Raw genomic sequence first — 108,678 nt, forward strand, 5'->3', positions numbered from 1 at the left:
TGAATCACTATTTCCATCTGCCATTCATCAAGCCCCTCAAGCATCGCTCTCCTGTGTGGCTGGAGACGCATGATTTGCAGGCTCGACAGATAATCCTGAGACGGGAAATCAATCGCTCGACCGGTATCGAAGACGCATTCGAAGACCTCGTCGCTGACGAGATGTCGTATCTACGCCGCGCCGATGTCATCGGTGCCATCAACGTTGATGAAGAGGCCTTTTTCCGCGCTCACCTCGGCTCGGAAGGATCAAGAGTATTGCTTTGCCAACCCTCGATCTACCTGCATCCGTGTGACGAGGTCGCTCCTGAGTGTGACGTGCTCATCGTGGCGAGCGACAACCAGTCAAATGTGAGCAGCCTCTCGTGGTTTGTGCATCATGTATTGCCCAAACTGGATCCGACGCGATCGGTCAAAGTGGTCGGGAGCATACAAAAGGTGGCGCAGCAGGAGCGCCTGCTGCACGACCAGGTCCAATACCTTGGCGTCGTAAAGAACCTAGCGCCTCATTATAAGTCGGCGCGTCTTGTCGCCATGCCAATCATTGCCGGCGCGGGAATTGCAATCAAGGCGCTAGAAGCTCTCGCCGCCGGTCGTCCAATTGTCGCGTCGCCACTTGCCTTTCGTGGGCTTCCTCCGGATTTCCAGCCCCCTGCGCCGACGCCGACATCCGATGCTTTTGAATTCGCCGCGGCCATCGATCGGCTGCTCAACGATGAGCAAGCGCGTGGCGAGGCGCTTCAGTCCACGCGGAACGCTAACCTGGCTCTCGGAATGAGAGAGCGCTTCGAATCCCAGATGGCGCAAGCTGTCGAGCGCCTCGCGAATTGCGCCATCAGCTAAGGCCCTATCCACGCCTCGCAATCAAGCATCGCCCGGGCAAAAGGCATTTAAAACGGCCATTCCAACGGTACGAAGGATTGGCAACATGCCTTCTGCGAACGCCTGGGAATTCGCTTCCGTGGACCTCACGTCCAAGACGGACCAATGATCTGGCTGGCTCTACCTCCTCTTCCAAAAATTCTCCATGGAGAGGTAGGTGAACGAGGCGGTCCAGCTCAACAGCACCAGGCCGGTGAGCGCCTCCGACGAAGCAATCAGTCGGAGCGGACCCTCGGCTCTGATGTCGCCCACTCCCAGCGTGGTGTAATTGGTGACGGAGAAATACAGGAAGTCGATCCAGCCGCCGGAAATTTCTCCGACGATTTCGCCTAAGAGCCCGTAGCTATGGAGGCCCCAGAAGACGAAACCGTAAAACGTAATCTCCACGGTATGCGCGGCAAGTGCTCCGAAGATTACGATCAACAGTCGTCCTCGGCTCGGGAACCCGCCGACCTCGGCTGAACGGGCAGAGCTTGCGACCATTTTGAAGGCCTCATAGTGGACTAGAACACACGCGATCGCCAGAATGAGCGATACGAGACTGACTGCGATGACGTTCATGACGATGCACCGTTCAAGGAAGCTTCGTGTTGATCGCGCGATTCAGTGCCTGTGTGAAGGTCTGTTTTTCTGGAACGCTTTAGGAACGAGTCTACGCGAGCGACTTAGCTCGGGCAGACCGGGATCGAAGTGCACGATCCACTGGAGGATGTCCGATACAGGCTGTCGACCTCTTCATCGACTTCCTCACGTTGGATCCCGAGCGCTTTAGCGTCCGAAAATAAGTTCGTGGATCGAAACGACGTCAGCTCCGACGTTTCCGGGACGTTGTTGAAAGTCCGACCGCGGAGGAAGTTATCCCCTGCGTACTCATGTCGCGATAAGCTCAAGCCCAGGTTTCGCCACTTGACGCTCGCGCCGGCCGCACCAGAGTCCAATGCATGGCTAGCGGCCTCAACATCGGGGATGAGGTGGCGATCGACGCCACCATTATTCGACGCGTCACCGACGACAGGATCAGCGTGTCGATACCGACCTACGGATTTCCGCATTCCGTTCGGGATAGCACCACGAAGGTCGTCAAAGGCCAGACCATGGAACTGATCGGCAGCGTCACACGGGTCGAGAAGGACGCCGTGACCGTCAGCCTGGGTGGCCCGGTGGTGACGGTCGCGCTTGATGTTGTGCGGCGAGTGACGCCCAGGGCGCGTTAGTCAGCCAAGGACCATCCCGGCGAATACCACAGTGAGGAGCAGTGATACCGGCACGGCTAGCAGACAGCATAGCTCGATGGTTTTTGTATCTTGCCGCTTGTCCATCTCACCGCCTCCACTCGCATTGTTCGCTGTCATTTTGACGCTAACGGGATGGCGGATGGAAGCGGTTCCGCGCGGGATGCGGTTAGAGATGCTGTCGAGTGGTGTATATTAGCAACACCTTGACCGACCCCGGGAAGGCGTGACGCAAGAGTAGCCCGCGGCAGGTAACCGGCGGCGATAGCACAGTGCGCCACCGCGTACTGAGTTTACGCCACACCGGCCGCGAACGGGACGGCTGTGGCTGGAACCACGCAGCGCTACGCCGTGCCACACCACGTGATGCTTGCACCAGTTGCGCGGTTCCGGGACGGCCAGCCCAACGGCACTACATTCACTTGAACTAATGCTTGCTGTTCCTGGTCCGCTGATTATGGTTGAGTGTCCCTGAGCCGGCACTGGATACGGACTTGCCTCGTCGATCAGTTCGATCGCACCTGCTTGCTTTGACTGCCGCCTCGGTTGTCCCGGTGTGGCTCTTTGCCGGCTATCTGCTAGGCCAATATGCACTGCATGAACGATATCGTTTTGAGCAGGACGCCGTGCAAACGGCTCGACAAGTGTCGCTCGTCGTAGAGGGCGAGCTGGCAAATCTCCACACCATCCTCGACGGCCTTTCCAAATCCGCCGCGCTCGCCAACGGCGATCTGCAAGCCTTCCACCGCGAGGCGCTCGATCTTGTCCATGGGACGAACGGGATGATCGTCCTGCGCGATCTTGGCCGCAATCAGTTGATGAACACCGAAATCGGCTACGGTGCCGCCTTGCCGCCGGTCACCGCGATAGAAGCTGTCGACGTCGAGACACTCAACCGTTCCGGTGTTTTCGTCAGCGGTGTCTTCACCGGCAAGGACTCAGGCGAATACCGCGTGGCTGTTGCCATTCGGGTGCCCGCCCCGAAGGGGGAAGACCTGCTTCTTTCGCTTTCTGTACCGACTGCCCGGATCCGCGATGTTTTGATGCCGGCCGTCCCGGAAGGATGGACTGTGGGCGTGGGAGATCGCGACGGAAATTACGTAGCCCGATCCAAGTTGCACGAAGAATGGACGGGAAAGCGCGGATTGCCCGAATACGTGGAAAAGATAGTCGGGCGCTCGGGCTCATTCACGTCCCGGAACTTCGAAGGAGAGACGTTGCTGGCAGGCTATTACAGGTCTCCGCGATCTGATTGGTTCTACACCGCGAACGTGCCGCTTTCAGCAGTGCAGGCGCCGCTTTGGCGCTCGCTTGCCGCGATTTGCGGGATAGGTCTCCTGTCGCTTCTTGTTTCCGTTGCTCTGGGATATTTCGTCGGCAAGAGATTTACGCAGGCCACCTCTGAACTGGCGAGACGGGCCGAAGCGCTGGGTCATGGCCGCAGCGTCGAACCCCTGTCGACTTCGGTTAGGGAGTTCGCTGCCATCGCCCAGGCAATGGTGGATGCAGAGCGGGCGATCGCCCAACGGCGCTACGAGTTGGAGGCGGTGTTGGAGACAGCGCCGGCGGCAGTCTGGTTTACCTATGATCCGAAGGCTCTTCAGGTTATCCGCAACCGCTTCGCGGCCGAACTTATGGGCCTGCCGACGGACGCGCACAAATCGTTCGGCAGGCCCGAACTCGTCATCGACACCGTCGCCGTCCAGGACGGGCACATAGTAAGCCGCGAAGACCGCCCTCTGAGCCGCGCCATGCGCGGGCAGCTGACGGATCATGAAGAGTTCGCCTACACGCTGCCGTCGGGTGTCGAGCGCTTCCTACTTTCCAGCGCACGCCCAATTCGCAACCCAGGCGGCGGCATTATCGGCGCCGTGCAAATCAGTCTCGACATCACGGAACGCAAACGCGGCGAGGAGCAGCTAAAATTGCTGACCAATGAGCTGAACCACCGCGTGAAGAATATCCTTGCCGTGGTTCAGTCCATTGCCTCCCAAACACTGCGCAACGCCACAAGCCTGCCTGAAGCAGGACGCACGCTCTCCAGCCGTCTCGTCTCGCAGGCCAAGGCCAACGACCTGCTTATCCAGCAGAACTGGAGTGGCGCCGACGTCAAGGATCTGATTGCCACATCGGTCAGCTCACACGCACCGATCGACCGCTTCAAGATTAGCGGCGAGTCGGTCTGGCTACCACCGAACGTCGCTCTTTCGGCCGCCATGGCTTTTCATGAGCTTACGACGAACGCGCTAAAATATGGAGCACTGTCGAACGAAACCGGCACGGTGTCGATTCGGTGCAAGCTTGCCGGTCAAAAACAGCATCGCTGGCTCGATCTGGAATGGCGCGAACGGGGAGGTCCGCCTGTTGAACCGGTCGAGCGAAAGGGCTTCGGCACGCAGCTCCTCGAGCGCGTGTTTTCGTCCGGCACCTCAGGACGCGTCACTCTGAAGTTCTACAAATCGGGACTGGTCTGCACCATGCGAGTGAATTCTGCGTCTCCGCTCAATCCCGCGATGGACAACGACGATACTCCCGGACGCGAAATGTAGAGATCTTCCCAGCGAAGCTTTCCCTGCGGCGCAGGTGCAGAACTTGACGCACACAACCCTGGGATGCGCTTTTGAAGCACCATTTCTGCTGCGAATTCCTTGCGACAGGCAGGCGTCTGTCTCGAGCTTGATCGAAGCTACCTCATAGGAGAGCCTTACACCGTGCACCTGGCTTCGAAGCGATGTTCGCAGGTGGTCGAGCAGCCCAGCAACGTATTCGTCGAGGGCAACCGAGCGGACATCGGGAGAACTGTAGAGCCTCCTGTGCACCAGCGAGACCGCGAAGATGCGGTCCTGGGTTTCGGCCAGGGCATCTTTTGACGCATTATCCCCGACTGCTTTTGACTGCAGATTCATAAGCGCTGAGACCAGTGCGAGACTGTTCGCGACCCTATGATTGATTTCGGCTAAAAGCACCTCTGCCCGGTCGCGGGCCTTTGCCAGATCTTCGGTTCGGGTGCTGACACGTAGTTCCAAGTCGCTGTTGAGAGCATTGACCTCGTCGCGTGTCTTGCGAAGTTCTCTTGTGTAACGAGCGGCTGCATAGGCAGCCCCGGCAACGACGGCGACGATGACGAGCCCTCCGACAGCAGAAACAAGCCGCAGCCATCGGCTGTTGGCACGCTGCTCGGCGACACCGGATGTAAGTCGGTCATCCGCCCGCCCGATAACGCCCGAGAAGAACACATTGGCTTCGTCCGTCAGAGCCTTACCTCTGTCAGTTCGGAACAAAGCCTCGACCTCTGCATCCCGCTGGTCGCGCTTGAGCGCTATCGTCTGATCGAATTCCCCCGAACTTGGCGACGATGATTGCAGTGAGCCGTTGCAGTGTCGATTGGGAATCGGGATAGGAAGTCAGCAAGGTCCGCAGCGCTTGCAGGTGGCGCTGCGCTTGGGCTTTGGCTGTTTGATACGGCCCAAATAGCTCTCGTTGCCGGTGATCACGAAGCCGCGTTCTGACGCCTCAGCCGTCTGCATCGCATTTCTCAATTCGACCGCCGCGACCCGGGTGTCGCGCGCCGCGATTGCATCATCGAAGTAGGATTGCGCCCTCTGGCCAAGCCAGAAGTTTGTGACCACGATAGCCATCAGCGCCGTAAACCCTATCAGCAGGGAGGCGGACGTTAGTCGGACAAGGTTACGGCTGGGAACTGACATCAGCGCATTCCTGCCCGATTTCGCCTCTGTGCGCCATCGTGTAGTAACGGCCAACGAGCCCTCGGCGAGAAAGCGATACCCTCCCGGGCGATCTACCCGATCGCATTGGAGGCCGTGCAGCGCCTGGATGCACTATGGAGCGCGAGATCGACGGATTGAGCGCTGAAGCGCGTGCTTGCGCCCGGCCAGGAGCGTAGCGCTCCACTGCTGGGAGGACCTTCACGCCCTGGCGGATCGCCCACCTTGCCCAGCTCTCACGCAACCGCGATCTCGCCAAGGCCATCAACTACATGCTGCGCCGATGGCCGGCGGCAAGTGGCTTTTCGTACCGATCACACCCATGCTTGCCGAAATCCTTGAGGCTACGGACAAGCGCGGCGAAACCGTCCTGGTAACCGCCTGTGGCCAGCCCCTCTCCTCCAAATCCCTGACTGGGACCATGGCGCACTGGTGCAAGCTTGCAGGGCTTACAAATGGGCTGACGGTGCACGGGTTGAGGAAGTCACTCGGCGTCTATCTCGCCGCGGCAGAGGCCTCGACCAGGCAGCTCATGGATGTGCTGGGCCATGACGACATCGATCGCGCGGAACTCTATTCACGCGAGGCATCGCGGGTTCGTCTGGCGGTTCAGGGTATGGATCGCGTCGTGCGGCTCGTGACCCGCAAGCCGATGCTTGGAAGCGCTCCTTCGGATCTCAATAGGACATCGAAATGTTTTGAATCATCCGCGCCATCAGGCCGGGAACAGGAATGCGGTAGCGGGATCGAAAAAGATACGTTGACCCGGCGTGATGGCGCTGATCGCGCCCTCTGCATCGGAGGTCGGCCTAACATCGATTTCATGCCCGCTGGCGATGCGGGCCACGACGCGCCGGCGGTCGCCGAAGAAGGCGGTATCGACGATCTCTACGGCAAGTGCCACGCTCGCCGGCCCAGGGGTGAGGCGGAAGGCCTCCGGGCGCACCATCAGCCGGACCTTCTGGCCATGGCCGAAGAGCGTTGTCGTCTTGACGCCGGTGACGATCGAGCCGTCGGCGAGGCGGATCGTTGACGCACCTCCCGTGCTTTCCAAATGCTCTGCCGGCAGGAAATTCGAGTTGCCGATGAAGCCGGCGACGAACTCGCTCGCCGGCCGGAGGTAAAGATCCTCGCCGGTGCCGATCTGTTCGATACGGCCTTCCCTGAACAGGGCGATGCGATCCGAAAGATGCAGCGCCTCTTCCTGGTCGTGCGTGACATAGAGGATGGTGACGCCGGTCTCGCGATGGATGCGGCGGATCTCGGCCTGGATCTCCTGGCGCAGTTTCTTGTCGAGCGCCGACAGCGGTTCGTCCATCAACAGGATCGGCGGGTCGTAGGCGAGCGCGCGGGCAAGCGCCACGCGTTGCTGCTGGCCTCCAGACAGCGCGCCCGGATGGCGGTCGGCGAAGTTTTCGAGGCGCACCAGCGCCAGCATGTCGGCGACCTTGCGCCTGATCTCGCCGTCGGGCCGGCGGCGCACGCGCAGCGGAAAGGAGACATTCTCGGCGACGCTCAGATGCGGAAACAGCGTGTAGCGCTGGAAGACCATGCCGATGTTGCGCTTGTGCGACGGCACCGAAAGCAGCGACCTGTCCTCCAGCAGCACATCGCCCGAGCTCGGATCCTGGAAACCGGCGATGGCGTAGAGCGTGGTCGACTTGCCGGAGCCCGACGGGCCGAGGAACGTCAGGAACTCCCCCTTGGGTACATCGATGGTGACGTCATGGACGGCGACGAAGGCGCCGAACGTCTTTCTCACCGCGCGTATCGACAGGAAGGGTCGGGTCATCTGGACAATTTTCTGCGAAGGAGTGCGGTCACGATCATCAGGCAGAGAGTCAGGCCGACGAGCAGGCTGGAGGCGGCGGCGACGACCGGGCTGAGGTCGGCGCGCAGGCTGCCCCAGATCTTCACCGGCAAGGTCTGCAAGGTCGGGCTTGCCATGAAGATCGCCACCACGACCTCGTCCCATGAGGCCAGGAAAGAGAAGATCGCAGCCGAGAAGATGCCGATCCTAATCGACGGCAAGGTGATCCTCAGCCGCGCCTGCAACGGGCTGGCGCCGCAGACGATGGCCGCGTCCTCGATGGATTTGTCAAAACCCTCAAGCGCCGTGGTTATCGGGATGATGGCGAAAGGCAGCGCCAGGACGGTGTGGGCGATGACGAAGCCGACTGTGGTGCCGGCAAGGCCGATGCGCAGGAAGAAGGCGTAGATGGCGATGGCGAAAACGACGACTGGCAGCACCATCGGCGTCAATAGCAATCCGCGCAGGACCTGGCGTCCGCGAAACTCACCCCTGACCAGGCTGAAGGAGGCGAACAGGCCGACGATGACGGCGAGGATGGCGGCCATGGCGGCAATCCGGGCGCTCGTCAGCGCGGCATCGATCCAGGTCGGGTCGGCCAGCAATTGCTGGTACCATTTCAGCGTCCAGCCGGGTGGCGGGAAGGCCAGCCAGCGCGATGAGCCGAATGACAGGAGCACGATGAAGACCACCGGCAGCAGCAGGAAAGCCGCGACTGCCGCGGTGAAGCCGACAAGCGCCACGCGCAGCCATCCGAGCCGGTCATAGTCGAGCAGCATACTCAGATCCCTCCGCCGGCGCGCTTGGCCCCGACCAGGCGAAGCTGGATCGCGTAGAGCGCCATGGTGACGACAAGCAGGACGAAGGCGGCCGCACTTCCGAGACCCCAGTTGAGCAGCGACTGCACCGTCTGGGCGATCATTTCGGCCAGCATCATGTTCGATGTGCCGCCGAGCAAGGCCGGCGTCACGAAATAGCCGAGCGACATGACGAAGACCATCAGGCCGCCAGCGGCGACGCCGGGAAGCGACAGCGGCAAGAGGATGCGGCGGAAGGCCTCGAACGGGCTTGCGCCGCAAAGGGCCGCGGCGCGCAGCGTCATCGGGTCTATCGCCCTCAGTGTGCCAACCAGTGGCAGGATCATGAAGGGCAGCATGATGTAGACCATGCCGATGGTGACGCCGGCCAGATTGTTGATGAGCGGCAGCGGCTCATGGATGATGCCCAAACCCATCAGTGCCCTGTTGATGACGCCGGTGCGCTGCAACAGCACCATCCACGCATAGGTGCGGGTGAGAAGGTTCGTCCACATCGACAGGATGATGATGCCGAAGACGATCGAGCCCTTGGCCGGCGGCATGATCGCCAGCATCCAGGCAACGGGGAAAGCCACCAGGATGGTGACGGCGGTGACGACCGATGCGACCAGGAAGGTATTGAGGAACACTCGCACATAGGTGCCGCTGCCGAACAGCTCCGCGTAGTTCTGTAAGCCCGGTTCGGGATCGGTGACGCTGCGCAGCAGCAGGGCAACCACCGGCACGATGAAGAACAGGCCAACCAGAAGCAGGGCCGGCAAGGCGCTGCCGCTGCCAGCTGGCAGGCCGGCAACCGAGCTACGTCCGAAAGAACTTCCCTGCATCGAGCGGCCCTGTCTCGAAACGGGGCGCAAGCCGCGCCCCGTCGGTCTGCAACGGTGTTACTTGGTCTGCCAGGCATACCAGCGCGTGGCGATCTCGTCGCGATGCTCGGCCCAGTAGTTCATGTCGAGGTTGATTTGGCCATCGATATGGGCATCGGGCAGGGCCTTGACCGCGTCGGCGGGCATCTCCGCCTTGGCCTTGGTGTTGATGGGCGCATACCCGCTGGCCTCGGCGAATTTCGCCTGGCCGGCCGGGCTGGTGGCGGCGGCGAGGAACTTCATCGCGCTGTCCTTGTTCTTGGCGCCCTTCGGCACGACGAGCACGTCGGCGGCGGTGAGGTTCTGCTTCCAGGCGACGCCGACATCGGTGCCATCCTGCTGGAGGGCGAAGACACGCCCGTTCCACAACTGACCGAACGAAACCTCGCCGGAAGCAATCAGCTGCTGTGATTCAGCGCCGCCGCTCCACCAGACGATATCGGATTTGATGGTATCGAGTTTCTTGAAGGCACGGTCGAGATCAAGCGGATAAAGCTTGTCCGCCGGCACGCCGTCGGCCAGCAAAGCGATTTCGATGACGCCCGGCGCCGACCATTTGTAGAAGGTCCGCTTGCCGGGAAACTTCTTGGTGTCGAACATGTCCGCCCAGCCGGTCGGTTCGCCCGTGACTGTGCCCTTGTTCCAGGCGAGCACGAAGGAATAATAGAAGCTGCCAACGGCATGCTCATTGCTGAAGCGCGGGTCGAGATCGGCCTTGGGCACGACCGCATAGTCGATCGGCTCCAAAAGCCCATCCTTGGCAGCCTTGATGGCGAAATCCATCTCCACGTCGACGACATCCCAGGTGACATTGCCGGCGTCGACCATGGCCTTGAGCTTGCCGTAGTCGGTCGGCCCATCTTGCAACACCTTGATGGCGGAGCTGGCTTCGAAGGGTGCCGCCCAGGATTTGGTCTGCGCTTCCTGCGTGGTGCCGCCCCAGCTGGTGAACGCCATTTCATCGGCCTTGGCGACGGTTGTCGTGAGCAGCCCGGCCAGCAGGCCGGTCAGGATCAGTTTCATGTCATTCTCCTCTGGTTGGTTTGTTCTGTTTTTTGTTCTTCACAGTGCTCCGTCGCCGTACGGTTCTCAGCGCATGACGAAGGGATCGGGGATCGGCTCGTCCGAGGTGTTGATCCAGACGGATTTCGAGCGTGTGTAATCTCTGATGGCCTCGAGCCCGCCTTCGCGGCCGAGGCCTGACTGGCCGTAGCCGCCGAAGGGAACGAGCGGCGATACGGCACGATAGGTGTTAACCCAGACGACGCCGGCATGAATGTCGCGCGCCATGCGGTGGGCCTTGCCGAGATTGCTGGTGAACACGCCGGAAGCCAGGCCGAAGGGCGTGTCGTTGGCGAGTGCTAGCGCCTGCGCCTCGGTGTCGAAGGCAAGCACGCTGAGCACCGGCCCGAACAATTCCTCGCGCACACAGGGCAGGTCGCTGCCGCCGGCATCGATGATGGTCGGTGCGTAATAGAAGCCGCTGCCGGCTGGCCGTGTTCCACCAGTGATGAGCGTGCCGTCACTGGCGAGGCTTTCCGCGACAACCTTCTCGATCCAATCGCGTTGGCGCAGCGTGGCGAGCGGACCCATTTCGGTCGTCGGATCCTGCGGATCGCCGATGCGGATCGCTTCGGCCTTGCGCTTGAGGCGGGCGAGGAATTCATCCTTCACCGAACGTTCAACCAGCAGCCGCGAGCCAGCGACGCAGCTCTGTCCGGTCGCGGCGAAAATGCCGGCGACAACCGCATTGGCCGCGCTGTCGAGATCGGCGTCGGCAAAGACGACAACCGGGCTTTTGCCGCCGAGTTCGAGCGTGGTGTAGGCAAGGTTCTCTGCTGTGTTCCTGACGATGGCGCGCGCCGTCGACGGACCGCCGGTGAAGGCGACGCGCGAAACCAGCGGATGGCTGGTCAGGCGCCGGCCGCAATCATGGCCAAAGCCGGTGAGGATGTTGACGACGCCTGGGGGGAAGCCGGCCTCCTGGACAAGTTCGGCAAAGGCGAGCAGCGGCGCCGGGCCCTCCTCGGAGGCCTTGAGCACGATGGTGCAGCCGGCGGCAAGCGCCGGACCGAGCTTGACGGCCGAAAGGAAGAGCTGCGAGTTCCACGGCACCACCGCGGCGACGACGCCGATCGGCTCGCGGCGGATGGTGACGTCGAGATCCGACTTGTCAACAGGGACATGTGTGCCTTCGTGCTTGTCGGCGAGCCCGGCATAGTAGCGATAGTAGTCGCCGACATAGGCAATCTGGGCGCGGGTCTCGCGGATGATCTTGCCGGTGTCGCGCGTCTCGAGTTCGGCCAAGCGTCCGGCGTTGGCTGCGACGAGGTCACCGAGCTTGACCAGCAGTTTTCCACGCGCTGTCGCCGTCATCGTCCGCCACGGGCCCGAGCGCAGCGCGCGGTGCGCCGCTTCGATGGCGCGGTCGACATCCGCTTCGCTCGCCGCCGGCATCCTGGCCCAGGCCGCGCCAGTCGACGGGTCAACGCTGTCGAAAGTGGCGAACGGCTCGTCGAAGCGGCCATCGATGAAGTTCCTGAAAACAGCGTCGGTCATGGGCTCACGATCGGAGGAAGGCCGGCATCACCCGGTCGATGAACAGTTGCAGTGATTGCATTTTGCGCTGGTGCGAAAGGCCGCTGTCGATCCAGATCGAGTACTGGTCGTAGCCGAGCGCCTCATAGGTCTTCAGCCTGGCGATGACCTCATCGGCTTCGCCGATGACCAGGTTCCGCCTGATCTTGTCCGGCGCATACTGCGGCATGGCCGCGATCTCGTCCGCCGTCAGCGGCTCCAACATGCCTTGGTGCACCGGCTTCTTGTTCTGGAACCAGGCGCCGAACTGGCAGTAAAAGGTTGACAGGTCCTGGGTGAGACGATCGGCGTCGGCCGCGTCCACGGCGACGAAAGTGTGCATCAAAAGCATGATTTCTGGTCGTTCGATCTCGGGATGCGCGGCGCAGGCGGCGTTGAAGCGCTGCATCAGGCTCGTCACCTCGTCATCGCCGGAAGCCAGCGGCGTCACTTGGACCTTGCATCCGTTGGCGACTGCGAAATCGTGCGAGTTCGGGTCGCGAGCCGCCACCCAGATCGGCGGGTAGGGTTTCTGCAGTGGCTTGGGCGAGGAGGTGGTGGCGGGGAATTGCCAGAACTCACCTGAGAGTTCGAAGTCGCCGTCCCAGAGGCCGCGGATCGCCGGTATGATCTCGCGCATGCGCTGGCCGGCGCCCCATGCGTCAAGGCCGGGAAAGATGCGCTGATATTCATAGCTGTAGGCGCCGCGCGCAATGCCGATGTCGAGCCGTCCGCCGCTGATGACGTCGGCCATCGCCGCTTCGCCGGCAAGCTTGATCGGGTGCCAGAAGGGCGCGATCACGGTTCCGGTGCCGAGGCGGATGCGGCTGGTTTTGGCGGCGAGATAGGCAATGTTGATGAAAGGGTTCGGCGAGATGGTGAATTCCATGCCGTGATGCTCGCCGATCCAGGCGGTCTCGAAGCCAGCCTGTTCGGCCAGCAGGACCAACTCCTCGAGCTCGGTCACAAGCTCGGAATGCGGCTTGGTCAGGTCCGAGCGTTCCATGTGCACGAAGAGCGAGAATTTCATCCGTGGTCACCTGTATTGACGGTGGAAGCGCTGGGTCTGGCGAGCGGCCGGACCTCGCCTTCGACATTGTTGCCGACATAGACACCGAATGCATCCACCGAGCATTCCCTGACATAGCGCGCGAGCATCGAGCGGATCGCCGGATCGGCGATCTTCAACCGTTCGATCGCGTCGATCTCGATCAGCCGGATGCCGCGATCGCTGGAAGCGGGCACGTCGAACGTGCCGCGATAGTAGACATGCGTGCGCGAAACAGGTTCGGCGTCGTCCCAGACCGCGAACAGGAAGCCGAGCTGGGCCTCGATGGCCTTCGCCGCAAGCAGCCCTCGGAGGCTTTTGTCATCGCCAGCCGAGCCCAATCCTCGGCCGCGCGGCAGTTCGAAACCATCCGCCGTCTCCAGGAACAGGATCCTGCCACCATTTTCGAGGATGGCACCGACATCGGTGCCGGGCTGGGTGGCGGCCAGCGCGTCCTGGCTGAGGCCGGGGGCGACATAGGCGCCGCGGCAATAACCGAGCGGCTGCGCGGAATTGTGCTCGAAATCGCGGACGCGGCCGATGAGGATCGAATGATCGCCTGCCTCGACCAGCCGTTCCATGTCGCAGTCGAAGGATGCGACCGAGCCGTCGAGCACCGGGCTGCCGGTCCGGCCGGGCTGCCAGCCGACGGAGGCGAATTTGTCCGCCGCCTTCGAGGCGAAGATGCCGGAGGCGGCCTTCTGATCCTCGTTGAGCACGTTGATGGCAAAGCTCTTGGCGGTGGCGAAGACGGGATGGCCAAGCGCCTTGTGGGCGATGCAGACCAGCACCAGCGGCGGATCGAGCGAGACGGAAGTGAAGGAGTTCGCGGTGAAGCCGCGCGGCTCGCCTTCCGGGCCGATCGTGGTGACGATGGTGACGCCGGTCAAGAAGGAACCCAGTGCCCGGCGGAACTCGCCGTTGTCGAAAGCGGCGCCCATTTCCGCGGCACTTCTTTGCTCGATCGCTTCGTCCTCTCCGAGGAAATCGACGATATGCCGCGCTGTCAGATCGGGTGCCGCGACCGCCATCATGTGCTTCTCGTCCGGCAGCACCGTGCAGCGGCCAAGCGGCGCCAGGCGCGCCATCGCCGCCGACATTGCCGGCGAAGAATTCCTGTCCTCGGAACCGGTCATGAACAGGGCCGGTACGGCAAGCGTCGGCAGGCGATCAGCGTGGTCGCCGTCGGCACGAGCGAACAGGCGGTAGGTGCGGGCATAGCCTTCCGGGTCGACCGCGCCCAGTGCGGATGCCGTCTTCTGCGCTGCAGCCTTCAGCTCAGCTGGCACCGGATCTCCGAACCAGCGGGCAATGGTCAGTGCCGTGCCGGCCGCGTCACTATGGCCGGTGAGCGCCACCGCGCGTTGACGAACGGCTTCGGCCAGTTCAGGTGGCCGCCGGAACACGGCATTCAGCGAGACGATGCGGCGGACGCGCTCCGGTGCGTTGAGCGCGAGTTCCTGGGCAACCAGCGCACCCATCGAGTGGCCGACGACGGACACCCGATCGAGGCCGAGATGATCGAGCAGGCGAATGGCCTGATCCGCGTAGTCGGCGAGTTCCGGGTTCGGCGGCGGCAGCGGGGACCGGCCATGGCCGAGCATGTCGATGGCGATGACGTCGAAGCTCTCGGCCATGCGGTCGATCTGCGGCTGCCAGATCGCTGCGTTCATGCCGACGCCGTGGATTAACAGCACCGGTGCGCCCGCGCCGGCACGGATGAAGCCAGTGCCGTCGGGCGCCGTGCCCTGTCGAGCCCACGCGGAAGCGTCAGCCATGCACGTCCCCGAGTTCCTTGAGGTCCTGGTAGCGGTCACCTATGCGATGATGCGGGCGGCCGCCGATCGAAGCACCAAGCGCCACCACCAGCTCGTCCGGCGCCGGCGCATCGCCAATCTGGAAATGCACGGTCAGGTAGTGCGAGCGCCGTCCTTCGTCATTCTTATCCATCAGCGGGATCATGATCGGCGTGTTCGGCCCGCCGCGCAGATTGGTGAAGGCAAGATAGGTCTTGGCGCCGACGGCGCGCCGGTAATGATTGCCGAAATGCAGTGTATGGATCAGCGCCGAGGCATGCTCGATCTCGCCTGACGTGCCGCAAATGGCCGCCTTGCCATAGCCCTCGATCGCCTCGCCGGAACCGGCGATGGCAATGATCTCCCGGGTCAGGATCTCTCCCAGCATCGGCGCGCACGCGCGGATTTCGGGTGACAGATCGTCGGTGAAGCCGCGACCGGCCCAGGGATTGGCCAGCACCGCGGCGACGCCGATCAGGCGTAGCGGCCGGGGCGCGGCCTTGCCGCCTTCGATCAACGTGTTCTCGGTATAGGTCACGATCTTGCGAATGGCAGGCTGCATTGCAATCCTCGGGTCCGTGATGCCATGGGGGATCCATCGATCCCTGCACCATCTTATGGTATACCATGCTATGGAGCGCCAAGTACCTTGTCAACCGGGCATGGAATCTGTTTTCATGGCGGCGCAGGAGGCAACACATGCCAGACGACACGCTCCGCATCGACCGCAGCGCCAAGACGTTGAGGACGTTGGCGCTGGAGCGCATGCGCGAAGCGATTATGGATTTCCATTTCCAGCCCGGCGAAAGGCTGGTCGAGCGGCCGCTATGCGACCAGCTTGGCGTCAGCCGTTCCGTCGTGCGCGAGGTTCTGCGTCAGCTCGAGGCGGAGGGGCTCGTGCAGATGATCCCAGGGCATGGGCCGGCGGTGGCGAGGCCGGATCTTGGCCGCACCGACGAGATTTACGAGCTCAGGGCGCTGCTTGAAGGCATCGCGGCGCGCGCCTGCGCCCTGTCGGCGACCAGCGAGCAGCTGGCTACGCTCGAACGCGCGCTGGCGGATCTGTTCGATGCGTGGGCATCGGGGACACCGCCAGCAGTGATGCGGGCAACGACGAAATTCTACGAAGCGCTATTCGAGGCTGCCGACAAGCGCGTCGCTTGGGAAATCGTCAGTGGCCTGAATGTCCGCATCAATCAGCTCCGTTCGATGACCATTCTTTCGGAGAACCGCCGCGAGCCAGCCATCACCGAAATGACTGAGATCATGGATGCGATAAGGGCGCGCAAACCCCAGGAGGCGGAAGCGGCGGCACGGCGCCATGTCGAATCGGCTTGGCAGATCGCTCGAGATAAACTTAGCCTGGTCTAGAACCGCGTGAGTCCAGCTACCCTTCCAAGCGCTTTGCTGAAATGTCTGCTTGCAGGCAACCGAAAAACGGAACTCCACGACTGAAATAGGCGCTTTTCAGACAGGCAGCCTTGGGGCCTCACTCGCCGCATCCACCCCGTGGATTTGAAACACTGACTTCGCAATATCCAGACCAATCGTCGTAACGTTGCCCATCATAGATCTCTCCTCCAGCTTCTGGCCCAACGATCATACCGCAGGGCGGGAGGAGAGCCGTCCACCGCATCAGAAGCGGACAGGCCGCTCCCCTACTCTGTAGCGAGGATTTCAGAGGTTAAAAATGCCGGCTTGGAACTTGCCGCACCAACAAAGCGGCGCCAACCGCCATATGCAGAGATATCTTTAGCCGCCGACAGCCCCGCGGTCTCTGCCAGAAAACCCTTTGCCGTTGTGCCGTCGGCGAGCTCGATGGTGCCAATGCCGAGCGGCGGCGGGGTGGCGGCAACGAAACGGCCGAAGGCGTCGGCAGAAAGACGCCAGACCTCGACTTCGATGGCCGCGCCGCCGCTACCGACCCGCAGCAACCCCGGCTTAGGCGGGATTTGGTCAGCAAGTTCATACAGCCTGTAGACAGGCGACGTCATCGTGGCTCTTGAGAAAGATGCACCGGCCAATTTGAGCTGGCCATTGAGCGGCATCCCCGATAGGTGCGCACCGACCACCACCAGTTCGATCGTGCCATCTTCAGTCGGTCCAGCTTTGGGCTGGGCATTCGGTTGCTGCCAGCCGGTCGCGCCGAGGGTGAGACCACTTGCGACATGAAGATCGCGCGCCAGCGCAGCCGTCAGCGCGTCCTTCCCGGCCGCCGAGAGCAAGGTGACGCTCATCGGTAAGCTATCGCCGCGCGTGCCGGTCGGCACGGCAATGCCGCACATGTCGAGCAGATTGACGAAGTTGGTGTAGGTGCCGAGCCGGCTGTTGGTGACGATTGGATCGGCCAGCACGGCATCGACGCTGTAGTGCGTCGGCGCCGTCGGCACGCAGAACAGATCGACGGAGGCGATGACCGGGGCGAGCTTGGCCTTCAAGGCCTGCAAGGCATAGAGGCCGTTGAAGGCGTCTGACGCCGAAAGCCGGCGCGCGCCGGCGATGATCTGCCGCGTCACCGGATGCATCGCCGCTTCGTCGGTGTCCATGAAGCCGCGGATCGCCGCGTAGCGCTCCGCCACCCAGGCGCCTTCATAGAGCAGGTTGGCGGTGGCGTAGAAATCGCCGAAGGGGATTTCGACCAGCTTGCAGCCGAGCTCTTTCAACATAGAGAGTGCAGCGGCGAAACCGGCTTGCATGGCATCGTCGCCAAAGAATTCGAGGTCGCTCTCAGCGGGAACGCCGACGGTCAGCACAGGCGGACGGGCGGCGGGCGGCGGCGCGGGAATGGTGCGCGAGTAGGCATCGGCCTCGTCCTTCGCGGCAGCCACCTTGAACACCGCGTAGGCGTCGTCGACGGTCAGCGCGAAGACCGAGATGCAATCCAGTGTGCGGCAGGCCGGCACCACGCCGGCGGCCGACAGTGCGCCGACCGTCGGCTTCAGGCCGATGATGCTGTTGAGGCCGGCCGGTATGCGCCCGGAGCCGGCCGTGTCGGTGCCGAGCGCGAAGGAGACAATGCCGCGCGCCGTGGCCACCGCCGAACCGGACGATGAGCCGCCAGGCACCAGTTTCGGGTCGATGGCGTTCTTCGGAATAGGATAGGGCGAGCGCACGCCGACGAGACCCGTTGCGAACTGGTCGAGATTGGTCTTGCCAATCACCAATGCTCCGGCCGCCTTCAGCCGGGCAACCACCGTGGCGTCCTTTTGCGGCGTATAGGCATATTCGGCGCAGGCCGCCGTGGTCGGCATGCCGGCAACGTCGATATTGTCCTTGACCGCGAAAGGTATGCCCCACAGCGGCTTCGCCGCGGGATCAAAGGGTCCAAGAGCCTCTGCTTGCGCAAGCAACTCGGCCTTGTCGGCAAGGTGGATGAAGATGCCGGGGTCAGCGGCTGCGGCAATGCGCTCGAATACCGTCTCGACCATGGCCGACGCCGGCAGACTCGCTGCATAGGCGGCGTGGAGATTGCCGAAATCAAAGCGAATGTCGCTCATTTTTCTTCCCCCAGAATGATCACCGGCAGATCCCATTGGATCAGCACGACGCAGCCTTTTTCCGTCCAGACAGAATGCTCGGTACCGACCGGGTTCAGTATGACGCTGCCGGCGGCATACTCGCCATTCTCGTCGCTCTGTATGCCCTCGATGACGACGATAGTCTCCAGCCCGACATGGCGGTGGCGCGGCACCCCGGCGCCGGGCTGGTAGTTCAGGATTGCGACGGAGGGCTCGACCGGCCCCCCTCTCAGCAGCCAGTGCACCGTGATGCCGTCGCGAAAATGCTCGAACGCCAGCTGGCGCCAGCCCCCGTCGAGGAGGCCGGCAAAACTAAGATTGGGCATTGGCAATTCCCTCGAGCACCTGGTCGGTTGTCGCCGTCCAGCCGACAATGGCGCCTTGCGCCCGGATCATCGCAAGCGCCGCCATCTTGAATTCGGCGAAGTAGCTTTCGGTCGCATCCTCGGCCAGCAGGCATTCATAGCCCCTGTCGTTGGCTTCACGCATGGTCGTCTGCACGCAGACCTCGGTGGTGACGCCGGCGAAGACCAACTGTTCCACGCCGAGCCGCTTGAGATCCTCGCCAAAGCTGGTCGCATGGAAAGCGCCCTTGCCGGGCTTCTCGATGACGATCTCGCCGGGAAGCGGGGCCAGTTCATCAAGGATCGCGGTACCCGGCTCGCCGGAGATAAGCACCCGCCCCATCGGGCCTATGTCGCCGATACGGATCGACGGATTGCCGCGATTGCGCTTGGCCGGTGGCAGGTCCGAGAGATCGGACCTGTGGCACTCCATCGTGTGGATCACCGGCAGGCGGGCGGCGCGGAACCCCTCGATCAGTTTCTTCACCGTCGGCACGATTGCCGTGATCCGGCTGACATCGTTGCCGAGGCTGGCACCGAAGCCGCCAGGTTCGGCGAAATCGCGCTGCATGTCGATGACCACGAGCGCCATGGTCCCAGGCTTGAAAGCGAAGGCGAAGGGAAGCGCGTCGATTTCCGCCATCAGTGATGTCCCGCCATATGCTCGCCGATCGTCTGGACACTGGCTTGCGCGATCGGGGTTTCGTAGACCAGCGCGCCGTCCGACATGACGAAGATGCGGTCGGAGAGTTCGAGCAGTTCGTCGAGGTCCTCCGACATCAGCAACACCGCGGCGCCGGAATTCCGCGCGCGCATGATGCGGGCGCGGATTTCGGCCACGGCGGAAAAGTCGAGGCCGAAGCAAGGGTTGGAGACGATGAGCAGGTCGACCTCGCCGGTCAGTTCGCGGGCCAGCACCGCGCGTTGCACATTGCCGCCGGACAGCGACGAGATCGGTGAAGCCAGCGACGCCGTCTTGACCTTGAATTGCTCGACCAGATTTGCTGCGAAGCTCTTGATGCCGCTGGTGTTGATCCAGTTCACCAGCTTGCCGTTGCCGTCGATGTCGAAGCTGCGAAAGGCGATGTTCTCGGCCACCGTCATCTTCGGCGCGCAGGCGTTCTTCAACGGCTCCTCCGGAATGAGCCGCACGTTCAGCGTTCGCGCCTCGGTGCGGCTCGATGCATAGGGCGAGCCCTTGACCAGTACCGCGCCGCCGTCGCGTGCCCGCTGACCGGCGAGCACTTCGAGGAACTCCTTCTGACCATTGCCGGAGATGCCGGCGATGCCGACGATCTCGCCGGAACGGACGCCGAGATCGTCGATGCGGATCGACTTCAGTCCGGTGCGGTCCGGCGCCTTCAGCGACGTCACCTTGAGCACGATGTCCGCGTCCGGTTTTGTCATCGCGCGGCTGTCGAGCGCGGTGATCGGCTGATCGCCGATCATCATCGCCGCCATCGCCTTGTGGTCGAGATCGGCGACCCGGCCGGTGCCAGTCAGCTTGCCCTTGCGCAGCACGCTGACATCGTCGGCGAACGCTGTCACCTCGTGGAATTTGTGCGAGATCATCAGCACGGTCAGGTCGCCGGCCTTGGCCATGCCGCGCAGCAGGCCAAGCACTTCCTGTGCTTCGCCCGGCGTCAGCACCGAAGTCGGCTCGTCCAGCACTAGGAAACTGCGTCCGAGATAGAGCTGTTTGATGATTTCCAGCTTCTGCTTCTCGCCGGCGGCAAGCTCGGCCACTTTCACGTCGAGCGGCAGCTTGAACGGCATGCGCTGCATGAAATCGGCAAGGTCGGCACGCTCCTGCCGCCAGTCGATAATCCCTGGCACTTTCTCGCGCGAGATGACCAGGTTTTCCGCGCCTGTCAGCGAAGGCACCAGCGTGAAATGCTGGTAGACCATGCCGAGGCCGAGCGCCGATGCGTCGCGCGGGCTGGCGATGCTGACCTCACGCCCGTCGACAAGGATGTCGCCTGACGTCGGGTGATAAAAACCCATCATGCATTTGACCAGAGTCGACTTGCCGGCGCCATTCTCGCCGAGCAGCGCATGGAACGACCCCGCCGGCACCTTGATCGACACGGTGTCGAGTGCAGTGAAGCCGCCGAAGCGCATGGTCATGCCGACGGTCTCGACGCCGACCGCTTTCTTGTCGCTCTCACTCATGGCCGAGCTCCATCATGGCAGTTGCGCGACGAAGGCTTTCGAATTCGACACCGCGCCGAACACGCCGCCCTGCATCTTGATCATCTTGATCGCGGCCAGATGGTTGCCGTGGTCGGTGGCGCCGCAGCAATCCTCCAACATGACGCATTCGAAGCCACGGTCATTGGCTTCGCGCATCGTCGTGTGCACGCAGACATCGGTGGTGATGCCGGTGAGCACGATGTTTTCGATGCCGCGCTGGTTGAGGATCAGTTCCAGGTCGGTGGCGCAGAACGAGCCCTTCCCCGGCTTGTCGATGATCGGCTCGCCTTCGATGGGATAAAGGTCGGGAATGATGTCCCAGCCGGGCTCGCCGCGCACCAGGATACGCCCGCACGGACCGGGGTCGCCGATGCCGGCATTGATGCGGCGCGAGCGCCAGCGTTTGTTGGCCGGCAGGTCGGCGAGATCGGGGCGGTGGCCTTCGCGCGTGTGGATGATGGCGTAGCCCTTGGCTCGCATCGCCAACAGCACCGACTTGATCGGCTCGATCGGTGCTCGCACCAGCGACAGGTCGTAGCCCATATGGTCGACATAGCCGCCAGGCCCGCAGAAATCCGTCTGCATATCGATGATGATCAGCGCCGTGTTGTCTGGGCGAAGGTCGCCATTGTACGGCCACGGATAGGGATCGGCGTCGATGTAGTGCTGGGTGAATTCGGCTCTGGCATTCATGCGGAAACTCCAGTCATTTGCTGCCAAGTCTCATTTGGTGCCAGCCTCATTTGGTGCCAGCCTCATTTGGTGCCAGCCTCATTTGGTGATCGACAGTTCGCCGGGCGCGCCGGCCAGCGAGCGGTCGGGCGAGGAGGTGGCGATCATGATGACAAGGGTGAGGATGTAGGGGGCGGCGTAGAACAGATAGTAGCCTTGCGTGACGCCGACCGACTGCAGGGCCGGCCCGAGCGCGCCGGCGCCGCCGAACAGCAATGCGGCGGCAAAGCAGCCGAGCGGGTTCCAGCGCGCGAAGATGACCAGCGCCACCGCCATCAGGCCTTGTCCGGACGAGATGCCCTCGGTCCAGCTGCCGGGATAGTAAAGGGAGAGGTAAGCGCCGCCGACGCCTGCGAACGCGCCGCCGACGCCGGTGGCGAGCAGCCGCACGGTGTTCGGGTTGAGACCCATGGCACGCGCCGCGTCGGAGCTGTCGCCGACCACCCGCACGATCAAACCGGCGCGCGTGTTCTTGAAGGCCCACCAAAGGAATACCGCCAACACCGCCCCGATCAGAAACAAAACATTGACGTCAAGTGCGGCCTGCACCTGCGGAATATCGGACCAGCCACCGAAGGGGATCGCCGGCAAATTGGGCGCTTTGGGCTGGATGAAAGGCTTGCCGAAGAAAAAGGCGAGGCCCGAGCCGAACAGCATCAGGGCGATGCCGATGGCGATGTCGTTGACCTTGGGAAATTTGCAGATCCAGCCGTGGAACAGGCCGAAGCAGGTACCGGCAACGGCCGCGGCAATCAAGCCGAGCCATGGCGATCCTGATATCACGGCGACCGCATAGGCGGTCATGGCGCCGAATACCAGCGTTCCCTCGAGGCCGAGGTTGATCCGACCCGAGCGCTCGGTGATGGCTTCACCCAGCGAAACGAAGATGAAGGGCGTCGAAACGCGGATGGCGCCGCCGAGGATGGCGAGCGGCACGCCCCAGAGGCCGATGTCGGTCGGGTCCATCAGGCCACTCGCTTCCAGAGATCGGGATTGAAGGCCTTGAAGCGGCCGTACAAGGTCTCGCTGAACAGGATGACGATGAACAGCATGCCTTGCAGCACCAGCACGGTGGCGTCGGGCAGGTCCATGCGCCGCTGGATCAGGCCGCCGGAGGCATCGATGCCGCCGAGCAGGAAAGCGACCGGGATGATGGCGAGCGGATTGTGGCGGGCGAGGAAGGCCACGAGAACGCCGGTATAGCCGTAACCGGCGGCCAGCGAGGCGTTGGCGCTGCCCTGTACGGCCGCGACTTCAAGCATGCCGGCGAGCCCGGCGAAGCCGCCAGCAAGTGCCGTGAAGCCGACGATCAGCGGCCCGACGGCAAGTCCCTGCACCTGCGCTGCCTTGACGTTGCCGCCGGCTATACGGGCGGCGAACCCCCAACGGGTTTTCTCGATCAGCACCCAGGACAGCACGCAGGCGACGATGCCGATGACGAGGCCCCAATGCACCTCCATGCCCGAAATGTTGCCGATGCGGTAGGCCTCGGCCAGTGGCTTCGTCGACGGCTTGTTGAGTGAGGCCGGGTCGCGCAACGGTCCCTCGACCAGCTGGTTCATCAGCGCGATGGCGATATAGGCCATCAGCAGGCTGGAGATGGTCTCGTTGACGGCGCGGTAATGGCGGAGCGCGCCGACGGTACCGATCCAGATGCCGCCGGCGGCCATGCCCGCCACGCCCATGACGAGAATGACGATAAAGGACGGCGCGCCATTGAGCGCCGCGCCGGCCGCCGCGGCAGCTACGCCACCGAGCACGATCGCCCCCTCGCCGCCGATGACGACGAGGCCGAGCCGCGCCGGCAGCGCCACGCAGAGCGCGGTGAGCAGCAAGGGGGCGGCGCGCGACAGCGAGTTCTGGATCGAAAACCAGGAGCCGAAGCCGCCGCGCCACATCATTTCATAGAGCTGCACCGGCGACTTGCCGACGGCCAGGATGAACAGGCTGAAGATCGCCATGCCAACGATGAGTGCCGCGACCGGAATGACGAAGGCCTCGGCGCGGCGGGCGACCCATTCGAGCGCCGCCGGATAATCCTTGACGCCGAACATCGGCACGTCCGCATTGCTGACCGTCTCTGCCATGGCCCCGTCTCCGTCCTCCCGGCTCAAGCGGTCGAGCCGACGACCCCGTCGACCAGATAATCCATGCTTTCGAGTTCGATGGCCGTCTCTGGGAAGGCCTGGCCTTCGGTGGCAACGACCGTGCCCTTGTTGCTCTTCAGCGGTCCCTTGATGACGGCGAAGCCACCCTTCATCATTTCGGCCAGCGTGGCATCGAACTGCTTGCGCGCCGGCTCGCCGACCGCGGGGCCGAGCGGGCTCATCTTGACAAAGCCGTCGGCGAGGCCACCGCGTGTGAAGTTGGGCAGCGGCTTGCCGGCGACGAGATCGTCGACGAACGTCTTGTAGACCTTGGCCCAGTTCCACTCGGCGCCGGTGAGGTATTTTTCCGGGGCCAGCGGGCTCTGGTTGGCGTGGTAGCCGCAGACAAAGGCGCCACGGCCAGCGGCCGTCTCGACCACTACTTTCGGGCTATCGACATGGCAGGTCACGACGTCGATACCCTGGTCGACCAGCGCATTGGTGGCCTCCGCCTCCTTCACCGCCAGCGACCATTCGCCGGTGAAGATGACCTGGCAGGTGATGGTGGGGTCGACCGAGCGGGCGCCGAGCAGGAAGGAGTTGATGTTGAGCAGCACCTGGGGGATCGGCTTGGCGGCGACGAAGCCGAGCTTCTTCGACTTGGTGGTGTGGCCGGCGACAACGCCGTTGAGATTTTGGCCCATGCCGATATAGCCGAAATACGAACCGGCATTCATCGGGTGTTTGGCCTTGTCCCACATGCCGCCGCAGTGGCGGAACTGGACATCGGGGAATTTCGCGCACATGGCCAGCATGTGGGGGTCGAAATAGCCGAACGAGGTCGGGAAGATCAGCGAGGCACCGTCGAGATTGATCATCGATTCCATCGTCTTCTGGACGTCGACCGTCTCGGGGACGTTCTCTTCCTCGACGACTGTGATGCCCTCGATGCCCTTCAGCGCCGCCGCCCCTTCGGCATGCGCCTGGTTGTATCCGTAATCGTCCTTCGGTCCGACATAGATGAAGCCGACCGTGGCCGCGGCGGCAAAGGCCCGGCTCATCGGCAATGCGTTGGAGAGACCAAGGGCTGCCACACCCGTGGTGGTGGTCTTGAGCAAGTCGCGGCGCGTCAGCATGAATCTGTCGGTCATCTGAATGTTCCCTCTCATGAGGCCCCTAAGGGAGCCGATTTACACCTCGCTAAGAAAGTGTATGCAATCTCCATGCCAGCTTGAAAATTCCAGATTATCTAATAGATTCAGTGAAATGCAGTTTCGTGCGCTGCACAAAGACTTGGCAATTGCATACAGTTCTTGCCTAAATAGTAGTCTATTTGACATGCGGATTAAAATATAGGCATAAAGGAATAATCAGTGAGTCGAATTGGCCGCTGGGCCTACGGACCCTGCGGTTCGGCCAGGCAAAAGAACTGTGTGGGAGAGAGCGTGTCGGGAAAGCGCAGCTTGATCAGGTCGGGAACGACCGTCGATCAGATGGTGAGGGCGATCGGCGACCGCATCGTCACCGGCGTGCTGCGCCCCGGCGAGAAGCTGGACGAGGCATCGCTCGCCGCCCGCTTCGAGGTCTCACGCACGCCGGTGCGCGAGGCGCTAGGCCATCTCAGTGCGATGGGGTTGGTTGAAAGGCGGCCGAACCGCGGCGCCATCGTCGCCGTGGTCACGCAGGACCACCTGGCGTCGATGTTCGAAAGCATGGCCGAACTGGAAGGGATCTGCGCCCGCTTTTCCGCCGAGCGCATGACGGCCGGCGAACGGCGCGCGCTTGAGGCAGAGCATCAGGCGTCGGCGCGACTGGTGCGCTTGAGTGCCGAAGAAGACTACGAGCACTTCAACACCGAGTTCCATTCGCGGCTCTACCGCGGCGCCCACAGTACGCACATCCACGAACTCACGGTAACCACGCGCGGCCGGCTGGCGCCGTTCCGGCGCGCGCAGTTCAGGCTGGCCGGACGGCTGACGAAGTCCTGGCAAGAGCATGATGAGATTGTCACGGCGATTCTGCGCGGTGATGGCGCCGCGGCCGGTAAGGCTGCCAGGGATCATGTTTCAATCGTCAGCGAAGCCAGTTCGGTGTTCGCTGCGGCTGATTGCAAGCCGCTTGGGCGCAACGTAGCCTAAGAGTCTTCAATGGCATGAAACGCGACATCAAACTTCCAGCGCCGCATTTCCGCGCCGCGGCAACAGCACTAAGTCGGCCGCTTCCTCGGCGTCTTTCAGAAGCGTCTTGCGCGGCATGCCCATCTGCGCACGCATGGTCAGACCGCGCGACAGGTCGAGGACCTGGCTCGCGCGCGCGGATACCGGAAAGTCAGACGGGACCTCTCCCGCGCTGATCGCATCGTAGAATCGCCGTTCTAGTAGCGCCATGCCGCCAGCTCCAGCGTCCTGGAGGAACTGCCGGACCTCAGCATCGTCCACGAGCGGCGCAACGCACAGCAAAAGGCACCCCGGGGCTGATCCTTCATCGGTCGCACTTTCCACGGCGTGCCTCATGAAGCCGACGAGCGAATCACTGCATCTGCGATTAGGCATCCTTGTTCGCGGATTCGAACCGTGTCTCGCACCAAAGCGAACACCAGAGGGAGAACGTGGCTCAGTGACATGCCGGCCAGAACAAAAAACAGCAGCGACATCGACGTTCCACCTGAGGCAGTTAAACCAGCAACACTCAACAAGGACATTGTCAGCGCAATTGCCATGTGTTTTTCCGGGTTCCCGATGCGGGCACGGCTGGACGAAAACCAACGGCACCCATGACATGCCCTAACACATAAATGGCTGTCCCTTGCCCGCTGCCGATCGGGAACCCCAGCAGGCGCATACTGACGTGAGACAGTTCAAAATAGAGGAGAATATGGACAGCCATATGGCCTGCAACGATGGCCAACAGAGGAATCGCCCTAAAGGCCACGCTTGGCTTCTGTCAAAATTTGGACTTGGGCTGACGGCGTGGCCTTTTGCTTGGCGCCCTTGCGCACCAGCATAAAGAAAGGGAGGATGACAGCCGGCACGCCAAAAAGCGCGTAGACAGCATTCGCGTTGGTGGTTGCTATCCTGGCGGCCAAGGCCGCCATGATCAGGCCGTAGGAGCTGGTTGCCATATTCAGGTAAGAGAGCAACCAGTTCGACGTCGGCTTGTCGTAGTCTTTGATCGCCAAAGCGTTGAAACCCGTCATGATGAGGGCAACTGACAGGCCCAGCCCAGCCCTCGCGAGGAGTGCCTGGGCCCCATGCGAGGCAAGCCCATCGCATAATCCACTGAGGGAAAACCCTAGGACCCCAAGGCGCAACAAGCCTGGCAAGACAGACAAGAGCAAGGTGCGCAAGGAAGCGATTGTCGTCGAACTGCCTCTGCTCCCGGAACTCAAGGATGAGCTTTCCTTCGCCCCGGCCGGCAACCTGACATTTCTCGTCACCGAGTATGGTCGGCCTTTCTCGGAAAACGGCCTTGGTAGCAAGATGCGCCAACGGTGCGACGAAGCGGGGCTCCCGGGCTGCAGCGCCCACGGGGTCCGCAAGGCAGGCGCCACCGTTGCCGCCGAAAACGGTGTCACGCATGAACAGCTGAAGGCGATTTACGGCTGGACCACGTATCAGCAGCCCGATCACTACATCCGCAAGGCACGCCGCCGGATAGTGGCGCAGTCTGCCCGGACGCTTCTGGTATTCGATCGAAACGAGAACGAAATGTCCCACTTTTGGAGGGTGGAAGAGAGTGGGACAAAAAAGTACAAAAAACCCAATTAAAGCAACGGCAGCGAAAGCCAATGGTGGGCCCGGAGGGACTCGAACCCCCAACCAAGCGGTTATGAGCCGCCGGCTCTAACCATTGAGCTACAGGCCCCACGCGGGCTGGATTAATGTTTTTCGCATCCCGGCACAAGGCTTTCCCGGCGGGCTTTCGCAGATCGCCCAAATCAACCCATAATCGCGCTCTACGCGACCCTGCGACTTGATCGCAGACCAAGGAGATTTTCATGACCAGACATCTGTTGCCCCTCGCGCTCGCCGCTGCAATCGCTTTTCCGGCGATGGCTGGATCCACCGATCTGCCGACGCCGCCCCGCATCATTGTGTCCGGCGAGGGGGAAGCAACCGTGGCCCCAGATCTGGCGGTGCTGACGCTCAGCGTCATGCGCGAAGCCAAGACGGCGCGCGCCGCGCTCGACGCCAACAATGATGCCATGGCCGCCGTGATCGCCGCGATGAAGGCCGCCGGCATCAAGGATCGCGACCTGCAGACCGCGGGCATCCAGATCAACCCCCGCTACAATTACACCAACAAGCCGGACGGCGGCCAGGAGGCCGAACTCGTCGCCTATCAGGTGACCAACACGCTGTCGGTGCGCGTGCGCGACGTCGACAAGACAGGCGAGATCCTCGACAAGGCGGTGTCGCTCGGCGTCAACCAGGGCGGCGGCATCGCCTTCACCAACGACAATCCGGCGGCCACCGTCACCGAGGCCCGAAAGAAGGCTGTCGCCGACGCCATGGCCAAGGCCAAGACGCTGGCCGAGGCGGCCGGGGTCAGCCTGGGCCGGGTGCTCGAGATCACCGATCAGAACATCAGGCCGGCGCCGATGCCTATCAACGCCAAGGCATTCGACGCCGCGGCCGGCGCGGCGCCGGTACAGGCCGGCGAGAATGCCTACAATGTCCAGGTTACCGTTACCTTCGAACTGAAGTAGGCGGCGCTGGACGCCGTGGCCGAGCATTGCTTGGCCACGGACCTGCTAATGAGAGACCACAGCGGACATTAAAAACCCCGCGGAATCGCTCCCGCGGGGTTTGGGGCCACTTGTTTCCGAGAAAGGGGCTCCATCTTCATGGTTTCAGGCCGAAAAACTTCAGCGATTGATGACCGGGCAACCGCGCTCGTTGGCGAACACGATGACGACGCGGTCGCCGTACTGACGGCCCATCACCTTGACCACGCGGCGGTTGACATCGACGATGCGGGCACGGTGCAGCCCCATGCGCTCGGCCTTGTCGAGAGCGCGGTCCGGCGAGCAGCCACGGCGCCAGTCGTCGCGGCGCTCGTCCCGGCGGTGGCGATAGCCGTCGTCGCCGGCATAGACGCCGAAGCGCGGATCCTGGTTGTTGCCGAAGCCAAGATAGAGGCTGTCGGCATGGGCGGGCATGGCCGCCAGCGTGCCGAGGCCGACCAGAGCCGAAAGCGCCGCCGTCTTGATGGTGGTGTACATGGTTGTCTCTCCTTGTTGCGGGCTTGCGCCCTCCTCGTGAAACCGATGGCGGGAGAATGCACCGGCCTGTCTGAACTATTTACGAACTGCCCGTTCATCTGCGGTTCATGTGGCGCCGCACGGGCAAAGCGGCCGAATTTGCAAATCTCTCGCCGGCCAAATCCCTCGCCGGCCAAATCCCTTGCCGGCCAATCCCTTGCCGGCCAATCCCTTGCCGGCATTCAAAATTATCGCGCCAAGCGTCTTGCCCTCGCACGGTTCCCGACAGGCAAACTCCTGACGGTTTACTGTCGCGCGTCAGGGCTCGTCGTCGAGCATATAGTCAAAATAGTCTTCCGGCTCGGCCAGGTCGGTCTCGCTCGCCTTGACCCGGCCGCGCATGGAAATGCCGGCCTCATGCACGGTCTCGGCATTGCCCGAGACCAACCGATGCCACCAGTAGAGGTCGCGGCCCTCGGCCACCAGCCGGTAGGCGCAGGTGCTGGGCAGCCAGCTGATGGCGCGCACATTCTGCGGCGTCAGGCCGACGCAATCGGGAACGCGCGCCAGCCGGTTGGCATAGTCCGCACAGCGGCAGCTCTCGGCGTCGAACAGCCGGCAGCCGACGCTGGTCCAGTAGATTTCACCGGTGTCCTCGTCCTCGAGCTTGGACAGGCAGCACTTGCCGCAGCCGTCGCAGAGCGATTCCCACTCGGTGGGGCTCATCTCTTCCAGCGTCTTGGTCTTCCAGAACGGGGTTTCCATTCCCGGCATGTGGCCCCAGCCGCGGCCAAGGTCAAGCGCGGCAACAGCCGCAATGAGGCTGCTAGCGGGCCGAATGACATGAAGTTGCCTTCAAAAAGTCGGCCAATAGCCCTGTACGGCCCCTAACGATGGGCAGCTGGAACCAATTTCGTTAAAAGCGGTTTCGGCAAGGATGGGACCCCACAAGGAGAATTTCGATGAAACGCCAACCACGGATTCTGGCAGGCACAGCACTTGGCCTGTTGATGGCGTCCGCGCCGTTAGGCGCGTCCCCGCTTCAGGGGACAGCCGCGTTCGGCCCCATGCAACCCGGGGGGACACCGCAGATCGTCCTGGCGCAGGACACGCCCACTGACCAGAGCGACCAAGAACTGCCTCGCAAGAAGAAGCGCGAGCAGCAACAGCAGACCCAACAGGCGCCCGCCGCCGAGCAGCCCGCGCCTGCGGCCGAGGAACAGCAGCCGCGCAGGAAGAAGCGCGACCAGCAGCAGCAGGCCGAGCAGGCCCCCGCCGGAGAGGCGGCACCCGCCACCGACGAGCAGCAGCCCCGCAGGAAGAAGCGCGACCAGCAGCAGCAGACCGAGCAGGCCCCCGCCGGAGAGGCGGCACCCGCAACCGACGAGCAGCAGCCCCGCAGGAAGAAGCGCGACCAGCAGCAGCAGACCGAGCAGGCCCCCGCCGGAGAGGCGGCACCCGCAACCGACGAGCAGCAGCCCCGCAGGAAGAAGCGCGACCAGCAGCAGCAGACCGAGCAGGCCCCCGCCGGCGAGGCGGCACCCGCCACCGACGAGCAGCAGCCACGCAGGAAGAAGCGCGACCAGCAGCAGCAGGCCGAGCAGGCCCCCGCCGGCGAGGCGGCACCCGCAACCGACGAGCAGCAGCCACGCAGGAAGAAGCGCGACCAGCAGCAGCAGACAGAGCAGGCCCCCGCCGGCGAGGCAGCCCCTGCCAACGACAACCAGCCGACCAAGCCTGGCAGGAAACACAAGCTGGACCAGCAGAAAGAGGCGCCGGCCGCCGTGCCGGAGACCGCTCCGACACCGAAGCAGGCTCCTGCCGGCGAAGCGACGCCGAAGGTTGAATCCGCTCCCGCCGGCGAGCAGGCTCCCGCCCAGGGCGAGCAACCTCAGGACAAGACGAAGAAGCACGGCAGGAAACCGGCTGGCGAACAGCCGGCGAATGGCGAGCAGCCCGCGACCGGCCAACAGCCGGCGACGGGAGAGCAGCCCGCTACCGGTGGGTCCGCTACCGATGGGAAGGCCGCGCCTGTCCAGGGCGAAAACCCGGTTCAGGGCGAAGCACCCGCCGACAAGAATGCCGCCCCCATCCTCGATAGCCAGAAGGATGCCAGGCGCAAGGGTCGTGGCGAGAACGGCCGGAACCCAGCCAACCAGCCCGCCAACCAGAATGGCGAAGAGCAGAACGGTGGACAGCAAAATGGTGGGCAAAACGCCCAGCAGGGCGGTGACCAGGGCCGGAAGCCGGTAGTGGCGCCGGTGGATCAGGGTCCGCCTCCAACCGACGACAGGGCAGCCCAGGAGGCGATCAAGACGGAAAAAATCGTCCCGGTGACGCAGGAGAAGGGCAAGCGGCTCGAGCGCGCGCCTGACGAGAACATCCGTGACCGCCGCAGGCCCAAGGGCGTCGACGTCCTCAAGGAGATCGGCGACCGGGTGATCGTCCAGTTCAACGACCAGACGTTCGTCCAGAGCAACGATCGCCCGCGCCTGACCCGCGGCGCCAAGGATGTCTACTACGAGGACCTGCCGCAAGGCCGCACGCGCGAGACGGTCGAGCGCGACAATGGCTTCCGGATCGTCACCATACGCAACCGCTACGGCGACATCCTGCAGCGGTCGCGCATCGCACCCGACGGTCGGGAATATGTGCTGAGCTATGTCGACGAGCGCAGCTATCAGGACGAAGAGGACTGGCGCGATCCCGGCGATGATCTGCCGCCGATGCGGCTGACCATCCCGCGCCGGGACTACATCCTAAATTCCGAGGATGTCGAAAGCCCCGACGACTACTACACCTTCCTCGAACAGCCGCCGGTGGAGAAAGTGCAGCGTCTCTACTCGATCAACGAGGTCAAGCGTTCGGCTCGCGTGCGTGACATTGCACGGCGCATCGATCTCGACACGCTGAACTTCGAATTCGGCTCGTCCTCGATCTCCGACACCGAGGTGCAGAAGCTCCAGGGTGTCGCCGACGCCATGGAGAAGCTGTTGAAAAAGAACCCGGCCGAGACCTTCCTGATCGAGGGCCACACCGACGCCGTCGGCACGCCCGAGGCAAACCTTGCTCTGTCGGACCGTCGCGCCGAAGCCGTCGCCGAAGCGCTGACCAACGCCTTCGGCATCCCGCCCGAGAACCTGACGACACAGGGCTATGGCGAGGAGTATCTGAAGGTCGATACCTCGGCGCCCAACCGTGAGAACCGGCGCGTCGCCATCCGCCGCATCACCTCGCTTGTGGCGCCGGTGGCGAGCAACAACTGACCTGCGTTTCCAGCCACTTGTAGTGATTCCTGGAATCAGATCGGCAACAACGTCCCATCCCGGTCAACCGGGATGGGATTGAATCACCGGGGTTCGCACCCCAGATTCCTGACTGGGCGTTCCCTGCCCCGTCCCGACTCCAGCGGGACGCATTGAGCCCCGCCGGCCCTCTCCGGCGGGGTTTTTTGCTTTCAGATCCACCGTGCAAACCGTGCCCTGCTGGCCGAAATACGTGCTCAACGAAGGACGAGGCGACTTGATGCCTACGGAAGAAAACGGCGATCAGAAGCTTGAGCAGCTTCGTCGGGCAATCGATGAGCGCGACCAGTCAGGTGAACCGGAGCCGTTCGAGTCGTTTTTTGAAAGCGAGCGGCGGCAGCAGGATTCCCTTCAGTAGATGTTCTTGATCTTGCTGTCCGTCCTGGCAAACACCTCATCCGGCACAAAAAAGTCTCCGGCCAGCGGTCCGGTTGCGTCAGGCGCATAGACCGAGAAATCGCTGACGCCCTCGGCGCGCAGCACCTCTTCGTCGATATAGAAATTGCCTGATGCCACGCGCGACGGCCGCATGAAGATCGCATGCGCGGCATCGGCCATGATGTCGGGCGACCGGCTCATCGCCGCCACCGTGGCTCCGCCCAGAAGGTTGCGCACCGCGGCCGTGTCGATGGTCGAGATCGGCCACAGCGAATTGACCGCGATGCCATCCCTGGCGAATTCCTCGCTCATGCCTAGCGTGCACATCGACATGCCGAATTTGGCCATGGTGTAGGCGACATGGTTCTTGAACCATTTGGCCTTCATGTCGAGCGGCGGCGCCAGATTCAGGATGTGAGGGTTTTTCGCCAACTTCAGGTGTGGAATGCACATTTTGGACACGAGGAAGGTGCCGCGCGTGTTGATCTGATGCATCAGATCGTAGCGCTTCATGTCGGTTTCCAGCGTGCCGGTGAGCTGGATGGCGCTGGCATTGTTGACGCAGATATCGATGCCGCCGAATTTCTCGACGGTTCTGCCGACCGCCTCGGCAACCTGCGCTTCCTCGCGGATGTCGCATAGCACCGGCAGTGCCTTGCCGCCGGCCTGCTCGATCTCTTCAGCGGCGCTGTAGATCGTTCCCGGCAGCTTCGGATGCGGCTCCGCCGTCTTGGCCGCGATCGTCACATTGGCCCCGTCGCGCGCGGCGCGCAGCGCGATCGCCAGGCCGATGCCACGTGACCCGCCGGAGATGAACAGCGTTTTTCCGTTCAGCGACATTTTCCGCCTCCCTGCAATCTTTTCGTCGTCGCGATCCTTGCCCGCGCTGCAGCGGGATACAAGAGCCCGCGACAGGAAGCCATGGTGACGCAGCGGAGGCCGGCCAGGGTTGGGAGCGCAAAACCTATTGGATTGGCAGCCCCGGTTGTTGGCAGCGCCAACCTTTCTTGAAACCACCATGGTGCTCGCGGGCAGCCGGTAGGATCAAGTCCTGGATCGCCTTGAACGCTTCCTGTGAACCGCCTTGTTCGAGACAATCGACTTCACCGGCGCGACCATGCAGCTGTCGCCCCGGCAAGCCTTTCCGCGTTACGGCAAGGGGCGGCACCCGGCGGCGCTGACCTTCGGCGACTGCATCGCCTACGCCACGGCACGGCTCGAAGCCGTGCCGCTGCTCTTCACGGGCGAAGACTTTCGGCCGACCGACATCGAAGCCGCGATCTCAGACCAGAACCAGCCCCTGCCGCATCGCGATGGCGATGGCGTCCGTACGATTGGCGGCACCGAGCTTGATCAGGATCGCGGCGACATGGAACTTCGCCGTGTGGACGGAGATGTTGAGCCGCCGCGCGATCACCTTGTTGGGCGCCCCTTCGGCCAGCAGCGCCAGCACTTCCGCCTCGCGCGGCGACAGCGCCGGCCGGGCGGCGGCGCCATCGTCGACCGTTTCCTCACCGAACAACCCGCTATGGCTTTCATCCCCATTGGCCGCATCGCCGCGGTCGAAATCGGCATGCCTATCCGGCACCGAATGCCCTTCGCCGGACACCCGGTAGCCGGAGGCGGCCAGCCTGACGGCAGCGGCGATCAAAGCTGCGTCCGCGGCCGACGGGAGCACCGCAAACACCCGGCCTTGCGGCCGGCCCGCGTGGTCCGAAAGCAGTACCTTTGGGGTCGTGATGCTGCCGACGCTCGCTCGATCGACCAAGGCCGCGCTGTTGGCGACGGCATCATCGATGATGGCGACATCGGCGACCCCGCCGGCGGCCACGACCGGCAGCAGATCGTCCGTCATGGCAAGCGAAGCCGACAAACGCTCGGCGCGCGCGGCATCGCGCAGTGCGATCAGCACCACGAGCTGGCGTTCGCCGCGCGCCACGTCAGGCCTTGTCAGCGTGTCGCTTTCCATCCGTCCTCTCAGCTCAGCGGCTTTTCACCGATGGTCAGCACGACGTCGCGCTGTTCGCCGCCGCGCACGACACCCAGCTTCACCGAAACACCGGCGCTGTCGGGCCCGAGCCGACGGATCAGGTCTCGCGGACCATGCACGGCCTCGCCGTTCCATGCCACGATGATGTCGCCGAGCGTGAGGCCAGCGGCCTTGGCCGGACCATTGTCGTCGAGGCTCATCACCATTGCGCCACGCGCGTCGCGGTCGCGCACCGGATGCAGGCCGGCGCCGAGGTAACCGCGGGCGACATGGCCTTTTTCGCGCAGCGTCGCCACCGCGCGTTCGATCGACTCATGCGGCATGACCAGCGCGCGGCCACGCGGGCCGAACAGAAGCATGCCGATCAGTGCGCCCTTGGCGTCCAGCACCGGGCCACCCTCGAAGCGGCCGCCGGCGCCGACAGCCAGGTTGATGCGCCGGTCGATGGTGCCGCCGCGCATCGAGCGCCAGGCCGGGCCGACTTCACCGACCGAGCCCGACACGGCCAGCACCGAGCCCTGGCTGCTGCCGATGGCTATGGCGATATTGCCTGGTCGAACGGGGCTGGCTCTATCGAGGACAGGCGCGGTGGCCGCATCCGCGGGCTTCAGCAGGGCGACGCCCGTCGAAGGATCGCGGCCGACCAGTTCGGCCTTCGCCGTCTCGCCGGAGGCCAGCGTCAATTCGATCTCCTCGCCGGCCTCGACGGCTTCCTCGGCGGTGACGAAATAGCCGTCGCCCCAGTGGAAGGCGCTCGCCGTGCGGTGATGATGCGTGGCGAAGCTTGCCGTTGTCGGCGTCGCCTTGGCGGCGATATCGGCGATGGCATCGGAAAATGCGTTCAGATTGAAGTCGCTCATGATGATCTCCTGGGTTTTCTCCTGCCCCAGATATCGCTCGGCGGTACGCCAGGAGGTACTCGCCTGACGGCTAGTTGCGGGTTCGACTGGCCATCTGGTCAGGTCGCGGCGGTTCCGGCCGCTCCGCACATATAGTCACGATCAAGCCTGAAAACACGGAGCCCCCCAATGGCCCTCGCCGCGCCAAAATTCCAACCGGACGAGACATTGCTCGACGCCTATTCGACGACGGTTGCCGACGCGGTCGACCGCATCGGACCGGCCGTCTGCCGCATCGAGCGCATCGGGGGGCCGGGCGGCCATGGCTCGGGCTTCGTCATCGCGCCTGACGGGCTGGTCGTCACCAATTTCCATGTCGTCGGTGACGCCCGGACGGTACGCGTCTCGATGCCGGACGGCGCCTCCAGCGAGGGCCGCGTGCTCGGCCGCGACCCCGACACCGACATCGCCCTGGTGCGCGCTGACGGCAGCTTCGCCGACGTGGCGCCACTGGGCGATTCCAAGCGGCTGCGGCGTGGCCAGATCGCGATTGCCATCGGCAATCCGCTGGGCTTCGAATGGACGGTCACCTCAGGCGTGGTCTCGGCGCTCGGCCGTTCGATGCGGGCTTCGACCGGCAGGCTGATCGACGACGTCATCCAGACCGACGCCGCGCTCAACCCCGGCAATTCCGGTGGTCCGCTGGTCTCGTCGGCCGGCGAGGTGATCGGCGTCAACACCGCCATGATCCATGGCGCGCAGGGCATTGCCTTCGCCGTCGCGTCCAACACCGCGAACTTTGTCATTTCGGAGATCATCCGCTTCGGCCGCGTGCGCCGCGCCTTCATTGGCGTCTCCGCCGACACGGTAAACCTGCCGCGGCGCGCGGCACTCTTGTCGCAGGTCTCGACCAGTACGGCGGTACGGCTGCGCAGCGTCGAGAAGGACGGCCCAGCAGCCAGGGCGGGTCTCAGGGAAGGCGACATCATCTCGGCAATAGACGGGCGCCCGGTGACCGGCGTCGACGACCTCGTGCGCATGCTGGACGCCGAGCGTATCGGCCGCGAGACACTGTGCACCGTGGTGCGCCGCACCGGCGTCAGCCAGATGGCGGTGACCCCGGTGGCACGGGCGGGCTGAGCCTGCCATTCAAGCCCCCGCCGCGCCTTCCGCATACCGCGCCAGGAACTCTTCGCTGGGCGGGATCGGCTTGATGACGTCGATAAGCACGCCGTTGGGATCCCTGGTGATGAAGTGGCGCTGGCCGAAAGGCTCGTCACGCAGCGTTCGCAGGATAGGCAGGCCGGCAGCAAGGATCCGGTCATGGACCGCATCGGGATCGCGGACCTCGAAATTGATCAGCAGCCCGGAGGTCCGCCCCCGCCCCTCCTCGGGGATCGTCTCGTGGTCGCCCTGGACGATGCCGAGATTGACGCGTTTGTTGTCCACCGACCGCAGATGCACGTACCAGTCGCTCTCAAACAGCGGCTGGAAACCGAAATGCCTGATATAGAAGGCCGCCGTGCCGGCGACATCGCCGGTCATCAGCACCGGATAGTAGCTCGTCGTCTTCATCTTTCCTTCTCCCGCCAATTAACATACAGTCTGCATGTAAATTGAAATAACATACAGGCTGCATGTATGCAACGGGAATCCGCGCGTCGTTCGAACCGCGATCGTACCGAGACGACGCGCGCCGAGCTGATCTCGGCGGCGCGCGAACTGTTCACGGAGAAATCCTATGCCGAGACCGGCACACCGGAGATCGTTGCCGCCGCGGGCGTGACACGCGGCGCGCTGTACCACCATTTCGCCGACAAGCAGGCGCTTTTCGCCGCCGTGGTCGAACAGGAAGCCGCGGCGGTAGCGCGGGAGATTGACCGCGCCTCCCCGCCTTCGCTCAGCGCCCGCGATGCGCTGATGGCCGGTTCCGATGCCTATCTCACAGCCATGCGCGTGCCCGGCCGGACGCGGCTCTTGCTGCTCGACGGCCCCGCCGTGCTCGGCCGCGCTGAAATGGATGCCATCGACAACCGCCACGGCAACCGCTCGCTGCGCGAGGGCCTTGTCGCGGCGATGCGGAAGCAGTCGATGAAAAGATTGCCGCCCGAAGCGCTGACCGCCCTGCTTGCCGCCGCCTTCGACCGCGCGGCGCTGGCCATCGAGGCCGGTGCGTCGGGCGAAGACTACCGTGCCGTCCTGACGGCGCTGATAGACGGACTGTCGCCCGCCTGAAGTGCGTGGCGACATTGTCGCCTCGCACCCGGGCAATGACTGCACATTCGCGGGGCATGCCACCGCCTGACCAGGACATCGCGATTGCCGCGAGCAGCGGCTAGTCCGTCCAGCGCCGGAACAATGCGCTGGCGTTCACGCCGCCAAAGCCGAAGCCATTGGAAATCGCGTAGTCCATCTCCATCGGCCGGGCGTGGTTTGCGACGAGGTCGATCCCGTCGCTTGCCGGATCGGGGGCGCTCAAATTGAGGGTTGGCGGTGCGACCTGGTCCCTGAGTGCCAGGACAGTGAAGATCGCCCCAAGCCCGCCGGCCGCGCCGAGCAGGTGTCCGGTCGCCGATTTCGTTGCGCTGACGGCTATGCCGAAATCCACGCCAAAGACCCTTTTGATCGCCTCTATTTCCCCCGCATCGCCGACCGGCGTGGAGGTCGCGTGCGCGTTGAGGTGGCGGACCTCCCGTGCCGAAATACCGGCTTGTTTGATCGCGATTTCCATCGCCCGGCGCGCACCGTCGCCATCCTCCGGACCGGAGGTGATGTGATAAGCGTCCGCCGTCGTGCCGTAGCCGACGAGCTCGGCCAGCGGTTTGGCGCCGCGCGCAAGCGCATGGCTCAATGCCTCGATGACCAGGATTCCGGCGCCTTCGCCCATGACGAAACCGTCACGCAGCATGTGGAACGGGCGGGACGCCTGATCGGGACGGTGATTGAAGGAGGTCGAAAGAGAGCGTGCCGCGGCAAAGCCGCCGAGGCTGACCGTATTGATGCAGGCTTCCGTTCCGCCGCAGACCGCGATGTCGGCCTCGTTGGCGCGGATAAGACGCGCCGCATCGCCGATCGCCTGGATGCCGGCCGCGCAGGCCGTCACCGGAGCGCCGAGCGGACCCTTGAACCCATATCGGATCGAAATCTGTCCCGCCGCCATGTTCACCAGGAACGACGGCACCGTGAACGGTGAGAGACGCCGGACACCGCGCTGATCGACGGTTCGCACAGCTTCGGTTATCGCGGGAAATCCTCCGACGCCCGAGGCGATGATCGTCGCGGTGCGGCCCCTGTTATCGTCCGAAACCGGATTCCACCTGGCCTCCGCAAGCGCCTCTTCCGCGGCCGCAAGCGCGAACACAATGAAGCGATCGGCCTTGCGCTGTTCCTTGGCGGCCAGGACGGTGTCTGGATCGAAGCCACCTTCGGGATCCTGTTCGAGGGAAGGAACGATGCCGCCGATCTTCGCCGGCAGGTCTCCCACCATTTCGTCCGGAAGGCTCCGAATGCCCGAGCGGCCAGCCAGGAGCCGGGACCAGGAAGTCGCCGCATTGGCCCCAAGGGGGCTGACTGCTCCCATGCCTGTAACAACGATACGACGCATGTCTACTCCAGCTTCTGTTTGATAGGTTCGCCCGACGGCGCCGCGGGGACGCTCGATGGCGACCACCGCCTCTATCCTTGCGCGGCCGCAATTCGCCTGACTTCGCTGGCGGCGGCATCGAGAAAACGCTGCGATATCTCTTCATCTCTGAAGATGCGGGAGATCGTCACCGCCCCCACCATCAGCGACAGCATCGCCATGGTCTTGCGCTGGTTTCTCGGGCCTTCCGCGGCTGGCACCAATTCGTCGAGGACTTCAAGGTGAGCTGCGATCCCATCCTGGAAGGGGATCCTCACTTCCTCGCTTTGACGCGCCGCATCGGAACCAAGCGCCACGATCGGACAACCGTCGCTCTTCTCTTCGCGATGCCCGAGGGAAAGGTAGAGTTCGATAACGGCTTCTAGGGGATCAGGGCTCCCGGTAGCAACAGCCGACCATCTGCGGGTCGCGTGCTCCATCGCTCGCCTCGATGCCTGGGCTGCCAAGTCTTCCTTGGATTCGAACTGCTTGTAGAAGGCACCTTGGGTCAGCCCGGCACCCTTCATCAGATCCTTCAGGCCGATACCGTGAAAGCCGTGCTCTCGAAATAGGCGGCTTGCCGCGTTGATCACCGCTTCGCGATTTGCTTGTGCCTGCGCACGGCTGACCCGCATGTCATTCTTCCAGTTAGAATTTGAATGACATCTATAGCGAGGATAGAGTTTGAATGCAATCTAACTTGAATCACTCACCTTCCGTGGCAGAGAAATGCAATGGCGAGGCAACCGGAACCGTCCAGTCCCGTTATGGCTGCTCACTCACTTGCGGGCTCGCATTCGGGTTGGACACATGAAAAAGACCTATGAGAAACCGACGCTGCACAAGCGCGGAAAATTGACCGCTCGTACGGCGCAGATCGTGGTTTCCGGGGTGACGCTGATCGAATGATTTTCGGCTGAGTTCCAGGATTCAGCCGCCGGCGTTCGCATCGCCGTCGGTCTCCGGCTCCTCTTCGGGCACCTCGCCCGGCTCGAACTCGTTGAAGCAGCCGAGCCCGCGCTTGAACCGGTTGATCAGCCAGGCCGCCGCCGGCTTTGGGCTGCGATCGTTGCGGTGCATGGCAAACAGGGGCGAACTCACTTCCTTGTAGGGCTCGAGATCAAGTTCCACCAGGCGACCCGTGGCCAGGTCGTCGGCGATCAGCCAGCGCGGCAGCCCGCCCCAGCCGAGTCCCTCGCGCATCAATATGTGCTTGGTTCGCATGTCGGTCAGTCGCCAGGTGCGGTAGGCGAAGACGCCGTAATCGCGTCCCTTGGTGCGCTCGGACTGGTCGGTCACGACAAGCTGCGTATGCTCGCGCACATCCTCGAGCGCCACCGGCTTCGGCAGCAGGGCAAGCGGATGATTGGGAGAGGCGGCCGGCACCAGCGACATGAAGCCGATGCGCACGAGATGCACGTCGACATCGCCCAGCAGGCCGCCAATGCCGAGATCGACCTGCCCGCTGACGACAAGATCGGGGATCAGGCCGAGCGTGCCGATATGCAGGCGCAGCATCACGGTCGGAAACCGCGCCTCGAATGCCTTGAGCACCCGCACCAGCACGGGGGAAGGCAATGATACGTCCACCGCCAGCGCCACCTCGGCCTCCAGCCCGTGGTGGTGCCCGTCGACGCGCGAGCGCATCCGCTGCAGCACGCCCACCATTCGCCGCGCGTCTTCCAGCATAGCCCGGCCGATCTCGGTCAGCTGCGGCTCGCGCGTGCCCTCGCGTTCGAAAAGCTTCAGCCCGAGCTGCGCCTCGAGATTGGCGATTCCGTAGCTGATGACCGATTGCGCGCGGTTGAGCTTGCGGCCGGCCGCCGAGAAACTGCCGGTGTCTGCAACGGCGACAAGGATCTGGAGCTGGTCGAGGGTCGGGTTGGGCTGCATCATTGTATCTACTTTATGGATGGATCATATCGAAAATATACCAGTTTATCTGGTAGGTCGATGCCCCATATATGGCGGGACAATTCATTCCACTGGAGAGACCCGCTATGTCCATTCTTCTCGTTACCTCAAGCCCCCGCGGCGCTGCCTCGCACTCGACCCGCATCGCCACCGAGTTCGCCCAGAAGCTTCTCGCCGCCGACCCGTCGAACACGCTTGTCGTGCGTGACCTCGTCGCCAACCCGCTGCCGCACATCGATGCCGACTACGCGACCGGCATCTACACGCCGGCCGATGCCCGCACCCCGCGCCAGGCTGAAGTGGTGGGCGTTTCCGATGTCGTGCTCGACGAGTTGTTTGCCGCCGACACGGTGATCTTGGCCACCGGCTTCATCAACTTCAACATCTCCTCGACGCTGAAGTCCTGGGTCGATCACGTCGCCCGCTCCGGCAAGAGCTTTGCCTATGGCGAGAACGGCCCCAAGGGTCTCGTGACCGGCAAGAAGGTCTACATCGTGCTGGCTTCCGGCGGCATCTATTCCGAAGGTGCGGCCGTGCAGTTCGATCACGCCGTCCCCTACCTGCGCAGCGTGCTCGGTTTTATCGGCATGACCGACGTCGACGTCATCCGCATCGAGGGCGTCGCCAAGGGACCTGACGCGGTCACCGAAGCACTCGCCAAGGCGACGGCCAAGGTAGATGCCGTTGTGGCCAGGACGCGCGACGTCGCCGCGGCCGCGTAGGGCACGGCGTCATCCCGCATCGAAGACAGGCGCCCCGCGCCTGCCTTTCTTTTTTATCGAGTGTCCTAGCTTTATCGAGTGTCCTAGCGTCCGCCTGGAACTCGGACAGCGGCGGCGAGCGGATTCGTTAGCGCCGGGTCAGCATGTTTTTCTGGCACCGGACCTGCTCCAGCTCCATCTGTTCAACGCCATGGGTCGACGTCCACGGTCCAGTAAACTCGGACGCCCATCGGCTTTGTTGGACGCTACCCAATGAAATGCCTAAGCAGGCCCGCGGCGCCCACCCCGATCAGCACGGTTGGCAGCATGGGAAGCCGTGTCGCGGCGACCAAGGTGATGGCCAATGCCGCGAGATCAGCGGGATTGCGCGACACGAAGGCCGGCGCGATGACAGAGATCAGCACGCAGCCGGGCGCTGCCTCCATCACCGCCGTGGCGCGGGGACTGAGCACGCGGTTGCGCAGCACGACATAGCCGCCGATCCGCGTCAGATAGGTGACCCCGGCCATCAGCACGATGGTGAAAAGGGTCGCCATGTCGATCATGCGTCACCTGCCATCAGCCAGGCCGCGACCAGCCCCGACACGGCACCTGCCGCGACATACCAGGCGCCGGGAACGAGGAGATATACGAGCGCGGCGACGACAAGGCTTACAAGCCAGGGCCGCGCCGCCGCGACGCCCTTCCACATGCCGCGCATCAGCACCAGGAAGACGGCCGGAAACGCCATGTCGAAACCATAGGTCTCTACATCGCCCAGCATCGGGCCGAGCAAAGCGCCGAGCGTGGTGAAGGCCACCCAGGTCAGATACATCGCCAGCGCCGCGCCCATGTAATAGCGCGGGCTGAAGGCCGGCGCGATGCCGGCCTCGGCGCGCTGTTTGGCGTCGGCAAGGCCCAGCGCCCAGCTTTCGTCGCATAGGAAGAACAGCGCCGGAAACACTTTGCGCCGCGGCAGATCGCGCAGGAACGGCGCGAGCGCCGCTCCCATCAGCAGATGGCGGCTGTTGACCAGGAAGGTGATGGCGACGATGAGCAGGATGTGCGGCGGCGACGTCCACAACTGGATCGCCGCGAATTCCGAGCCGCCGGCGAAGTTCAGCCCCGTCATCGTGGACAACTCGACCGTGCTCAGCCCTTTCTGCACGGCCTGGGCGCCAAGCACCAGCGCATAGGGGATGGTGCCGAGCAGCACCGGCGCGCAGGACGCCACGCCACGGCGAAACTCCGATCTCGAACCATTGCCCACCGACTCGACTGCCTGTGAAATGCTCATGTCCTGCCATTGGGCGGCCTCACAGCCGCCTGCTTGCGTTTGAAAATCTCGTGATGTCAGGGGCAAAACATACCTACACCTCGACGCAATTGGGTTGCGAAGATTGTTGTCTTTCGTCAGATTTTGGCATTCACTGTTACGAAGCCACAGGAAAATGGAATTCGACGCCATGAAGCTCGACGACATCGACAAACGCATCCTGCGGGCGTTGCAGCGAGACGGCCGCATGGCCAATAATGATCTGGCCAAGGAGGTCGGCCTATCGCCCTCGCCTTGCCTGCGGCGCGTCAAGCTCCTGGAGGAAGCCGGTATCATCGACCGCTACGTCGCCGTGATCAATCCGGCCAGCATCGGCAAGGGCCTCACCTTTTTCACCCGCATCTGGCTGAAGGCACAGGACGAGGACACGATCGAACATTTCGCCACCGAGGTCGCCAAGCTGCCGCAAGTGATGGAGTGCTATCTCATGCTCGGCGACTGCGACGCCATGGTGCGTGTGGTGGCCGCCGGCATCGATGACTACCGGCGCTTCCAGTCAGAGCATCTGAGCCGCATCAAGGGCGTGCAGAACGTCAAGACCGACGTACCGAGCCAGACGATCAAATATACGTCGGAACTGCCGATCTGATCCTCGAAAATCCCGCGCCGAGGCGGCATCAACCCGTCGCCACGATGCCGCCTTGCCAATGCTCGTTAGGGACGGAAACCTCGCGCATGAAATCCACGAAGCTGCGCACGGTCTGCGACAGCTCGCGCTTGCTCGGAAACAGCAGATTGACCTCGACCGGAGCGATGTCCCAATCGGTGAGCAGCGGAACGAGACGCCCTTCGGCGAAGTCGTCCGCACAGAGATAGGTGGAAAGCACGCCCAGGCCCGCGCCGTTGCGAACCAGTTGGTGGATGGTCAGCGCATCGTTGACGCTGACCCGGTTGTGCACATCAACCGTGGCCATCTCACCGCCCCGGTAGAAATGCCAGGTCCGCGTGCGGCCGTCGCCTCGGGGCATTTCGATGCATTCATGGGTGGACAGATCGGCCGGCGTGAGCGGCGTGCCATGCCGGCTGAGATAGCCGGGCGCGGCAGCGAGGCAGCGCCGCACACTGCCCAGGCGCGTCGCCACCAGTGCGGAATCCGGCAGCGGGCCCATACGGATCGCCACATCGACCCGCTCGGCGACAAGATCGAGGTCGCGGCTGGTCAGATCGAGCGCGACGTCGACATGGGGAAACCGGGCGAGGAACGCCGGCAGATGCCGGGACAAGACATTGATGCCGAAACCGATGCCGGCGCTGACCCGCAGCAGACCGCGTGGCTCGCCCGCGAGGCTCTCGACATAGGTCACCGTCTCGTCGATCCGCGACATCAGCTCGACGCAACGCGTCCGCAACGCGTCTCCGGCCGCGGTCAGGATCACCGCGCGGGTGGTGCGCTGGAACAGCCGTGCGCCCAGCTGCTGCTCCAGCCGGGCAATGTTTCGGCTGACTGTCGACTTTGGCAGGCCGAGTACGCGGCCAGCCGCCGAAAAGCTGCTGGTCGCCGCCACTCTTTCGAAGACGCGCAAATCGTTGAGATCGATCATGGGGGCGACTGTTCCATCCGTGGGACAGTGAGTCCAGCCGGTCGAACGAGCTTTTTGGTGCTTTGGCGCCGGCCAGCAGCTACCACTGACAAGGGCTGGAAACCTCGCCGACCCTGGAGATCAGACATGCTTGAGTTCACCATCCCCGCCGACGATCCCAACCGCCAGATGTCGATTGTTGATCCCGACGATCCGTCGCTCCAGCATCTGGCCATAGTGGGCGACACCTACACCATCCTGCTGTCCGGCACGCAGACCGCCGGGCGCTTCTGCCTCATCGACATGAAGGTTCCCGATGGCGGCGGCCCCGGTCCCCACCGGCATGATTTCGAGGAGACGTTTCATCTTCTGGAAGGCGAGATCGAGTTCACCTTTCGTGGCCAGAAAAGCGTGGCCAAGGCAGGCATGACGGTGAACATCCCGGCCAACGCCCCGCATTCGTTCAAGAATGTCTCGGGCGCGGACGTCCGCATGCTGTGTATGTGCGCGCCGGCGGGACAGGAAGAGTTCTTTGCCAGCGTTGGTACACCGGTCGGGAGCCGCACCGCTCCGGCACCGAAACTCAGCCCGGCGGAATTCGGCGCCTTCCTCGGCAAGGCAGCAGCGCTCGCGCCGCAATTCCGCACCGAGCTTCTGAAGCCATAATCCTGACAGGCCGTCATGAGCTTCGAAATCCACCCCGAGGACGAGCGCGACCGCGCCGTCATGCTGGCGATGCGCGACATGCTGGCGACGCTGCCGGCGCTGGAGTTCGCGCCGGCGTCACGGCCGGTCTTCGAAGATCTGATGCAGCACACGCCTGTCGCCGACGGCATCAGTTTCGAGACAGGGACCGTCGGCGCGGTATCGGGCGTCTGGTGCCGGCCAATGGCCGGTGCCGCGCGCGCCGCGATCCTCTACCTCCATGGCGGCGCCTACGTGCTCGGCTCCGCCATCGGTCACCGCAACTTCGTCAGCCAGATCGTGCAACGCGCCGGCGCGCCGGCCTTCATTCCCGACTACCGGCTGGCGCCGGAGCACGGTTTTCCGGCCGCCATAGACGACGCGCTCAGCGTATTCACCGGTCTTTGCGACATGGGCTATGACGCGACCGCGATTGCCGGCGACTCGGCCGGCGGCGGCCTTGCGCTGTCGTTGCTGGCGCTGGTGGCGGCCAGGGCCAGAAAGGGCGCCGGCGTCATGCCGCGTTGCGCTGTGCTGATGTCGCCATGGACCGATCTTGCACTGGCAGGCGGCTCGATGCTGACGAGAGCGGAAGCCGATCCGCTGGTGAAACGCGACGAACTGAAAAAGGCAGCCGATCTTTATCTCAAAGGCACCGATCCAACCGATCCCCGCGCCTCACCGCTCTATCAGCCCCTGGGCGGACTGCCGCCGCTACTGGTCCATGTCGGCGACGACGAGATCCTGCTCGACGATTCACGCCGCGCGGTCGAGGCGGCGTCGAGCGCCGGCGGCGAGGCGGCGCTGCATATCTGGGAAGGCATGACGCACGTCTTCCCCTCTAACCTTGCGCAGTTGCAGGCGGCACGCCAGGCCATCGACATGGTCGGTGCCTTCATCCGCCAGCATCTCTAGATTTGGCTGTATGGATCGCAGGCCCTAAAAAAATCGATCTGAAAATGTCGATTTGAGCGCTGCTCGGACGTCCTTCGGACGCAACCGGAATTGCCGGGGGGCGTCGAAAGATCGATCCTGCTCCCGGCTGGGAGAAGAAACATGAACCATTCCTACCGTTGGGCCATCGTCGCGGCTGGCGCGCTGATGTCCTGCGTCGCCATCGGCACGATGTTTTCGCTGGCGATCTTTCTCGAACCCATGGCGCTCGATACCAACTGGTCGCGCGCGGGCATTTCGAGCGCCATGACGCTCAACTTCCTGGTGATGGGCCTTGGCGGCTTCGCCTGGGGTGCCCTGTCCGACCGGTTCGGCGCCCGCATCGTCGTCACGATCGGCGCCGTGCTGCTCGGGCTGGCGCTGGTGCTGGCAAGCCGCGCCGGTTCGCTTCTCACCTTCCAGATCACCTATGGCGTGCTCGTCGGACTCGCGGCCAGCGCCTTCTTCGCGCCGATGATCGCTCTGACGTCAGGCTGGTTCGACACCAATCGCGGGCTGGCCGTATCGCTGGTCTCGGCCGGCATGGGCGTGGCACCGATGACAATCTCGCCGCTCGCCCGCTGGCTGATCTCCGCCTACGAATGGCGTAGCGCCATGTTCGACATCGGCATCCTGGCCTGGGTGCTTCTGCTGCCCGCCGTGCTTCTGGTGCGCCAGCCGCCAAAGCCTGTCGCCTCCGATGCGGCCGAATCTCGAGCCGCCGAAGGCGCAGGCCTCACAGTCGGCCAGGCGCTGCGCTCACCGCAATTCATCGTGCTGGGGCTGACCTTCTTCGCCTGCTGCGCGGCTCATTCCGGCCCGATCTTCCACATGGTCAGCTACGCTATGCTGTGTGGCGTCGCCCCGATGGCGGCAGTCTCGATCTACAGTGTCGAGGGTCTGGCCGGCCTGGGCGGCAGGCTGCTCTACGGCGTGCTGGCCGACCGGCTCGGTGTCAAGCCGGTGCTGATCGCCGGGCTGGCTATCCAGGCGATGGTCATTGCCGCCTATCTCTCCATCAGCCAGCTCGACCAGTTCTATATGCTGGCCGTCATCTTCGGCGCCACCTATGGCGGCGTCATGCCGCTCTACGCGGTGCTGGCGCGCGAATATTTCGGCCAGCGCATCCTCGGCACCGTATTCGGCGCCGCCACCATGCTCTCCAGCCTCGGCATGGCGCTGGGGCCGCTTGCCGGCGGCATGATCTTCGACGCCTATGCCAGCTACCATTGGCTGTTCATCGGGTCGGCGCTTATCGGCCTGGGTGCCGCGGGGATAGCGATCGCCTTCCCGCCGCTGCCACGCAGGGCGTTGCGGACGGCATAGGCATCGCCGCGCTGCAATCGCCAGAGGGCAGACGAGCTTGACGGGCCAATGGCCGGTCAAGCCAGCGCCTTTACGCAGACTTGAGAACCGTGAATGGCCGCTTTTGAACGGCCCGCTTGGTCTGGAAATTCGCGGCCGGAGCGGGACGGCCGACGTGAAAGCCCTGAACCTGGTCTATGCCGAATTGGCGCATGAGGACCATCTGCTCTTCGGTCTCCACCCCTTCGACCAGGATCTTGTGGCCGCGATTTCTGACCAGCGCAATGATGTCCTGCAGCATTGCCATGCCCTTGGGAGTGCCGCAGTCGTGAAGGAAGGAGCGGTCTATCTTGACCGTATCGAACTCGATGAGACGAAGCCATGAAAGGCCGGCGAAGCCCGTCCCGAAATCATCGAGCCAGATCTTGATCCCGAGCAGTTTCAGGTCGCTGATGCAGCGCAGGATGTCGGAGTGCATCTCCATCTCCAGCCCCTCGGTGATCTCGAAGGCCAGCCTGTTTCCGGTTACGCCGGTCTCGCCCAGAATGGTCGCGACCGACGTCGCGAAGCCCGGCGTCTTGAGCTGGATCGGCGAGACGTTGACGCTGACGACGCGCACGTGATCCTGCGCCAGGAGTTCGGCGCACACCGTCCTTATTGCCCAGCGCCCGAGCTCGAGGATGGCGCCGGTTCGCTCCGCGACGGGAATGAACAGGCTCGGCGGAACCAGGGTGCCGTCGAGCATCTTGAGGCGCATCAGCGCCTCCACGGCCTCGACCCCACCCGAGGCGACATTCTGTATCGGTTGGTAGACGAGCGAAACCAGGTCCTGGCCAATGGCGATCTTCAGCAAGGCCGCCAGGTTCTCGCTCTCGTCGCTGCTCTGGGGATCGGTCGGATCGAACAGCCGGGCACAGTTTCGGCCGCTGGCCTTTGCAAGATAGAGCGCTCGATCGGCCTCGTGGATGATCTTCTCCAGCTTGGCGGCGGTCTGCTTCCTGGTGAACGCCGCGCCGACGCTCGCCGTCACGATCGAGATGCCATCCCGGCGCAACTCGTGCGCGATCGCCAGGTTCTCGATCGTGCGGCAAATGGCTTCCGCCAGATCCGAGACCTCGCCCTTCTTGTCCATGCGGGCCAGGACGATGAATTCCTCGCCGCCGTAGCGGCCGATGGAGCCATCATGTTGCTTGATCAGGTCGCTGAGCGCATCGGCGACCTGGATCAGGCAACGGTCGCCTTCCTGATGGCCATAGCAATCGTTGAACTTCTTGAAGAAGTCGACGTCGATGAGGATCGCCGCGAAACCGTGACCAAGCTTTTGCCAGTCATTCCAATAGTCGCGCAGTTTTTCGTCGATCGCGCGCCGGTTCTCCAGCCCTGTCAGCGGATCCGTGCGCGACAGCCTGAGCAGGGCCTTGCCGCGCTCGGTCGCCTCCTTGTGCTGGATCTTGGCTTCCAGCGCGTTCAGGAAGACGTTGTAGCGCTCTTCGTTCAGCTTCCAGTTCACATAGGACGTGAATGTGAAGCACGAAACGTAGAAGGTGCCGAATACCATTTTGTATATCAGCGTAGCGGGTAAAAAGTAATTCACCACATACAAGATGCACAAAATTATCGTCGACGTTATGATCGAGACCTTGAAGCGGAATGTAAAAAAGAGATTGGCACTCATCATGAAAATGGTGCCGAAGACCATATAATAGGCGACGCTTTCCTTGTTCGCGCCCATGGAAGCGGGGTAAAGCCAGCCGATATAGCCAAAGATGATGGCCGCGGCGCAAGTTACGTCAAGCCAGTCGGTGGCGGCTCCCTTGCGAAGCTGTGCTTCCAGCACCAACAGTGCGGTCAGTCCGACAGCGAAGCGGGCCGTGATCGTAAAGGCGGCCACATCGGGTATCAGCAGCAGATCCGATACCGAAAACAAGACGTAGATGGCGACGGCGATCCAGAGGCCTGGCCTGGCTTCCTTCCTTCGCTTCGCCTGGGCTTCCGTGCGGTAGAGCGTTCGAAGTTCGGCCGCCCCCAGCTCCTGACGCGGATCGTGCGGTTCCGCAGTCACCGCATCGGCCACTGTGGATGACGCGCGTTCGTTCACGACAAATCCCGGTTGAAGGGCATTTCGCGTTCCGAACTCTTTTCCAGCTTCTGCCCCCAACGCAGACCGACTCCTTGGGCGCGACACGTTTGCCGCGCGATCAAATGCAATGACGCAGGACAAGTTTCCGTTAACTCGAACCCGGAATCCCGTCCTTAAAAACTCCAATGAATTGGCATGGTTAGCGGGAAATTAATCATATCGGTAAAAGGCACCGGACCCGCCGTTGGCAAATGGAGTATTCTACGCAATAAGTTAACTGACTGTTAACCAAGGAGTCCTGGTGTGCAAACCGTGTTTGATGGCAAGAGCCTTATCACTGCCGAGGCGATCGCCGGTGGTCTCCGTCGAGGAAAGCCCGAGCATCATGGCGAAGCGTTCGAAACCGCTCGCGCGGAGCTGGCGCTGATCCTCCACGCTACACAGCAACAGGTCGAGCAGCAGAAATTTCCCGCCGAGATCGTCCGCCGACTGCTCTCGCTTCTCAATGCGCTGCGCGCCAAGGTCCATCCCGACGTGTGGCAGGCCTTGATACCGGTGGCGCAGAACCACCCGATCCAGAAGTACTTTCTGGAGGATCCGCTGACGCATTGGTCCTTCACCAAGCCCAGGGGGTATTCCGGCGACGCGCAGTTGCTCGACTACATCTATTGCGACCCGCATGTTGCCGAGAGCGTCGCAAGCGCTTCGGAGGTCGGCAAGGCGCTTTACAGCCATACCCAGAACGTTCCGTCATGCGTCGCGGCACGCGAGCGCCGCGATCTGCTGACCCGCTATGTCGATGAGACCGCGGCCAGGAACGGACCCGAAACCGAAGTCCTGGCGATCGCTGCCGGCCATCTGCGCGAGGCGAACCGTTCGGCCGCCTTGGCCGAGGGCGGTCTCAAGCGCTGGGTCGCGCTCGACCAGGATCCCCAGAGCGTCGGACTGATCGCGCGCGACTTCCAGGGCACCGCGGTCGAGGCCATCGACGGCTCGGTGCGCACCGTGCTCACCAGAGGCCACAAGCTCGGCAAGTTCGACCTCATCTATGCCTCCGGCCTTTACGACTACCTCCAGCACAACGTCGCAGTGAAACTCACCAAGACCTGCCTGCAGATGCTGAAGCCGAACGGGACCTTCCTGTTTGCCAACTACGCCGAGGGCACTCCTGACGCCGGCTACCGGGAGACGTTCATGGACTGGGTGCTGCTGCTGCGATCGGAGGTCGATATGTGGAACATCATCAACGCCAGCGTCGACCGCAACGCCGTCGATGCGCAGGTCTACTTCGGCGAGAACCGCAACGTGCTTTACGGCGTCATCCAGAAGCGTGGATAATACCCGTCTGGATGCAAACCGGCTGACGTAAGGACCTCGAGCGCTTCGACCGCGGTGCTCGAGGGTTTCGGTCCTCTTACGCGCGCCCCAGGCTCGCTGCTGGGACCGCCTGTCCTAGCCGAAGATCCGCTCGCCCTGTTCGTCGACGAGTTGGATGCCTTTCTTGATCGAGATGTCGACGGCGTCGTCCAGCCCGGCGAAACGGTCGGCGCGGATGAACCTGTGCTCCTTCACAACGCCGTCGATCTCCTTGGAGACGACGCCGCAGGTCTGGTACTGGCCATCAGCCTTGTAGGGCGTGGCGCTGATCGTGAAACCCTTGTGCTCGACCTGCTTGGCGGGCGCGGCATTTCCAGGCTCGGCCGCTTCGCCCCCACCGCCGCCGCCGAAAAGACGTTTCAGAAAAGACATAGCCCAAATCTCCTTGTCGCCAGCGATCGCGGTTCGCGCGCGATTCACGACGTTATCCCTCCAGCATGCGCGAATGTGCCGCCGCGTTCCAGTCCCCTGATGAAGACGGAGACCAGGAGTTCGATCTGCTGGCTGATCTCATCGGCCTGGCGGCGGTCGGACCTCGCCGCATAGCCGCTGGTGACGATGCCATGCACGCTTGACCAGAGGGTTCGCGCGGCGATCCGGCGCGTGTCCTCGTCGAGATCGAAGCCGCCATCGGCAAGCACGCTGGCGATGATCTCGAACAACTGGTCGAGCCGCGCCTCGTAGACATCGGGCTCGGTCAGCACCGGACGCCGTCTGTTGAAGGCAAGCAGCGCCGGCCAACTGCCGGGGTGCGCCTCGACGAAACGAACATAAGCGCCGGCCAGTGCCATCAACCGTTGGCGCACGTCGGTGATGCCGCGCCTGGCAAGTTCGGCCATCGCCACGGCGCCCGCGCCCCCCAATCGGTCGAGCAGGCGCATGTTGACGGCGCGGTGCACCCCGTCCAGATCGGAAAACAGGTTGTAGACCGAGCCGACCGAGATGCCCGCCTGTTCGGCAATGGTCCTGGCCTTCAGATTGTCCATGCCGCCTTCGTTGAGCAGCGCTTCGGCAATAGCCAGCACCCGCTCGCCGGTCTCTTCCTTGTCGAGTGCCATGCTTTTCCTTCTGATGAGCGCGCCTTGCAAATGACCCGCCATTTCCCGATCCGATCCCGCTCGTTTACCATATCCGGGATATCGTGAACAGCGTTCAAAACAATCTTGAACAATGTTCATTTCGTGCTATATTGACTTAGTGAACATCGTTCACCCAACGTCTAAGGGAGAAGAACCATGCTTGCCCTGATCAGAACACTACTCGACGGCGCCAGCGCACGGGCCGAGGACGGCCTGAGGGATCGCTTCGCCATCGACCTTTTGGCGCAGCGCATCCGCGACGCGGAGGCGGGTCTTGCCGCTGCCAAGCAGACGCTTGCATCCCTGATCGTGCGCCAGCGTGCCGAACAGGCTGGCCTCGACCAGCTCGACCGCCGCCACGCCGACCTGGAGATCCGCACGGTCAGCGCACTGGCCGCAGGCATCAATGGCCTGGCAGAAACCGGTGCCGCGGCCATCGCCGAACTGGAGAATGAACGCGAGGTCCGCCGCGCCACGGTGCAAAGCCTTGGCGAAAAGACCTTGCGGATGCGCGTTTCAGTGGAGCGGGCGCACCGCCGCATCATCGACCTCAACCAGGGCATGATCTCGGCCAGGGCCATCGATGCCGAGCGCAAGGCGCAGTCACGCCTGGTCAGATCGATCGGCCATTCGTCGAGCCTCAACGACGCCGAGGAGCTTCTGGCCCGCATAAAGGGAGCCAGCGATCCCTTCGAGGAGGCCGGCATTCTCGACGAGATCGACGGCGAGCTTCGTCATGATGCGATCCGCGACCGCCTCGCCGACGCCGGCCACGGACCGGCGGTGAAGGTGCGCACCAGGGACGTGCTCGAGCGCCTGAAGACCATCAACTGAAAACCAGCCTTCGCGGACCTGACTTCCATCAAATCCAATATCATCGAAGCAACGGAGAAATTGAATGAACGCCAATCAGACCTACATCATGTTCAACACTATTTCGGTCGGCGCAGCCTATTTCATGCTCGGGCTGTCGCTGTGGCTGGCACCGGTCGACCTGTCGACCAAAGGCTACTGGGCCATGGGCATCCTGCTCTTGACCGGCAGCTTGGTGAACCTGGTCAAGTACCGCACCGACGAACGCATTTCCGCCGAGACCACCGCCAAGATCGAGAAGGCCCGCAACGAGAAGCTGATCAGCGAATATGTCGGCAAGGAATGATGCATCGCGGCGTTGCTGACGAAAAAAGCCCGGGAGACCGGGCTTTTTTGTACGTTTCATCCGACGGGATCAGCGGTGCGACAGCGCTTCCAACGCTTCGGCGGCGGCTTTCAGAATGGCAATCGCCTCGGCCTGCTTTTCGGCCGGGGCATCGACGATCTCGCCGAGTGCCGCGCGTAGCCGGTGGCGGATGGCGCGGAATTCGTCGCGCGTTTCGGAGCGCTCGCCACGGCCACCCCGGCCGCCGCGACGATCCTCGCCGTCGTCGTTCCAGCCGAACCAGTCGCGCGCCTTGGCCATCTTGCGGCCGAAGCGCTCGAGATGATCGAGCACGCCGTCGATCATCTCGCGATTGTCGGCCAGATGCGCCTGCCCGGCCTCGGTGATCGAGAACACCTTCTTGTTGCCTTCGCTTGACGACACGGCATAGCCGGCCTCTTCCAGGAAGGTCAGCGTCGGGTAGACCACGCCCGGGCTCGGGCTGTAGATGCCGCTGGTGCGCTCTTCCAGCGCCTTGATGATGTCATAGCCGTGGCGCGGCGCCTCGGCCAGCAGCGACAGCGTGATCAGCTTGAGGTCGCCATCGGCCAGCATGCGCCCGGCGCGAAAGAAGTCGCCAGGTCCACCGCGACCGCCGCCGCCCCTGCCCCCGAACGGGCCGAAGCCGCCGCCCCCTCTGCCACCGAACTTGCCGGCCATGTGCATGAACATGCGCTCGCCGAAATGATGACGGTCGGAATGATTGTGCCCAAAATTGTGCTTGTGCATTGATTGCTCCTTGAGTTCTATCTCACGATATATCTTAACTAGGCGCACCCAAGCGATGAGTCAAGATATATCTTACGATCTATCTTTGGCCAATCGGTGGCGTCGAGCCATCAGGCGCGGCAGGAATGGGTGGTGTGTGAATGGACTACCAGCGGCCCTTGCGCCGATTCCAGCCGTAGAGCAGATCGGCGAAGCGATCGTAGGCAGCGCGGGTCGGCGGCAGCATGAGCCGATTGCCGAACAGGCGCGCCAGCCATCCCTCGCCAGGCGTTATCAGCCAGACCGCGATCGCCACGTCCGCACCGACCAGCAGTCGGCCATCCGCATCGGTGGCATGCAACCGGCGGCGGATGGCCTCCAGCGAGACGCCATGCGACGACAGCGCATCCGGCTCCAGGTTGATGTCGCGGAATTCGATCCGCCCGGCCTTGACCGCCTCGATCAGCCGCCGCTTCTGCCGACCGATGCCGGCATCGCAGACGGGGCAGCGTGTGTTGTACCAGACGGTCAGCACGGCGTGGTTCTGCCATCAGTCACTTGGCGTGCATGCCCGCCTTCGGCCCGACGCATTTGTTGTCGCGAAACAGTGCCCACTCCTCGCAAAGGCGACCGTTGGGCAGCCGGCAAAACCCGTATTCGTTACCGGCCCTGTCTTTCCTGACCGCGAAGCGGCCACCGATCGCGCCGCAATGGGCCGAGGCGGGGTTGGCAATGCCGACCGATTTTCGCGCGGCGGCACCGGCGTCGATCGGCATCAACGACACCAAGGCAAGGCTGGCGGCCAATATCGAGACTTTCTTCATCGCGATCTCCCAGGAGTGGCCGCAATCTATCACGGCGAACCGCCCTGTCTTGCTCCAAGGCGTCCCGCCGCAACCTGATAGTCGATTTCCAGAAACCCGGCCGCCTTTCTTCATTCAAGCGACGAGACGATCTCGCGGTAAGCGAACTCCGGGAAAGCCTTCAGTGTCCGTGACTTGAGGCTTCCGCCCGCGGCCAGCATCAGGGCGAAACGCGCCAGCACCGCATCGTCCGGCGCCTCGACCACCGCCACCATGTCGAATTCGCCCATGGTCAGATAGAACGACTTGAACGATCCTCCCATCTCGCCCAATTGCTTCTTGGCGGCATCGAGGCGCTTGGGCGAGTCGCGCACATTCTTGGCGCCGTGCTCGGTCCAGTTCATCAGCATGATATAGGTCGTCATGGTAGGCCTCTCTCCGGGGCCCACGGAGCACGGCGCTCAAGCCATGGACTTGTCGACATGGCCTCGACCGGGGCGGGCTTCCGGGGTTGTCGCCCAGAAATGCATCCGACGCGAAATTATCCTCCCTAACGGCGGGGGCCGCAAGGGCGAATACCGCCACGAAAAAGGGCGCCAGTAGCGCCCTTGATCTTCAACAGGAATGGCAGGTCTCAGCTATCGAGGAAGCTGCGCAGCTTGCGGCTCCGGCTCGGGTGCTTGAGCTTGCGCAGCGCCTTGGCTTCGATCTGGCGGATACGCTCGCGGGTGACCGAGAACTGCTGGCCGACCTCTTCCAGCGTGTGGTCGGTGTTCATGCCGATGCCGAAGCGCATGCGCAATACGCGCTCCTCGCGCGGGGTCAGCGAGGCCAGGACGCGCGTGGTGGTCTCGCGCAGATTGGCCTGGATCGCCGCATCGATCGGCAGAATCGCCATCTTGTCCTCGATGAAATCGCCCAGATGCGAATCCTCCTCGTCGCCCACAGGGGTTTCGAGCGAGATCGGCTCCTTGGCGATCTTCAAGACCTTGCGCACCTTTTCGAGCGGCATGGCGAGCTTTTCGGCCAGTTCCTCCGGCGTCGGCTCGCGGCCGATCTCGTGCAGCATCTGGCGCGAGGTGCGCACGATCTTGTTGATCGTCTCGATCATGTGCACCGGGATGCGGATGGTGCGCGCCTGGTCGGCGATCGAACGCGTGATCGCCTGCCGGATCCACCATGTCGCGTAGGTCGAGAACTTGTAGCCGCGGCGGTATTCGAATTTGTCGACCGCCTTCATCAGGCCGATATTGCCTTCCTGGATCAGGTCGAGGAACTGCAGGCCGCGATTGGTGTATTTCTTGGCGATCGAGATGACGAGGCGCAGATTGGCCTCGACCATTTCCTTCTTGGCGATCGCGGCTTCGCGCTCGCCCTTCTGCACCTGGTTGACGATTTTCCTGAATTCCAGGATCGAGATCGCCGTTTCGGTGGCCAGGTGCTGGATCTCGGCGCGCAGCTCCTTGATCGCGTCCTTCTCGTTCTTGGTGAATTCCTTCCAGCCGCGCGAGGTCAGGTTGGCGATCGAGCGCGTCCAGTTGGGGTCGAGTTCGGAGCCCTGATATTCCTTGAGGAATTCCTCGCGGCGCACGCCATAGCTTTCGGCCAGGCGCAACAGCTTGCCCTCGTTCTGGACCAGGCGTTTGTTGATGTCGTAGAGCTGCTCGACCAGCGCCTCGATGCGCGCGGTGTTGAGCGACAGCGACTTCACCGCCTTGATCAGCTGGTCCTTCAACTCCTTCAGCCGGCGGTCCTGGCTGGGCGACAGCGTGCCGGCGGCGGCCAGACGGTTCTCGACCTGCTGGTCCTGCAGCTTCCTGAGCTTCTTGTAGGTGTCGGCGATGACGTCGAGCGTCTCCATCACCTGCGGGCGGAGTTCCGCTTCCATCGCCGCCAGCGACAGGCTCGCCTCGTCCTCGTCTTCCTCGTCGTCATCGCCGATGCCGCGCGTGTCGGCGCCGACATTGGTGATGTCGTCTTCGTCGTCGCGTCCGCGACGCGACTTTTCGTCGACCTTGGGTGCTTCCTCGACGCGTTCGACCACCGGCGCCTGCTTGGCTTCGGGGCCGGCATAGGTGGCTTCGAGGTCGATTATCTCGCGCAGCAGGATCTTGGATTCGTTGAGCTCGTCGCGCCAGATGATGATGGCCTGGAAGGTCAGCGGGCTTTCACACAGGCCCGCGATCATCGTCTCACGCCCGGCCTCGATGCGCTTGGCAATGGCGATTTCGCCTTCGCGCGACAGAAGCTCGACCGAGCCCATCTCGCGCAAATACATGCGCACCGGATCGTCGGTGCGGTCGGTCGGCTCTTTCTTGGTGGTGGTGGCGGCGACCGCGGTGCCGGTCTGCTCGGCCAGCTCGTTGGCGTCTTCCTCGGCATCGGCGGCGGTGTCGCCAGCCTCGGCCTCTTCGCCCTGTTCGTCATCCTCGACGACGTTGATGCCCATGTCGGACAGCATCGCCATTGTGTCCTCGATCTGCTCGGAGGTCACTTCCTCGGAAGGCAGCACCGAATTCAGCTCGTCCATGGTGACATAGCCGCGCTTCTTGGCGGCCTTGATCATCTTCTTGACAGCATCATCGGAAAGGTCGAGCAGAGGCCCATCGGTGGCGCCTTCGCGTTCGGTCTCGACCTCTTCCTTTTCCTTTGTCGCCATAGTCTTTTTCTTCTCCTAGCGGCCGGCCATCGGGGCCGCGTAAGCTGTCGGACCAGTCAAATCGGATACGCCCGTTTTCTAAACGCGCCTTACCCGGCCCACAAACTGCATCCACTCTTTTGTTTGGTGCATGCCGTTCCCCAAAACCGGGTTTCACTCTTGGGCGGCATACATTAAGTCCAGATTAACCCTGATATCTGTGGCAGGCGGGCCGCCTGTCCAGTGACCAAGTTACCTTGCATCGCTTGTTTCCCGTCGACGCGGGTGCGGGTTAACGTTTCGAATCGTCCTGATTCCGTCATTCTGTCCGAAGGTCAAGCGCCTCTGGCATGATTCGCATGAAAAAAGCGAATCAATTACCCGACTTAGCGCACCACGCCCCCAAGGGAAGCGCGGCCGCGCCTTCATTCCTGCACTCAGCTGCACTTAGGCTCGCCCAGCCCTGCCCGACGAAACGCCAAATCCTTCGATCAGCGCTTCTGTCGCTTGTACATCCTGAAACTGCGCCTGAATTTCGATCAGATGGCGGAAATTTTCGTCCGAAGGATCCGCCTCGAGCGCCGCTTCCGCCTGTTTCAGCTCCTTATGTAAGGTGCGCGCGCTGCGCTGCAAGTGCAACGCCTGGTTCAGGGCGTCGCGGGCGTCCTCGAGCGCCGCCGTCTCCAGCGCCGGCCATTGCCGCGCCCGTTTGATCAGTCCGACGGCGCGCTCCCAGATCTCGGCGCAGCCGGCGCGCTCGATCGTCGCCACCACGGCGTGGCGGTCGTTGGCCATGTCATGCGCCATCGCGTCGAGGATGGCGGCATGCAGCCGGGTCAGATCGGAATTGGCGAGATCGAGGAACTCGACATGAGCGAAGTTCTCGTCGATCAGCGCCGGATGGTTGATCAATGCGACGATGATCGTCGCCTCGCGCACCGACATCCCTTCGCTGCCGCGCTTGACCAGCGCCGACTGGCCGAGGCTTTCGGTGATCGCCATGCGGCCGCCGCCAGGCTTGGCGAATTGGCCACCGGGTGCGGCTGCCTTGCCCTGCCCCGGTTTCCAGTCCTGGCGGCCTTGGCGCGCATTGCGCTGGGAGCCGAAGAAGCTCAGCACCCGCTCGCGCATTTCCTGCTGGTAGTGGTAGCGCGTGCTTTCGTCGCGGATGCGGCTGCTGAGTTCCCGCAGCGTCTGTCCCAATTCCGCCCGCCGCTCCGGCGTGTCGAAGACGCCGCCCGCCGTCTCGCGCATCCACAACAGGTCGACCAGCGGCCGCGCATCGGCCAGCACGGCGCGGAAGGCGTCCGGCCCCTCGGCCTTGACCAGGTCATCGGGATCCTTGCCTTCCGGCAGCAGCGCGAAGCGCGCCGAGCGTCCGGCCTGTACTGACGGAAGCGCCATGTCGGCGGCCCGCCATGCCGCCTTCAGCCCGGCCTTGTCGCCGTCGAAGCACAGCATCGGCTCCGGCGCCATGCGCCACAACAATTCGAGCTGGTTTTCGGTAAGCGCGGTACCGAGCGGCGCCACGACATTCTCGAAGCCGGCCTGCGCCAGCGCAATCACGTCCATGTAGCCCTCGACGGCGATGACAGTACCGCCTTTCGCCAATGCTTTGCGGGCGCGGGCGAAATTGTAGAGCACATTGCCCTTGTGGAAGAGCTCGGTGTCGGGCGAATTCATGTATTTGGCGAGCGCATCGGGCGCCAGCGCGCGGCCCCCGAAGGCGATGATCTTGCCGCGCGAATCCGGGATTGGAAATATGATGCGATCGCGGAACCAGTCATAGGAGACCGGGATATCGTCGCCATGGCGCACCAGCCCACAGGCCTCGATATCGGCCTTCGGCACGCCCTTGGCCGCCAGATGCTCCTTCAGCGCGTTGCGGCTGTCGGGCGCGAAGCCGAGGCGGAACGACTGCTGTGTCGCCGGTGTCAGCCCACGGTCGCGCAGATAGGCACGGGCTTTGGCGCCTTCAGGCCCTTGCAGGCGCTCCTGGAAGAAGACGGTCGCCATTTCCATGACATCGGTCAGGCTGGCGCGTTCCTTCTCGCGCCGCTCTTCCTGCGCATCGCGAACCGGCATCGGCACGCCGGCCATGTCGGCGATCTTCTCGACCGCCTCGGGAAAGCTCAATCCCTCGAGTTCGGTGAGGAACTTGAAATGGTCGCCCGAGACCGAGCAGCCGAAACAGTGGTAACGCCCCTTCTTGTCCTCGCAGTGGAAAGACGGGCTCTTTTCGCCATGAAACGGGCAGCACGCCCAGTAATCGCCACGCGAGGCATTGGTCTTCTTGCGATCCCACGCGACGCGCTGGCCGATAACCGATGAAATCGGCACGCGGTCGCGGATCTCGTCGAGAAAGGCGGGCGGAAAGCGCATTGAGGGAACTCGTTTCCCCACCATATAATCATGCGCGCGATTTCAGACGACCCCTAATGCGGACCATGCCCGGTTTCCACAGGCCAGATAGAAAGGCGGCCATTGCGGACCGCCTTTCTTTTCAGTCCGACACCAGTCGGAACTTACTGCGCGGCCAACGCGCCGAAGATGACGCCGGAGAGGATGCCGACCAGCACATAGTCGTTGCCGACGCGGATCCACTCCTGGCCGCGGCCGGGACGGCGCAGGCCATAGCGGCCATAGTCGCGGATCGGCCGGTGCTGCCTCCAGCCGGAATATTTCTGGCCATTGCGCCAGTTGTTCCGCTTCACCACGACCTTCTTCATGAAGACACGCTTTTTCATATCCCGGTGGCCGCCGGGCTTCTGCCAGTCGACCTTGGTGTAGTTCGACCGCGGCGCGACCGGAGCGTTCATCGGCGCTGCCTGGCCGGTGAGCGAGGTGGCGGCCAGCATCGAGAAAGCCAGAGCGGAAAGAACAATGCGTTTCATTGGAAGTCTCCTTGGTTGTCGATGCCAGAGGAATAGCGGCCAGGGGATGAACCGAAACTGAACGCCGGCATTACAATCACGTAATGAATCCAGCTGCTTAGTCCGAAGATCTGAACATCATCGCAAGGAGCGGCGCCAACGCCCTCGCAGGTCCGGCCGATCCACGGCTCAAGCTCGTGCAACCATTTGCGGGCCCGTCCATTTTCCGACACTGGCTGTCGCCTCGCGGCGACCCCTTGAAATCGACAAATTTTTATTATCCGGCTAAAATATTCCGGCTATATTCCAAGGCTGCCATGACCATGATTCGTACCCTCGCCTTAGCCACCGGTCGCCATGCTGCCCGCCGCGCGCGCCATGCCGGCATGCAGGCGCCGCGGTGAGCGGCTCGGTCGTCCTTCTGCATCTAGCCGGCGCCGTGGCGCTGATGCTGTTTGCCACCCGCATGGTCAAGACCGGCGTCGAGCGAGCCTATGGCGACGTGCTGCGTCATCGCCTGCGCGCCACCATGCGCAATCCGATCACGGCGGTGCTGGCCGGCACCGGCCTCGCCATCGCACTGCAGAGCTCCACCGCGGTCACCTTGCTGGTCGGCTCCTTCGCTGGTTCCGGCATTGTTTCGGGCGCCGCCGGCCAATTGGCCGTGCGCGGCGCCGAGATCGGCTCGGCCCTGGTGGTCAAGCTGCTCACCTTCGACCTGACCTTGCTGGTGCCGCTCTGCCTGATCACCGGCACGGTGATGTTCATGGCCACCGAGCGGCGCGACTGGCGCCAGACCGGCCGCATCCTGGTCGGCATCGGTCTCCTGATCCTGTCGCTGGAGATGATCGGCCAGGCCTCGGAGCCGCTGCGCAACAGCCAGCTCATGCCGGTCATCATCAACTACTTCTCCAGCGATTCCATCACCGCCTATCTGCTGGCGGCGCTGATCACCTGGCTGTTCCAGTCCAGCATCGCGGCGGTTCTCTTGATGGCGACGCTTGCCGGCCGCGGCCTGATCAGCCCGGAACTGGGCGTCGTTCTTATCCTGGGCGTTAATCTCGGCTCGTCCATCATCGCGCCGATGCTGACCCGCTCGGCTGGCCCCGAAGTTCGCGTCGTGCCGATCGGCAATCTCCTGATGCGCGGGCTGGGCTCGCTGGTCATGCTGATCCTGTTCATGATCTTCAGGCCGCATGTGGGCTTCCTCGGAGCCACGGCGGCGAGCCAGATCGTCAACGCTCACATCCTGTTCAACGTGATCATCCTGCTCGCCGGCCTGCCGCTGGCCGGTTTCGTCTATCGTGCCTCCGAGAAAATCGTGGCGCTCGGTACCAAGGCGGCGCCGGCCGCTGCGCTCGACGTCGTCGAGCTTTCCGCGCTCAACGAAAGCGCGCTCGATGTGCCGAGCCAGGCCCTTGCCAACGCCACACGCGAGGTGGTGCGGGTCTGCGAGACCGTCGAGATCATGCTGAAACGCATCATCGAGCTCTATGAGAGCGCTGACTCCGACAAGATCAAGGCGCTGGCGGCCCTGGACGACCGTGTCGACCGTAGGCACGCGGCCATAAAGCTCTACCTCGCCAAGGTCACCAGGAATCCGATGACCGAAGACGAGGCGCTGCGTTGCCAGGAGCTGATCGGCGCCTGCGTCAAACTCGAGCAGGTCGGCGACATCATCGTGCGCAACATGCTGGTGCATGTGAAGAAGAAATTCGACCGCGGGTTGGAATTCACCGACGAAGGCTGGAGCGAATTGTGCGCCTTCCATGGCTCGGTGTTGGCCAATGCCCGGCTCGCCTTCAACGTCCTGGTCTCGCGCGATCCCGAGACCGCGCGCCAACTCGTGCTGGAAAAAGACCGGCTGCGCGACCGCGAGAAGGAAACTAGCGCCAGCCATTTTATGCGGCTGCGCGAAGGCACCGCCAAAAGCGTCGAAACCAGCTCGATCCACCTCGACACCATCCGCGACCTGAAGCAGATCAACTCGCTGCTGGCCTCGATGGCCTACCCGGTTCTGGAAGAGCGCGGCCTGCTCACGGGATCACGGCTGAAGGCGAGCTGACCGGCGGAAGTTTCCCGCAATCGCACCGATTTGGAACACGCTTCCATCATTGGGGAAAGAGCGCCAAACTTAGCCTTTGCTTATCCAGCCATCCGTCGGCTAAGCATCCGTTTCCACCGGGAGGAAATCGATGGATACCCATTCGCGCAGTTTCGCCAAGGCGCTTTCCTGGCGCGTGACCGGCACTATCGATACGATGATCATCTCGCTGGTGGTGACCGGAAGCATCAAGCTTGCGGCCGCGATCGGGGTGACGGAGGTCTTCACCAAGTCGCTGCTCTATTATTTTCATGAGCGTGCATGGCTGAAGATCCGTTACGGACGCAAGTCCGTGACCTGATGGGCTTGCGATCGATCGGTCCCGTCGAGAAAACCTAAACCGGCGACAAAAATTTCTGGATTGCCTGCTACGGCCATCCATGGTTTGAGCCCTGCATTCGGGGGTTCCTTTTCATGTCGCTGCCGCTCATCGCCCTGTTCATCGCCGCCTTCGCTTTCGGCACCACCGAATTCGTCATCGCCGGCGTGCTGCCGCAGGTGGCGCAGGGGCTAGGCGTTTCTGTTCCTTCCGCCGGCTACCTCGTCTCCGGCTATGCCTGCGGCATCGCCATCGGCGGGCCGCTGCTGGCGCTCGCCACCAAGAGCCTGTCGCGCAAGACCTTGCTGCTTGGCCTGGCCGTCATCTTCACCCTCGGCCAGGCGGCCTGCGCGCTGGCACCCGACTTCACCTCGATGCTGTTGCTGCGCATTGCCGTGGCTGTCGCGCATGGCGCCTATTTCGGCGTCGCCATGGTGGTCGCCGTCGGACTTGTGCGCGAGGATCAGCGCGGCATGGCGGTCGCCGTCATCCTGTCGGGTCTCACCGTCTCCAACGTCATCGGCGTGCCGGCCGGCACCGCCATCGGCAACATCTGGGGCTGGCGCGCGACCTTCTGGGTGATGTGCGCGCTGGGCGTGGCGGCAACGCTCGCCATCGCGGCCTTGCTGCCGCGCACCACCGGATATCAGGCCAGGGCGGCGAGCCTTGCCAGCGAAGTCCGCGTCCTGGCGCGCCAGCAGGTCTGGACTTCCTTGATCCTGATGCTGATGCTGATGCTCGGCCAATTCTGCCTGTTCACCTACATCACCCCGACGCTGCTGGAGGTCACCGGGCTCGATGAAAACCTGGTGCCCTGGGTGCTGCTGCTCAACGGCGTCGGCGCCACGCTTGGCGTCTTCCTGGGCGGCAAACTGTCCGACTGGAAACTGATGCCGTCGCTGATCACCATGCTTGCCCTGCAGGCGGTGACGCTGGCCATCATCTATGCCGTCAGCCCCTATCGCGTGCCGATGGTCGTCGCGATCATCGTCTGGGGCGGCCTCAACTTCGCCATCGGCACACCGATCCAGACCCGCATCCTGGCTTGGACGGCCGACGCCTCAAACCTCGCCGCCTCGCTCATCCCGTCCGGCTTCAATATCGGCATCGCGCTGGCCGCGTCGCTGGGCGCCGCCATGCTCAATGCCGGCTACGGCTATCGCAGCCTATCGCTTGTTGGCGCCTTTGCGATGGTCGTCGCTGTCATTGTGGCTGTCATCTCCCATTTCTGGGAACGGCGCAGCGACATCAGCCCGCCGGTACCGGCGGCCGCCGGATAACATGGCAACGACAATCGCCGATTTCGGCCTGACCTGCGGCACCTTGCCGGCGGGCACGTAAAACGCGATCACCGATGTGCCTGGCGTGCGGCGGTCACTGCACGTTGCGCGACGGCGACATCAACACCGGCGTGACCGCGATCCTGCCGCATGGCGGAAACCTCTTCCGCAGCAAGGTGACGGCTGCGAGCCATGTCATCACCGGCTTCGGCAAGACCGTCGGGCCGACTGGCTGCGCGACCAGCCCGAAAGGCGATAGGCGCGGAAAACGCCATCAGATGGCCGCCGGCGTGGAGTTTCCAAACGGCCTCTTACAAATCGATCCGGAACCGCAGGCTCTCCACCCCGCCATAGGCGGCGTCCTCGAAGAAGCGCTCGACGAGTTTGCCGCCATTGGCCAGGATCACCTTGTGCGAAGCCGGATTGCCGGGCTTGGCGGTGATCTCGACATGGGGCAGGCCGATCGCCCTCGCCTCGTCCAGCATCAGCCGCAACGCTTCGGTGGCGTAGCCGCGCTGCCGCTTCCAGGGCACGACGGCGTAGCCGATATGACCAAGCACTTGCGAAGGCAGTTCCGCCGTGCCCTTCTGCCAGCGAAAGCCTATCGAGCCCGCCGCCTCGCCGTCCCATATCCAGCGGCGGAAACCCGGCAAACGTGGCACCTGTGTCCCGTCGGGCAAGGCGATGGGCGGCCCCTTGGCCTCGGGATCATCGAGGCTGGCCAGGAACGCCACCGGGTCTTCCTCTATTGCCGCAAGCTGCTCGCGCGTCGCTTCCAGGAGCCGCACATTGTCCGGCGACCAGCCGCGTTCGAGCGCCGCCTTGTAGCTCGGCAGATGTTCAAGCGCCGGTTTGACGATCTCGACCATGATCGATGCCTCCTGAAAAACGCGGCAGGCATAGCCTTGGACAGCAGGGTCCTCAAGCCGCCTGGAAATGGATCTCCCCCCTTGTTCAGGAAGCAGGTCTGCTGAACAGCGACAGGTCGAGCGGATTGGGCAGCCTGATATCGCCGATATCGGGGACCGGTTTTTTCGACAATTCGTACGAACGGTCGACCTGCGCGATGAAGACCAAGATAAGCCCCCTGTCGCGCGCGAATGATCGTAGCCTGCGTATCTGGATCATCCGATCCGGATTTTCCCGCTTCTGGTCGAGCAATTGCAGGTAGTCGATCACCACCAGCGTGCCGGCCCCGGCCTGGGCTAGCCGCGCCACCATGTAGTCGGCCGAGATGACATCGGAATTGTCGAATTCGAACCGACCCTCGAATTGCCGTGGCTCGACCCCGATCGCGCGGAAGCGGTCGAGAATGTCCGCCTGCGTATATTCCAGCGTGAAGAACACGCTGCGCCGGCCGCGCCTCATGGCTTCGACCGCCAGTTCCAGGCTCATCAGTGTCTTGCCCTGGCCCGGCCGAGCGCCGACCAGCAAGAGGTCGCCGGGCGCAAGTTGTGCAAACAAGCTGGCGGCGGGTCCGGCTTTCGCGACCTTCGCCGCAAGCAGGCTCCAGCTCGCAAACCTTCTTGTGCCGCAATACGATCGAGCGCCTCGTGGAGCGGGATTTTCACCGCGCGGGACAACAGCCTGGCTTGACGCTTCAGATGATAGACGGGCCAAGACAGCCTCATCGCAAAACCTCCTGGTGCGAGCAGTCTTTGCAACCCCTCCTTATGCCTGGTGCTCGAACAGTCGGTGCGGTGATGGATGGCCCCGCATGAACGATGCTTTCCCGGCGGAGGGAGGAGGCGTGGGCCGCGCCAGAATCAGATCATAGCCCAATCGCGCCGGCTCGAAAATCCGGCGTTCGTAGATATGGAGGCTCCCGCCGCAAGCCTTGACCCGGCATGGCCGCTTATGGATGGTTGCGCGTTGGCCTGGTCTTTTCGCGCCTACTTTCCGGTGCGCTAAACAAGATGTGTTTCGCCTGATGGCGCGCCGCGTTTTATGATCGCCCTCGGGTGATTCCGCGGGGATCACAAACGGCTTCGACAGGAGAATGGGTCCGGTGCGGTTGAGATCTGTCCCGTTGGGTGTCGTTACGTTCCTCGGTCTCCTCGTCGTCGTCATGGCCTTGATGGCATCGGCCCGGTCCTTTGCCGCGCCATCGGCCATTCCGGCCTGGCTGGACGCCCATGTCGGCGATGGCGATGGCCAGATCTCACAAGTGGTGCTGGAGCGGGCGCGCGCGCTTTACCTGAAAAAGGTCGCGCAGGGCGTCGTCCGGAACCCCTGCTACTTCGCCATGGACGCCACCCGTCCCGGCGATTTGGGCAATGGCGTGCTCGGGCGCCGCTACTATGTCATATGCGAAGCCAGTCAGTCGTTTCGCGCGATTTCGTCTGGCCACGGCGGCGGCCGCAACCTGAAAGGCACGGTGGACTTCTCCAATGGCAGGCGCTGCGCCAGGAATTTCGGCAATGCCATGGATTCGGAACTGACCGCCGGCGGTCCCTACATGACCCGCGAGGCGAAAACCTCCTTCAAGGGCTATTATCGCATCGGCGCCAAACAGGACGTGGCTTTCCAGCGCACCTTCATCCAGTTCGACGGCGAAGGCGAAGCCGCCAATGCAAGGCAGCGCGTGATCGGCGGTCACGCGGCGCAGGTGCTGCGTGGTATGTGCCTGCGCAAGAGCCCGAACAGTTCCTATGCCGACCATGACGGCTTCGTGCCGTTCGGCAAGCTGGTGGACTATGCCGGCGGCCGCAGCAATGGCTGCACCAGCTGGTCGCCGGCCGATGCCAGGCAGCTCATCTCGATGGTGAAGGACAACCCGACCACGCTCTATATCTATCCGGAATCGCGCGACATCGCCGCCGTGGCAAACGGCCATTCCCGTTCAGGCACCTACTGGAACGCATCCTGCCTGAAGGAAATCGGCACGCCGAAATTCTGGCCGCGAACAACCCTCGAGCCGGTCATTGACCAGTACAAGAAGGACCATCCGGCGGCGCCGCCGCAGCCGCTGCCGATGTGCAAGGAGCCGTGAGATGGACCCACGGCACCCTGCTCCGGCTCAGTGCAGGAAATCGAGCACGACCTGCATGAACTCGGTGGGGTATTCCACGTTCGACAGGTGAACCGCGGGAAGCACGACAAGCTTCGCGCCGGGCACCGCGGTCGCGATCAACTCACTATGGCTCGCCGCCGTCACGGTGTCGTGCTGGCCGGCGATCACCAGCGTCGGCCTCGGGATCAACGCGACGGTGCGCCGAAGGTCGGCATCGCGAACCGCCGCGAACAGGCCGGCGAGGCCTTGCCGGTCGATCGCAAGCAACATGGCGCGGAATTTCTCGATGACGGGTTCGTTGGCCGCCATCATGTCGGCCGGGAACCAGTTGTTGAGGAACACTTCGGCGGTTTCCGACATGTCCGGCGCCTGCCGCACGACGGCGATCCGCTCGTCGAAATAGCTTGCCGGGGAGAGGTGAGATGAAGTGTTGCTCAGGATCAGCCGGTCGACCCGTTCGGGCGCGTGGATGCCGAGCCACTGCCCAACGAAACCGCCCAGCGACAGACCGAGGAAATGCACCCGGCCAAGGCCGAGCGCATCGATGAGTTCGATCACGTCGCGGCCAAGCCGGTCCAGCGAATAGGCGCCGACTGGCACGCTCGATCCGCCATGGCCGCGAAAGTCGTAGCGCAGAACGCGGAAATGCCTGGACAGTTCGCCGACCTGGCCATCCCACATGTGCAGCGTCGTGGCGATGGAGTTCGAAAGCACCAGCACCGGTTGCCCGGCGTCACCATCGAGGCGGTAGGCGATGCGCGTGCCGTCGCCGACGGTCACGTAATTCAGCTCATTCATGATAAGATCCTTTTGGAACGTTGAATGAGGCAAAGCGTAGCTGTGGCCGGGATTTGGTGATATTACAAAGATAGAACAATCTCTGTAACCAAAGCTGACATGGCCGAATTCACCTTGCACGACCTCCAGTGCTTCGATGCGGTGATCCGCAGCGGCGGCTTTCAGCCGGCCGCGGCCCTGCTCCATCGCTCGCATCCGGCGGTGTTCGCCGCCGTCGCCAGGCTCGAACGACAGCTTGATCTCGTCCTCCTGGATCGCGGTGGCTATCGCGTGCGGGCGACCGAAGCGGGCCTGTCGTTCCATCGACGGGCGCAATCGCTGCTGCGCGAAATGGAAGCGCTGCACGTCCACGCCGCCCAGCTGTCGATGGGCGAGGAAAGCGATATCCACGTCGTGATCGGCGACCTCTGCCCCCGTCCGCGAATGCTAGGCATGCTCGGACGGTTCTTCTCCCAGTACCCCGGCACGCGGCTGAATCTGCATTTCGAAGCCGTCGGCGGCCCGTGGGAGCGCCTTTTTGACGACAAAGCCGATCTCATCCTGCACTGGATCGACAAGGGCGACGTACGGGTTGAATGGATCGATCTCAGCAAGGTGTCGTTCATTCCCGTCGTCGCGCCGGGCTTTCTGCCGGAGCGCGTCGAACAACCGGTCACGCTGGAGAAGATGCAGGCATTCACCCAGTGCGTGATGCGCGACACCGCGACGCATTCGCCGCGACAGGACTACTTCGTGGTCGAGGAGGCGCCGCAATGCCTGGTCCCCGATCAGGCCATGAAGAAGGAAATCATCCTGCAAGGGCTCGGCTGGGGCCACCTGCCTCACTTCCTGATCGCGGAAGAGCTGCGCGACGGCCGCCTATTATCCATAGCCGGCAGTCATCTGCCGGGCCGCACCGACGAATTGGTGGTGGCGCGCCGCCGCGACCGGCCGCACGGGCCGATCGCCAATCGCTTGTGGGACCATATCCAGCAGGAAGCACCGGCATTGCGCCGCGCGTTGGAGCCTTCGGTCTAACAGCAAGCCTCCGCTTGGCGTCGAGTGGGCCGTGTTGGTAGCCGACGACGCGAGGGTAAAAGCTACTGCAACAACCCCTTGACGATGCCGCTGGCCTTGCCGAAATCCATCTGGCCGGCATATTTCTGCTTCAGCGCCGCGATCACCTTGCCCATGTCCTTCTGGCTGGCCGCACCGGTCGCCGCTATCGCCTCGCGCGCCGCCGCCGTGACCGCCGCATCGTCAAGCTGCGTCGGCAGGAAGCCGCGGATGATCTCCATCTCGCCGCGTTCCTGCGCCGCCAGTTCCGGGCGCTTGCCGTCCTCGAATGCCTTGGCCGATTCCTCGCGCTGCTTCACCATCTTGGCCAGGATCTGCAGGATTTCCTCATCGCTGGCGGGTTCCTTGCCGGCACCGCGATTGGCGATGTCCCGGTCGTGGATGGCGGCCTGGATCAGCCGCAGTGTCGGCAGCCGGTGCTTGTCCTGCGCCTTCATCGCGGTCTTCAGGGATTCGGCGATTTTCACGCGCATTGCTCTCTCTCCTTCGGTCGGCGCGGACAATAGCGCCGGGGACAGGCCAACGCAAACCAGATATTGTGGATCAAGCCTCTGATATTGCTTGATGAAATAAATCGCGGCCGCATTTCGCATGATCATTGACCGCCCTGTCCCCTTCCCCTATGTACTGGGCCTTGCATGAACTGAAGCTTGGGTGCGTGGAGGCCGCGAATTCGCCGCTTCGCGCCGTTTGCCGCGCCAACGCCCGCAGGGCTATGGAAGCGCGCGGCTTGATAGGAGTGCCGCCATGGCCGAGATGACGCCCGCGCTGACCCCACCTTGGGCCACCGAAAAGCCGACCGCCCTTCTGGTGCTGGCTGACGGCACCGTCATCGAGGGTCGCGGCCTCGGCGCCACCGGCTCGGCGGTCGCCGAGGTCTGCTTCAACACGGCACTTACCGGGTACCAGGAAATCCTCACCGACCCCTCCTATGCCGGCCAGATCGTGACCTTCACCTTCCCGCATATCGGCAATATCGGCACCAATGGCGAGGACATCGAAGACCTCAACCCAGCCGCCCGCGCCGGCGCCGTCGGCGCCGTGTTCAAGGCCGATGTCACCAACCCGTCCAACTATCGCGCCGCCGGCCATCTCGACCAGTGGCTGAAGAGACGCGGCATCGTCGCGCTCTCGGGCATCGACACCCGCGCGCTCACCGCGCTGATCCGCGAAAAGGGCATGCCCAATGCCGTCATCGCGCACGCGCCCGACGGCGTCTTCGACCTCGACGATTTGAAGCGGCGTGCCGCCGCGTGGTCGGGCCTGATCGGGCTCGATCTCGCCAAGGAGGTCACATCGGGGCAGTCTTCTGTCTGGCGCGAGACGCCTTGGGTGTGGAACGAAGGCTTTGGCGAACAGGCCGATCCGTCGCTGCACGTCGTCGCCATCGACTACGGCGTCAAGCGCAACATATTGCGGCTGCTGGCCGGTCTCGGCGCCAAGGTGACCGTGGTTCCGGCCAAGACTGGTGCCGAAGAAATCCTCGCCATGCGGCCCGACGGCATTTTCCTCTCCAACGGCCCCGGCGACCCGGAAGCCACCGGCGACTATGCCGTGCCTGTCATCCAGGACCTGCTCAAGACCGACATTCCGGTGTTTGGCATCTGCCTCGGCCACCAGATGCTGGCGCTGGCGCTGGGCGGCAAGACCGCCAAGATGCATCAGGGCCATCACGGCGCCAACCATCCGGTCAAGGATCACACCACCGGCAAGGTCGAGATCGTCTCGATGAACCACGGCTTTGCCGTCGATGCCGACTCCCTGCCCGCGGGTGTCGAGGAAACCCATGTCTCGCTGTTCGACGGCTCGAATTGCGGCATCGCGCTCACCGGCCGCCCGGTGTTCTCGGTCCAGCATCACCCCGAGGCCTCCCCCGGCCCGCAGGATTCGCACTATCTGTTCCGTCGCTTCGTCAACCTCATCCGGCAAAAGCGCGGCGAGGAATTGCTGGTGGAAAGGGCTTGAGAGGCGTCGCGCCGCCCCTCACTTGCCTCCGGCTCATAGCTGGGCTCCATCTTCCACTACATCGTTCGTGACAGTCATGACCGTCGCCGGCCTAGCCACCTTGGTGACGAAGACGATGACCGCCAGCACCAGGAAGCATGCACCGACCAGATAGGGCGCGCCACCGAAGGTGACGGGCGCGCTGGGGCCGGTGAACCAGGAAAAGATAGCGGTATAGAGCAGCGGCGTGATGATCGATGTGATCGAAAAGATCGAGGTCATCGCGCCTTGCAATTCGCCTTGTGCCGAAGGGGGAACCTTGGCTGCGGCGAGGCTTCTCAGCGGCGGATCGGCCAGCGCTTCCAGGCAGCCGGCGACGATCACCGCGTAGACCATCCAGCCTTGCGAGGCGAAGGCATAGCCGAAGGCGCTGGCCGCGGTGAACGTCAGGCCGATGACCGCAGTCCTCCACTCGCCGAGCCTTGGGATGACGCGCGGCAGCACCGTGCCCATGATGATGGCGCCGCACAGGCCGAAAGCGCCGAGCGAGAAGCCTATCTGCTGCTCGCTCCAGCCGTAGCGGTAGTTGGAGACGAACGACCACACCGCCGGATACATCATGTGGCCGAGCGTCATCAGGAAGAAGACCAGCCCAATCCAGCCGATGCCCTGATATTGGCGCATCTGCAGAAGCGTGCCGACCGGGTTGGCGCGTTTCCACTCGAAGCGGCGGCGGTGCTTTTCATCGAGCGTTTCCGGCAGGAAGAACATTGCGATGAGGAAGTTCACGAAGGCGAGCCCGGCGGCGAAAAAGAACGGCACGCGCGGTCCGAACGTGCCGAGCAATCCGCCCAGCACCGGCCCGATGACGAAGCCAACGCCGAAGGCGATGCCGAGCAGGCCGAAATTCTTCGCCCGGTTCTCGTCGTTCGAAATATCGGCGATGAAGGCCGACGTCGTCGAATAGCTGGCGCCCGAAATGCCGGCTAGGACGCGACCGATGAAGAGCATCGGATAGGACCAGGCGATGGCGCAGATCAAATTGTCGATGGAGAAGGTCAGCACCGAGGCGAGCAGGATCGGCCGCCGCCCGAACCGGTCGCTCAGGCCGCCCATGATGGGCGCGAAGAAGAACTGCATGGCCGCATAGACGAAGAACAGCCAGCCGCCTTCGATCGCCGCTTCGCTGATGCCGACACCGGTCAGTTCCCTGAGAAAGGCAGGGAGCACCGGCATGATCATGCCGAAACCGATGATATCGAGCAGCAGCGTGGTGAAAACCAGCGCAAGGCCCCGCTTGGCGGTTTTGGGGTCGATCATGCTGGGTCAAGCTCCTCTGGCCGCCCTTGGGCGCGGGCGGACGCACCTTATAGGCGAGCCTGCGCGAAGGAACAATGCGAGAACAGGCAGGATGCTTTGATCCTGACACTCCCTGACGGCGTCTTGGCCGCCAGCTCCATGTCCGAAAATGACTGCTTAGAGCGGGCCGCTCATCGTGTTGCAGTCGGAAAGCTTGCCGCTCTTGTAACCGCGCGTCAGCCAGGTCTGCCGCTGCTGCGAGGTGCCGTGGTTGAAGCTTTCCGGCACGACATAGCCCTGCATCTTCTTCTGCAGCGTATCGTCGCCGATCTGCTTGGCCGCGTTCAGCGCGCTTTCGAAGTCGCCCTGCTCCAATATGCCCTTCTGCCCGGTGTAATGCGCCCACACGCCAGCGAAGCAGTCGGCTTGCAGCTCGATGCGCACCGACAGCTGGTTGGCATCGGCTTCGCCCATGCCTTGCCGCATCTGGTTGAACTTCCCCATGATGCCGGTGAGGTTCTGCACGTGGTGGCCGACCTCATGCGCGATGACATAGGCGCGGGCGAACTCGCCGGAAGCGCCGAACTGCTGGTCGAGCTGCTGGAAGAAGGTCATGTCGAGATAGACCTTGTGGTCGCCCGGACAATAGAACGGTCCCGCCGCCGCCGAGGCAAAGCCGCAGGCGGAGCGGACCTGGCCGGAAAACAGCACCAGCTTCGGGTCCTCGTAGGTCAGGCCTTGCGACTTGAAGATGCCGGTCCAGGTGTCTTCCGTCTCGGCGAGCACGGTCGCCACGAACTGCTTCATCTCGTCATTGGCCGGTGTTGCGCCGCTGTCCTGGCCACCGCTGTTGTCTGATATCTGGCCACCGCCGCCCGGCAGCAGGCCGCCGTCGCCACCGCCCAGGATCGTTGAGGGGTCAAAGCCGAAATACCATCCGGCCAGCACCACCAGGATGACGAGAAATATGCTGCCGCCGCCACCGGCGCGGCCACCGATCGGGATGCGGAACTGACCGCCACCACCACCGATCCCGCCGCCGCCGCCATCGCTACGGTCGTCCTCGATATTGTCACTCTGACGACGGCCTCTCCAGAGCATGGCAACTCCTCGTGCTGCGAACTTCCCCATTGCTCCGGCACGGCCGGCTCAACCCAACAAACAAGTATCGCAATGGTTGCTCCAAGTCACAGCATTTTTGTGCCCAGGCAGCGTCGCATGGCCGCTTCACCGCACTGGCGTGTGCGCCCAAGGCCTGTAGCATCGCCGGCATTGGGAGGGGTTCCAGGCTTCAGGACGATCAGGGGTTTCCTGTCGCTGCTGGTGGCGTTGCCGTGCCTCGAACAGAAGACAGGCGGCTTTCCCGGCGGCATGCTGCGCAAGGCGAGCTGCGACAGGCTCCCCGACGAGGCGAGCCGCGGCCGGCTGGCCAAGACCGGCTGGCCAAGACCGGCTGGCCAAGACCGGCTTCAACGATTGCATCGCGTCCGGCAAGGACACAAATTCTGCACCAAGGAATTCTCCAAGACCGCCGGCCCGCGCGCTTGCGACAAGGCCCATCCCTGCCGCGAGGATTATATCTGCACCGAAGGCTACGATGATCTACCCGAGGCCAAGCCTGGCGAAGGGACCTGCATCCCGCCCTATTTGCCATCCGCGCAGCTGGAAGCAAGATGTCAGCGAGTGAAGCAGACCGAGGGCGGCAGGCCCGGAAGGAATTAGACCGGTCCGGCGGTTCTATCAAACGCCGAACCGCCTAGCCGGCTTCCAGGCTCCGCCAGAACTGGAGGACCGTGGCGGCGATCGCCTCCGGCGCATCTTCCTGGACGAGATGCTTGGCGTCGGGGACTGTCTGAAACGTCGCGCCAGGGATGCGCCGCGCCAGTTCCCGGCCGTCCTTTACCGGAATCCAGTCGTCATTTTCGCCCCACAGGATGGCGACCGGACAACGAATCTCGCCATATCGCCACTCCACCTCCTCCGTGTACTTGTCGTCCATCTGCGCGACTTGCCTCCAGAACGCCTTCTGGCCCTCGTCGCCAAGCCATGGACGAAGATAGGCCTGCATCTCGTCTGCGCGTAACCGATTGTCCGTCGCGCCATCGATGTAGGCCCGCAAGATCGCTTCGTGTACATACGCGGGCAGCCCAGCAAAAACCTTCTCGCTCTGCTTGGCTGCCTGGACCAGCGGCGAACCTTGCGGGCTGATCGCCACCGGATCGATCAGCACCAGCGAGCGGAACTCCAAACCGTTGAGCAGATGACCGCGCAGAGCGGTTGATCCGCCGAAATCATGCGCGACCACGTCGGGCCGTTCCAGCTTCCAGTGCGCATAGAGGGCCGCGAACAGCGCGTTCTGGATGCCGCGCGACACATCGCCGTCCGGCTTGTCCGACCAGCCATAGCCAAGCATGTCGAAATAGTGGATGCGTCGCTGCTTCGCTAGCCATGGCGCGATGCGGCGCCACTCGACCGAGGAGAATGGCGTGCCATGGAGAACGACGGCGGGCGGTCCTTCCCCCATCATGCCCCAAGCGATCGAATGTCCCTGAAAGACGAAGCGTTCGGGCGGGCGCCACTCGATGGTCATCCGCATCGATCCAGAACTGCCGCCGCCTAGTCTTTCTGCTTGGTGCCGGCGCTCTTGCCGTCGGAGCTTTTCGAGCGTTCCTCGAAACGATCGGCGCCCTTCTTCAGCGGATGTCCCGTTTCGGCCTCGGTCTTGCGCTCGTCCCTGGCGGCCGCCTGTTCCAGTCCTGTGGCTGCCTGCTTGCCTTTTGCGGTCGGTGCCTGCTCGATGCCCATCGCTTCCTCCCTGGCGCGCAACAGGCGCGCAAAGGGGAACGCGTATAAGCGCCGGCGGTTCCAGCGGCTAACATGGTCGAAAACGCGGCAATGAAGCGCTTCAACGCGCCGTCATCGCCTTTCGGAAAGCTTCCAGCGTCTCGGCGCTGACATGGTGCTCGATCCCCTCGGCATCGATGCGCGCCGTCTCGGCGCTGACGCCGAGCGAACGCAGGAAGGCCTCGACTGTCTGGTGGCGGATGCGGCTTTCCTCGGCGACCTTGCGGCCGGCTTCCGTCAGGAACACGCCGCGATAGGGCTTTCGCGACACGAGCCCGTCGGCGCAGAGCCGCGTCAGCATCTTGGCCACTGTCGGCTGGGCGACGCCAAGACGCGCGGCGATGTCGACCTGGCGCGCCTCGTTGCCGTCCTCGATCAGGTCGGCGATCAGTTCGACATAATCCTCGACCAGCGCGCTGCGGCGCGCTTCGCGCGTCTGCCGGAACCCTTCCGAATGGACACCTGCATCGAGCAACGGCTCACGCGGGACCGGTCTGTTCTTAAGCGCCAATGCGCGCTCCTCCTCGGGAGTTTACCGTCCCTGCTTTTATAGCACGGGCTGTGATTCTTCAGGCCGTTTATTTGCATTCCGAGAGAGGCGCAACCGGCCTCTCCCAGGCGCCCCTTCGCACGCACAACGCGGCGAGATAAAAAGCACCAACAATGAAATATAGCATATTGCATAATGTTGAGCCGTGGCATACCTTGAGGGCATCCTCCGGAAGTCGCGGAAAGCCTTTTCATGTCAGAAGCAGACGTCACAACTTCCCGGTCCGCATGGCGCTTCGCCAGTCGGGATGAAGACGATCAGCCCAGTCTGCGCGAGGTCAACGCCTCCATCGCGGTGCCGACATCAGGCGTCTGGTTCCGCCGCCTGTTCGCCTTCATGGGCCCCGGCTACATGGTCTCGGTCGGATATATGGACCCGGGCAACTGGGCGACCGACCTCGCCGGTGGCGCCCAGTTCGGCTACACGCTTTTGTTCATCATCATGCTGTCCAACCTGATGGCGATCCTGCTGCAGGCTTTGGCCGCGCGTCTTGGCATCGCCACCGGCCGCGACCTCGCCCAGGCCTGCCGCGCCTACTATCCGCGCCCGGTCAATCTCGTGCTGTGGATCGCCTGCGAACTCGCCATCATCGCCTGCGACCTCGCCGAGGTGATCGGCACCGCGATCGCGCTGCAGCTTTTGTTCGGCATCCCGCTGATCGGCGGCGCCATGCTCACCGCGCTAGACGCTTTCCTGGTCCTGCTCCTGATGAACAAGGGTTTTCGCTATCTCGAAGCCTTCGTCGTCGCGCTTTTGATCGTCATCTTCAGCTGCTTTGCCATCCAGATCTTCGTTGCCGCCCCGCCGGCCGGCACGATCCTGCATTCGATGTTCGTGCCGTCCTCGGAAATCGTCACCAATCCGGCGATGCTCTACATCGCCATCGGCATCATCGGCGCAACGGTCATGCCGCACAATCTCTACCTGCATTCCTCGATCGTGCAGACCCGCGCCTATGAGCGCACGGAGGCCGGAAAACGCGATGCCATCAAATGGGCGACGACGGACTCCACCATCGCCCTGATGCTGGCGCTGTTCGTCAATGCCGCCATCCTGATCGTCGCGGCGGTCGCCTTCCACGAAACCGGCCACCAGGATGTCGCCGAGATCGACCAGGCTTTCAAGCTGCTGTCGCCGTTGCTTGGCCTCGGCATCGCCTCGATCCTGTTTGCCGTGGCACTGCTGGCGTCAGGCCTGAATTCGACGGTGACGGCAACGCTCGCCGGCCAGATCATCATGGAAGGTTTTCTGCGCCTGCGCATCCCCAACTGGGCTCGGCGCCTGCTGACGCGCGGCCTCGCCATCATTCCGGTGGTGGTCGTCACCGCGCTCTATGGCGAGAAGGGCACCGGCCAGCTGCTGGTCTTCAGCCAGGTGGTGTTGTCCATGCAACTGCCTTTCGCGGTCGTCCCGCTGGTGCAGTTCGTGTCCGACAAGAAGAAGATGGGCAATCTCGCCATTCCGCGCGGCGTCGCCGCACTGGCCTGGGTGGTCACGGCCATCATCCTGGTGCTCAATTTCAAGCTGCTCTACGACACAATGTTCGGGGTTGGTTGAAGTTCCGTTTAATCACGGGACAAGCCGCCGGATCGCGCTATCTTCCCGATGCCATGAGCGACCTCGAAGACATCAGGACATTCTACGCGCGGCTGATGGCGGCCAATGCCGCCTCATCGGACCCGCGCCTGGAAGAAGTGTTCGCCAGCGTACCGCGCGAGGCGTTCCTCGGCCCCGGCCCATGGACGGTCATCACCGGCAACGGCACGGTCACCACGCCAAGCGCCGATCCGGCCCACATCTGCCAGAACGTTCTGGTAGCGCTCGATGCCGACAAGGGCATCAACAATGGCGAGCCTTTCCTGCACGCCATGTGGATCGGAAAAGTCGCACCAAAGCCTGGTGAGGCCATCACGCATATCGGCGCCGGCAGCGGTTATTACACGGCTTTGCTGGCCAAACTGGTTTCGCCAGGCGGCACCGTCACCGCCTTCGAGTTGGACGACAGGCTGGCCGAGCTGGCGCGCAAGAATCTCGAAACCTATGGCAATGCGACCGTTTTCCATGGCGACGCCGTGACGTCGCCGCTGTCGCCATCCGACATCATTTATGTCAATGCCGGTGCCGTCGCCCCTCCCGCCGGATGGCTGAAAGCGTTGCGCCCCGGCGGCCGCATGATCTTTCCCTGGCGTCCCGCCGAGCGCGTCCCGCTGGCGATCCTGGTGACCCGCACCGAAAAGGGTTTTGCCTGCGATCCGTTCATGCGTGCCTGGTTCATCCCATGCTTCGGCGCCTCGCTCGCGGATCTTGCGGCGAAGATCCCGACACGCGAGCAGGCCACGCGCAGCCGCTCGATCTGGCTGGTCGAGGACAGGCAGCCGGACCGCACCGCCACGGCGATCTTCGAGCATGTCTGGTTCTCGTCGAAAGCCGTGAGCGTCCGCGGCTGACCTATCGAGGGCGGACCAAATCTCGCGGCCTTTGTCGGGACGGGCGCGGTTGCTCCGTCCTTGGGTTGAAGTCCGGCCGCTATGGCGTGGACGCAAGCAAAGGGAGAGCACAATGAGGAAGATCATCGCCGCGACCTTCGTCAGCCTCGATGGCGTCATGCAGGCGCCGGGAGGGCCGGAAGAGGATCCGGTCGGCGGCTTCGAATTCGGCGGCTGGACGTTCCACTATTTTGACGAGGTGGGAGGCGCGGCAATGGAGGAATTGTTCTCCAGACCCTTCGCCCTGCTGCTCGGCCGCAGAACCTACGACATCTTCGCCGCGTACTGGCCCTACCAGAAAGATCCGATCGCGGATGCGTTCAACCCCGCAACCAAGTACGTCGCGACTCATCGGCCGGATACTTTGACCTGGCAGAACACGCACGCGCTTGGGCCCGATATCATCACGGCCTTGCGTCGCCTCAAGCAGGAAGATGGACCTGACCTGCTCATCCAGGGGTCTGGCGATCTCATTCAGACCTTGCTCACCAACGGGCTGATCGACGAGATCCGGCTGATGATCTTCCCGCTGTTGCTGGGCAAGGGCAAGCGGCTGTTCGGCGATACAGCGATGCCGGCCGCTTTCAAGCTGGTCAAATCGCGGACTTCGACCACCGGCGTCATTATCGCGACCTATGAGCGCGCGGGCGAGATCAAGGTCGGCTCCTTTGTCACTGGCGAGCCATCCGACGCCGAACTCGAGCGGCGCAAGAACTGGAAGTAAATTCGGTCATCAAGCAGCCTGTAAACGCCGCGCCAGCCCGTCCCTTATATGCCGGGCGAATTCCTGCGCCGCCGTGCTCACGCCATGCCGCGGCAGGTGCAGGTTGATGGCAAAATTCGGCAGCGGCGGCAGGCCGGTGTCGAACGGCAATATGTCGAGATCGGCTGGCACGGTGGAGGCGAGCCATGTGGTGACGGCGAGGTCGGAACGAACCGTCGCCGTCGTCGCGTCGATGTTGCCGTTCTCGAACACGCTGCGCCATTCCAGCCCATGCTCCTTGAGTGCCGCCAGCACCACCGGCCGGAAGGCGCAGGTGTCGGCAACGATCGAGACGGGCAATGGCCGCTTGGCGCGAGCCACCCCACCCCTTGCGCCGACCCAGACCAGCCGGTCGATGGCCAGGCATTCGCCCGAGGTTGGACCGACCCGCTCCTCGATTACCGCGAGGTCGATGGTGCCCGCCGCCAGTGCCGCCGCCAGTTCCGGCGAGGAGGCGCAGACCAGCGATATCTCGACCTGGGGATAGGCCTCGGCATAGGCCTTCAGTACGGGGGCCAGCAATGTGCCGACAAGGTCGTAGGGAACGCCGAGCCGCACCTGTCCGGCGACAGCGCTCCCCACCATCTCGGTCCAGATCTCGTCATTGAGGCTGAGCAGGCGCCTTGCCTTGTCGAAAAGCCGCTCGCCGGAATGGGTCAGCCGCAGACCGCGCCGGTCGCGCTCGAACAGCCCGCAGCCGAGCGTTTCTTCCAGCCGCTTGACCTGCTGGCTGACCGCGCCCTGCGTCAGGTGCAGCGCGTTGGCCGCCGCTGTCATGCTGGCCTTGTCGGCGACGGTGACGAAGGTGCGCATGAGACTGGTATCGAGATTGCGGATCATGATCGGCATTATAATTGCTAATGACGACCATCGCAAACATTGCATTTACTGATCCAACTCTCAGTCTAACATGAAGCCTCCGACAAGGGATGCTCCATGCTCCAGCCGATCCTGCCGCTCATCCTGTTTGCCTTCGTGGCCACCGCGACGCCGGGCATCGCCACGACACTGTCGACCGCTTCGGGTGCGCAATTCGGCTTTCGCCGCTCGGTTCCCTTGATGATGGGCAGTGCCGCCGGCCTCGCGACCGTGACGGGGGCGGCCGCTGCCGGGCTTGCCGGGCTGCTGCTTGCCATGCCCTCGCTGCAGCTTGCCATGAAGATCGCCGGCTCGCTCTACCTCGTCTGGCTGGCAATCAAGATCGGCCGCGCCGGCCCGCCCAATCTCGATGTCACCATGGCCAAACCCAACAGTTTCCTGGGCGGCGCCGGCATCCAGTGGATGAACCCCAAGGGCTGGGCGATGGGCCTGGGCGCGGCGGCCTCCTTCGCCGCGCTTGCCGACGGGCCGGGACAACTTGCTTTGCTGCTCGGCTCGACCTTCGGCCTCACCGCCGCCATCTCGCTGTCCGTCTGGTGCGTGGCGGGCATGGTGCTGGCGCGGCTGCTCAAGGCCGAGTGGCAATGGCGCGCGCTCAACATCGTGCTGGCGCTGGTGCTCGCCGGGTCGATCATCCCGATGTGGCGGACGGTCTGACGGCCGGCCGCCACGTCGGCCTAAGCCGCGTAGCGCGGGGCCGGCTTGTCGGCATGCAGGCTGCCATAGAAGGCCTGGCGGGCGCCTAGGAATGTGTCCAGCTTCCCGGTGTCGGCAAGCGCCGGCACGGTGACGGCCTCGCCCCTGGCCAGGCCGACAAGGGCAGCGTCCACCATATCGTCGGCGGTCATGACGATCTCCTTCGGCAACTGGTCGATATCACCGCCGGAAAGCTCCCAGAAATCGGTCCGGGTCGCGCCCGGCAGCACCACCTGCACCGTCACTCCAGTGCCCGCGACCTCGCGATGCAGGGCTTCGGTGAAGTTGACCACATAGGCCTTGGTCCCGCTGTAGATGCCGCCGAACGAGGTATCGAAGGCCAGGACCGAGGCGATGTTGACGATCCCGCCCCGGTTGCGCGCCAAGAGCCCAGGCAGCACGGCACGCGTCAGCCGGGTCAGAGCCACGACATTGACCTTGATCATGCGCTCGGCCGCGTCGGCGTCGGCGGTTGCCACCACTGCCTGGCCGCCAAGGCCGGCATTGTTGACCAGCAGCGTCACGGTTTCGTCGGCTGATATCGACTGCTCGACACGGCGCAAATCGTCGTCGTCGGACAGATCGGCGCTGAGCACGCTGACGTTGCGACCGTGGGCATGGCGCAGCTTCTCGGCCAGCGCCTGTAGTCGATCTGCACGGCGCGCCACCAGCACCAGGTCATAGCCCTGCCCCGCCAGACGGTCCGCATAGACGGCGCCGATCCCCGATGAGGCGCCGGTGACGACCGCCGTGCCCTTGTTGTCATTCTTGCTCATTATCGCGTTCCTTGTGTTCGTTGTCTTCCGCCGGGGTGGATATATATCGGTCGGCAAGGCTGCTGTTCGAATTAGTGGCATATGCCACTTTCCGCGAAGTAGGTATATGCCAGCATCTTGTCAACGGCGGCGGTGAAAACTATTTTTGCGGCGGGCTGGCGCACCTGCCGGGGCGATTCCAGCAAGTGCTCAGCAGTTTGGCGCCCCGAATTGCGCAACAAGAGAGAGCATTGGAGGCGATGCGTTTCGCCGGAGATGTTCCAGCAAGGAGCGGTCATGAGTGAAGCTGATGGATTTAGCCGTTGCAACAATGCCACCTTGCGGCGCACCGCGCGCAGGCTTGGCCGGTTCTACGACGACGCGCTGGCGCCTTCCGGCCTGAAGGGTACGCAGTTCGGCCTGCTTTTCCAGATCAGTGTCGGCGCCGACCCGGCGATGGGAGCCATTGCCGAGGCGCTGATAATGGACCTCTCCGCGCTCGGCCACACGCTGAAGCCCCTGGTCCGCGACGGCTATGTCGAAACCTTCCCCGACAAGGACGATCGCCGCGTCAAGCGCGTACGGCTGACGCCATCAGGACAGGCCAAGCTCGACGAGGCGATCAAGCTATGGAGCGTCGCCCAGCGGCAATTCGAGGCCATGATCGGCGCGGAGCCGGCCGCGAAACTGCGTGCCACACTCGATGAAGTGGCTGAGTTGAAGCTGGAAGTGCCCGCGGCCACTCCTTCCAGCTGAAGAAGCGGCCGCCCAGCTGAAGAAGCGGCCGCGAAAAACGACGATGCATGCCTCGGAGCCGGCCTTATTCCGCCGGCATGGTGACGGCCCGGGCAAACACCCGTCCCGCCAGCACGATGCCCAGTCCGATGATCGGAAACACCGCCGCGACCAGGCCGAGATCGGCGGGCGCGCCGTAGCGCAGCACGCCACCACCGACCACCGCGCCCACCGCCACGCCGAGATAGAGCGCCGAGCCGTTGAGCGACAGCACGATCGGTGCGGCGTCCGGCGCCAGCTTGATGATGCGGCTGGCCTGCGCCGGCGGGAACGCCCAGCCGACGATGCCCCAAGGCACCATCATCGCCATCAGCGCCGGTCCGGCGATGTGCTGCGGCAGGAAGGTCGGGATGACCGACAGCATGACCAGCATGGCCGCACTCAACGCCAGCGACCAGCCGACGGTGCGGGTGGCGCCGAAACGGTCGGCCGCCTGGCCGCCGGCAATGTTGCCGACCACAGCGCCGACGCCGAAGGCGAGCAGCATGCCGGGCAGCGCGATCTCGCTCAGCCCGCCGCTCTCGATGGCAAGCGGCGCGACATAGGCAAAGACGGTGAAGGCACCGACCAGCGCCAGCAATGTCGTCACCAGGATCGGCATCACGCCGGGACGCATGGCGGCCGCCAGCCGGCGCTTCAGCGGCAGCCTGGTGCCGATGATGCCGCGCGGCAGGCGGTACCACAGGATGGCGCCGGACAGCGCGCCAAGGCCGGCAATGGCGTAGAAGGTGCCGCGCCAGCCCGCGATGGCAGCGACCAGCGCGCCAAGCGGTGCACCGACAGCGACGGCCACGGTGGTGCCGCCGACGACGACGGCGATGGCGCGGGCTCGGTGATGATCATCCACCAGCGCCACCGCCGTGCCTTGCGCGGTCGCCGCGAACAGGCCCGACGACAGCGCCATGATGATGCGTGCGACGAGCAGCACTTCGAAGGATGAGCTCAGGGCGGCGACGACATTGCCGACGACGAAGAATACCAGCGTCCACAGGATGACGCGGCGCCGGTCCCATTCGCCGGTCAGCGTCGCCAGGATCGGCGTGCCCAGGGCATAGGCGAGCGCGAAGGCGGTGATCAGCGATCCGGCGAGCGGCACCGAGATGCCGGCATCCCTGGCGATATCGGGCAGAAGGCTGGAGATGACGAAGCCTTCGGTCGAGATTGCAAACGATCCGAGCGCAAGCCAGAAGATTCTCTTGTCCATGGGAAAGCGTCCTTAGTTCAAAAGTTATTGAACAATTGGACATAAAAGGGCATCATGTCAATGAAGCCAGGCAAAAATAGCACAACCATGCTGACAGCCCTGTGTCAGGACGGCCCATGAAGTGGAGAAATAGCGTGTATGGACCGGGCAGGATCGACGCGTTGAAATCGGCCCGAACTGTGCTTAGGTTCCAGCGATGACCTTGCCACACCCCAATACGGACCAGATCAGCCTGCCCATTGTGCTCGGCGTGCTCGGCGACCCGACGCGGCTTGCGATCGTGCGCTATCTCGCCAGCAAGGAAGGCGTGCCGCTGAACTGCAGCCGGTTCCTCGATCTCGGCTCCAAGACCAACCTCAGCTACCACCTCGCCAAACTGCGTGAGGCCGGCGTCACCCGCGCCGAAGTGGTTGGCACCAACCGCATGATCACGCTGCGCCGCGCCGATCTCGACGCCCGCTTCCCCGGCCTGCTCGACAGCGTCATCGCCGCGGCTGCGGACGACGCCGCCCTGCCGGCCGTCGGCGGCCACGACATCGAAGCGTCGGCCTGACACGTTTCCTTTCTCTCGCGAAGCGGTAGGAAACTATGTCCCTGTCAGGATCGCCCTTTCGACCAGTCCCTTGCCAGCCTGTGGAGCTCCCTCGAAAATGCGCTTAGCCGTCCTGGCCGATATCCACGGCAATGTTCTCGCGCTCGACGCCGTGCTCGAAGACATGGCGCGGCGCGGCGGCGCCGACCTCACCGTCAATCTCGGCGACAGCGTTTCGGGGCCGCTGTGGCCGCGTGAAACAATGGAGAGGCTGGAGGCGCTCAACCTGCCGACGGTGCGTGGCAACCATGACCGCCGCGTCGCCGTCGATCCGGCCGACGAGACCATGTGGGCGTCCGACATCTATGCGCGGCAGCGACTGACGCCAGCGCAGCGCGATACACTGTTCGCCCAACCCTTGATCCTTGAGATTGCGCCCGGCGTCATCGCCTTCCACGCCCGCCCCGATCACGACGAGAAATACCTGCTCGACGCGATCGTCGATCGTCAGCTGGTGCGCGCGCCGCTGGCGGCGATCCGGCGCCGGCTGAAGGCGCTCGACCCGGCCTGCCGCATCGCGCTGTGCGGCCACAGCCATCGACCCGAACTGATCCGTATCCCTGACGGTCCCGTCATCTTCAACCCGGGCAGCATCGGCTGCCCCGCCTATGACGACGACACGCCGCCGGCCCATGTCTCCGAACAGGGTTCGCCGCACGCCCGCTACGGCATCGTCACCCTGGGCGGCGCCGGCCAGCCGGATCGCTTCGAGATGATCGCCGTCGAGTACGACCACGAGGCGGCGGCACGGCAGGCTGAACACACGGGACGCCCGGAATGGGCGCACGGCCTGCGCACCGGCTTCATGCCGGAAGCGGCGCGGCCGTGATCCTGATCCCTAGACTTGCACCGCCAGCACCGGTCCGCCGCAATGACTAGCCTCAATTTCCAGCTTACATGGCGGCACATCGTCCCTTATAGAATTCGCCGGACATGCGGCGAGACCGCCGCGGCATGGTGGTATCGGCGCACGGCCAAATGATGAGGCGCACAGTTACGCTCCGAACAGGTTTGCATGCGCTGGTTGCCGCTCCGCTGCTGATGGCGGCATGGCCGGCTGTCGTCCCGGCCCATGCCGAAGAGGCGCCGTTCATCTCCGTCATCACCGGGCTCGCCCCCGACGACCTGCTCAATGTGCGCGCCAAGCCGTCGGCGATCGGCAAGACCGAGGCCCGTCTGGCCGCCGGTGCGAGCGTGAGAAATCTCGGCTGCAACGACATTGACGGCCATCCCTGGTGCAAGGTCGAGTCTGACAATCCCAAAGCCACCGGCTGGGCTCCCGCGCGCTACCTCGTTCCTCTCAATCCCGCGACCGTGCCCGACGGGGCGGCGGATACGCCCGGCATGGCCCCCGAAGCCGCCGCGATGCCCAATGCACCCGACCTGACCGCACGGCTGGGTGGCGCGAGCCAACCGGCCAGCCCCGAAACCATGCCGAAATCCGCGGCGGAGATCGCCATGCAGGATGCCTACGGCCTGGCGCTGGCGGCAACTGAAAACGCGCCCGCGGCCGAAGAGCCAACGGGGGCCACGGCAGCCGCCGATGGCGCCCTGCAGATTCCCTGCGCCCGCTACGTTGGACAACCCATGGCGCCTTGCGCGGCGAACGTGACACACAAGGGCACTGACAAGGCCGACGTGACCGTGACCTGGCCCGAGGGCGGCAGCCGCGTCATCTCCTTCACTGCCGGCCTGCCGGCAAGCTCGGACGCCGGCAGCGACTTCCGCTTCACCCGGGAAGGCAAACTCAACATGATCCGCATCGGCGTGTCGGAGCGGTTCGAGATCACGGACACGGTGGTGTTGGGGAATTAGGCACGCTCCAGAGTCGACGCGAGGGCATGAGACACTTGTTTGCTTAGCACGCGTACCCGCATTTTCGGGGTTACATCGGGCAAAACTCTTCCCTATAAGGCCCTCCTAGCCTGATACCAGAATCGCGAGCACAACCGGCCGGGTCTTCCCGTCCCGGTTTTTTGTGCAAGCCCGCTGCCGAACGGAATTCATAGACATGCCCAGACGAACCGACATCAAGTCGATCCTGATCATCGGGGCCGGCCCCATCGTCATCGGCCAGGCCTGCGAATTCGACTATTCCGGCACCCAGGCCTGCAAGGCGCTGAAGGAAGAAGGCTTTCGCGTCATCCTGGTCAATTCCAATCCGGCCACCATCATGACCGACCCGGAACTGGCCGACGCCACCTATATCGAGCCGATCACCCCCGAAGTCGTCGCCAAGATCATCGCCAAGGAGCGGCCCGACGCGCTGCTGCCGACGATGGGCGGCCAGACCGCGCTCAACACCGCTTTGTCGCTGCGCCGCATGGGCGTGCTCGAGCGCTACAATGTCGAGATGATCGGCGCCGACGCGCATGCCATCGACAAGGCCGAGGACCGCGCGCTGTTTCGCGAGGCGATGAAGACGATCGGGTTGGAAACGCCGAAGTCGATGCTGGCCAACGCCACCGACGTCAAGAACGCCGACCGCAAGACGCATGAGGCCGAGCGCGCCGCGCTGAAGGCCGAGAAGCCGGACAATCTCGACGCCGAACTCGATGCGCTGGAAACCCGCTGGAACCTCGGCGAAGGCGACCGCAAGCAGCGCTACATCAGCCATGGCATGGCGATCGCGGCCCAGGCGCTCGACCATGTCGGCCTGCCGGCCATCATCCGCCCGTCCTTCACCATGGGCGGCACCGGCGGCGGCATCGCCTACAACAGGGCCGAATTCTACGACATCGTCCAGTCCGGCCTCGACGCCTCGCCGACCACCGAAGTGCTGATCGAGGAGAGCGTGCTGGGCTGGAAGGAGTATGAGATGGAGGTCGTCCGCGACAAAGCGGACAATTGCATCATCGTCTGCTCGATCGAGAACATCGACCCGATGGGCGTGCACACGGGCGACTCGATCACCGTCGCCCCGGCACTGACCTTGACCGACAAGGAATACCAGATGATGCGCAACGCCTCGATCGCGGTGCTGCGCGAGATCGGCGTCGAGACCGGCGGTTCCAACGTGCAGTTCGCCGTCAACCCGGCCGATGGCCGTCTCGTCGTCATCGAGATGAACCCGCGCGTCTCGCGCTCGTCCGCGCTCGCCTCCAAGGCGACCGGCTTCCCGATCGCCAAGATCGCCGCCAAGCTAGCCGTCGGCTACACGTTGGACGAACTGGAGAACGACATCACCGGCGGCGCCACGCCCGCCTCGTTCGAACCGAGCATCGACTATGTCGTGACCAAGATCCCGCGCTTCGCATTTGAAAAGTTCCCCGGCGCCGAGCCGGTGCTGACCACGGCCATGAAGTCGGTCGGCGAAGTCATGGCCATCGGCCGCACCTTCCAGGAATCTTTGCAGAAGGCGCTGCGCGGTCTCGAAACCGGCCTCACCGGCCTCGACGAGATCGAGATCCCCGGCCTTGGCCATGCCCTGGGCAACAACCCGGACGACCGCAACGCCATCCGTGCCGCCCTGGGCACACCGACGCCCGACCGGCTGCGCATGGTGGCGCAGGCGATCCGCATGGGCACCTCGCTGGAGGACGTGCACGCCATGTGCAAGATCGACCCGTGGTTCCTCGAACAGATCGCCGGTATCGTCGCCATGGAAGCCCGCATCCGCGAGCACGGCATTCCGGGCGACGCCGTCAATCTGCGCATGCTGAAGGCGATGGGCTTCTCCGACGCGCGCCTCGCCTCGCTGACGAAGACCGACGCCGAAGTAATTCAAAGGATTCGTGAAAAGCTCGACGTTCATCCGGTTTATAAGCGCATCGACACCTGCGCCGCCGAATTCGCCTCGCCCACCGCCTACATGTACTCGACCTATGAAGTGCCCTTCGCCGGCGCGCTCGCCAACGAGGCGCAGGTCTCGGCGCGCAAGAAGGTCGTCATCCTCGGCGGCGGGCCGAACCGCATCGGCCAGGGCATCGAGTTCGACTATTGCTGCTGCCACGCCGCGTTCGCGCTGCGCGATGCCGGCTATGAAGCGATCATGATCAACTGCAACCCCGAGACCGTTTCGACCGACTACGACACCTCGGACCGGCTCTATTTCGAGCCGCTGACGGCGGAGGACGTGCTGGAGATCCTGCGCGCCGAGCAGGCCTCGGGCGAGCTGGTCGGCGTCATCGTCCAGTTCGGCGGCCAGACGCCGCTGAAGCTGGCGGACGCGCTGGAGAAGGCAGGCATTCCGATCCTCGGCACCTCGCCCGACATGATCGATCTCGCCGAGGACCGCGACCGTTTCCAGAAGCTGCTGCACAAGCTCAACCTCAGCCAGCCGAAGAACGGCATCGCCTATTCGGTCGAGCAGGCCCGCCTCGTCGCCGGCGAGCTCGGCTTCCCGCTGGTGGTGCGCCCCTCCTATGTGCTCGGCGGCCGCGCCATGCAGATCATCCATGACGAGGGCATGCTGCAGAGCTACCTGCTCGACACCGTGCCCGGCCTGGTGCCGGAGGACATCAAGCAGAAATATCCCAACGACAAGACCGGCCAGATCAACACGCTGCTGGGCAAGAACCCGCTTCTGTTCGACACCTATCTCTCCGGCGCCATCGAGGTCGATGTCGACTGCCTCTGCGACGGCAAGGCGACCTTCGTCTCCGGCATTCTCGAACACATCGAGGAAGCCGGAATCCACTCGGGCGACAGTGCCTGCTCGCTGCCGGTTCACTCGCTGCCCGCGGAATTGGTCGACGAGCTGGAACGCCAGACGGCGGCCCTGGCCCGCGCGCTCAATGTCGGCGGGCTGATGAACGTGCAATACGCGATCAAGGATGGCACGGTCTATGTGCTGGAGGTCAACCCGCGCGCGTCGCGCACCGTGCCCTTCGTCGCCAAGACCATCGGCCGTCCGATCGCGAAAATCGCCGCCCGCATCATGGCCGGCGAGACGCTGGAAGACGCCTTCGCCCATTACGGCGCCATGCCCGATCCGCGCAATCCCGGCCACATCGCCGTCAAGGAAGCCGTCTTCCCCTTCGCGCGCTTCCCCGGCGTCGACATCCTGCTCGGCCCGGAAATGCGCTCCACAGGCGAGGTCATGGGCCTCGACCGCGATTTCGCGCTGGCCTTCGCCAAGAGCCAGCTCGGCGCCGGCGTCGACCTGCCCCGCTCCGGCACGCTGTTCGTCTCGGTCCGCGACGAGGACAAGAAGGGTATCCTGCCGGCGGTGAAGCGCCTCGCCGGCCTCGGCTTCAAGGTGCTGGCGACCTCAGGCACGCAGCGCTTCCTCGCCGAAAACGGCGTCGACGCCCAAAAGATCAACAAGGTGCTCGAAGGCCGCCCCCACATCGAAGACGCCATCCGCAACCGCCAGGTCCAGATCGTGTTCAACACAACGGATGGCCAGAAGGCAGTGTCGGACTCCAAATCGCTGCGCAGGGCGACGCTGATGCAGAAAGTGCCGTATTACACGACGTTGTCGGGTGCCGCGGCCGTGGCGGAAGCGATTGCGGCGTTGAAGGCGGGGAGTTTGGAAGTCAGGCCGCTGCAGGAGTATTTTGCCTGAGGTGATTGGCTCTCTTCTCCCCGTTCAACGGGGAGAAAGGTGCCGGCAGGCGGATGAGGGGCAGCGCTCGCACCTCAAATTGGCGGCTGCCAGTCCAGGCAACGCGGCAAAGACGGCCAACATCGCCACTCTACCCATGGGGGCAACCCACAGACGTCTCACTGTTGTTGGAGCTTAGCTCGCTAAATCGGCGACAACAACTTTCGTAGCCTTGTTCTTAGCTCGTTCCAGCTTGTTCAGCGCCTTTCGCATTCTGGCGACCGCTTCCTTGGCTTTGTCCCCTTCGATCGTGTCCCGCTTGATCACTTCATTTTCAACCATCAGCGAGAGGTTCTCGTTGCCGACTTTGATGTCAGGAAACAGTCTCCGGATTTCCCGACGCACCACTGAGATGACAGCATCCGACCGTATGATCGCAGATACAGTAAACTTGTTGAATAATTGGGCCTGCTGATGAAAGGCATCCATCGCATCGGTCGTCAGCCCTTCCTTGGCGAACAGGAAGAGGCACTGCAGGTGATCCTCATTCTTGGGATTCATATCAGCGAGTACTATACGGCAAACTTCTTCGTGGCTGATCTGTTTTGCCACATAGATGCGGACCAGCCGCCATTCGACGGCATTGGTCAGGATCACCCAGTGAATGCCTTGATGAGCTCCATAGTCGATGACCTGCCTGAGGTGATTATCGGCCAAGCTGCAGCCTGCTGATTTCACTTCGACAAGCAATCGCAGTTTTCCTGCGATCTTGATCGCGAGATCACAATATGTCGCTTTGATCTGATGTTCCGACGTCAGTTCGTCATATTTGTCGTAGCCAAAAACATCAGCCAGAATGTCCTTGGCCAACGTAACGGTGTCAGCCTCCGCGACATCGGATTTTTGCTGAGCCAGCGTAATCCGCTGATACTTCTTTAGATTCGACGCAACTCGCTCGATAAATTTTTTTCGATAATTTGTTCAATGACTCACCCTCCCTATCCCCGACGGGAGTTGAGAGGGAGTTTACTTGAAAGACAAGTAAAAATTACACTAGAGATTGCCGGCCCTTCGCAGGCTCAGGGCGTTCGAAGCTCGAAAAGCCAAGCGATTGGCTTTTCGTCCGCTATCCGGGTCACACCCTCACCCCACCGCCACGCACTCAATCTCGATATCGAACTCCATCGGCCACGACGCTACCGGCACAAAACTCCGCGCCGGCGGGTTGACGCTGAAATACCGGGCATACACCCTGTTTATCGCGTTGTAGAAGCCGGAATTGACGGCGTAGATGCGCACCATCACCACGTTTTCCAGCGAGGTGCCGGCCGCTTCAAGGCAATGTTTCAGCGCCTTCAGCGAGGCCTCGGTCTGGACCTCGATGTCGCCGCGCACCATCTCGCCGGTCACCATGTCCACCGGCGGCGTCGCCGAGATGAACACGAAACCGTTGGCCCTCACCGCCGTCGAACAGGGCAGGCCGAGTGAGCGCACCTTGTCCGACATGACGGGCACTTCGATGACTTCTTTCTTCATGGGTGTCCTCCCCCGGGTTGGCAGGGCTGGCGCCACTCCCCCGGCCTCCGCTTCGCTCGGCTGACCTCTCCCCGAGGGGAGAGGAGATCACGAGCGCCGGCGCCGGCTCATCTCCCCAGCGGGGAGAAGGTGGACGCGAAGCGGCCGGATGAGGGGCTGGCGCCGACTCCTGCGGTAATAGGCAGCTTATCCCGGCACCGGCGGAACGCCAGCGCCGACGCATGGTCCAGCCCTCACCCCTGCCCCGGATAGGGCGTGCCGTCCTTGTGCAGGAAGCGCCCGTCCGAACTCGGGCTCATCATGTCGATGTCCGAGCAGGTAATCACATCGTCGGGGTTGCGCGAGCCGACTTCCAGGTAGCGTGCGGTAACCGACGCGCGGTTGATCATGTGATGTCCATTGCCGCTGTTCTTGGCGAAGGCAGCACTATCGCCGGCCTTGAGCAGCGTCTCGCCGCCATCCTCGACCAGCGTCAGCTCGCCTTCCAGCACATAGACGAGTTCGTCCTCATGGCTATGCCAGTGACGCTGGCTCGACCAGCCGCCCGGCGGCAGCGTCATCAGGTTGACGCCGAAATCGGTGAGCCCGCCGGCATCGCCAAGGCGCCGGCGCGTGCGGTCGGCACACGGGGCGTCGAAGGGAACGGGGTAGCCCGAGCCCTTGCGCACGGGCACGGATGCGAGGTCGATCTTGGGCATGGGATGCTCCCGAGGTGAGGCCGGGTAGTGTAGCGCATGGCGGGTGGAGGCACAGGGGCCTCTTTCGGCTGCTGGTTTACCAGGGGCAGAGCGCCTGACACCTCAACTTCGTCATCCTAGGGCGAAGCAGCCGCGGAGCGGCGTCGCGGAGACCCTAGGATCCATGCCGCGACATCAATCGGGGACGCAGCGGAACAGAATTACGAACTGTAGCGACGCTTTGAAGTCCCGGCATGGATCCTCGGCTCTGCGCCGCGTCGCCGCGCTCCTTGCTCCGCCCGTGGATGACGAAATGAAGGAGGTCTCCACCGGCCAGAAGGATGGCCTACCCTTGACCGAACAACTCGCCCAGCCCCTAATGCGCCGCGCCGAGCTCCTTCACGTGCTTCTCATGCATCTTCAGCGTCGGCAGCGTCTTCTTGGCGAATTCCTTCAGCGCGGGGTCGTCGCCCGATCTTGCATAGGTGCTGAACAGCGCGACCGCCTGCTTGTGGGCCTCGGTCTGCATCATCACGTATTTCTGGTCGAACGCCTTGCCGCTGGCGGCTTTCAGCTGGTCCAGCATCTGCTGCTCCTTGGGTTGCAGCGCGGGGCCGGCGGGCTTGATCGAGGCGGTGGTCTGCCCCTTGCTCAGCGCCTGCTTGAAGTCCTCGCCGGCCTTGGTGTGGTCCTTGATCATCTGGCCGGCGAAGGCCTTGACGTCGGCCGAGGCGGATTTCTGTTCGGCGAGCTGGCTCGACTGGATCTCGAATTCATTGGCACTGGGCACGGCGCCGACGAAGGTCGGGGTGTCGACCTTGCTGTCGGGCAACATGGGCGCGACGGCGTTCGAATTGGTGCCGTTCGTCTGGGCAAGGGCGGCGGGCGCGACGGCGGTCAGCGCGACGGCGGCCAAGGTCAGGAGCATTTTCATCTGGCGTCTCCGATCGGAATGGTTCCCTCAAGGAGTCCAACGCCGCGGACGCCGCGAGGTTGCCAGCCGGGTCTCTTCTGGTCACGGGAAGGAGGGAAAGCAGCCTTACGACCACAGCATGATCTCTCCCTACGGGCGGCGAGGCCCCAGCAGAAAGGCCGTCATCGTTGCGCTCACGCACGCCACCGCCAACAAGGGGACGAAGCCCGAAGAGCCGGGCGTTCGGCGCATTGGAACAGGGCTTTCTGAAGCCGGAGCATTTTGAACCAAACCGTCCAGGTCGGACCTGCTCCCCCGTCGAACGGAATAGGCGCGCGTCAACTCCGCACCGAGCAGAAAGATTTCCGATGAATAATAGACCCAGAGCAGTATGACGAGCAGCCCTCCGGCCGCACCATAGGACGATGCGACCGCACTTGTGCCGATATACCAACCGATAAGCGACTTTCCCAACGTGAACAGAGCGGCGGTCACCACGGCGCCGATCCCGACATCCCGCCATTGCAAGGCACGGTCCGGCAGGACTTTGTAGATCGCGGCAAACATCACGGCGATCAGGGAAAAGGAAATAAAGGTGTTGATGGCGCTCAGAAAAAATTCGCCGAACGGCAGATGAGCGCTGATCACATTGCCCAGAGCCGAGATCGCAGCGCTCGCCGCCAAGGATACCAGCAACATGAAGCCGAGGGCGGCGACCAGGCCGAGACTTGCCGCGCGTGCGCGCAACAGACGCGACAGCGAATCCCCTTTCGCTTCAACCTTCCATATTGCATTCAGGGCCTGCTGCATCTCGCCGAACACGGCGGAGGCGGTGACGAGCAGAGTGGCCACGCCGATAAGCGCCGCCAGGGTCCCCGATGATTTGCTGGACGCCCCTTCGAGCGCCGTCTGAAGGAGCGCCGCGCTTTCCGAGCCCATCAGCCCCGATATCTGGGCGGACAAGGCCAACTGTGCCGCGTCATGACCAAAAGCGATGCCGGCTATCGCGACGACGATTATCAGAACCGGGGCCAGCGACGTGGCGGCATAAAACGCCATTGCCGCCCCATGACTAAGGGCATTGTCGTTGACAAAGCCAACCACGCTTTCTCGCACCAAGTCCCATACGTCTTTAATTGCAGGGCGCACGTCCAATCCGTGAAGCGGGTCGCAAACCGTCTCCTATCAATGCAGCGGATCGTCCGATGTTCCGGCCGACTTGAGCGGCTTCAGCAGCCACGTGAAGCGCGGATCAAGGACACTGAAGCCAGCAGGATGCGGCGAGGTTGCCTGCCGGCGCGTCAAGACGACAGGGTCACCTCGCCCTCGTCCTCACCATCCCAGTAATGGGCGCGAACGGCTTCGATCTTGATCATGGCCAGCCCGGGCGTATCGGTGCCCTGTTCGAACCACTCGTCGATATCGTCGGTCCAGTGTTCCTCGAAGGCAACCTTGTCGCGGATGATCTCGGCCTTGCCCTCAACCGCGACCCAGAAACCATCGTCGCCCTTGAAGGCAAGCGACACATTGGCATCGCGTTCGATATCCTCCACCACCTGCGACTTGTCCCAGGTAAAGTAGAAGGAGGAGCCGTCATAGTCGACGTCCTGGTTGTTGCTCATCGGTCGGCCGGCAATGGCACCGCCTTGCGTGTGGGTGGACAGCATGGCGACATCGATATCGCGCATCTTCTCGGCAATTTCGGCAAGGTTTCTGTCGGTCACGGCGGGCTCCTGTTGGTTGTATTGGCTAGGCCAACGTCCCACCCCGGCTTTGGTTCTCAGGAACCGCGGGCGGCGCGGGACATTCCTGACCCGGAGGACCTTCGGATGCGGAAGCTGCGCAAGGGAACACGCGTCACCTGGGCCTGGGGCGCTCATACCGGCGAGGGCAAGGTGGCGGAAAGTTTTACCCGCGACGTGTCCCGCCAGATCAAGGGCACCGAGGTCAAACGCAAGGCATCGCCCGACGAGCCCGCCTATCTCGTCGAACAGGCCGACGGCGACCATGTGCTGAAGAGCCACTCGGAACTGAAAAGGGCGGACTGCGCGACTTCAGTGGCAGCACGCCTCGCCATATTGCAGTTGCTCGCCGAAATTCGGCCGGCCCTCCGGCGTGAAATCCATCAGGTTCCACAGGCTCTCGCAGGTGCCGATGGCGCGCGGGTCCTGGCCGGGCTCGGTCGGCGCGAAACCGAGTTCCGACGACCAGAAATGCCTGATGCCGTCAGCATCGCGGTGGAACACCGACAGCAGCGGGATCTGCGCGCCGTCGGCGTCCTCGGCATTGTAGTCGCGCTTGAAGCTGTTGTTGGCCGACGACACCAGCCGCATGTCGCGCCAGCCGCGATCGCGGCCGAGCGTGACGAGGTTTTCCAGCGCCGTCTTGGCCACCACGGCGAAGTTGAAGCCGGCCGCTTCGAGATGGCCGACCGCGCCGTCGAACTGGTCGAGCAGGGCGGTGCAGGACGGGCATGGCTGGTCGGGCCGGGCGAGCTTCGCCGTACCGCCGCTGGTCGCGACGTCGCGCGTCTCCCGCGGATGGCGCGGGAACATCATGTTGTAGAGGATCAGCGTGTTCTTGCCGGGCGCGAACAGCTCCGAAAGTTTTATCCTGGCGGGCTTGCCGGCGGCATCGAGCCCGTCGAATACATAATCCTGCGGCACCAGCCCGCCCGGCGGCAGCGCGCGGCGCGCCTCGGCCACGGCTTCCATGGCGCGGCGCAGCTCGATTTCCTCCTTCAGCAGCTTTTCGCGTGCGGTGCGGTATCTGGCGGATTCGTTGGGAAAGGTGATCATGATCGGCTCCTTGGTTCCGCGCGCCGGCGTCCCGGCGCGGTTGCTCTGCGACCCAAGGACGTTTGGCCGCGACCGGTCCCGACATTTCGCATCGGGACAGGCCCGGCCTTGCCACATCCCCGTTATCGGCTACAGCTGCGGAGTGGAGAGAAGAATGCACGAAGCCGACGAGATCGACCTGCGCTGCCCGCAAGTGGTGGCCGACAATGCCGCCAAGGGCCTGCGTCTGCGCAAGCAGTTCGGCCGTGGCGGCACCGAGATCGGCGTGGCGCGGGCGACGGAGCTGAAGAACCGCGAGAAGCTGGCGCCTTCCACCATCCGCCGCATGGTCAGCTACTTCGCCCGCCACGAGGTCGACAAGCGCGGCAAGAATTACGGCAATGAGGAAAACCCTTCGGCCGGCACCATAGCCTGGCTCTTGTGGGGTGGCGACGAGGGCCGCGCCTGGGCGCTGGAGATCAAGCAGAAGATCGGCAACGCGCCCGATATCTGAACGCCGACCGCCTCCTCACCCCTTGACCCCGCCGGCGGTGAGGCCGGAGACGATCTTGCGCTGGAAGATCAGCACCAGCACCACCAGCGGCACCGTGACGATCACCGAGGCGGCCATGATGTTGCCCCAGGGGATTTCGAACTGCGAATTGCCCGAGAGCAGCGCGATCGCCACCGGCACGGTCCGCCGCGCGTCGTTGGAGGTGAAGGTCAGGGCAAACAGGAACTCGTTCCAGGCGCCGATGAAGGCCAGCAGCCCGGTGGTCGCCAGCGCCGGCCACATCAGCGGCAGGAAGATGCGCGTGATGATGATCCACGGCGTCGCGCCGTCGAGGATCGCCGCTTCCTCGACCTCCACCGGCAGGTCGCGCACGAAAGCGGTGAGCACCCAGACGGTAAACGGCAGCGTGAAGATCATGTAGGAGAAGATCAGCGCGAAAAGCGAATTGTAGAGGCCGAACAGCCGCACCAGCTCGAACAGCCCGGCCAGCACCGCCACCTGCGGGAACATCGAGACCGACAGGATGGCGAACAGCAATGCCGAGCGGCCGCGAAAGCGGATACGCGCCAGCGCGTAGGCCGCGGTGACGCCGAAGAACAGCGACAGAGCCACCACCGCGCCCGAAACCGCCAGCGAGTTCAGGAGGTTGCGCAGGAAGGCGCCTTCGGCCAGCACGTTGCGGTAATTGCCGAGGCTGGGCGCCTTCGGCCATAGGTCGGCCTGGAACAGCTCGGTCCCCGATTTGAGGCTGGTGACGATGGCGTAATAGAACGGGAACACCGCGATGAGCACGATTGCTCCGACCAGCAGATAAAAGGCCATGCGCTTCAGGAGCCACATCTCAGCGGCCTCCGTCCAGGCTTATCCGGCCAATGCGGATGGTGAGGATGGTGAGCAGAGCGAGGATGAGGAAGAGCAGGGTCGAGGCGGCCGAGCCATAGGCGAACTTGTCGAACTCGAACAGGTTCTCGCGGGCGAACACCGACATCGACTTGGTGTGCGCATTGTTGGGCGTCAGCACATAGATCAGGTCGAAGATTCGCAGCGCATCGAGCACCCGGAAGATCACCGCCACCATCACCGCCGGGCGGATCAGCGGCAAGGTCACGCGCCAGAAGATCTGCCAGGGATTGGCGCCGTCCAGCCTGGCGACCTCGATGATTTCGCGCGGCAGCATCTGCAGCGCCGCAAGGATCAGCAGCGCCATGAAGGGCGTCGTCTTCCAGATGTCGACGATCAGCACCGCCGCCATTGCCGTATCGGCGCTGGCGGTCCAGGCGATCTTGTGGTCGATCAGCCCTAGGTTGATGAGCACGACATTGATGATGCCGAACTGGTCGTTCAGCATCCACTGCCACATCTTCGCCGAGACGATGGTCGGGATCGCCCAGGGAATAAGGATCGCCGCCCTGACGATGCCGCGGCCGAGGAATTCGGCGTTGAGCACCAGGGCGACGACCATGCCGAGGATCGTCTCGCAGGTCACCGAAACCACCGCGAACCGCACGGTGTTCCACACAGCGCCCCACCAGACCGGGTCGAGAAGCAGCCCGTCGTAGATGACCCGCCCGCTCGGCATGCGCAGGACCGAGACATAATTGGCCAAGCCGGCCCATTGGCGGGCGTCCAGGTCTGACAGCGAGGCATCGGTGAAGCTGAAATAGACCGTGCGCGCCAGCGGCCAGCCGGCAGCGGCGGCGAGCACCGCAAGCATCGGCGCCAGGAACAGCCATGCCGAGCGCACACGCTGGCTCATCAGCCTCGAACCAGAGCGCGCATCGGCCGGGTGCGCGCTCACCAGCCCTTGCCCTTCAGCCGGGTCAGCGTCGCTTCGAGGTCGGCCAGATTGTCGGCGGCGCTGCCTTCGCCGGACAAGGTCTTGTGGACGGCGTTCCAGAACTGGCTGGACGCCTCATTGTACTTGTTCCTCGTCACCGCCGAGGGCCGTGGCCCGGCACTGAGGAAGACCTCCTTCCAGTGTGGAATGATCGGCTGTTGCCGGGCGATGTCGGGGTCGTCATAGAGCGCCTGGATGGTCGGCAGGTTGGCGGTCTTGAGCGTGCGGTATTTCTGCATTTCCGGCGAGGCGATGTACTTGACTAGGTCGATCGCGGCATCCGGGTGCTTGGAATATTTCGAGACCGCGAGGTTCCAGCCGCCGAGCGTCGCTGCCGGCCGCGCGCCCTCGCCCGTGCCAGCCGGCAGCGGCGCGACATCGAACTTGCCCTTGATCGGCGACCCCTGGCTGTTGCCCAGCGCATAGGCATAGGGCCAGTTGCGCATGAAGACCGCATTGCCGGTCTGCCACACGCCGCGCGCCTCCTCTTCCTGGTAGGCGAGCACGCCGGGCGGTGCGATGGTGCCGATCCAGGCCTTGGCCATGTCGAGCGCGGCCGCCGCCTGGGGGTTGTTGATGGAAATCGCGCCATCCGGCTCGACGATATGACCGCCGCCATTCGACACCACCCATTCGAACGCGTCGCAGGTCAGCCCTTCATAGGCATTGCCCTGGAAGACGAAACCCCAGATATCCCTGTTGCCCGAGGCCCGCTCCTTATCCATCACCAGCCTGGAGGTGTCGCCCAGTTCCTTCCAGGTGGCCGGCACCTTAACGCCGTATTTGTCGAGCAGATCCTTGCGGTAGTAGAGCGCCGGCGCATCGGTGAAGATCGGCAGCGCCACCAGCCTGCCGTCGACGGTCTGCGACTGGATAATCGACGGGAAATGCTTGGCCACGACATCCCTGGTCGCCTGGGTCAGGTCGACGAACTGGCTGGCGAGCTGCGGTGCCCAGATGACATCGGTCTGGTAGACGTCGACGTCGCTGTTGCCGGCAGCGAGCCACAGCCTGTACTGGCCGAACTGGTCGGTCCCCGACGACGGCATGGCGACGATGGTGACCGTGTCGCCGCTCTCCTTCTCATAGCGGTCGAGGATCTCGCGCAGCACCTTGAGGCCGTTGCCGGTGTCGCCCGACACGATCGACAGCTCGACCGATCGCGCCGGACCCGCCGCGAGCACGACAGCGACGCTCAACGCCAGCCATGCGTGGAAAAGCTTCATCGCGGTGGATCTCCCTAGGCAGCCGGCGGCGCACCGCATCGGCAGCCGGTCAGGCCCCACCGTTCATTGAATGCGGAGCAGCGCCTTGGGTTCCCGAACAGCCATCGCCGGTGAAGGGGACGGATCAACGTCGTCGGTCAGCCTTCCCAGGCGACGGGCCTCATGCCCAGCCGCTCATAGAGCCGCACGGCGGCGGGGTTCTCGAGCGTATTGGTCTTGAGATCGACATGGGCGGCGCCCCGGTCGCGAAAAATGGCGAAGGCGTGCCACATCAGCGCTTCGCCGACACCCTTGCCGCGCGCCTCGGGATGAACGGCCAGATCCTTGACGAACGCCGAGCTCCAGCACAGTGCAGCAGCCGCCAGCCTGCCCTTGGCGTCGATGACGAGGAAACACAGCGCCGGGTCGAATTCGGGATCTTCCGATATGCGCGGCCACCATTCGTCGAAGGGGCCGTCGGTGCCGTCGTCGAACACTTCGCCCAGCAACGCATGCAGGGGCGGCGCGTCGCCGCGCTCGAACGAGCGCATGAGGAAGCCGTCCGGCCAATGCGGTGGAACGAGCGTCTCGTCGAGGATCTTGCGCAGCCGGATGTCGTTTGGAGCCGGCGGGCGCGGTTCGGGCATCGCGCTCAGGCGTCGGGCTGAAGACGCCCGCGCTTGCGGTCGGCGCCGAGGCCGGTCGCCTCGAGCAGGCCCTTGCGCTTGGCGTCGAAATAATAGCCGGTCTGGTAGAGCCAGTCGGCCTTCTTGGCGTTGCCGTTGGACACCAGCCAGGCGCCGCGCAGATATTTGACCGCGTATTTGAGGTTGGTCTCGGCGTCGAACAGGCCTTTGGCCGGACCGTCATAGCCCATGCCGCGCGCCGTCGCGTGCTTGATCTGCATCAGCCCCCAATGGCCGTTATTGTACGCCTTGGGATTGTAGGTACTCTCGCGGTTGACGACATGGCGCACCAGATCCACCGGCACCTGGTAGAAGGCGGCGTATTTGACGATCAGCCGGTCCACATCGCCGCGCATGCCGGTCACATGCTCTTCCGGCTCAACCGGCGCCAACGGGAACTGCACCAGCGCGGCCGGGTTCTGCGGCACGACATAGGCCACCTGCTGCACGCCAGGCAGTTTCTGGCCGCCCTTGGCAACCGCTGGCATGATGAGCCCGGCGGTCCTGTAGGTCGCCGCCGACTGGATCGGCCGGCCGGCTTTCGCCGGGGCCGGCGCCTGCCAGGCATTGGCGGTCATCACGGCGGGTATCGCCGGCGCCGTTGGGGTCGCCCCGGCAAAGGCGGCGGGCGCCGCGGTCGGCTGGGCGACGGCATCAAGCGCGGGCGTGGCCGGGCTGGGAGTCAATTCAGCCGTCTGAACAGGCTTGATTCCGGAGGATTGCGGCAACACCGAAACCGTTTCCGGCAAGGGGATGGTGAAGCCGGCATCGCTGCCGGCAACCGTCGCGGTTTCGGTCAGGGAAGGCGCGGCCTTCATCCGTGAGGTCGAGGTGCAGCCGCTGATGCCGGCAGCCGCCACGATCACGCCGATGGCGATAAGGGTTTGTTTTGCTGGCAAGCCGCGTTCGATGTCCGGTTTGTCGGGTGTTAAGATTTCCTTACACCAGCGATTCCTGGGTAGCAATCGGGGCCATCTGGTGGTTTTCGGGTGGCGGGATGCAGGCCGTGATGCCATATCGTTCCTGATATGTACCTGCGGGAATCCCGGATTTTGCCGCTTTGCGGAAAGGAGCTCAGCATGCAAACGACATCTTCGATCACGGCCGGCCACGCAGTGTTAGAAACAGTGATCGGTTTCATGGGCATCGCTTGGAGCGAAAAGGGCCTGATCCGTCTTTGCCTGCCGGAACGCAGCCGCGAAGCGGTGGAGCGGCGGTTGATGCGCCATGCCGGCATTTCCGCCTCCAGGGCCCAGCCGTCATGGGTGGTCGAACTGATCGCCTCGATCAAGGCTTACGCTGCTGGCGAGGACGTCGATTTCACCGGCTTTCCCGTCGATCTCGATGGCATCGACGATTTCCGCCTCGCCATCTACAACGCGGCACGAAAGCTCAGCTATGGCGAAACCACCACCTATGGCGAACTCGCCAAGCGTGCCGGCCATGCCGGCCTGCCGCGCGAAACAGGGGCGGCCCTTGGCGCCAATCCGGTGCCCCTGGTCATCCCGTGCCACCGCATTCTTGCCGCCGGTGGCAAGATCGGCGGCTTCTCGGCGCCCGGCGGCTCCGTCACCAAGGAAAAGATGCTGGCCATGGAAGGCGTGCATGTCGGCCCGCCGCCGCCGGCGCAGGTGTCTTTCGGGTTTTAAGAGCAGTAAGCCGCTCCCGGGGGCTAATGGCGCCGGATGAATCGATGCCTGAAATGCTCATTGTCCGGCCGCTTGCAGTTGTACACCGGGCAGGACTTGGTGTCGGCGCTCGGCACATAGGCGCGCGTCCGCACCTCGCCCATGGTGCAGAACTGCTGGCTCTGCACATAGCGGTCATAGAGCGGCAGCCCCGGCACCCGCTTCGACTGATAGCGAAGGATAACCGCACCTTGGCGCGCGATCGCCGACTGGACCTTGACGCAGCTCAAACGTGTCGGGTCGTAGCGCGAGATCGCCTGCGCCTGGGCGGCCACCAGCGTGAGGCAGGTGGCAAGCACGATGGTTTTCATGGTCCTCTCCCCTCGATCCGCCGCCCGGGACGGCACGATCTTGCGCCACGGTTTCACCAGATTGGGGCGGCCGTTGGGCGACCCCAGATCACGACGTTTTCACGCAGTCTTGTTTTTTGTGCGAAAGCAGCCTATATCAGCCCCATTGATATTTCGGCCGATCGATCCGGGCCTCGCGATCTTCGCGTTTGCTGACGTCTATCTCCAAAATCTCGATGCACACCGGCTGGACTTCGGTCCGGTCATACCAAAGCAAATGTGAAGGACTATTTTTATGGCAACTGGAACGGTCAAGTGGTTCAACGCCACCAAGGGTTTCGGCTTCATCCAGCCTGACAGCGGCGGCGCGGACGTTTTCGTCCACATCTCGGCTGTCGAGCGCGCTGGACTGTCGACCCTGGTCGAAGGCCAGAAGATCAACTTCGAGATCGAGCAGGACCGCCGCACTGGCAAGTCGTCCGCTGGTTCTCTGAGCAAGGCAGCCTGATTTTGAAAATGGCGCGCGCCGGACGAGAGTTCGGGGCGCGCGGCAAGTCACGGATGTACTGACGGTCGCGCGAGAAACGCGCCGGAGCGGAAAGACCCGACAAGCTGGAACAGCAGATAGCTGCCAGCCCGGACCGGATGCTCCCAATCAGGCTACCGAAATGGGAAGGCGGGATTTATCCCGCCTTTTTATTTGTCTGGGGCTCAGAGCTGTGTTGCCGCTTTCGCCAATGGCCTGCCTTGCCTACCCCACCCACTCGATCGGCACATGCCGCGGGTCCGCCTCCACGCGGCCGAGCCAGGCGACCACCGACGGATAGGCGTCGAGCTGGAAGCCGCCCTGCTCCGCCGTGTGGGTATAGGCATAGAGCGCGATGTCGGCGATGCTGAATGTGCGGCCGGCGAAGAAGTCGTTGTTTTCGAGATATGTGTTCATGACGCCGAGCGCCTTGTTGCCGCGCTCCAGCGTCGCCGCCAGCCGCTCCGGCGTGGCATCCGCGGCCCGCTCCGGAAAGGTCAGCAGCGCCTTGCGCACGGCGATATAGGGCTCGTGGCTGTATTGTTCGAAGAACAGCCACTGATAAGCGAGCCCGCGCTCATATTTGTCCGCGGGCAGCAAGCGTGTGCCTTCGGCGAGATAGAGCAGGATGGCGTTGGATTCTGCCAGCCGCCGGCCGTCGTCCAGTTCCAGCAACGGCACCATGGCGTTCGGGTTCTTGGCGACGAAATCGGCCTTGCGCGTATCGCCGGTATGCGAACTCACCTCGACAGTGGTGAAGGCAAGGCCGAGCTTGGCCATCAGCAAACGCGGCTTGTAGCAATTGCCGCTATCGATCATGCTGTAAAGTATCATCATGGTTCCCCGGAGCGCTGCTTCTGCGAGCCGATTATCGCAGCGGCATCATCCTCAACCAATGATTTGTTTTGGCGCGACCATCAACGCCGCTTATGCAATGGTACGACCTTGTTGTCGAAGCCCAGCAGCGCATCGACGGCAAGCGGCTCTTCGTTGAAGATGGTGCCGGCCAGCGCCGGACGCCCGAGCAGAAAGCCCTGCAGCAAATCGACCCCGCCTTCGAGCGCGACACGCAAATGGGTGGGCTGCTCGATACCCTCGACCAGCACCTTGGCACCGCGATCGTGGAGGCTGGACACCAGCGGGCGGAAGAAGCGTTCGGCGGCGGCGTGGCGGCAGAATTCCGCGAACCAGCCGCCATCGATCTTGACGATGTCGGGCTGAAGCAGGCTTACCCGCTCCACGGTCGAATGGCCGGTGCCGAAATCGTCAATGGCGATGCGGATGCCGTCGCGCCGCATTTCACGCACCAGCCGGGCCAGCAGCGCATCGTCCGCCGCCTGCTCGGTGATTTCACACACCAGCATGGCTGGCGCCAGGCCGAGTTCGTCGAGGTGCCGGCTCATCAGCCGGATCTCGGCCAGCGCCCGTCCAGCATGGTCGTTGACCAGAGGATTGTAGTTGAAGAACAGGTCGAGCCCGTCGACCCCGATATTATGGAAATTTCTCAGATGCAGCACCCGGCACATTGTTTCGACGTACAGCCGCTCCGGAGCCGCGATGCTGTCGAAGAACATCCGAGGCGACACTGGCCGGCCGGCACGGTGCGGTTCGATCAGGCCCTCTACGGCCACCGGATGCAAGCTGCCGCCGCGCGGGGCGTAGATCGGCTGGTAGGCGCTGCGCAGGCGGAAGTCGCCATGGATCCCACATTCGATGCCGATCTCGTCGATGAAGATCGCATCGCCAACGGTACGCCGCCGCTCGCGGCTCATCGCGCCACCTTGCGCCCGAAGGCTTTTGCGGGCCGCCCGGTTCGCGGCGCGACGGCGGCGGCAGCGGACGCATGGCTCGAGGGAGGAGCCGGCTCGGGACTGCCCTGGCCGAAAGCGCGGAAACTCGTCGGCACCAGTTCTGGGCGGGCCAGCACATAGCCCTGGACCATCGAGGCGCCGGATCGTTCGGCCAGCTCCAGTTGCCAGCCTTCCTCGATGCCTTCGAACACGGTGCGGATGCCCTGGTCCTCGAAGCTCCTCACCATGGATGTCAGCAGCGCGAAACCGGCGCCCGATTCCATCAGTTGCGTGATCCAGTGAGCATCGAACTTGACGATGTCGGGGCGCAATTCCTTGACGCGAGTGATGTCGGAATCGTCGGCGCCATAGTCGTCGACGGCGATCCGGAAGCCGTTGGCCCTGAGCGCGGCGACGAAGCCGTGCAGGGTCTCCTGCGATGCCGATCTCTGCTCCGTCACCTCGCAAACGACGCGGCCCGGATCGATGCCGGCTTCGTGCAGCACCAGCCGCATGTCACGCAAGGCACTGTCGGCGACAGCGCGCTCGGTGAATACCGACGGGTCGAAATTGATGAAGATCGACGCCTCTTGCGGCAGGCAGACGCCGGCATTGAGCAGATGCAGCGTCCTGGTCAGCGCCTCCACATGCAGACGGTCGACCGCCGGACAGGTCGAAAAAAAGCTCATCGGCGATTGCGGCTCGCCGTCGCGAAACGGGCGGATCAGCCCTTCGAAGGCGGCAACCGAAAGCTTGCCCTCATTAAAGGCAAATATCGGCTGAAAAGCGCTTTGCAGGGTATAAATGCCCCAGACACCGCTCGAGGTGCCGTCATCATGACGGACGATATGGGCAAGTCCGATGCTGCGTGACAAAGGTTCCTCGCTCCGCGACCTGGCGGAATTGAACCGCGATCCTGCCATGCAAGCCTCTACCGCCCGTTAATGAACTTTCCTCTGCCGATCACGCCTGATTGACCGCGCCCTCCCCACTTGGCCCAGCCGACAAGGCTTGCGCTGACGGGAATGTTGCGACATGAGAAGCGCCGCGGCCGCTCCTGGCCGCGCCGATCCTTTGGAGAGACAAAAGGTCATGGCCTTTCTTGCCGACACCCTTTCCCGCGTTAAGCCTTCCGCCACCATCGCGGTGACGCAGAAAGCGCGCGAGCTGAAAAATGCCGGGCGGGACATCATTGGCCTTGGCGCCGGCGAGCCCGATTTCGACACGCCCGACAACATCAAGAATGCGGCGATCGAGGCCATTCGCCGTGGCGAGACCAAGTATCCGCCGGTTTCGGGCATCGTGCCGCTGCGCGAGGCGATCGCGAAAAAGTTCAAGCGCGAGAACAATCTCGACTACAAGCCCGAGCAGACCATCGTCGGCACCGGCGGCAAGCAGATCCTGTTCAACGCCTTCATGGCGACGCTGAACCCCGGCGACGAGGTCATCATCCCCCGCCCCTACTGGGTCAGCTATCCCGAAATGGTGGCGATCTGCGGCGGCACGTCGGTCTTTGCCGACACCTCGATCGACAATGGCTTCAAGCTGACGCCGGCAGCGCTGGAGAAGGCAATCACGCCAAAGACCAAATGGCTGCTGATGAACTCGCCGTCGAACCCGTCGGGCGCGGCCTATACCGAGGCCGAACTGCGGGCGCTCGCCGACGTGCTGTTGAAGCACCCGCAGGTCTGGACGCTGACCGACGACATGTACGAACACCTGACCTATGGCGACTTCGTTTTCAAGACCATCGCCGAGGTCGAGCCGAAGCTCTACGAGCGCACGCTGACCATGAATGGCGTCTCGAAAGCCTATGCCATGACCGGCTGGCGCATCGGCTACGCCGCCGGTCCCGTCCAGCTGATCAAGGCGATGGACATGATTCAGGGCCAGCAGACCTCCGGCGCCTGCACCATTGCGCAATGGGCTTCGGTCGAGGCGTTGAATGGCCCGCAGGATTTCATCGCCAAGAACAAGGCGATCTTTCAAGGCAGGCGGGACCTCGTCGTCTCGATGCTCAACCAGGCGCGTGGCATCACCTGCCCGTCGCCGGAAGGCGCCTTCTATGTCTATCCGTCGTGCGCCCAGCTGATCGGGAAGAAAACCAGGGCCGGCAAGGTGATCGACACCGACGAGGCCTTCTGTTCGGAACTGCTCGAGGCCGAGGGCGTCGCGGTGGTGTTCGGCTCGGCCTTCGGCCTTGGCCCCAACTTCCGCATCTCCTACGCCACCTCGGATGCACTGCTGGAGGAAGCCTGCACGCGCATCCAGCGCTTCACGGCATCGCTGACCTGATCGAGTAGATCCGAAACAACCCGGCGTCACCGCTGTCAAGCGTTTCCGCCGGGTTTTGTGGATACGGCACTCAGCAGCTATATTGGGCCGCAGTCACTTCTTCCAGCCAGTCGGCATGGACGCCGTCGAGCGCCTCCTGCATAGCGATGTGCGTCATTGCCGATTTCGGCGCCGCGCCATGCCAATGCTTCTCGCCGGGCGCGAAGGAGATGACGTCACCGGCCCTTATTTCCTGGATTGGCCCGTCCCATGTCTGTACCAGGCCGGCGCCCGCGGTGACATAAAGCGTCTGGCCAAGCGGATGCGTGTGCCAGTGGGTGCGCGCGCCGGGCTCGAAACTGACCAGCGTGGCCCGGAGCCGCGCCGGCGGCTCCTTCTCGATGATTGGCGTCTGCAGAACCCGGCCGGTGAAGTATTTTTCCGGCGCTATAACCGTCGGCACACTGCCGCAAGCAATGATCTTCATCGTCTGTCCCTAAGGCTGTTGGGAGTTGGCGAGACGCCGACCCTTGAAGTCAACACATTCTCGACCCGGATTGGCCCGGACGCAACCAGCCGTGTGTCAGCCCGCTCCGACAAAGCCTGATTTTTGATCATGAACCTTGCCCGCATGGGACGCTCGCGCACCTTGGCGGGTGCTGGGTCGAACCGCTCGCGCTCGGCGCCTGAGACGACCGGCCGTGCCTGCTTCTATTTTTCTTGCCCTGCCGGCAAACAAGTGGGACGATAATCGCGGGCAGGTCGACACAGACCGCCCGCGACGGTCGAACAGGCCGGCCGCCGCTCAGGACCGATTGACCCTGGCCTGAACCATGAACGCCAGTCGGTCCCCAGGAAACGCCTGAGTGGAGGTCAGTCATGGGTACTCGCGCCGGAGGACGACGCACGGGACCGAAATGCATTGCCATAGTCGGTCCCTTCGCAAGCGGTAAGACGACACTTCTGGAAGCCATATTGGCGCGTACCGGGGCCATCCCCCGCCAGAACCCAGTTTCCTCTGGCAACACCGTTTCAGATCATTCGCCCGAGGCCCGCGCCCACGCCATGAGCGTCGAGGCGTCGATCGCCACCACCGAGTTCATGGGCGAGCAGTTCACCTTCATCGACTGCCCTGGATCGATCGAATTCTCCTTCGAGGCCGAACCGGTGCTCGCCGCCTGCGACGTCGCGGTGGTCGTGGCCGAGGCCGACGAAAAGAAGATCCCCGCCTTGCAGCTTATCATGCGCAAGCTCGACGATCTCGGCGTGCCGCGCATCCTGTTCCTCAACAAGGTCGACAAGGCGATCGCGGGCGTGCGCGATACGCTGAAGATGCTTCAGCCGACAAGCGCGGCGCCGCTGCTTCTGCGCCAGATTCCGCTGCGCAAGGACGGCGTCGTCATCGGCTCGATCGATCTGGCGCTGGAGCGCGCCTACATCTACCGCGAATATGCCGAGAGCGAGGTGGCCGAGATACCGGGTGACGACAAGGCGCGCGAACTGCAGGCGCGCTTCTCCATGCTGGAGACGCTGGCCGATCATGACGATGAGTTGATGGAGCAACTCCTGGAAGAGATAGAGCCGCCGAAGGACGCGATCTTCGACGACCTCGCCGCCGATCTGCGCGAAGGCGCGGTGACGCCGGTGCTGATCGGCACCGCCGAGAAAGGCAATGGCGTGCTGCGCCTCTTGAAGACGATCCGCCACGATGCGCCCGACATCGAGGCGACCCGCAAGCGGCTCGGCGCCCCGGACGGCAATGCGACGGTGGTCCAGGTGATGAAGACCATCCACACGCCGCATGGCGGCAAGCTGTCGGTGTCGCGCATCCTGTCCGGCCAGGTCACCGACGGCTCGGAACTGTGGCTGCCCGGCGGCGACACCGCCAAGGTTTCCGGAATCTACAGGATGCTGGGCAAGGATCAGGTCAAGCTGACCGCCGCCAGGACCGGCGACACCGTGGCGCTCGGCAAACTGGACGCGGTCAAGACCGGCCAGACGCTCACCTCGGCCAAAGGGGGAGCCAAACAGCTCTTCGATGTCGAGCCGCCGCAGCCGGTCTTTGCCTTCGCGCTGCGCCCCAGGGAGCGCAAGGACGAGGTCAAGATGTCGGCCGCCATCCAGCGCCTGGCCGAGGAGGATCCCTCGCTCAGCCTGCGCCACAACCAAGATTCGGCCGAGACCGTGCTGTCAGGGCACGGCGAGATGCATCTGCGCGTCGTGCGCGAGCGGCTGGAGGGCAAGAACCAGATACCGGTGGAAGGCCATGCGCCGGCGGTGCCCTATCGCGAGACGATCCGAAAGCCGGTGCAGCAGCGCGGCCGCCACAAGAAGCAGTCGGGCGGCCACGGCCAGTTCGGCGATGTGGTGATCGAGATCAAGCCGCTGCCGCGCGGCTCCGGCTTCCAGTTCACCGACACCATCACGGGCGGCGTCGTGCCCAAGACCTACATCCAGTCGGTCGAGACAGGCATACGCGATTACCTCAAGTCCGGCCCGCTCGGCTTCCCCGTGGTCGACGTCGCGGTCAACCTGTCGGACGGCTCGTACCATGCGGTCGATTCCTCCGACATGGCCTTCCAGATGGCGGCCAAGCTCGCCATGAAGGAAGGCATGGCCGCCTGCTCGCCGGTGCTTCTGGAACCGGTGATGAAGGTCGAGATCGTCACGCCGTCGGACGCGACGTCGAAGATCATCGCGCTGATCCCGCAGCGGCGCGGCCAGATCCTCGGCTATGACGCGCGGCCCGACTGGCCGGGATGGGATGTCGTCGAGGCGACCATGCCGCAGGCCGAGATCGGCGATCTGATCATCGAGCTGCGCTCGGCCACCTCAGGCGTTGCCAGCTACCGCGCCGTTTTCGATCACATGGCCGAGCTGACTGGCCGTCTCGCCGACGAAGCAATGAACGCCAACGGCAAGGCTGCCTGATTTCGTCCGGCGCCCGATCGAACGATCGGGGGGCAAAAACCAAAAACGACGCCCGGGGG

Annotated in this window: 114 protein-coding genes, 1 tRNA gene and 5 pseudogenes (1 of these 120 running past the window's edge); 45 read left to right on the forward strand and 75 right to left on the reverse strand. The window is 63.6% G+C overall.

All coding sequences use genetic code 11. The annotated features are described in order from the left end of the window. Nucleotides 1–842 carry the final stretch of a glycosyltransferase gene (locus AC3CB8_RS26165; protein ID WP_352564677.1) on the forward strand. 1,801 nt of this gene lie to the left of the window's left edge, so the window shows 842 of its 2,643 coding nt (coding positions 1,802–2,643); its start codon lies beyond the left edge, outside the window; its stop codon occupies nucleotides 840–842. 159 nt (nucleotides 843–1,001) lie between these two features. Here the strand turns inward: AC3CB8_RS26165 and AC3CB8_RS26170 are convergent, their stop codons facing one another. Continuing rightward, nucleotides 1,002–1,442 (reverse strand): ion channel, encoded by a 441-nt coding sequence (locus AC3CB8_RS26170; RefSeq protein ID WP_023773526.1) that lies wholly within the window; start codon nucleotides 1,440–1,442, stop codon nucleotides 1,002–1,004. A gap of 380 nt (nucleotides 1,443–1,822) precedes the next feature. On the opposite strand from AC3CB8_RS26170, the gene AC3CB8_RS26175 reads away from it, so the two are divergent. Further along, the gene (locus AC3CB8_RS26175; RefSeq protein ID WP_023781553.1) at nucleotides 1,823–2,095 is read left to right on the forward strand and encodes a hypothetical protein; all 273 of its coding nucleotides are present in this window, start codon (nucleotides 1,823–1,825) and stop codon (nucleotides 2,093–2,095) included. A gap of 512 nt (nucleotides 2,096–2,607) precedes the next feature. Next, nucleotides 2,608–4,662, forward strand: a complete 2,055-nt coding sequence (locus AC3CB8_RS26180) for a sensor histidine kinase (protein ID WP_352595369.1) — start codon at nucleotides 2,608–2,610, stop codon at nucleotides 4,660–4,662. Here AC3CB8_RS26180 and AC3CB8_RS26185 read toward each other — a convergent pair. Further along, nucleotides 4,543–5,349, reverse strand: a complete 807-nt coding sequence (locus AC3CB8_RS26185; protein ID WP_352595372.1) for a histidine kinase dimerization/phosphoacceptor domain -containing protein — start codon at nucleotides 5,347–5,349, stop codon at nucleotides 4,543–4,545. The genes AC3CB8_RS26180 and AC3CB8_RS26185 overlap by 120 nt on opposite strands. 168 nt (nucleotides 5,350–5,517) lie before the next feature. Then, a complete protein-coding gene (locus AC3CB8_RS26190) occupies nucleotides 5,518–5,820 on the reverse strand; it encodes a CHASE3 domain-containing protein (protein WP_352564673.1) in 303 nt (100 codons plus the stop codon). A gap of 310 nt (nucleotides 5,821–6,130) precedes the next feature. Between AC3CB8_RS26190 and AC3CB8_RS26195 the strand changes: the two are divergent. Next, nucleotides 6,131–6,475, forward strand: a pseudogene (locus tag AC3CB8_RS26195) (tyrosine-type recombinase/integrase); the annotation flags it as partial. 78 nt (nucleotides 6,476–6,553) lie between these two features. Here AC3CB8_RS26195 and AC3CB8_RS26200 read toward each other — a convergent pair. From AC3CB8_RS26200 to AC3CB8_RS26235, 8 genes are all read right to left on the reverse strand, one after another. Continuing rightward, the gene (locus AC3CB8_RS26200; protein WP_352564671.1) at nucleotides 6,554–7,630 is read right to left on the reverse strand and encodes an ABC transporter ATP-binding protein; all 1,077 of its coding nucleotides are present in this window, start codon (nucleotides 7,628–7,630) and stop codon (nucleotides 6,554–6,556) included. Then, nucleotides 7,627–8,427 carry an ABC transporter permease gene (locus AC3CB8_RS26205; RefSeq protein ID WP_352564669.1) on the reverse strand — a complete coding sequence of 267 codons (801 nt, stop codon included), beginning with the start codon at nucleotides 8,425–8,427 and terminating at the stop codon, nucleotides 7,627–7,629. Before AC3CB8_RS26205 ends, AC3CB8_RS26200 begins: the two co-directional genes overlap by 4 nt. A gap of 2 nt (nucleotides 8,428–8,429) precedes the next feature. Beyond that, on the reverse strand, nucleotides 8,430–9,290 hold the full coding sequence (locus AC3CB8_RS26210) for an ABC transporter permease (RefSeq protein WP_023773519.1): 861 nt from the start codon (nucleotides 9,288–9,290) through the stop codon (nucleotides 8,430–8,432). Nucleotides 9,291–9,347: 57 nt separating this feature from the next. Then, nucleotides 9,348–10,352: an ABC transporter substrate-binding protein gene (locus tag AC3CB8_RS26215; protein ID WP_023781549.1), complete on the reverse strand. Its 1,005-nt coding sequence runs from the start codon at nucleotides 10,350–10,352 to the stop codon at nucleotides 9,348–9,350. 66 nt (nucleotides 10,353–10,418) lie between these two features. Then, nucleotides 10,419–11,888 (reverse strand): aldehyde dehydrogenase, encoded by a 1,470-nt coding sequence (locus tag AC3CB8_RS26220; RefSeq protein ID WP_352564667.1) that lies wholly within the window; start codon nucleotides 11,886–11,888, stop codon nucleotides 10,419–10,421. 4 nt (nucleotides 11,889–11,892) lie between these two features. Next, on the reverse strand, nucleotides 11,893–12,936 hold the full coding sequence (locus tag AC3CB8_RS26225) for an LLM class flavin-dependent oxidoreductase (protein WP_352564665.1): 1,044 nt from the start codon (nucleotides 12,934–12,936) through the stop codon (nucleotides 11,893–11,895). Continuing rightward, on the reverse strand, nucleotides 12,933–14,732 hold the full coding sequence (locus AC3CB8_RS26230; protein ID WP_352564663.1) for an alpha/beta fold hydrolase: 1,800 nt from the start codon (nucleotides 14,730–14,732) through the stop codon (nucleotides 12,933–12,935). Before AC3CB8_RS26230 ends, AC3CB8_RS26225 begins: the two co-directional genes overlap by 4 nt. Continuing rightward, nucleotides 14,725–15,312, reverse strand: a complete 588-nt coding sequence (locus AC3CB8_RS26235; RefSeq protein ID WP_352564661.1) for an amino acid synthesis family protein — start codon at nucleotides 15,310–15,312, stop codon at nucleotides 14,725–14,727. Before AC3CB8_RS26235 ends, AC3CB8_RS26230 begins: the two co-directional genes overlap by 8 nt. A gap of 137 nt (nucleotides 15,313–15,449) precedes the next feature. Here AC3CB8_RS26235 and AC3CB8_RS26240 point away from each other — a divergent pair, with 137 nt between their 5' ends. Then, complete coding sequence (locus tag AC3CB8_RS26240) at nucleotides 15,450–16,121, forward strand: GntR family transcriptional regulator (protein WP_023773513.1); 672 nt, start codon at nucleotides 15,450–15,452, stop codon at nucleotides 16,119–16,121. Nucleotides 16,122–16,408: 287 nt separating this feature from the next. Here the strand turns inward: AC3CB8_RS26240 and atzF are convergent, their stop codons facing one another. The 8 genes from atzF to AC3CB8_RS26280 all read right to left on the reverse strand — a co-directional run bounded on the left by atzF (nucleotide 16,409) and on the right by AC3CB8_RS26280 (nucleotide 24,775). After that, a complete protein-coding gene (atzF, locus tag AC3CB8_RS26245) occupies nucleotides 16,409–18,247 on the reverse strand; it encodes an allophanate hydrolase (protein ID WP_352564657.1) in 1,839 nt (612 codons plus the stop codon). Next, a complete protein-coding gene (locus AC3CB8_RS26250; protein WP_023773511.1) occupies nucleotides 18,244–18,594 on the reverse strand; it encodes a cupin domain-containing protein in 351 nt (116 codons plus the stop codon). Before AC3CB8_RS26250 ends, atzF begins: the two co-directional genes overlap by 4 nt. Continuing rightward, nucleotides 18,581–19,255, reverse strand: a complete 675-nt coding sequence (locus tag AC3CB8_RS26255; RefSeq protein WP_023794306.1) for a cysteine hydrolase family protein — start codon at nucleotides 19,253–19,255, stop codon at nucleotides 18,581–18,583. Before AC3CB8_RS26255 ends, AC3CB8_RS26250 begins: the two co-directional genes overlap by 14 nt. After that, nucleotides 19,255–20,784 (reverse strand): ABC transporter ATP-binding protein, encoded by a 1,530-nt coding sequence (locus AC3CB8_RS26260; RefSeq protein WP_023781541.1) that lies wholly within the window; start codon nucleotides 20,782–20,784, stop codon nucleotides 19,255–19,257. The genes AC3CB8_RS26255 and AC3CB8_RS26260 overlap by 1 nt, the downstream gene beginning before the upstream one ends. A 12-nt stretch (nucleotides 20,785–20,796) precedes the next feature. Continuing rightward, entirely contained in the window at nucleotides 20,797–21,498 is a 702-nt protein-coding gene (gene biuH, locus AC3CB8_RS26265) for a biuret amidohydrolase (RefSeq protein ID WP_023794301.1), read from the reverse strand. Between the two features lie 78 nt (nucleotides 21,499–21,576). Further along, nucleotides 21,577–22,503 carry an ABC transporter permease gene (locus tag AC3CB8_RS26270; RefSeq protein ID WP_023781539.1) on the reverse strand — a complete coding sequence of 309 codons (927 nt, stop codon included), beginning with the start codon at nucleotides 22,501–22,503 and terminating at the stop codon, nucleotides 21,577–21,579. Beyond that, nucleotides 22,503–23,591: an ABC transporter permease gene (locus AC3CB8_RS26275; RefSeq protein WP_352564697.1), complete on the reverse strand. Its 1,089-nt coding sequence runs from the start codon at nucleotides 23,589–23,591 to the stop codon at nucleotides 22,503–22,505. The genes AC3CB8_RS26270 and AC3CB8_RS26275 overlap by 1 nt, the downstream gene beginning before the upstream one ends. Nucleotides 23,592–23,647: 56 nt before the next feature. Continuing rightward, entirely contained in the window at nucleotides 23,648–24,775 is a 1,128-nt protein-coding gene (locus tag AC3CB8_RS26280) for a BMP family ABC transporter substrate-binding protein (RefSeq protein ID WP_352726937.1), read from the reverse strand. A 342-nt stretch (nucleotides 24,776–25,117) separates the two neighbouring features. Here AC3CB8_RS26280 and AC3CB8_RS26285 point away from each other — a divergent pair, with 342 nt between their 5' ends. Next, nucleotides 25,118–25,762 carry a GntR family transcriptional regulator gene (locus AC3CB8_RS26285; RefSeq protein ID WP_084056221.1) on the forward strand — a complete coding sequence of 215 codons (645 nt, stop codon included), beginning with the start codon at nucleotides 25,118–25,120 and terminating at the stop codon, nucleotides 25,760–25,762. Between the two features lie 27 nt (nucleotides 25,763–25,789). On the opposite strand, the gene AC3CB8_RS26290 is transcribed toward AC3CB8_RS26285, so the two are convergent. The 4 genes from AC3CB8_RS26290 to AC3CB8_RS26305 all read right to left on the reverse strand — a co-directional run bounded on the left by AC3CB8_RS26290 (nucleotide 25,790) and on the right by AC3CB8_RS26305 (nucleotide 26,820). Continuing rightward, nucleotides 25,790–26,011 carry a hypothetical protein gene (locus tag AC3CB8_RS26290; protein WP_352564653.1) on the reverse strand — a complete coding sequence of 74 codons (222 nt, stop codon included), beginning with the start codon at nucleotides 26,009–26,011 and terminating at the stop codon, nucleotides 25,790–25,792. Between the two features lie 122 nt (nucleotides 26,012–26,133). Continuing rightward, entirely contained in the window at nucleotides 26,134–26,343 is a 210-nt protein-coding gene (locus AC3CB8_RS26295; protein WP_352548067.1) for a hypothetical protein, read from the reverse strand. Further along, nucleotides 26,328–26,531: a hypothetical protein gene (locus tag AC3CB8_RS26300; protein WP_352564651.1), complete on the reverse strand. Its 204-nt coding sequence runs from the start codon at nucleotides 26,529–26,531 to the stop codon at nucleotides 26,328–26,330. The genes AC3CB8_RS26295 and AC3CB8_RS26300 overlap by 16 nt, the downstream gene beginning before the upstream one ends. A 13-nt stretch (nucleotides 26,532–26,544) precedes the next feature. Next, nucleotides 26,545–26,820, reverse strand: coding sequence for a hypothetical protein (locus AC3CB8_RS26305; protein ID WP_352564649.1), 276 nt, complete (start codon nucleotides 26,818–26,820; stop codon nucleotides 26,545–26,547). Between the two features lie 142 nt (nucleotides 26,821–26,962). Here AC3CB8_RS26305 and AC3CB8_RS26310 point away from each other — a divergent pair, with 142 nt between their 5' ends. Then, nucleotides 26,963–27,391 (forward strand): hypothetical protein, encoded by a 429-nt coding sequence (locus AC3CB8_RS26310; protein ID WP_352564647.1) that lies wholly within the window; start codon nucleotides 26,963–26,965, stop codon nucleotides 27,389–27,391. A 21-nt stretch (nucleotides 27,392–27,412) separates the two neighbouring features. On the opposite strand, the gene AC3CB8_RS26315 is transcribed toward AC3CB8_RS26310, so the two are convergent. After that, nucleotides 27,413–27,488, reverse strand: a tRNA-Ile gene (locus AC3CB8_RS26315). 133 nt (nucleotides 27,489–27,621) lie between these two features. Between AC3CB8_RS26315 and AC3CB8_RS26320 the strand changes: the two genes are divergently transcribed. Then, nucleotides 27,622–28,332 (forward strand): SIMPL domain-containing protein, encoded by a 711-nt coding sequence (locus tag AC3CB8_RS26320; protein WP_352595376.1) that lies wholly within the window; start codon nucleotides 27,622–27,624, stop codon nucleotides 28,330–28,332. A 159-nt stretch (nucleotides 28,333–28,491) separates the two neighbouring features. On the opposite strand, the gene AC3CB8_RS26325 is transcribed toward AC3CB8_RS26320, so the two are convergent. Together AC3CB8_RS26325 and AC3CB8_RS26330 are read right to left on the reverse strand one after the other, a co-directional pair. Then, nucleotides 28,492–28,848, reverse strand: coding sequence for a hypothetical protein (locus AC3CB8_RS26325; protein ID WP_023770116.1), 357 nt, complete (start codon nucleotides 28,846–28,848; stop codon nucleotides 28,492–28,494). A 297-nt stretch (nucleotides 28,849–29,145) separates the two neighbouring features. Then, on the reverse strand, nucleotides 29,146–29,592 hold the full coding sequence (locus AC3CB8_RS26330) for a YcgN family cysteine cluster protein (RefSeq protein ID WP_023770117.1): 447 nt from the start codon (nucleotides 29,590–29,592) through the stop codon (nucleotides 29,146–29,148). 197 nt (nucleotides 29,593–29,789) lie between these two features. Here AC3CB8_RS26330 and AC3CB8_RS26335 point away from each other — a divergent pair, with 197 nt between their 5' ends. Both AC3CB8_RS26335 and AC3CB8_RS26340 read left to right on the forward strand, forming a co-directional pair. Beyond that, the gene (locus AC3CB8_RS26335) at nucleotides 29,790–32,093 is read left to right on the forward strand and encodes an OmpA family protein (RefSeq protein WP_488377356.1); all 2,304 of its coding nucleotides are present in this window, start codon (nucleotides 29,790–29,792) and stop codon (nucleotides 32,091–32,093) included. 259 nt (nucleotides 32,094–32,352) lie between these two features. Continuing rightward, on the forward strand, nucleotides 32,353–32,490 hold the full coding sequence (locus AC3CB8_RS26340) for a type II toxin-antitoxin system ParD family antitoxin (protein WP_023781530.1): 138 nt from the start codon (nucleotides 32,353–32,355) through the stop codon (nucleotides 32,488–32,490). On the opposite strand, the gene AC3CB8_RS26345 is transcribed toward AC3CB8_RS26340, so the two are convergent. After that, a complete protein-coding gene (locus tag AC3CB8_RS26345) occupies nucleotides 32,484–33,350 on the reverse strand; it encodes an SDR family oxidoreductase (RefSeq protein ID WP_352564642.1) in 867 nt (288 codons plus the stop codon). The genes AC3CB8_RS26340 and AC3CB8_RS26345 overlap by 7 nt on opposite strands. 298 nt (nucleotides 33,351–33,648) lie before the next feature. Here AC3CB8_RS26345 and AC3CB8_RS26350 point away from each other — a divergent pair. Next, nucleotides 33,649–33,789: pseudogene (locus AC3CB8_RS26350) on the forward strand (type II toxin-antitoxin system VapC family toxin); the annotation flags it as partial. A 3-nt stretch (nucleotides 33,790–33,792) separates the two neighbouring features. Here the strand turns inward: AC3CB8_RS26350 and AC3CB8_RS26355 are convergent. Together AC3CB8_RS26355 and AC3CB8_RS26360 are read right to left on the reverse strand one after the other, a co-directional pair. Then, on the reverse strand, nucleotides 33,793–34,479 hold the full coding sequence (locus AC3CB8_RS26355; protein WP_352595381.1) for a helix-turn-helix transcriptional regulator: 687 nt from the start codon (nucleotides 34,477–34,479) through the stop codon (nucleotides 33,793–33,795). An 8-nt stretch (nucleotides 34,480–34,487) separates the two neighbouring features. Beyond that, complete coding sequence (locus AC3CB8_RS26360; protein ID WP_352564638.1) at nucleotides 34,488–35,360, reverse strand: S1C family serine protease; 873 nt, start codon at nucleotides 35,358–35,360, stop codon at nucleotides 34,488–34,490. 168 nt (nucleotides 35,361–35,528) lie between these two features. On the opposite strand from AC3CB8_RS26360, the gene AC3CB8_RS26365 reads away from it, so the two are divergent. Next, entirely contained in the window at nucleotides 35,529–36,479 is a 951-nt protein-coding gene (locus tag AC3CB8_RS26365) for a S1C family serine protease (RefSeq protein WP_023770125.1), read from the forward strand. A 9-nt stretch (nucleotides 36,480–36,488) separates the two neighbouring features. Here the strand turns inward: AC3CB8_RS26365 and AC3CB8_RS26370 are convergent, their stop codons facing one another. Beyond that, complete coding sequence (locus AC3CB8_RS26370) at nucleotides 36,489–36,914, reverse strand: VOC family protein (protein WP_023770126.1); 426 nt, start codon at nucleotides 36,912–36,914, stop codon at nucleotides 36,489–36,491. 66 nt (nucleotides 36,915–36,980) lie between these two features. Between AC3CB8_RS26370 and AC3CB8_RS26375 the strand changes: the two genes are divergently transcribed. Further along, on the forward strand, nucleotides 36,981–37,574 hold the full coding sequence (locus tag AC3CB8_RS26375; protein WP_352564636.1) for a TetR/AcrR family transcriptional regulator: 594 nt from the start codon (nucleotides 36,981–36,983) through the stop codon (nucleotides 37,572–37,574). Nucleotides 37,575–37,674: 100 nt separating this feature from the next. Here AC3CB8_RS26375 and fabF read toward each other — a convergent pair whose 3' ends face one another. After that, on the reverse strand, nucleotides 37,675–38,943 hold the full coding sequence (fabF, locus tag AC3CB8_RS26380) for a beta-ketoacyl-ACP synthase II (protein WP_352726626.1): 1,269 nt from the start codon (nucleotides 38,941–38,943) through the stop codon (nucleotides 37,675–37,677). Between the two features lie 71 nt (nucleotides 38,944–39,014). Then, nucleotides 39,015–39,596 (reverse strand): TetR/AcrR family transcriptional regulator, encoded by a 582-nt coding sequence (locus tag AC3CB8_RS26385; RefSeq protein WP_023770129.1) that lies wholly within the window; start codon nucleotides 39,594–39,596, stop codon nucleotides 39,015–39,017. A gap of 175 nt (nucleotides 39,597–39,771) precedes the next feature. Here AC3CB8_RS26385 and AC3CB8_RS26390 point away from each other — a divergent pair, with 175 nt between their 5' ends. Further along, nucleotides 39,772–39,870, forward strand: a complete 99-nt coding sequence (locus tag AC3CB8_RS26390; RefSeq protein WP_023770130.1) for a hypothetical protein — start codon at nucleotides 39,772–39,774, stop codon at nucleotides 39,868–39,870. A 21-nt stretch (nucleotides 39,871–39,891) separates the two neighbouring features. Here AC3CB8_RS26390 and AC3CB8_RS26395 read toward each other — a convergent pair whose 3' ends face one another. Then, the gene (locus AC3CB8_RS26395; RefSeq protein WP_023770131.1) at nucleotides 39,892–40,854 is read right to left on the reverse strand and encodes a LysR family transcriptional regulator; all 963 of its coding nucleotides are present in this window, start codon (nucleotides 40,852–40,854) and stop codon (nucleotides 39,892–39,894) included. Between the two features lie 107 nt (nucleotides 40,855–40,961). Between AC3CB8_RS26395 and AC3CB8_RS26400 the strand changes: the two genes are divergently transcribed. After that, nucleotides 40,962–41,597, forward strand: a complete 636-nt coding sequence (locus AC3CB8_RS26400) for an FMN-dependent NADH-azoreductase (protein WP_023770132.1) — start codon at nucleotides 40,962–40,964, stop codon at nucleotides 41,595–41,597. A 245-nt stretch (nucleotides 41,598–41,842) separates the two neighbouring features. On the opposite strand, the gene AC3CB8_RS26405 is transcribed toward AC3CB8_RS26400, so the two are convergent. Next, nucleotides 41,843–42,142, reverse strand: a complete 300-nt coding sequence (locus AC3CB8_RS26405) for an AzlD family protein (RefSeq protein ID WP_352564631.1) — start codon at nucleotides 42,140–42,142, stop codon at nucleotides 41,843–41,845. Next, complete coding sequence (locus AC3CB8_RS26410; protein ID WP_023770134.1) at nucleotides 42,139–42,873, reverse strand: AzlC family ABC transporter permease; 735 nt, start codon at nucleotides 42,871–42,873, stop codon at nucleotides 42,139–42,141. The genes AC3CB8_RS26405 and AC3CB8_RS26410 overlap by 4 nt, the downstream gene beginning before the upstream one ends. A 169-nt stretch (nucleotides 42,874–43,042) precedes the next feature. On the opposite strand from AC3CB8_RS26410, the gene AC3CB8_RS26415 reads away from it, so the two are divergent. Beyond that, on the forward strand, nucleotides 43,043–43,501 hold the full coding sequence (locus tag AC3CB8_RS26415; RefSeq protein WP_023770135.1) for an Lrp/AsnC family transcriptional regulator: 459 nt from the start codon (nucleotides 43,043–43,045) through the stop codon (nucleotides 43,499–43,501). A gap of 28 nt (nucleotides 43,502–43,529) precedes the next feature. Here AC3CB8_RS26415 and AC3CB8_RS26420 read toward each other — a convergent pair whose 3' ends face one another. Continuing rightward, nucleotides 43,530–44,453 (reverse strand): LysR family transcriptional regulator, encoded by a 924-nt coding sequence (locus tag AC3CB8_RS26420; protein ID WP_023770136.1) that lies wholly within the window; start codon nucleotides 44,451–44,453, stop codon nucleotides 43,530–43,532. Nucleotides 44,454–44,579: 126 nt separating this feature from the next. On the opposite strand from AC3CB8_RS26420, the gene AC3CB8_RS26425 reads away from it, so the two are divergent. The 3 genes from AC3CB8_RS26425 (at nucleotide 44,580) to AC3CB8_RS26435 (ending at nucleotide 47,375) form a co-directional block, all read left to right on the forward strand. Then, a complete protein-coding gene (locus AC3CB8_RS26425; protein ID WP_023770137.1) occupies nucleotides 44,580–45,098 on the forward strand; it encodes a cupin domain-containing protein in 519 nt (172 codons plus the stop codon). Between the two features lie 15 nt (nucleotides 45,099–45,113). Continuing rightward, entirely contained in the window at nucleotides 45,114–46,031 is a 918-nt protein-coding gene (locus AC3CB8_RS26430; RefSeq protein WP_352564628.1) for an alpha/beta hydrolase fold domain-containing protein, read from the forward strand. A 141-nt stretch (nucleotides 46,032–46,172) separates the two neighbouring features. Beyond that, a complete protein-coding gene (locus AC3CB8_RS26435) occupies nucleotides 46,173–47,375 on the forward strand; it encodes an MFS transporter (protein ID WP_023770139.1) in 1,203 nt (400 codons plus the stop codon). A 70-nt stretch (nucleotides 47,376–47,445) separates the two neighbouring features. Here the strand turns inward: AC3CB8_RS26435 and AC3CB8_RS26440 are convergent, their stop codons facing one another. Beyond that, the gene (locus AC3CB8_RS26440) at nucleotides 47,446–49,452 is read right to left on the reverse strand and encodes a putative bifunctional diguanylate cyclase/phosphodiesterase (RefSeq protein ID WP_032921909.1); all 2,007 of its coding nucleotides are present in this window, start codon (nucleotides 49,450–49,452) and stop codon (nucleotides 47,446–47,448) included. Nucleotides 49,453–49,737: 285 nt separating this feature from the next. Here AC3CB8_RS26440 and AC3CB8_RS26445 point away from each other — a divergent pair, with 285 nt between their 5' ends. Next, the gene (locus AC3CB8_RS26445) at nucleotides 49,738–50,772 is read left to right on the forward strand and encodes a class I SAM-dependent methyltransferase (RefSeq protein ID WP_023770141.1); all 1,035 of its coding nucleotides are present in this window, start codon (nucleotides 49,738–49,740) and stop codon (nucleotides 50,770–50,772) included. A gap of 114 nt (nucleotides 50,773–50,886) precedes the next feature. Here the strand turns inward: AC3CB8_RS26445 and AC3CB8_RS26450 are convergent, their stop codons facing one another. Both AC3CB8_RS26450 and AC3CB8_RS26455 read right to left on the reverse strand, forming a co-directional pair. After that, nucleotides 50,887–51,183 carry an HlyU family transcriptional regulator gene (locus tag AC3CB8_RS26450; protein ID WP_023770142.1) on the reverse strand — a complete coding sequence of 99 codons (297 nt, stop codon included), beginning with the start codon at nucleotides 51,181–51,183 and terminating at the stop codon, nucleotides 50,887–50,889. 44 nt (nucleotides 51,184–51,227) lie between these two features. Further along, complete coding sequence (locus AC3CB8_RS26455; protein ID WP_023770143.1) at nucleotides 51,228–51,869, reverse strand: TetR/AcrR family transcriptional regulator; 642 nt, start codon at nucleotides 51,867–51,869, stop codon at nucleotides 51,228–51,230. A gap of 177 nt (nucleotides 51,870–52,046) precedes the next feature. Here AC3CB8_RS26455 and AC3CB8_RS26460 point away from each other — a divergent pair, with 177 nt between their 5' ends. Together AC3CB8_RS26460 and AC3CB8_RS26465 are read left to right on the forward strand one after the other, a co-directional pair. After that, a complete protein-coding gene (locus tag AC3CB8_RS26460; protein ID WP_023770144.1) occupies nucleotides 52,047–52,724 on the forward strand; it encodes a PspA/IM30 family protein in 678 nt (225 codons plus the stop codon). Nucleotides 52,725–52,788: 64 nt separating this feature from the next. Next, nucleotides 52,789–53,049 carry a YiaA/YiaB family inner membrane protein gene (locus AC3CB8_RS26465; protein ID WP_023770145.1) on the forward strand — a complete coding sequence of 87 codons (261 nt, stop codon included), beginning with the start codon at nucleotides 52,789–52,791 and terminating at the stop codon, nucleotides 53,047–53,049. A gap of 69 nt (nucleotides 53,050–53,118) precedes the next feature. Here AC3CB8_RS26465 and AC3CB8_RS26470 read toward each other — a convergent pair whose 3' ends face one another. From AC3CB8_RS26470 to AC3CB8_RS26500, 7 genes are all read right to left on the reverse strand, one after another. Further along, a complete protein-coding gene (locus AC3CB8_RS26470; protein ID WP_023770146.1) occupies nucleotides 53,119–53,817 on the reverse strand; it encodes a PadR family transcriptional regulator in 699 nt (232 codons plus the stop codon). A 145-nt stretch (nucleotides 53,818–53,962) separates the two neighbouring features. After that, nucleotides 53,963–54,331 (reverse strand): thiol-disulfide oxidoreductase DCC family protein, encoded by a 369-nt coding sequence (locus tag AC3CB8_RS26475; RefSeq protein WP_023770147.1) that lies wholly within the window; start codon nucleotides 54,329–54,331, stop codon nucleotides 53,963–53,965. Between the two features lie 19 nt (nucleotides 54,332–54,350). Continuing rightward, nucleotides 54,351–54,620, reverse strand: a complete 270-nt coding sequence (locus tag AC3CB8_RS26480) for a putative hemolysin (protein ID WP_023770148.1) — start codon at nucleotides 54,618–54,620, stop codon at nucleotides 54,351–54,353. 110 nt (nucleotides 54,621–54,730) lie between these two features. Further along, nucleotides 54,731–55,024, reverse strand: coding sequence for a GYD domain-containing protein (locus AC3CB8_RS26485; RefSeq protein WP_023770149.1), 294 nt, complete (start codon nucleotides 55,022–55,024; stop codon nucleotides 54,731–54,733). A 209-nt stretch (nucleotides 55,025–55,233) separates the two neighbouring features. After that, nucleotides 55,234–57,258: an RNA polymerase sigma factor RpoD gene (rpoD, locus tag AC3CB8_RS26490; RefSeq protein WP_023781522.1), complete on the reverse strand. Its 2,025-nt coding sequence runs from the start codon at nucleotides 57,256–57,258 to the stop codon at nucleotides 55,234–55,236. Nucleotides 57,259–57,684: 426 nt separating this feature from the next. Next, nucleotides 57,685–59,619, reverse strand: coding sequence for a DNA primase (dnaG, locus tag AC3CB8_RS26495; RefSeq protein ID WP_352564624.1), 1,935 nt, complete (start codon nucleotides 59,617–59,619; stop codon nucleotides 57,685–57,687). A gap of 143 nt (nucleotides 59,620–59,762) precedes the next feature. Then, nucleotides 59,763–60,131 carry an RcnB family protein gene (locus AC3CB8_RS26500; RefSeq protein ID WP_023770151.1) on the reverse strand — a complete coding sequence of 123 codons (369 nt, stop codon included), beginning with the start codon at nucleotides 60,129–60,131 and terminating at the stop codon, nucleotides 59,763–59,765. 379 nt (nucleotides 60,132–60,510) lie between these two features. Here AC3CB8_RS26500 and AC3CB8_RS26505 point away from each other — a divergent pair, with 379 nt between their 5' ends. The 4 genes and pseudogenes from AC3CB8_RS26505 to AC3CB8_RS26520 all read left to right on the forward strand — a co-directional run. After that, nucleotides 60,511–62,175: a Na/Pi cotransporter family protein gene (locus tag AC3CB8_RS26505; RefSeq protein ID WP_352564621.1), complete on the forward strand. Its 1,665-nt coding sequence runs from the start codon at nucleotides 60,511–60,513 to the stop codon at nucleotides 62,173–62,175. Nucleotides 62,176–62,305: 130 nt separating this feature from the next. Further along, on the forward strand, nucleotides 62,306–62,515 hold the full coding sequence (locus AC3CB8_RS26510; RefSeq protein WP_023770153.1) for a DUF2061 domain-containing protein: 210 nt from the start codon (nucleotides 62,306–62,308) through the stop codon (nucleotides 62,513–62,515). Nucleotides 62,516–62,628: 113 nt separating this feature from the next. Beyond that, the gene (locus AC3CB8_RS26515; RefSeq protein WP_352564619.1) at nucleotides 62,629–63,813 is read left to right on the forward strand and encodes an MFS transporter; all 1,185 of its coding nucleotides are present in this window, start codon (nucleotides 62,629–62,631) and stop codon (nucleotides 63,811–63,813) included. Between the two features lie 67 nt (nucleotides 63,814–63,880). Further along, nucleotides 63,881–64,037: pseudogene (locus AC3CB8_RS26520) on the forward strand (P1 family peptidase); the annotation flags it as partial. An 87-nt stretch (nucleotides 64,038–64,124) separates the two neighbouring features. Here AC3CB8_RS26520 and AC3CB8_RS26525 read toward each other — a convergent pair. Together AC3CB8_RS26525 and AC3CB8_RS26530 are read right to left on the reverse strand one after the other, a co-directional pair. Further along, nucleotides 64,125–64,682, reverse strand: a complete 558-nt coding sequence (locus AC3CB8_RS26525; RefSeq protein ID WP_352564617.1) for a GNAT family N-acetyltransferase — start codon at nucleotides 64,680–64,682, stop codon at nucleotides 64,125–64,127. A gap of 80 nt (nucleotides 64,683–64,762) precedes the next feature. Continuing rightward, nucleotides 64,763–65,444: pseudogene (locus tag AC3CB8_RS26530) on the reverse strand (DNA helicase); the annotation flags it as partial. Between the two features lie 377 nt (nucleotides 65,445–65,821). Between AC3CB8_RS26530 and AC3CB8_RS26535 the strand changes: the two are divergent. Then, nucleotides 65,822–66,805 (forward strand): hypothetical protein, encoded by a 984-nt coding sequence (locus AC3CB8_RS26535; protein ID WP_023781515.1) that lies wholly within the window; start codon nucleotides 65,822–65,824, stop codon nucleotides 66,803–66,805. Nucleotides 66,806–66,832: 27 nt separating this feature from the next. Here the strand turns inward: AC3CB8_RS26535 and AC3CB8_RS26540 are convergent, their stop codons facing one another. Next, on the reverse strand, nucleotides 66,833–67,624 hold the full coding sequence (locus tag AC3CB8_RS26540) for an alpha/beta fold hydrolase (protein WP_352564614.1): 792 nt from the start codon (nucleotides 67,622–67,624) through the stop codon (nucleotides 66,833–66,835). 99 nt (nucleotides 67,625–67,723) lie between these two features. On the opposite strand from AC3CB8_RS26540, the gene AC3CB8_RS26545 reads away from it, so the two are divergent. Further along, nucleotides 67,724–68,641, forward strand: a complete 918-nt coding sequence (locus AC3CB8_RS26545; RefSeq protein ID WP_352564612.1) for a LysR family transcriptional regulator — start codon at nucleotides 67,724–67,726, stop codon at nucleotides 68,639–68,641. A gap of 62 nt (nucleotides 68,642–68,703) precedes the next feature. Here the strand turns inward: AC3CB8_RS26545 and AC3CB8_RS26550 are convergent, their stop codons facing one another. After that, nucleotides 68,704–69,153, reverse strand: a complete 450-nt coding sequence (locus AC3CB8_RS26550) for a GatB/YqeY domain-containing protein (RefSeq protein ID WP_352564610.1) — start codon at nucleotides 69,151–69,153, stop codon at nucleotides 68,704–68,706. Between the two features lie 274 nt (nucleotides 69,154–69,427). Between AC3CB8_RS26550 and carA the strand changes: the two genes are divergently transcribed. Next, a complete protein-coding gene (gene carA, locus AC3CB8_RS26555; RefSeq protein WP_031251996.1) occupies nucleotides 69,428–70,645 on the forward strand; it encodes a glutamine-hydrolyzing carbamoyl-phosphate synthase small subunit in 1,218 nt (405 codons plus the stop codon). Nucleotides 70,646–70,678: 33 nt separating this feature from the next. On the opposite strand, the gene AC3CB8_RS26560 is transcribed toward carA, so the two are convergent. Together AC3CB8_RS26560 and ypfJ are read right to left on the reverse strand one after the other, a co-directional pair. Further along, nucleotides 70,679–71,944 (reverse strand): TCR/Tet family MFS transporter, encoded by a 1,266-nt coding sequence (locus AC3CB8_RS26560; protein WP_023770162.1) that lies wholly within the window; start codon nucleotides 71,942–71,944, stop codon nucleotides 70,679–70,681. Between the two features lie 156 nt (nucleotides 71,945–72,100). Further along, nucleotides 72,101–73,024, reverse strand: a complete 924-nt coding sequence (gene ypfJ, locus AC3CB8_RS26565; RefSeq protein WP_352564608.1) for a KPN_02809 family neutral zinc metallopeptidase — start codon at nucleotides 73,022–73,024, stop codon at nucleotides 72,101–72,103. A 117-nt stretch (nucleotides 73,025–73,141) separates the two neighbouring features. Between ypfJ and AC3CB8_RS26570 the strand changes: the two genes are divergently transcribed. Further along, nucleotides 73,142–73,645 carry a hypothetical protein gene (locus AC3CB8_RS26570; protein WP_352595390.1) on the forward strand — a complete coding sequence of 168 codons (504 nt, stop codon included), beginning with the start codon at nucleotides 73,142–73,144 and terminating at the stop codon, nucleotides 73,643–73,645. 34 nt (nucleotides 73,646–73,679) lie between these two features. Here the strand turns inward: AC3CB8_RS26570 and AC3CB8_RS26575 are convergent, their stop codons facing one another. The 3 genes from AC3CB8_RS26575 to mntR form a co-directional block, all read right to left on the reverse strand. Then, nucleotides 73,680–74,513, reverse strand: a complete 834-nt coding sequence (locus AC3CB8_RS26575; RefSeq protein ID WP_352564606.1) for an alpha/beta fold hydrolase — start codon at nucleotides 74,511–74,513, stop codon at nucleotides 73,680–73,682. 26 nt (nucleotides 74,514–74,539) lie between these two features. Next, nucleotides 74,540–74,728 (reverse strand): hypothetical protein, encoded by a 189-nt coding sequence (locus tag AC3CB8_RS26580; RefSeq protein WP_352564604.1) that lies wholly within the window; start codon nucleotides 74,726–74,728, stop codon nucleotides 74,540–74,542. 100 nt (nucleotides 74,729–74,828) lie between these two features. Then, nucleotides 74,829–75,278, reverse strand: coding sequence for a manganese-binding transcriptional regulator MntR (mntR, locus tag AC3CB8_RS26585; RefSeq protein ID WP_023770167.1), 450 nt, complete (start codon nucleotides 75,276–75,278; stop codon nucleotides 74,829–74,831). Between the two features lie 231 nt (nucleotides 75,279–75,509). Between mntR and AC3CB8_RS26590 the strand changes: the two genes are divergently transcribed. The 3 genes from AC3CB8_RS26590 to AC3CB8_RS26600 all read left to right on the forward strand — a co-directional run bounded on the left by AC3CB8_RS26590 (nucleotide 75,510) and on the right by AC3CB8_RS26600 (nucleotide 78,527). Further along, nucleotides 75,510–76,874 carry an Nramp family divalent metal transporter gene (locus AC3CB8_RS26590; protein ID WP_352564602.1) on the forward strand — a complete coding sequence of 455 codons (1,365 nt, stop codon included), beginning with the start codon at nucleotides 75,510–75,512 and terminating at the stop codon, nucleotides 76,872–76,874. 53 nt (nucleotides 76,875–76,927) lie between these two features. Beyond that, nucleotides 76,928–77,764 (forward strand): protein-L-isoaspartate O-methyltransferase family protein, encoded by an 837-nt coding sequence (locus AC3CB8_RS26595; protein WP_352564600.1) that lies wholly within the window; start codon nucleotides 76,928–76,930, stop codon nucleotides 77,762–77,764. A gap of 112 nt (nucleotides 77,765–77,876) precedes the next feature. Continuing rightward, nucleotides 77,877–78,527: a dihydrofolate reductase family protein gene (locus AC3CB8_RS26600; RefSeq protein WP_352564598.1), complete on the forward strand. Its 651-nt coding sequence runs from the start codon at nucleotides 77,877–77,879 to the stop codon at nucleotides 78,525–78,527. A gap of 9 nt (nucleotides 78,528–78,536) precedes the next feature. Here AC3CB8_RS26600 and AC3CB8_RS26605 read toward each other — a convergent pair whose 3' ends face one another. Further along, a complete protein-coding gene (locus tag AC3CB8_RS26605) occupies nucleotides 78,537–79,415 on the reverse strand; it encodes a LysR substrate-binding domain-containing protein (protein WP_435053044.1) in 879 nt (292 codons plus the stop codon). An 87-nt stretch (nucleotides 79,416–79,502) separates the two neighbouring features. On the opposite strand from AC3CB8_RS26605, the gene AC3CB8_RS26610 reads away from it, so the two are divergent. Then, nucleotides 79,503–80,102, forward strand: coding sequence for a LysE family translocator (locus AC3CB8_RS26610; protein WP_352564596.1), 600 nt, complete (start codon nucleotides 79,503–79,505; stop codon nucleotides 80,100–80,102). A 20-nt stretch (nucleotides 80,103–80,122) separates the two neighbouring features. Here AC3CB8_RS26610 and AC3CB8_RS26615 read toward each other — a convergent pair whose 3' ends face one another. Then, entirely contained in the window at nucleotides 80,123–80,917 is a 795-nt protein-coding gene (locus AC3CB8_RS26615; RefSeq protein ID WP_023781505.1) for an SDR family NAD(P)-dependent oxidoreductase, read from the reverse strand. A 276-nt stretch (nucleotides 80,918–81,193) separates the two neighbouring features. On the opposite strand from AC3CB8_RS26615, the gene AC3CB8_RS26620 reads away from it, so the two are divergent. Continuing rightward, a complete protein-coding gene (locus AC3CB8_RS26620; RefSeq protein WP_352564594.1) occupies nucleotides 81,194–81,652 on the forward strand; it encodes a MarR family winged helix-turn-helix transcriptional regulator in 459 nt (152 codons plus the stop codon). Between the two features lie 64 nt (nucleotides 81,653–81,716). Here AC3CB8_RS26620 and AC3CB8_RS26625 read toward each other — a convergent pair whose 3' ends face one another. Then, complete coding sequence (locus tag AC3CB8_RS26625) at nucleotides 81,717–82,895, reverse strand: MFS transporter (protein WP_023770176.1); 1,179 nt, start codon at nucleotides 82,893–82,895, stop codon at nucleotides 81,717–81,719. A 196-nt stretch (nucleotides 82,896–83,091) separates the two neighbouring features. On the opposite strand from AC3CB8_RS26625, the gene AC3CB8_RS26630 reads away from it, so the two are divergent. The 4 genes from AC3CB8_RS26630 to carB all read left to right on the forward strand — a co-directional run bounded on the left by AC3CB8_RS26630 (nucleotide 83,092) and on the right by carB (nucleotide 88,996). Continuing rightward, the gene (locus tag AC3CB8_RS26630) at nucleotides 83,092–83,448 is read left to right on the forward strand and encodes an ArsR/SmtB family transcription factor (RefSeq protein ID WP_023770177.1); all 357 of its coding nucleotides are present in this window, start codon (nucleotides 83,092–83,094) and stop codon (nucleotides 83,446–83,448) included. Between the two features lie 97 nt (nucleotides 83,449–83,545). Then, the gene (locus AC3CB8_RS26635) at nucleotides 83,546–84,316 is read left to right on the forward strand and encodes a metallophosphoesterase family protein (protein ID WP_352564592.1); all 771 of its coding nucleotides are present in this window, start codon (nucleotides 83,546–83,548) and stop codon (nucleotides 84,314–84,316) included. 149 nt (nucleotides 84,317–84,465) lie between these two features. Next, nucleotides 84,466–85,302 carry an SH3 domain-containing protein gene (locus AC3CB8_RS26640; protein WP_023770179.1) on the forward strand — a complete coding sequence of 279 codons (837 nt, stop codon included), beginning with the start codon at nucleotides 84,466–84,468 and terminating at the stop codon, nucleotides 85,300–85,302. Between the two features lie 196 nt (nucleotides 85,303–85,498). After that, nucleotides 85,499–88,996 (forward strand): carbamoyl-phosphate synthase large subunit, encoded by a 3,498-nt coding sequence (gene carB / locus AC3CB8_RS26645; RefSeq protein ID WP_352564589.1) that lies wholly within the window; start codon nucleotides 85,499–85,501, stop codon nucleotides 88,994–88,996. Between the two features lie 174 nt (nucleotides 88,997–89,170). Here carB and AC3CB8_RS26650 read toward each other — a convergent pair whose 3' ends face one another. The 6 genes from AC3CB8_RS26650 to AC3CB8_RS26675 form a co-directional block, all read right to left on the reverse strand. Then, the gene (locus AC3CB8_RS26650; RefSeq protein WP_352564587.1) at nucleotides 89,171–89,845 is read right to left on the reverse strand and encodes a hypothetical protein; all 675 of its coding nucleotides are present in this window, start codon (nucleotides 89,843–89,845) and stop codon (nucleotides 89,171–89,173) included. A gap of 273 nt (nucleotides 89,846–90,118) precedes the next feature. Further along, nucleotides 90,119–90,511, reverse strand: coding sequence for a Rid family hydrolase (locus tag AC3CB8_RS26655; protein ID WP_023781498.1), 393 nt, complete (start codon nucleotides 90,509–90,511; stop codon nucleotides 90,119–90,121). A gap of 233 nt (nucleotides 90,512–90,744) precedes the next feature. After that, nucleotides 90,745–91,209 carry a cupin domain-containing protein gene (locus AC3CB8_RS26660; protein WP_352564584.1) on the reverse strand — a complete coding sequence of 155 codons (465 nt, stop codon included), beginning with the start codon at nucleotides 91,207–91,209 and terminating at the stop codon, nucleotides 90,745–90,747. 355 nt (nucleotides 91,210–91,564) lie between these two features. Next, the gene (locus AC3CB8_RS26665; RefSeq protein ID WP_352564582.1) at nucleotides 91,565–92,122 is read right to left on the reverse strand and encodes a DUF4142 domain-containing protein; all 558 of its coding nucleotides are present in this window, start codon (nucleotides 92,120–92,122) and stop codon (nucleotides 91,565–91,567) included. A gap of 129 nt (nucleotides 92,123–92,251) precedes the next feature. Beyond that, complete coding sequence (locus AC3CB8_RS26670) at nucleotides 92,252–93,250, reverse strand: YihY/virulence factor BrkB family protein (protein WP_352564580.1); 999 nt, start codon at nucleotides 93,248–93,250, stop codon at nucleotides 92,252–92,254. Between the two features lie 152 nt (nucleotides 93,251–93,402). Further along, nucleotides 93,403–93,825 (reverse strand): pyridoxamine 5'-phosphate oxidase family protein, encoded by a 423-nt coding sequence (locus AC3CB8_RS26675; protein WP_023781494.1) that lies wholly within the window; start codon nucleotides 93,823–93,825, stop codon nucleotides 93,403–93,405. Nucleotides 93,826–93,930: 105 nt separating this feature from the next. Here AC3CB8_RS26675 and AC3CB8_RS26680 point away from each other — a divergent pair. Continuing rightward, nucleotides 93,931–94,122 (forward strand): annotated as a pseudogene (locus AC3CB8_RS26680) (hypervirulence associated TUDOR domain-containing protein); the annotation flags it as partial. A 33-nt stretch (nucleotides 94,123–94,155) separates the two neighbouring features. Here AC3CB8_RS26680 and AC3CB8_RS26685 read toward each other — a convergent pair. Further along, the gene (locus tag AC3CB8_RS26685; protein WP_352564578.1) at nucleotides 94,156–94,899 is read right to left on the reverse strand and encodes a DUF899 family protein; all 744 of its coding nucleotides are present in this window, start codon (nucleotides 94,897–94,899) and stop codon (nucleotides 94,156–94,158) included. 154 nt (nucleotides 94,900–95,053) lie between these two features. Here AC3CB8_RS26685 and AC3CB8_RS26690 point away from each other — a divergent pair, with 154 nt between their 5' ends. Next, nucleotides 95,054–95,392 (forward strand): hypothetical protein, encoded by a 339-nt coding sequence (locus AC3CB8_RS26690; RefSeq protein WP_015316182.1) that lies wholly within the window; start codon nucleotides 95,054–95,056, stop codon nucleotides 95,390–95,392. Between the two features lie 15 nt (nucleotides 95,393–95,407). Here the strand turns inward: AC3CB8_RS26690 and AC3CB8_RS26695 are convergent, their stop codons facing one another. The 5 genes from AC3CB8_RS26695 to AC3CB8_RS26715 all read right to left on the reverse strand — a co-directional run bounded on the left by AC3CB8_RS26695 (nucleotide 95,408) and on the right by AC3CB8_RS26715 (nucleotide 100,019). Beyond that, on the reverse strand, nucleotides 95,408–96,232 hold the full coding sequence (locus AC3CB8_RS26695; protein ID WP_023794191.1) for a carbohydrate ABC transporter permease: 825 nt from the start codon (nucleotides 96,230–96,232) through the stop codon (nucleotides 95,408–95,410). A gap of 1 nt (nucleotide 96,233) precedes the next feature. Beyond that, entirely contained in the window at nucleotides 96,234–97,148 is a 915-nt protein-coding gene (locus AC3CB8_RS26700; protein ID WP_084056178.1) for a carbohydrate ABC transporter permease, read from the reverse strand. Between the two features lie 38 nt (nucleotides 97,149–97,186). After that, complete coding sequence (locus tag AC3CB8_RS26705; RefSeq protein ID WP_352564576.1) at nucleotides 97,187–98,455, reverse strand: ABC transporter substrate-binding protein; 1,269 nt, start codon at nucleotides 98,453–98,455, stop codon at nucleotides 97,187–97,189. Between the two features lie 137 nt (nucleotides 98,456–98,592). After that, nucleotides 98,593–99,081 (reverse strand): GNAT family N-acetyltransferase, encoded by a 489-nt coding sequence (locus AC3CB8_RS26710; protein ID WP_023770193.1) that lies wholly within the window; start codon nucleotides 99,079–99,081, stop codon nucleotides 98,593–98,595. Nucleotides 99,082–99,086: 5 nt separating this feature from the next. After that, the gene (locus tag AC3CB8_RS26715) at nucleotides 99,087–100,019 is read right to left on the reverse strand and encodes a transglycosylase SLT domain-containing protein (RefSeq protein ID WP_352564574.1); all 933 of its coding nucleotides are present in this window, start codon (nucleotides 100,017–100,019) and stop codon (nucleotides 99,087–99,089) included. 180 nt (nucleotides 100,020–100,199) lie between these two features. Here AC3CB8_RS26715 and AC3CB8_RS26720 point away from each other — a divergent pair, with 180 nt between their 5' ends. Then, entirely contained in the window at nucleotides 100,200–100,769 is a 570-nt protein-coding gene (locus AC3CB8_RS26720; protein WP_352564572.1) for a methylated-DNA--[protein]-cysteine S-methyltransferase, read from the forward strand. Between the two features lie 23 nt (nucleotides 100,770–100,792). Here the strand turns inward: AC3CB8_RS26720 and AC3CB8_RS26725 are convergent, their stop codons facing one another. Then, nucleotides 100,793–101,119, reverse strand: coding sequence for a hypothetical protein (locus AC3CB8_RS26725; protein WP_352564570.1), 327 nt, complete (start codon nucleotides 101,117–101,119; stop codon nucleotides 100,793–100,795). A gap of 274 nt (nucleotides 101,120–101,393) precedes the next feature. On the opposite strand from AC3CB8_RS26725, the gene AC3CB8_RS26730 reads away from it, so the two are divergent. After that, nucleotides 101,394–101,606, forward strand: a complete 213-nt coding sequence (locus AC3CB8_RS26730; protein ID WP_015316174.1) for a cold-shock protein — start codon at nucleotides 101,394–101,396, stop codon at nucleotides 101,604–101,606. Between the two features lie 243 nt (nucleotides 101,607–101,849). On the opposite strand, the gene AC3CB8_RS26735 is transcribed toward AC3CB8_RS26730, so the two are convergent. From AC3CB8_RS26735 to AC3CB8_RS26745, 3 genes are all read right to left on the reverse strand, one after another. Next, the gene (locus AC3CB8_RS26735; protein ID WP_023770198.1) at nucleotides 101,850–102,458 is read right to left on the reverse strand and encodes a glutathione S-transferase family protein; all 609 of its coding nucleotides are present in this window, start codon (nucleotides 102,456–102,458) and stop codon (nucleotides 101,850–101,852) included. Nucleotides 102,459–102,541: 83 nt separating this feature from the next. Further along, complete coding sequence (locus AC3CB8_RS26740; protein WP_023770199.1) at nucleotides 102,542–103,396, reverse strand: EAL domain-containing protein; 855 nt, start codon at nucleotides 103,394–103,396, stop codon at nucleotides 102,542–102,544. Then, nucleotides 103,393–104,289 (reverse strand): EAL domain-containing protein, encoded by an 897-nt coding sequence (locus AC3CB8_RS26745; RefSeq protein WP_352564568.1) that lies wholly within the window; start codon nucleotides 104,287–104,289, stop codon nucleotides 103,393–103,395. Before AC3CB8_RS26745 ends, AC3CB8_RS26740 begins: the two co-directional genes overlap by 4 nt. 217 nt (nucleotides 104,290–104,506) lie before the next feature. Between AC3CB8_RS26745 and AC3CB8_RS26750 the strand changes: the two genes are divergently transcribed. Next, complete coding sequence (locus AC3CB8_RS26750) at nucleotides 104,507–105,709, forward strand: pyridoxal phosphate-dependent aminotransferase (RefSeq protein ID WP_023794171.1); 1,203 nt, start codon at nucleotides 104,507–104,509, stop codon at nucleotides 105,707–105,709. Between the two features lie 70 nt (nucleotides 105,710–105,779). Here AC3CB8_RS26750 and AC3CB8_RS26755 read toward each other — a convergent pair whose 3' ends face one another. Beyond that, nucleotides 105,780–106,175 (reverse strand): (R)-mandelonitrile lyase, encoded by a 396-nt coding sequence (locus AC3CB8_RS26755; RefSeq protein ID WP_023794169.1) that lies wholly within the window; start codon nucleotides 106,173–106,175, stop codon nucleotides 105,780–105,782. A gap of 392 nt (nucleotides 106,176–106,567) precedes the next feature. Here AC3CB8_RS26755 and AC3CB8_RS26760 point away from each other — a divergent pair, with 392 nt between their 5' ends. Next, on the forward strand, nucleotides 106,568–108,619 hold the full coding sequence (locus AC3CB8_RS26760) for an elongation factor G (protein ID WP_023770203.1): 2,052 nt from the start codon (nucleotides 106,568–106,570) through the stop codon (nucleotides 108,617–108,619). The last annotated feature ends 59 nt before the right edge of the window (nucleotides 108,620–108,678 follow it).

The organism is Mesorhizobium sp. P160927, assembly GCF_057766385.1.

Coding starts and splice junctions, on each gene's coding strand:
- AC3CB8_RS26170 (WP_023773526.1), bottom strand. CDS start 1,442: ATGAACGTCATCGCAGTCAGTCTCGTATCGCTCATTCTGGCGATCGCG.
- AC3CB8_RS26175 (WP_023781553.1), top strand. CDS start 1,823: ATGGCTAGCGGCCTCAACATCGGGGATGAGGTGGCGATCGACGCCACC.
- AC3CB8_RS26190 (WP_352564673.1), bottom strand. CDS start 5,820: ATGTCAGTTCCCAGCCGTAACCTTGTCCGACTAACGTCCGCCTCCCTG.
- AC3CB8_RS26200 (WP_352564671.1), bottom strand. CDS start 7,630: ATGACCCGACCCTTCCTGTCGATACGCGCGGTGAGAAAGACGTTCGGC.
- AC3CB8_RS26205 (WP_352564669.1), bottom strand. CDS start 8,427: ATGCTGCTCGACTATGACCGGCTCGGATGGCTGCGCGTGGCGCTTGTC.
- AC3CB8_RS26210 (WP_023773519.1), bottom strand. CDS start 9,290: ATGCAGGGAAGTTCTTTCGGACGTAGCTCGGTTGCCGGCCTGCCAGCT.
- AC3CB8_RS26215 (WP_023781549.1), bottom strand. CDS start 10,352: ATGAAACTGATCCTGACCGGCCTGCTGGCCGGGCTGCTCACGACAACC.
- AC3CB8_RS26220 (WP_352564667.1), bottom strand. CDS start 11,888: ATGACCGACGCTGTTTTCAGGAACTTCATCGATGGCCGCTTCGACGAG.
- AC3CB8_RS26225 (WP_352564665.1), bottom strand. CDS start 12,936: ATGAAATTCTCGCTCTTCGTGCACATGGAACGCTCGGACCTGACCAAG.
- AC3CB8_RS26230 (WP_352564663.1), bottom strand. CDS start 14,732: ATGGCTGACGCTTCCGCGTGGGCTCGACAGGGCACGGCGCCCGACGGC.
- AC3CB8_RS26235 (WP_352564661.1), bottom strand. CDS start 15,312: ATGCAGCCTGCCATTCGCAAGATCGTGACCTATACCGAGAACACGTTG.
- AC3CB8_RS26240 (WP_023773513.1), top strand. CDS start 15,450: ATGCCAGACGACACGCTCCGCATCGACCGCAGCGCCAAGACGTTGAGG.
- atzF (WP_352564657.1), bottom strand. CDS start 18,247: ATGAGCGACATTCGCTTTGATTTCGGCAATCTCCACGCCGCCTATGCA.
- AC3CB8_RS26250 (WP_023773511.1), bottom strand. CDS start 18,594: ATGCCCAATCTTAGTTTTGCCGGCCTCCTCGACGGGGGCTGGCGCCAG.
- AC3CB8_RS26255 (WP_023794306.1), bottom strand. CDS start 19,255: ATGGCGGAAATCGACGCGCTTCCCTTCGCCTTCGCTTTCAAGCCTGGG.
- AC3CB8_RS26260 (WP_023781541.1), bottom strand. CDS start 20,784: ATGAGTGAGAGCGACAAGAAAGCGGTCGGCGTCGAGACCGTCGGCATG.
- biuH (WP_023794301.1), bottom strand. CDS start 21,498: ATGAATGCCAGAGCCGAATTCACCCAGCACTACATCGACGCCGATCCC.
- AC3CB8_RS26270 (WP_023781539.1), bottom strand. CDS start 22,503: ATGGACCCGACCGACATCGGCCTCTGGGGCGTGCCGCTCGCCATCCTC.
- AC3CB8_RS26275 (WP_352564697.1), bottom strand. CDS start 23,591: ATGTTCGGCGTCAAGGATTATCCGGCGGCGCTCGAATGGGTCGCCCGC.
- AC3CB8_RS26280 (WP_352726937.1), bottom strand. CDS start 24,775: ATGACCGACAGATTCATGCTGACGCGCCGCGACTTGCTCAAGACCACC.
- AC3CB8_RS26285 (WP_084056221.1), top strand. CDS start 25,118: ATGGTGAGGGCGATCGGCGACCGCATCGTCACCGGCGTGCTGCGCCCC.
- AC3CB8_RS26290 (WP_352564653.1), bottom strand. CDS start 26,011: ATGGCGCTACTAGAACGGCGATTCTACGATGCGATCAGCGCGGGAGAG.
- AC3CB8_RS26295 (WP_352548067.1), bottom strand. CDS start 26,343: ATGGCAATTGCGCTGACAATGTCCTTGTTGAGTGTTGCTGGTTTAACT.
- AC3CB8_RS26305 (WP_352564649.1), bottom strand. CDS start 26,820: ATGACGGGTTTCAACGCTTTGGCGATCAAAGACTACGACAAGCCGACG.
- AC3CB8_RS26320 (WP_352595376.1), top strand. CDS start 27,622: ATGACCAGACATCTGTTGCCCCTCGCGCTCGCCGCTGCAATCGCTTTT.
- AC3CB8_RS26325 (WP_023770116.1), bottom strand. CDS start 28,848: ATGTACACCACCATCAAGACGGCGGCGCTTTCGGCTCTGGTCGGCCTC.
- AC3CB8_RS26330 (WP_023770117.1), bottom strand. CDS start 29,592: ATGGAAACCCCGTTCTGGAAGACCAAGACGCTGGAAGAGATGAGCCCC.
- AC3CB8_RS26335 (WP_488377356.1), top strand. CDS start 29,790: ATGAAACGCCAACCACGGATTCTGGCAGGCACAGCACTTGGCCTGTTG.
- AC3CB8_RS26340 (WP_023781530.1), top strand. CDS start 32,353: ATGCCTACGGAAGAAAACGGCGATCAGAAGCTTGAGCAGCTTCGTCGG.
- AC3CB8_RS26345 (WP_352564642.1), bottom strand. CDS start 33,350: ATGTCGCTGAACGGAAAAACGCTGTTCATCTCCGGCGGGTCACGTGGC.
- AC3CB8_RS26355 (WP_352595381.1), bottom strand. CDS start 34,479: ATGGAAAGCGACACGCTGACAAGGCCTGACGTGGCGCGCGGCGAACGC.
- AC3CB8_RS26360 (WP_352564638.1), bottom strand. CDS start 35,360: ATGAGCGACTTCAATCTGAACGCATTTTCCGATGCCATCGCCGATATC.
- AC3CB8_RS26365 (WP_023770125.1), top strand. CDS start 35,529: ATGGCCCTCGCCGCGCCAAAATTCCAACCGGACGAGACATTGCTCGAC.
- AC3CB8_RS26370 (WP_023770126.1), bottom strand. CDS start 36,914: ATGAAGACGACGAGCTACTATCCGGTGCTGATGACCGGCGATGTCGCC.
- AC3CB8_RS26375 (WP_352564636.1), top strand. CDS start 36,981: ATGCAACGGGAATCCGCGCGTCGTTCGAACCGCGATCGTACCGAGACG.
- fabF (WP_352726626.1), bottom strand. CDS start 38,943: ATGCGTCGTATCGTTGTTACAGGCATGGGAGCAGTCAGCCCCCTTGGG.
- AC3CB8_RS26385 (WP_023770129.1), bottom strand. CDS start 39,596: ATGCGGGTCAGCCGTGCGCAGGCACAAGCAAATCGCGAAGCGGTGATC.
- AC3CB8_RS26390 (WP_023770130.1), top strand. CDS start 39,772: ATGAAAAAGACCTATGAGAAACCGACGCTGCACAAGCGCGGAAAATTG.
- AC3CB8_RS26395 (WP_023770131.1), bottom strand. CDS start 40,854: ATGCAGCCCAACCCGACCCTCGACCAGCTCCAGATCCTTGTCGCCGTT.
- AC3CB8_RS26400 (WP_023770132.1), top strand. CDS start 40,962: ATGTCCATTCTTCTCGTTACCTCAAGCCCCCGCGGCGCTGCCTCGCAC.
- AC3CB8_RS26405 (WP_352564631.1), bottom strand. CDS start 42,142: ATGATCGACATGGCGACCCTTTTCACCATCGTGCTGATGGCCGGGGTC.
- AC3CB8_RS26410 (WP_023770134.1), bottom strand. CDS start 42,873: ATGAGCATTTCACAGGCAGTCGAGTCGGTGGGCAATGGTTCGAGATCG.
- AC3CB8_RS26415 (WP_023770135.1), top strand. CDS start 43,043: ATGAAGCTCGACGACATCGACAAACGCATCCTGCGGGCGTTGCAGCGA.
- AC3CB8_RS26420 (WP_023770136.1), bottom strand. CDS start 44,453: ATGATCGATCTCAACGATTTGCGCGTCTTCGAAAGAGTGGCGGCGACC.
- AC3CB8_RS26425 (WP_023770137.1), top strand. CDS start 44,580: ATGCTTGAGTTCACCATCCCCGCCGACGATCCCAACCGCCAGATGTCG.
- AC3CB8_RS26430 (WP_352564628.1), top strand. CDS start 45,114: ATGAGCTTCGAAATCCACCCCGAGGACGAGCGCGACCGCGCCGTCATG.
- AC3CB8_RS26435 (WP_023770139.1), top strand. CDS start 46,173: ATGAACCATTCCTACCGTTGGGCCATCGTCGCGGCTGGCGCGCTGATG.
- AC3CB8_RS26450 (WP_023770142.1), bottom strand. CDS start 51,183: ATGTCTTTTCTGAAACGTCTTTTCGGCGGCGGCGGTGGGGGCGAAGCG.
- AC3CB8_RS26455 (WP_023770143.1), bottom strand. CDS start 51,869: ATGGCACTCGACAAGGAAGAGACCGGCGAGCGGGTGCTGGCTATTGCC.
- AC3CB8_RS26460 (WP_023770144.1), top strand. CDS start 52,047: ATGCTTGCCCTGATCAGAACACTACTCGACGGCGCCAGCGCACGGGCC.
- AC3CB8_RS26465 (WP_023770145.1), top strand. CDS start 52,789: ATGAACGCCAATCAGACCTACATCATGTTCAACACTATTTCGGTCGGC.
- AC3CB8_RS26470 (WP_023770146.1), bottom strand. CDS start 53,817: ATGCACAAGCACAATTTTGGGCACAATCATTCCGACCGTCATCATTTC.
- AC3CB8_RS26480 (WP_023770148.1), bottom strand. CDS start 54,620: ATGAAGAAAGTCTCGATATTGGCCGCCAGCCTTGCCTTGGTGTCGTTG.
- AC3CB8_RS26485 (WP_023770149.1), bottom strand. CDS start 55,024: ATGACGACCTATATCATGCTGATGAACTGGACCGAGCACGGCGCCAAG.
- rpoD (WP_023781522.1), bottom strand. CDS start 57,258: ATGGCGACAAAGGAAAAGGAAGAGGTCGAGACCGAACGCGAAGGCGCC.
- dnaG (WP_352564624.1), bottom strand. CDS start 59,619: ATGCGCTTTCCGCCCGCCTTTCTCGACGAGATCCGCGACCGCGTGCCG.
- AC3CB8_RS26500 (WP_023770151.1), bottom strand. CDS start 60,131: ATGAAACGCATTGTTCTTTCCGCTCTGGCTTTCTCGATGCTGGCCGCC.
- AC3CB8_RS26510 (WP_023770153.1), top strand. CDS start 62,306: ATGGATACCCATTCGCGCAGTTTCGCCAAGGCGCTTTCCTGGCGCGTG.
- AC3CB8_RS26515 (WP_352564619.1), top strand. CDS start 62,629: ATGTCGCTGCCGCTCATCGCCCTGTTCATCGCCGCCTTCGCTTTCGGC.
- AC3CB8_RS26525 (WP_352564617.1), bottom strand. CDS start 64,682: ATGGTCGAGATCGTCAAACCGGCGCTTGAACATCTGCCGAGCTACAAG.
- AC3CB8_RS26540 (WP_352564614.1), bottom strand. CDS start 67,624: ATGAATGAGCTGAATTACGTGACCGTCGGCGACGGCACGCGCATCGCC.
- AC3CB8_RS26545 (WP_352564612.1), top strand. CDS start 67,724: ATGGCCGAATTCACCTTGCACGACCTCCAGTGCTTCGATGCGGTGATC.
- AC3CB8_RS26550 (WP_352564610.1), bottom strand. CDS start 69,153: ATGCGCGTGAAAATCGCCGAATCCCTGAAGACCGCGATGAAGGCGCAG.
- carA (WP_031251996.1), top strand. CDS start 69,428: ATGGCCGAGATGACGCCCGCGCTGACCCCACCTTGGGCCACCGAAAAG.
- AC3CB8_RS26560 (WP_023770162.1), bottom strand. CDS start 71,944: ATGATCGACCCCAAAACCGCCAAGCGGGGCCTTGCGCTGGTTTTCACC.
- ypfJ (WP_352564608.1), bottom strand. CDS start 73,024: ATGCTCTGGAGAGGCCGTCGTCAGAGTGACAATATCGAGGACGACCGT.
- AC3CB8_RS26570 (WP_352595390.1), top strand. CDS start 73,142: ATGGCCGCTTCACCGCACTGGCGTGTGCGCCCAAGGCCTGTAGCATCG.
- AC3CB8_RS26575 (WP_352564606.1), bottom strand. CDS start 74,513: ATGACCATCGAGTGGCGCCCGCCCGAACGCTTCGTCTTTCAGGGACAT.
- AC3CB8_RS26580 (WP_352564604.1), bottom strand. CDS start 74,728: ATGGGCATCGAGCAGGCACCGACCGCAAAAGGCAAGCAGGCAGCCACA.
- AC3CB8_RS26590 (WP_352564602.1), top strand. CDS start 75,510: ATGTCAGAAGCAGACGTCACAACTTCCCGGTCCGCATGGCGCTTCGCC.
- AC3CB8_RS26595 (WP_352564600.1), top strand. CDS start 76,928: ATGAGCGACCTCGAAGACATCAGGACATTCTACGCGCGGCTGATGGCG.
- AC3CB8_RS26600 (WP_352564598.1), top strand. CDS start 77,877: ATGAGGAAGATCATCGCCGCGACCTTCGTCAGCCTCGATGGCGTCATG.
- AC3CB8_RS26605 (WP_435053044.1), bottom strand. CDS start 79,415: ATGCCGATCATGATCCGCAATCTCGATACCAGTCTCATGCGCACCTTC.
- AC3CB8_RS26610 (WP_352564596.1), top strand. CDS start 79,503: ATGCTCCAGCCGATCCTGCCGCTCATCCTGTTTGCCTTCGTGGCCACC.
- AC3CB8_RS26615 (WP_023781505.1), bottom strand. CDS start 80,917: ATGAGCAAGAATGACAACAAGGGCACGGCGGTCGTCACCGGCGCCTCA.
- AC3CB8_RS26620 (WP_352564594.1), top strand. CDS start 81,194: ATGAGTGAAGCTGATGGATTTAGCCGTTGCAACAATGCCACCTTGCGG.
- AC3CB8_RS26625 (WP_023770176.1), bottom strand. CDS start 82,895: ATGGACAAGAGAATCTTCTGGCTTGCGCTCGGATCGTTTGCAATCTCG.
- AC3CB8_RS26630 (WP_023770177.1), top strand. CDS start 83,092: ATGACCTTGCCACACCCCAATACGGACCAGATCAGCCTGCCCATTGTG.
- AC3CB8_RS26635 (WP_352564592.1), top strand. CDS start 83,546: ATGCGCTTAGCCGTCCTGGCCGATATCCACGGCAATGTTCTCGCGCTC.
- AC3CB8_RS26640 (WP_023770179.1), top strand. CDS start 84,466: ATGATGAGGCGCACAGTTACGCTCCGAACAGGTTTGCATGCGCTGGTT.
- carB (WP_352564589.1), top strand. CDS start 85,499: ATGCCCAGACGAACCGACATCAAGTCGATCCTGATCATCGGGGCCGGC.
- AC3CB8_RS26655 (WP_023781498.1), bottom strand. CDS start 90,511: ATGAAGAAAGAAGTCATCGAAGTGCCCGTCATGTCGGACAAGGTGCGC.
- AC3CB8_RS26660 (WP_352564584.1), bottom strand. CDS start 91,209: ATGCCCAAGATCGACCTCGCATCCGTGCCCGTGCGCAAGGGCTCGGGC.
- AC3CB8_RS26665 (WP_352564582.1), bottom strand. CDS start 92,122: ATGAAAATGCTCCTGACCTTGGCCGCCGTCGCGCTGACCGCCGTCGCG.
- AC3CB8_RS26685 (WP_352564578.1), bottom strand. CDS start 94,899: ATGATCACCTTTCCCAACGAATCCGCCAGATACCGCACCGCACGCGAA.
- AC3CB8_RS26690 (WP_015316182.1), top strand. CDS start 95,054: ATGCACGAAGCCGACGAGATCGACCTGCGCTGCCCGCAAGTGGTGGCC.
- AC3CB8_RS26695 (WP_023794191.1), bottom strand. CDS start 96,232: ATGTGGCTCCTGAAGCGCATGGCCTTTTATCTGCTGGTCGGAGCAATC.
- AC3CB8_RS26700 (WP_084056178.1), bottom strand. CDS start 97,148: ATGAGCCAGCGTGTGCGCTCGGCATGGCTGTTCCTGGCGCCGATGCTT.
- AC3CB8_RS26705 (WP_352564576.1), bottom strand. CDS start 98,455: ATGAAGCTTTTCCACGCATGGCTGGCGTTGAGCGTCGCTGTCGTGCTC.
- AC3CB8_RS26710 (WP_023770193.1), bottom strand. CDS start 99,081: ATGCCCGAACCGCGCCCGCCGGCTCCAAACGACATCCGGCTGCGCAAG.
- AC3CB8_RS26720 (WP_352564572.1), top strand. CDS start 100,200: ATGCAAACGACATCTTCGATCACGGCCGGCCACGCAGTGTTAGAAACA.
- AC3CB8_RS26725 (WP_352564570.1), bottom strand. CDS start 101,119: ATGAAAACCATCGTGCTTGCCACCTGCCTCACGCTGGTGGCCGCCCAG.
- AC3CB8_RS26730 (WP_015316174.1), top strand. CDS start 101,394: ATGGCAACTGGAACGGTCAAGTGGTTCAACGCCACCAAGGGTTTCGGC.
- AC3CB8_RS26735 (WP_023770198.1), bottom strand. CDS start 102,458: ATGATACTTTACAGCATGATCGATAGCGGCAATTGCTACAAGCCGCGT.
- AC3CB8_RS26740 (WP_023770199.1), bottom strand. CDS start 103,396: ATGAGCCGCGAGCGGCGGCGTACCGTTGGCGATGCGATCTTCATCGAC.
- AC3CB8_RS26750 (WP_023794171.1), top strand. CDS start 104,507: ATGGCCTTTCTTGCCGACACCCTTTCCCGCGTTAAGCCTTCCGCCACC.
- AC3CB8_RS26755 (WP_023794169.1), bottom strand. CDS start 106,175: ATGAAGATCATTGCTTGCGGCAGTGTGCCGACGGTTATAGCGCCGGAA.
- AC3CB8_RS26760 (WP_023770203.1), top strand. CDS start 106,568: ATGGGTACTCGCGCCGGAGGACGACGCACGGGACCGAAATGCATTGCC.